The 115,343-nt window shown below is 36.7% G+C and carries 123 protein-coding genes, 3 tRNA genes and 2 pseudogenes (2 of these 128 only partly in view); 80 read left to right on the top strand and 48 right to left on the bottom strand.

Annotated features, from left to right (window positions below):
* Positions 1–940: the 3' portion of a pyridoxal-phosphate-dependent aminotransferase family protein gene (locus BM018_RS01480; RefSeq protein WP_092317623.1), read on the top strand. Its footprint begins 140 nt before the window's first position; only the last 940 of its 1,080 coding nucleotides appear in the window; its start codon lies off the left edge, out of view; its stop codon occupies positions 938–940.
* Here the strand turns inward: BM018_RS01480 and BM018_RS01475 are convergent.
* Positions 937–1,458, bottom strand: coding sequence for an adenine phosphoribosyltransferase (locus tag BM018_RS01475; RefSeq protein ID WP_092317620.1), 522 nt, complete (start codon positions 1,456–1,458; stop codon positions 937–939). The genes BM018_RS01480 and BM018_RS01475 overlap by 4 nt on opposite strands.
* A 109-nt stretch (positions 1,459–1,567) precedes the next feature.
* On the opposite strand from BM018_RS01475, the gene BM018_RS01470 reads away from it, so the two are divergent.
* On the top strand, positions 1,568–2,965 hold the full coding sequence (locus BM018_RS01470; protein ID WP_092317617.1) for a hypothetical protein: 1,398 nt from the start codon (positions 1,568–1,570) through the stop codon (positions 2,963–2,965).
* Between the two features lie 144 nt (positions 2,966–3,109).
* Here the strand turns inward: BM018_RS01470 and BM018_RS01465 are convergent, their stop codons facing one another.
* The 12 genes from BM018_RS01465 to BM018_RS01410 all read right to left on the bottom strand — a co-directional run bounded on the left by BM018_RS01465 (position 3,110) and on the right by BM018_RS01410 (position 14,232).
* The gene (locus BM018_RS01465) at positions 3,110–4,012 is read right to left on the bottom strand and encodes a GGDEF domain-containing protein (protein ID WP_092317614.1); all 903 of its coding nucleotides are present in this window, start codon (positions 4,010–4,012) and stop codon (positions 3,110–3,112) included.
* Positions 4,009–4,683, bottom strand: a complete 675-nt coding sequence (locus tag BM018_RS01460) for an endonuclease III domain-containing protein (protein ID WP_092317611.1) — start codon at positions 4,681–4,683, stop codon at positions 4,009–4,011. Before BM018_RS01460 ends, BM018_RS01465 begins: the two co-directional genes overlap by 4 nt.
* Positions 4,655–5,500: a ComEC/Rec2 family competence protein gene (locus BM018_RS01455; protein ID WP_092317608.1), complete on the bottom strand. Its 846-nt coding sequence runs from the start codon at positions 5,498–5,500 to the stop codon at positions 4,655–4,657. The genes BM018_RS01460 and BM018_RS01455 overlap by 29 nt, the downstream gene beginning before the upstream one ends.
* 8 nt (positions 5,501–5,508) lie before the next feature.
* Positions 5,509–5,898: a hypothetical protein gene (locus BM018_RS01450; RefSeq protein WP_092317605.1), complete on the bottom strand. Its 390-nt coding sequence runs from the start codon at positions 5,896–5,898 to the stop codon at positions 5,509–5,511.
* Entirely contained in the window at positions 5,861–7,039 is a 1,179-nt protein-coding gene (locus tag BM018_RS01445; protein ID WP_159428124.1) for an iron-containing alcohol dehydrogenase, read from the bottom strand. Before BM018_RS01445 ends, BM018_RS01450 begins: the two co-directional genes overlap by 38 nt.
* A gap of 52 nt (positions 7,040–7,091) precedes the next feature.
* Positions 7,092–8,390 (bottom strand): DUF4921 family protein, encoded by a 1,299-nt coding sequence (locus BM018_RS01440; RefSeq protein ID WP_092317599.1) that lies wholly within the window; start codon positions 8,388–8,390, stop codon positions 7,092–7,094.
* Between the two features lie 10 nt (positions 8,391–8,400).
* The gene (locus BM018_RS01435) at positions 8,401–8,586 is read right to left on the bottom strand and encodes a hypothetical protein (RefSeq protein WP_092317595.1); all 186 of its coding nucleotides are present in this window, start codon (positions 8,584–8,586) and stop codon (positions 8,401–8,403) included.
* Entirely contained in the window at positions 8,583–9,968 is a 1,386-nt protein-coding gene (locus BM018_RS01430; protein WP_092317592.1) for a tetratricopeptide repeat protein, read from the bottom strand. The genes BM018_RS01435 and BM018_RS01430 overlap by 4 nt, the downstream gene beginning before the upstream one ends.
* Entirely contained in the window at positions 9,969–10,577 is a 609-nt protein-coding gene (locus BM018_RS01425) for a tetratricopeptide repeat protein (protein ID WP_159428123.1), read from the bottom strand.
* A gap of 35 nt (positions 10,578–10,612) precedes the next feature.
* Entirely contained in the window at positions 10,613–11,086 is a 474-nt protein-coding gene (locus BM018_RS01420) for a PTS sugar transporter subunit IIA (RefSeq protein WP_092317586.1), read from the bottom strand.
* A gap of 9 nt (positions 11,087–11,095) precedes the next feature.
* Positions 11,096–13,678, bottom strand: a complete 2,583-nt coding sequence (gene alaS / locus BM018_RS01415; RefSeq protein ID WP_092317583.1) for an alanine--tRNA ligase — start codon at positions 13,676–13,678, stop codon at positions 11,096–11,098.
* 107 nt (positions 13,679–13,785) lie between these two features.
* The gene (locus BM018_RS01410; protein ID WP_092317580.1) at positions 13,786–14,232 is read right to left on the bottom strand and encodes an FKBP-type peptidyl-prolyl cis-trans isomerase; all 447 of its coding nucleotides are present in this window, start codon (positions 14,230–14,232) and stop codon (positions 13,786–13,788) included.
* 153 nt (positions 14,233–14,385) lie between these two features.
* On the opposite strand from BM018_RS01410, the gene BM018_RS01405 reads away from it, so the two are divergent.
* Complete coding sequence (locus BM018_RS01405) at positions 14,386–15,012, top strand: hypothetical protein (protein ID WP_092317577.1); 627 nt, start codon at positions 14,386–14,388, stop codon at positions 15,010–15,012.
* On the opposite strand, the gene BM018_RS01400 is transcribed toward BM018_RS01405, so the two are convergent.
* The 8 genes from BM018_RS01400 to BM018_RS01365 form a co-directional block, all read right to left on the bottom strand.
* On the bottom strand, positions 15,009–15,503 hold the full coding sequence (locus BM018_RS01400; RefSeq protein WP_092317574.1) for a chemotaxis protein CheW: 495 nt from the start codon (positions 15,501–15,503) through the stop codon (positions 15,009–15,011). The genes BM018_RS01405 and BM018_RS01400 overlap by 4 nt on opposite strands.
* Positions 15,500–17,509 (bottom strand): chemotaxis protein CheW, encoded by a 2,010-nt coding sequence (locus BM018_RS01395; RefSeq protein WP_092317571.1) that lies wholly within the window; start codon positions 17,507–17,509, stop codon positions 15,500–15,502. Before BM018_RS01395 ends, BM018_RS01400 begins: the two co-directional genes overlap by 4 nt.
* Positions 17,510–17,616: 107 nt before the next feature.
* Positions 17,617–18,864 carry a hypothetical protein gene (locus BM018_RS01390; RefSeq protein WP_092317568.1) on the bottom strand — a complete coding sequence of 416 codons (1,248 nt, stop codon included), beginning with the start codon at positions 18,862–18,864 and terminating at the stop codon, positions 17,617–17,619.
* Positions 18,848–20,200, bottom strand: coding sequence for a tetratricopeptide repeat protein (locus BM018_RS01385; protein WP_092317565.1), 1,353 nt, complete (start codon positions 20,198–20,200; stop codon positions 18,848–18,850). The genes BM018_RS01390 and BM018_RS01385 overlap by 17 nt, the downstream gene beginning before the upstream one ends.
* A gap of 231 nt (positions 20,201–20,431) precedes the next feature.
* Positions 20,432–21,547, bottom strand: a complete 1,116-nt coding sequence (gene hflX, locus BM018_RS01380) for a GTPase HflX (RefSeq protein WP_092317562.1) — start codon at positions 21,545–21,547, stop codon at positions 20,432–20,434.
* Between the two features lie 58 nt (positions 21,548–21,605).
* Positions 21,606–23,318: a DUF5312 family protein gene (locus BM018_RS01375; protein ID WP_092317559.1), complete on the bottom strand. Its 1,713-nt coding sequence runs from the start codon at positions 23,316–23,318 to the stop codon at positions 21,606–21,608.
* A gap of 526 nt (positions 23,319–23,844) precedes the next feature.
* Positions 23,845–24,222 (bottom strand): hypothetical protein, encoded by a 378-nt coding sequence (locus BM018_RS01370; protein WP_092317556.1) that lies wholly within the window; start codon positions 24,220–24,222, stop codon positions 23,845–23,847.
* Positions 24,223–24,327: 105 nt separating this feature from the next.
* Entirely contained in the window at positions 24,328–24,561 is a 234-nt protein-coding gene (locus BM018_RS01365) for an acyl carrier protein (RefSeq protein ID WP_092317553.1), read from the bottom strand.
* Positions 24,562–24,678: 117 nt separating this feature from the next.
* On the opposite strand from BM018_RS01365, the gene BM018_RS01360 reads away from it, so the two are divergent.
* Positions 24,679–26,382, top strand: a complete 1,704-nt coding sequence (locus tag BM018_RS01360) for a TrkH family potassium uptake protein (RefSeq protein WP_092317550.1) — start codon at positions 24,679–24,681, stop codon at positions 26,380–26,382.
* Here BM018_RS01360 and BM018_RS01355 read toward each other — a convergent pair.
* Positions 26,372–28,660, bottom strand: coding sequence for a helix-hairpin-helix domain-containing protein (locus tag BM018_RS01355; protein WP_092317547.1), 2,289 nt, complete (start codon positions 28,658–28,660; stop codon positions 26,372–26,374). The genes BM018_RS01360 and BM018_RS01355 overlap by 11 nt on opposite strands.
* Before the next feature lie 93 nt (positions 28,661–28,753).
* Entirely contained in the window at positions 28,754–29,461 is a 708-nt protein-coding gene (locus tag BM018_RS01350) for a hypothetical protein (protein ID WP_092317544.1), read from the bottom strand.
* Between the two features lie 134 nt (positions 29,462–29,595).
* Here BM018_RS01350 and BM018_RS01345 point away from each other — a divergent pair, with 134 nt between their 5' ends.
* From BM018_RS01345 to tsaB, 6 genes are all read left to right on the top strand, one after another.
* A complete protein-coding gene (locus BM018_RS01345) occupies positions 29,596–30,459 on the top strand; it encodes a metal ABC transporter substrate-binding protein (protein WP_092317541.1) in 864 nt (287 codons plus the stop codon).
* A 42-nt stretch (positions 30,460–30,501) separates the two neighbouring features.
* Positions 30,502–31,341 carry a hypothetical protein gene (locus tag BM018_RS01340; protein WP_092317538.1) on the top strand — a complete coding sequence of 280 codons (840 nt, stop codon included), beginning with the start codon at positions 30,502–30,504 and terminating at the stop codon, positions 31,339–31,341.
* 1 nt (position 31,342) lies between these two features.
* Entirely contained in the window at positions 31,343–31,846 is a 504-nt protein-coding gene (locus tag BM018_RS01335) for an anti-sigma factor (protein WP_092317535.1), read from the top strand.
* 80 nt (positions 31,847–31,926) lie between these two features.
* On the top strand, positions 31,927–32,628 hold the full coding sequence (locus BM018_RS01330) for a uridine monophosphate kinase (protein ID WP_092317532.1): 702 nt from the start codon (positions 31,927–31,929) through the stop codon (positions 32,626–32,628).
* Positions 32,628–33,173: an RsmD family RNA methyltransferase gene (locus BM018_RS01325; protein WP_092317529.1), complete on the top strand. Its 546-nt coding sequence runs from the start codon at positions 32,628–32,630 to the stop codon at positions 33,171–33,173. Before BM018_RS01330 ends, BM018_RS01325 begins: the two co-directional genes overlap by 1 nt.
* A complete protein-coding gene (gene tsaB / locus BM018_RS01320; RefSeq protein WP_092317526.1) occupies positions 33,173–33,886 on the top strand; it encodes a tRNA (adenosine(37)-N6)-threonylcarbamoyltransferase complex dimerization subunit type 1 TsaB in 714 nt (237 codons plus the stop codon). The genes BM018_RS01325 and tsaB overlap by 1 nt, the downstream gene beginning before the upstream one ends.
* Before the next feature lie 454 nt (positions 33,887–34,340).
* On the opposite strand, the gene BM018_RS01315 is transcribed toward tsaB, so the two are convergent.
* Positions 34,341–34,724 carry a hypothetical protein gene (locus BM018_RS01315; protein WP_092317523.1) on the bottom strand — a complete coding sequence of 128 codons (384 nt, stop codon included), beginning with the start codon at positions 34,722–34,724 and terminating at the stop codon, positions 34,341–34,343.
* Positions 34,725–34,886: 162 nt separating this feature from the next.
* Between BM018_RS01315 and BM018_RS01310 the strand changes: the two genes are divergently transcribed.
* A complete protein-coding gene (locus tag BM018_RS01310; protein WP_092317520.1) occupies positions 34,887–35,654 on the top strand; it encodes a WecB/TagA/CpsF family glycosyltransferase in 768 nt (255 codons plus the stop codon).
* Here the strand turns inward: BM018_RS01310 and BM018_RS01305 are convergent.
* Positions 35,634–37,325, bottom strand: a complete 1,692-nt coding sequence (locus tag BM018_RS01305) for an ABC-ATPase domain-containing protein (protein ID WP_092317517.1) — start codon at positions 37,323–37,325, stop codon at positions 35,634–35,636. The genes BM018_RS01310 and BM018_RS01305 overlap by 21 nt on opposite strands.
* 9 nt (positions 37,326–37,334) lie before the next feature.
* Positions 37,335–39,893, bottom strand: coding sequence for a DNA polymerase I (polA, locus tag BM018_RS01300; protein WP_092317514.1), 2,559 nt, complete (start codon positions 39,891–39,893; stop codon positions 37,335–37,337).
* A gap of 285 nt (positions 39,894–40,178) precedes the next feature.
* Between polA and BM018_RS01295 the strand changes: the two genes are divergently transcribed.
* Entirely contained in the window at positions 40,179–40,916 is a 738-nt protein-coding gene (locus BM018_RS01295) for a hypothetical protein (protein ID WP_092317511.1), read from the top strand.
* A gap of 169 nt (positions 40,917–41,085) precedes the next feature.
* Here the strand turns inward: BM018_RS01295 and BM018_RS01290 are convergent, their stop codons facing one another.
* Complete coding sequence (locus BM018_RS01290; RefSeq protein WP_092317508.1) at positions 41,086–42,624, bottom strand: hypothetical protein; 1,539 nt, start codon at positions 42,622–42,624, stop codon at positions 41,086–41,088.
* A 235-nt stretch (positions 42,625–42,859) separates the two neighbouring features.
* Entirely contained in the window at positions 42,860–43,177 is a 318-nt protein-coding gene (locus BM018_RS01285; protein ID WP_092317505.1) for a hypothetical protein, read from the bottom strand.
* A gap of 185 nt (positions 43,178–43,362) precedes the next feature.
* Here BM018_RS01285 and murC point away from each other — a divergent pair, with 185 nt between their 5' ends.
* From murC to radA, 5 genes are read left to right on the top strand one after another with little or no spacing between them, the layout of a single operon-like run.
* Complete coding sequence (murC, locus tag BM018_RS01280; RefSeq protein WP_092317502.1) at positions 43,363–44,754, top strand: UDP-N-acetylmuramate--L-alanine ligase; 1,392 nt, start codon at positions 43,363–43,365, stop codon at positions 44,752–44,754.
* Positions 44,747–45,280: a tetratricopeptide repeat protein gene (locus BM018_RS01275; protein WP_092317499.1), complete on the top strand. Its 534-nt coding sequence runs from the start codon at positions 44,747–44,749 to the stop codon at positions 45,278–45,280. Before murC ends, BM018_RS01275 begins: the two co-directional genes overlap by 8 nt.
* Positions 45,281–45,299: 19 nt before the next feature.
* Positions 45,300–46,331, top strand: a complete 1,032-nt coding sequence (locus tag BM018_RS01270) for a PilZ domain-containing protein (protein WP_092317496.1) — start codon at positions 45,300–45,302, stop codon at positions 46,329–46,331.
* Positions 46,332–46,391: 60 nt separating this feature from the next.
* Positions 46,392–46,619, top strand: coding sequence for a lipopolysaccharide assembly protein LapA domain-containing protein (locus tag BM018_RS01265; protein WP_092317493.1), 228 nt, complete (start codon positions 46,392–46,394; stop codon positions 46,617–46,619).
* 9 nt (positions 46,620–46,628) lie between these two features.
* Positions 46,629–47,975, top strand: coding sequence for a DNA repair protein RadA (gene radA / locus BM018_RS01260; protein ID WP_092317490.1), 1,347 nt, complete (start codon positions 46,629–46,631; stop codon positions 47,973–47,975).
* On the opposite strand, the gene BM018_RS01255 is transcribed toward radA, so the two are convergent.
* The 3 genes from BM018_RS01255 to BM018_RS01245 form a co-directional block, all read right to left on the bottom strand.
* On the bottom strand, positions 47,955–49,157 hold the full coding sequence (locus BM018_RS01255; RefSeq protein WP_092317487.1) for a glycosyltransferase: 1,203 nt from the start codon (positions 49,155–49,157) through the stop codon (positions 47,955–47,957). The genes radA and BM018_RS01255 overlap by 21 nt on opposite strands.
* 10 nt (positions 49,158–49,167) lie before the next feature.
* A complete protein-coding gene (locus BM018_RS01250; protein ID WP_092317485.1) occupies positions 49,168–50,112 on the bottom strand; it encodes a hypothetical protein in 945 nt (314 codons plus the stop codon).
* Between the two features lie 131 nt (positions 50,113–50,243).
* Positions 50,244–50,876 (bottom strand): hypothetical protein, encoded by a 633-nt coding sequence (locus BM018_RS01245; protein WP_092317482.1) that lies wholly within the window; start codon positions 50,874–50,876, stop codon positions 50,244–50,246.
* A 199-nt stretch (positions 50,877–51,075) separates the two neighbouring features.
* Between BM018_RS01245 and rpsB the strand changes: the two genes are divergently transcribed.
* Together rpsB and tsf are read left to right on the top strand one after the other, a co-directional pair.
* On the top strand, positions 51,076–51,873 hold the full coding sequence (gene rpsB, locus BM018_RS01240; RefSeq protein ID WP_092318194.1) for a 30S ribosomal protein S2: 798 nt from the start codon (positions 51,076–51,078) through the stop codon (positions 51,871–51,873).
* 9 nt (positions 51,874–51,882) lie between these two features.
* Positions 51,883–52,668, top strand: a complete 786-nt coding sequence (gene tsf, locus BM018_RS01235) for a translation elongation factor Ts (RefSeq protein WP_092317479.1) — start codon at positions 51,883–51,885, stop codon at positions 52,666–52,668.
* A gap of 24 nt (positions 52,669–52,692) precedes the next feature.
* Here tsf and recN read toward each other — a convergent pair whose 3' ends face one another.
* The 3 genes from recN to BM018_RS01220 form a co-directional block, all read right to left on the bottom strand.
* A complete protein-coding gene (recN, locus tag BM018_RS01230; protein ID WP_092317476.1) occupies positions 52,693–54,384 on the bottom strand; it encodes a DNA repair protein RecN in 1,692 nt (563 codons plus the stop codon).
* A 14-nt stretch (positions 54,385–54,398) separates the two neighbouring features.
* Positions 54,399–55,190, bottom strand: coding sequence for an NAD(+)/NADH kinase (locus BM018_RS01225; protein WP_159428122.1), 792 nt, complete (start codon positions 55,188–55,190; stop codon positions 54,399–54,401).
* A 77-nt stretch (positions 55,191–55,267) separates the two neighbouring features.
* Positions 55,268–55,921, bottom strand: coding sequence for a hypothetical protein (locus tag BM018_RS01220; protein WP_143280365.1), 654 nt, complete (start codon positions 55,919–55,921; stop codon positions 55,268–55,270).
* On the opposite strand from BM018_RS01220, the gene BM018_RS01215 reads away from it, so the two are divergent.
* The gene (locus BM018_RS01215; RefSeq protein WP_092317468.1) at positions 55,920–56,855 is read left to right on the top strand and encodes an RluA family pseudouridine synthase; all 936 of its coding nucleotides are present in this window, start codon (positions 55,920–55,922) and stop codon (positions 56,853–56,855) included. The genes BM018_RS01220 and BM018_RS01215 overlap by 2 nt on opposite strands.
* Here the strand turns inward: BM018_RS01215 and BM018_RS01210 are convergent, their stop codons facing one another.
* Positions 56,856–60,068 (bottom strand): chromosome segregation SMC family protein, encoded by a 3,213-nt coding sequence (locus BM018_RS01210; protein WP_159428121.1) that lies wholly within the window; start codon positions 60,066–60,068, stop codon positions 56,856–56,858.
* Between the two features lie 143 nt (positions 60,069–60,211).
* Between BM018_RS01210 and BM018_RS01205 the strand changes: the two genes are divergently transcribed.
* Positions 60,212–61,069, top strand: a complete 858-nt coding sequence (locus BM018_RS01205) for an SPOR domain-containing protein (protein ID WP_092317462.1) — start codon at positions 60,212–60,214, stop codon at positions 61,067–61,069.
* A gap of 39 nt (positions 61,070–61,108) precedes the next feature.
* Here BM018_RS01205 and BM018_RS01200 read toward each other — a convergent pair whose 3' ends face one another.
* Positions 61,109–61,702 (bottom strand): hypothetical protein, encoded by a 594-nt coding sequence (locus tag BM018_RS01200; protein WP_092317460.1) that lies wholly within the window; start codon positions 61,700–61,702, stop codon positions 61,109–61,111.
* Positions 61,703–61,808: 106 nt separating this feature from the next.
* Between BM018_RS01200 and BM018_RS01195 the strand changes: the two genes are divergently transcribed.
* From BM018_RS01195 to BM018_RS01150, 10 genes are all read left to right on the top strand, one after another.
* Entirely contained in the window at positions 61,809–63,065 is a 1,257-nt protein-coding gene (locus tag BM018_RS01195; protein ID WP_092317457.1) for a hypothetical protein, read from the top strand.
* Positions 63,066–63,161: 96 nt separating this feature from the next.
* Positions 63,162–64,712 (top strand): sodium-dependent transporter, encoded by a 1,551-nt coding sequence (locus BM018_RS01190; protein WP_092317454.1) that lies wholly within the window; start codon positions 63,162–63,164, stop codon positions 64,710–64,712.
* Complete coding sequence (locus BM018_RS01185) at positions 64,705–64,884, top strand: hypothetical protein (protein WP_092317451.1); 180 nt, start codon at positions 64,705–64,707, stop codon at positions 64,882–64,884. Before BM018_RS01190 ends, BM018_RS01185 begins: the two co-directional genes overlap by 8 nt.
* 95 nt (positions 64,885–64,979) lie before the next feature.
* Entirely contained in the window at positions 64,980–65,525 is a 546-nt protein-coding gene (locus BM018_RS01180; RefSeq protein WP_092317448.1) for a hypothetical protein, read from the top strand.
* A 9-nt stretch (positions 65,526–65,534) separates the two neighbouring features.
* A complete protein-coding gene (mnmA, locus tag BM018_RS01175; protein ID WP_092317445.1) occupies positions 65,535–66,599 on the top strand; it encodes a tRNA 2-thiouridine(34) synthase MnmA in 1,065 nt (354 codons plus the stop codon).
* Entirely contained in the window at positions 66,589–67,134 is a 546-nt protein-coding gene (def, locus tag BM018_RS01170; protein WP_159428120.1) for a peptide deformylase, read from the top strand. The genes mnmA and def overlap by 11 nt, the downstream gene beginning before the upstream one ends.
* Positions 67,135–67,136: 2 nt before the next feature.
* On the top strand, positions 67,137–68,066 hold the full coding sequence (fmt, locus tag BM018_RS01165; RefSeq protein ID WP_092317440.1) for a methionyl-tRNA formyltransferase: 930 nt from the start codon (positions 67,137–67,139) through the stop codon (positions 68,064–68,066).
* Between the two features lie 11 nt (positions 68,067–68,077).
* The gene (locus tag BM018_RS01160) at positions 68,078–69,205 is read left to right on the top strand and encodes a PASTA domain-containing protein (protein ID WP_159428119.1); all 1,128 of its coding nucleotides are present in this window, start codon (positions 68,078–68,080) and stop codon (positions 69,203–69,205) included.
* Entirely contained in the window at positions 69,192–69,851 is a 660-nt protein-coding gene (locus BM018_RS01155; RefSeq protein ID WP_092317433.1) for a ribulose-phosphate 3-epimerase, read from the top strand. Before BM018_RS01160 ends, BM018_RS01155 begins: the two co-directional genes overlap by 14 nt.
* 229 nt (positions 69,852–70,080) lie before the next feature.
* Positions 70,081–70,155: transfer RNA gene (locus tag BM018_RS01150), tRNA-Val, on the top strand.
* Positions 70,156–72,304: 2,149 nt separating this feature from the next.
* On the opposite strand, the gene BM018_RS01135 is transcribed toward BM018_RS01150, so the two are convergent.
* The 7 genes and pseudogenes from BM018_RS01135 to BM018_RS01095 form a co-directional block, all read right to left on the bottom strand.
* Positions 72,305–72,817, bottom strand: a complete 513-nt coding sequence (locus tag BM018_RS01135; RefSeq protein WP_159428118.1) for a hypothetical protein — start codon at positions 72,815–72,817, stop codon at positions 72,305–72,307.
* 1,051 nt (positions 72,818–73,868) lie between these two features.
* Positions 73,869–74,579, bottom strand: coding sequence for a glycosyltransferase family 2 protein (locus tag BM018_RS01120; RefSeq protein ID WP_092317415.1), 711 nt, complete (start codon positions 74,577–74,579; stop codon positions 73,869–73,871).
* 2 nt (positions 74,580–74,581) lie between these two features.
* A complete protein-coding gene (locus BM018_RS01115; protein WP_092317412.1) occupies positions 74,582–75,346 on the bottom strand; it encodes a sugar phosphate nucleotidyltransferase in 765 nt (254 codons plus the stop codon).
* The gene (locus BM018_RS01110; RefSeq protein ID WP_092317409.1) at positions 75,339–76,112 is read right to left on the bottom strand and encodes a glycosyltransferase family 2 protein; all 774 of its coding nucleotides are present in this window, start codon (positions 76,110–76,112) and stop codon (positions 75,339–75,341) included. Before BM018_RS01110 ends, BM018_RS01115 begins: the two co-directional genes overlap by 8 nt.
* Entirely contained in the window at positions 76,109–77,056 is a 948-nt protein-coding gene (locus BM018_RS01105; RefSeq protein ID WP_092317406.1) for a class II aldolase/adducin family protein, read from the bottom strand. Before BM018_RS01105 ends, BM018_RS01110 begins: the two co-directional genes overlap by 4 nt.
* Positions 77,044–77,805: pseudogene (locus BM018_RS01100) on the bottom strand (hypothetical protein); the annotation flags it as partial. The gene BM018_RS01105 and the pseudogene BM018_RS01100, both read right to left, overlap by 13 nt.
* A gap of 27 nt (positions 77,806–77,832) precedes the next feature.
* Positions 77,833–78,963, bottom strand: coding sequence for a hypothetical protein (locus tag BM018_RS01095; protein WP_092317402.1), 1,131 nt, complete (start codon positions 78,961–78,963; stop codon positions 77,833–77,835).
* Between the two features lie 776 nt (positions 78,964–79,739).
* Here BM018_RS01095 and BM018_RS01090 point away from each other — a divergent pair.
* The 23 genes and pseudogenes from BM018_RS01090 to BM018_RS01010 all read left to right on the top strand — a co-directional run bounded on the left by BM018_RS01090 (position 79,740) and on the right by BM018_RS01010 (position 89,720).
* Entirely contained in the window at positions 79,740–80,051 is a 312-nt protein-coding gene (locus BM018_RS01090; protein ID WP_159428117.1) for a glycosyltransferase family 2 protein, read from the top strand.
* On the top strand, positions 80,048–80,215 hold the full coding sequence (locus BM018_RS07760) for a hypothetical protein (RefSeq protein WP_159428116.1): 168 nt from the start codon (positions 80,048–80,050) through the stop codon (positions 80,213–80,215). Before BM018_RS01090 ends, BM018_RS07760 begins: the two co-directional genes overlap by 4 nt.
* Before the next feature lie 42 nt (positions 80,216–80,257).
* Positions 80,258–80,839: a hypothetical protein gene (locus tag BM018_RS01085; RefSeq protein ID WP_159428115.1), complete on the top strand. Its 582-nt coding sequence runs from the start codon at positions 80,258–80,260 to the stop codon at positions 80,837–80,839.
* A 145-nt stretch (positions 80,840–80,984) separates the two neighbouring features.
* Complete coding sequence (locus BM018_RS01080; RefSeq protein ID WP_092317396.1) at positions 80,985–81,482, top strand: hypothetical protein; 498 nt, start codon at positions 80,985–80,987, stop codon at positions 81,480–81,482.
* Positions 81,451–81,609, top strand: a complete 159-nt coding sequence (locus tag BM018_RS07755) for a hypothetical protein (RefSeq protein WP_159428114.1) — start codon at positions 81,451–81,453, stop codon at positions 81,607–81,609. The genes BM018_RS01080 and BM018_RS07755 overlap by 32 nt, the downstream gene beginning before the upstream one ends.
* 37 nt (positions 81,610–81,646) lie before the next feature.
* Positions 81,647–81,883 (top strand): alpha-2,3-sialyltransferase, encoded by a 237-nt coding sequence (locus tag BM018_RS08260; RefSeq protein WP_092317394.1) that lies wholly within the window; start codon positions 81,647–81,649, stop codon positions 81,881–81,883.
* A complete protein-coding gene (locus tag BM018_RS01070) occupies positions 81,871–82,173 on the top strand; it encodes a hypothetical protein (protein WP_143280362.1) in 303 nt (100 codons plus the stop codon). Before BM018_RS08260 ends, BM018_RS01070 begins: the two co-directional genes overlap by 13 nt.
* A 65-nt stretch (positions 82,174–82,238) precedes the next feature.
* Positions 82,239–82,535 carry a hypothetical protein gene (locus BM018_RS01065; protein ID WP_092317390.1) on the top strand — a complete coding sequence of 99 codons (297 nt, stop codon included), beginning with the start codon at positions 82,239–82,241 and terminating at the stop codon, positions 82,533–82,535.
* A 259-nt stretch (positions 82,536–82,794) separates the two neighbouring features.
* Complete coding sequence (locus BM018_RS08255) at positions 82,795–82,887, top strand: hypothetical protein (RefSeq protein ID WP_200778558.1); 93 nt, start codon at positions 82,795–82,797, stop codon at positions 82,885–82,887.
* Positions 82,856–83,224: a glycosyltransferase family protein gene (locus BM018_RS07950; protein WP_200778547.1), complete on the top strand. Its 369-nt coding sequence runs from the start codon at positions 82,856–82,858 to the stop codon at positions 83,222–83,224. The genes BM018_RS08255 and BM018_RS07950 overlap by 32 nt, the downstream gene beginning before the upstream one ends.
* A 347-nt stretch (positions 83,225–83,571) precedes the next feature.
* Entirely contained in the window at positions 83,572–83,904 is a 333-nt protein-coding gene (locus BM018_RS07945) for a hypothetical protein (RefSeq protein WP_200778546.1), read from the top strand.
* Positions 83,905–83,922: 18 nt separating this feature from the next.
* Positions 83,923–84,165 carry a hypothetical protein gene (locus BM018_RS07940; protein ID WP_200778545.1) on the top strand — a complete coding sequence of 81 codons (243 nt, stop codon included), beginning with the start codon at positions 83,923–83,925 and terminating at the stop codon, positions 84,163–84,165.
* 171 nt (positions 84,166–84,336) lie between these two features.
* Positions 84,337–84,585 (top strand): annotated as a pseudogene (locus BM018_RS08250) (N-acetylneuraminate synthase family protein).
* A 27-nt stretch (positions 84,586–84,612) separates the two neighbouring features.
* Positions 84,613–84,915, top strand: a complete 303-nt coding sequence (locus BM018_RS01050; RefSeq protein ID WP_092317388.1) for a glycosyltransferase family protein — start codon at positions 84,613–84,615, stop codon at positions 84,913–84,915.
* 16 nt (positions 84,916–84,931) lie between these two features.
* Complete coding sequence (locus tag BM018_RS01045; protein ID WP_092317386.1) at positions 84,932–85,366, top strand: HAD family hydrolase; 435 nt, start codon at positions 84,932–84,934, stop codon at positions 85,364–85,366.
* A complete protein-coding gene (locus tag BM018_RS01040) occupies positions 85,351–85,671 on the top strand; it encodes an HAD hydrolase-like protein (protein ID WP_092317384.1) in 321 nt (106 codons plus the stop codon). Before BM018_RS01045 ends, BM018_RS01040 begins: the two co-directional genes overlap by 16 nt.
* Positions 85,671–86,042 carry a hypothetical protein gene (locus tag BM018_RS01035; protein ID WP_092317382.1) on the top strand — a complete coding sequence of 124 codons (372 nt, stop codon included), beginning with the start codon at positions 85,671–85,673 and terminating at the stop codon, positions 86,040–86,042. Before BM018_RS01040 ends, BM018_RS01035 begins: the two co-directional genes overlap by 1 nt.
* 335 nt (positions 86,043–86,377) lie before the next feature.
* On the top strand, positions 86,378–86,548 hold the full coding sequence (locus BM018_RS07750) for a hypothetical protein (protein WP_159428113.1): 171 nt from the start codon (positions 86,378–86,380) through the stop codon (positions 86,546–86,548).
* 110 nt (positions 86,549–86,658) lie between these two features.
* Positions 86,659–87,078 carry a D-sedoheptulose-7-phosphate isomerase gene (locus tag BM018_RS01030; RefSeq protein ID WP_092317380.1) on the top strand — a complete coding sequence of 140 codons (420 nt, stop codon included), beginning with the start codon at positions 86,659–86,661 and terminating at the stop codon, positions 87,076–87,078.
* Between the two features lie 21 nt (positions 87,079–87,099).
* Positions 87,100–87,405 (top strand): glycosyltransferase family 2 protein, encoded by a 306-nt coding sequence (locus BM018_RS01025; protein WP_143280361.1) that lies wholly within the window; start codon positions 87,100–87,102, stop codon positions 87,403–87,405.
* A 145-nt stretch (positions 87,406–87,550) separates the two neighbouring features.
* Positions 87,551–87,844: a glycosyltransferase family protein gene (locus BM018_RS01020; RefSeq protein ID WP_092317376.1), complete on the top strand. Its 294-nt coding sequence runs from the start codon at positions 87,551–87,553 to the stop codon at positions 87,842–87,844.
* 40 nt (positions 87,845–87,884) lie between these two features.
* Complete coding sequence (locus BM018_RS01015) at positions 87,885–88,268, top strand: hypothetical protein (RefSeq protein ID WP_092317374.1); 384 nt, start codon at positions 87,885–87,887, stop codon at positions 88,266–88,268.
* A gap of 78 nt (positions 88,269–88,346) precedes the next feature.
* Positions 88,347–89,720 carry a methyl-accepting chemotaxis protein gene (locus BM018_RS01010; RefSeq protein ID WP_159428112.1) on the top strand — a complete coding sequence of 458 codons (1,374 nt, stop codon included), beginning with the start codon at positions 88,347–88,349 and terminating at the stop codon, positions 89,718–89,720.
* Between the two features lie 4 nt (positions 89,721–89,724).
* On the opposite strand, the gene BM018_RS01005 is transcribed toward BM018_RS01010, so the two are convergent.
* Entirely contained in the window at positions 89,725–90,900 is a 1,176-nt protein-coding gene (locus tag BM018_RS01005; RefSeq protein ID WP_092317372.1) for a pyridoxal phosphate-dependent aminotransferase, read from the bottom strand.
* A gap of 89 nt (positions 90,901–90,989) precedes the next feature.
* Here BM018_RS01005 and mraY point away from each other — a divergent pair, with 89 nt between their 5' ends.
* The 5 genes from mraY to BM018_RS00990 are packed head-to-tail and all read left to right on the top strand — an operon-like array spanning position 90,990 to position 93,694.
* Positions 90,990–92,411: a phospho-N-acetylmuramoyl-pentapeptide-transferase gene (gene mraY, locus BM018_RS01000; protein WP_143280360.1), complete on the top strand. Its 1,422-nt coding sequence runs from the start codon at positions 90,990–90,992 to the stop codon at positions 92,409–92,411.
* A gap of 1 nt (position 92,412) precedes the next feature.
* Entirely contained in the window at positions 92,413–92,562 is a 150-nt protein-coding gene (locus BM018_RS07745) for a D-aminoacyl-tRNA deacylase (protein WP_159428111.1), read from the top strand.
* A complete protein-coding gene (locus BM018_RS08245) occupies positions 92,556–92,657 on the top strand; it encodes a hypothetical protein (RefSeq protein WP_143280380.1) in 102 nt (33 codons plus the stop codon). The genes BM018_RS07745 and BM018_RS08245 overlap by 7 nt, the downstream gene beginning before the upstream one ends.
* Positions 92,645–92,845 carry a D-aminoacyl-tRNA deacylase gene (locus BM018_RS08035; protein ID WP_327020468.1) on the top strand — a complete coding sequence of 67 codons (201 nt, stop codon included), beginning with the start codon at positions 92,645–92,647 and terminating at the stop codon, positions 92,843–92,845. Before BM018_RS08245 ends, BM018_RS08035 begins: the two co-directional genes overlap by 13 nt.
* A gap of 24 nt (positions 92,846–92,869) precedes the next feature.
* Entirely contained in the window at positions 92,870–93,694 is an 825-nt protein-coding gene (locus tag BM018_RS00990; protein WP_159428110.1) for an MBL fold metallo-hydrolase, read from the top strand.
* Here the strand turns inward: BM018_RS00990 and BM018_RS00985 are convergent.
* Positions 93,681–94,454, bottom strand: a complete 774-nt coding sequence (locus BM018_RS00985) for a TatD family hydrolase (RefSeq protein ID WP_092317366.1) — start codon at positions 94,452–94,454, stop codon at positions 93,681–93,683. The two genes, BM018_RS00990 and BM018_RS00985, sit on opposite strands and share 14 nt — an antisense overlap.
* Positions 94,455–94,638: 184 nt before the next feature.
* Here BM018_RS00985 and BM018_RS00980 point away from each other — a divergent pair, with 184 nt between their 5' ends.
* The 6 genes from BM018_RS00980 to BM018_RS00955 all read left to right on the top strand — a co-directional run bounded on the left by BM018_RS00980 (position 94,639) and on the right by BM018_RS00955 (position 99,447).
* Positions 94,639–95,655, top strand: a complete 1,017-nt coding sequence (locus BM018_RS00980; RefSeq protein ID WP_092317364.1) for a M23 family metallopeptidase — start codon at positions 94,639–94,641, stop codon at positions 95,653–95,655.
* Between the two features lie 77 nt (positions 95,656–95,732).
* A complete protein-coding gene (locus tag BM018_RS00975; RefSeq protein WP_092317362.1) occupies positions 95,733–96,236 on the top strand; it encodes an STAS domain-containing protein in 504 nt (167 codons plus the stop codon).
* A gap of 14 nt (positions 96,237–96,250) precedes the next feature.
* On the top strand, positions 96,251–97,090 hold the full coding sequence (lpxA, locus tag BM018_RS00970) for an acyl-ACP--UDP-N-acetylglucosamine O-acyltransferase (RefSeq protein ID WP_092317358.1): 840 nt from the start codon (positions 96,251–96,253) through the stop codon (positions 97,088–97,090).
* Positions 97,091–97,098: 8 nt separating this feature from the next.
* A complete protein-coding gene (locus BM018_RS00965) occupies positions 97,099–98,271 on the top strand; it encodes a lipid-A-disaccharide synthase (RefSeq protein ID WP_092317355.1) in 1,173 nt (390 codons plus the stop codon).
* On the top strand, positions 98,264–98,707 hold the full coding sequence (ruvX, locus tag BM018_RS00960; RefSeq protein ID WP_092317352.1) for a Holliday junction resolvase RuvX: 444 nt from the start codon (positions 98,264–98,266) through the stop codon (positions 98,705–98,707). Before BM018_RS00965 ends, ruvX begins: the two co-directional genes overlap by 8 nt.
* Complete coding sequence (locus tag BM018_RS00955) at positions 98,704–99,447, top strand: RsmE family RNA methyltransferase (RefSeq protein WP_092317349.1); 744 nt, start codon at positions 98,704–98,706, stop codon at positions 99,445–99,447. Before ruvX ends, BM018_RS00955 begins: the two co-directional genes overlap by 4 nt.
* Here the strand turns inward: BM018_RS00955 and flcA are convergent.
* Complete coding sequence (gene flcA / locus BM018_RS00950) at positions 99,419–102,268, bottom strand: periplasmic flagellar collar protein FlcA (RefSeq protein ID WP_092317346.1); 2,850 nt, start codon at positions 102,266–102,268, stop codon at positions 99,419–99,421. The two genes, BM018_RS00955 and flcA, sit on opposite strands and share 29 nt — an antisense overlap.
* An 86-nt stretch (positions 102,269–102,354) precedes the next feature.
* Entirely contained in the window at positions 102,355–102,780 is a 426-nt protein-coding gene (locus BM018_RS07740; protein ID WP_159428109.1) for a ComF family protein, read from the bottom strand.
* Positions 102,781–103,140: 360 nt separating this feature from the next.
* On the opposite strand from BM018_RS07740, the gene BM018_RS00940 reads away from it, so the two are divergent.
* The 5 genes from BM018_RS00940 (at position 103,141) to BM018_RS00920 (ending at position 108,772) form a co-directional block, all read left to right on the top strand.
* Complete coding sequence (locus BM018_RS00940; RefSeq protein ID WP_092317340.1) at positions 103,141–104,490, top strand: ligand-binding sensor domain-containing protein; 1,350 nt, start codon at positions 103,141–103,143, stop codon at positions 104,488–104,490.
* Positions 104,483–105,814 carry a TldD/PmbA family protein gene (locus tag BM018_RS00935; protein WP_092317337.1) on the top strand — a complete coding sequence of 444 codons (1,332 nt, stop codon included), beginning with the start codon at positions 104,483–104,485 and terminating at the stop codon, positions 105,812–105,814. Before BM018_RS00940 ends, BM018_RS00935 begins: the two co-directional genes overlap by 8 nt.
* Before the next feature lie 15 nt (positions 105,815–105,829).
* Positions 105,830–107,557 (top strand): hypothetical protein, encoded by a 1,728-nt coding sequence (locus BM018_RS00930; protein WP_092317334.1) that lies wholly within the window; start codon positions 105,830–105,832, stop codon positions 107,555–107,557.
* An 83-nt stretch (positions 107,558–107,640) separates the two neighbouring features.
* The gene (locus tag BM018_RS00925; RefSeq protein WP_159428108.1) at positions 107,641–108,177 is read left to right on the top strand and encodes a UvrB/UvrC motif-containing protein; all 537 of its coding nucleotides are present in this window, start codon (positions 107,641–107,643) and stop codon (positions 108,175–108,177) included.
* The gene (locus tag BM018_RS00920; RefSeq protein WP_092317328.1) at positions 108,125–108,772 is read left to right on the top strand and encodes a 5-formyltetrahydrofolate cyclo-ligase; all 648 of its coding nucleotides are present in this window, start codon (positions 108,125–108,127) and stop codon (positions 108,770–108,772) included. Before BM018_RS00925 ends, BM018_RS00920 begins: the two co-directional genes overlap by 53 nt.
* Here BM018_RS00920 and BM018_RS00915 read toward each other — a convergent pair.
* Entirely contained in the window at positions 108,726–109,331 is a 606-nt protein-coding gene (locus tag BM018_RS00915) for an NUDIX hydrolase (RefSeq protein ID WP_092317325.1), read from the bottom strand. The two genes, BM018_RS00920 and BM018_RS00915, sit on opposite strands and share 47 nt — an antisense overlap.
* Positions 109,332–109,458: 127 nt before the next feature.
* On the opposite strand from BM018_RS00915, the gene BM018_RS00910 reads away from it, so the two are divergent.
* From BM018_RS00910 to rpoB, 10 genes are all read left to right on the top strand, one after another.
* Positions 109,459–109,531, top strand: a tRNA-Thr gene (locus tag BM018_RS00910).
* Positions 109,532–109,553: 22 nt separating this feature from the next.
* Positions 109,554–109,709, top strand: coding sequence for a 50S ribosomal protein L33 (gene rpmG / locus BM018_RS00905; protein ID WP_092317322.1), 156 nt, complete (start codon positions 109,554–109,556; stop codon positions 109,707–109,709).
* A gap of 5 nt (positions 109,710–109,714) precedes the next feature.
* A tRNA-Trp gene (locus BM018_RS00900) sits at positions 109,715–109,787 on the top strand.
* Between the two features lie 22 nt (positions 109,788–109,809).
* A complete protein-coding gene (secE, locus tag BM018_RS00895) occupies positions 109,810–109,992 on the top strand; it encodes a preprotein translocase subunit SecE (protein ID WP_092317319.1) in 183 nt (60 codons plus the stop codon).
* On the top strand, positions 109,992–110,555 hold the full coding sequence (gene nusG / locus BM018_RS00890; RefSeq protein ID WP_092317316.1) for a transcription termination/antitermination protein NusG: 564 nt from the start codon (positions 109,992–109,994) through the stop codon (positions 110,553–110,555). Before secE ends, nusG begins: the two co-directional genes overlap by 1 nt.
* A gap of 60 nt (positions 110,556–110,615) precedes the next feature.
* Entirely contained in the window at positions 110,616–111,050 is a 435-nt protein-coding gene (gene rplK, locus BM018_RS00885) for a 50S ribosomal protein L11 (RefSeq protein WP_092317313.1), read from the top strand.
* Between the two features lie 2 nt (positions 111,051–111,052).
* Positions 111,053–111,766, top strand: coding sequence for a 50S ribosomal protein L1 (gene rplA, locus BM018_RS00880; protein WP_092317310.1), 714 nt, complete (start codon positions 111,053–111,055; stop codon positions 111,764–111,766).
* A gap of 9 nt (positions 111,767–111,775) precedes the next feature.
* Complete coding sequence (rplJ, locus tag BM018_RS00875; protein WP_092317307.1) at positions 111,776–112,267, top strand: 50S ribosomal protein L10; 492 nt, start codon at positions 111,776–111,778, stop codon at positions 112,265–112,267.
* Between the two features lie 39 nt (positions 112,268–112,306).
* On the top strand, positions 112,307–112,684 hold the full coding sequence (gene rplL / locus BM018_RS00870) for a 50S ribosomal protein L7/L12 (protein WP_092317303.1): 378 nt from the start codon (positions 112,307–112,309) through the stop codon (positions 112,682–112,684).
* 122 nt (positions 112,685–112,806) lie between these two features.
* Positions 112,807–115,343, top strand: the 5' portion of a protein-coding gene (rpoB, locus tag BM018_RS00865; protein ID WP_159428107.1) for a DNA-directed RNA polymerase subunit beta. Its footprint extends 985 nt past the window's final position; only the first 2,537 of its 3,522 coding nucleotides appear in the window; its start codon is at positions 112,807–112,809; the stop codon falls past the right edge of the window.

Below are 115,343 nucleotides of genomic sequence, written 5' to 3'. Positions count from 1 at the left end.
ATTTTTTCAGACAGATGGTTCTGTTTTGATGATGGGATCTTCAGGTACGGGGGCAATGGAAGCTTCTTTGATTAATACATTATCTCCTGGGGATAAAGTTTTAGTTATTGAGTCAGGAAAATTTGGGATTCGTTTTGCTGAGATCGCAGAAACTTTTGGCTGCTTGCCTATTGTTGTGTCCAGTCCTTATGGAACATATCCTGATCCTGGTCAGGTACAAAGAGCTTTGAAGGAAAACCCTGATGTTAAAGTTGTTACCGCTTGTCACAGTGAAACTTCAACCGGTGTGCTTGCTCCTATTGCTGATTATGCTGCTACTGTTGCTCTGACGGATGCGTTGTTTATTGTTGATACAATTTCATCTGCAGGCTGTATTCCAATCAATCAGACTAAAAATAAAATTGATATTTGTATTTCTTCTGGGCAGAAAGGGTTTATGACTCCGCCTGGTGTGTCATTTATTTCATTGCAAGGCGAAAAATTTATGCCGGCATTAAAAAAATCGCAGCTGCCAAAGTTTTATTTTGATATTCTGCGCCAGCTCGACCAACAACAATCCTGTCATCCTGAATGGACACCTGCTACCCATATGATTATGGCTCTTGATCAAGCTCTCGCTATGATGATGGAGGAGGATGTAGAAAAAATTTACCTCCGCCACAAACAGGTGGCTGATTATGCCAGGAAACGTGGTTTAGAATTGGGTTTTGAATTATTCGCTCATAGAGGTTTTACCCCTTCTGATAGTGTTAGTGCTTTTGTTACAGAAAAACGTATTCCTGCTAATCAGCTAATTGAGTGTCTTTCTAGAAAAAATATCATTATTGCAGGTGGACAGGATAACCTGAAAGGAAAAATTATTCGCATCGGACATCTTGGTATGATGGATCTGATGCAAATCAAGTGGATTTTTGATGAAATAGAAGATTGTTTCTCTTAAGGCTCTTCAGTTTTGAAAACGGAAAAAATTTGATCAATGGATAGTTTTTCTCGGCCGTTGAGGTATGCAAGTTCTAATAATACTCCAACTCCAATTACTTGACCTTGCAATTCTTTGACTAATTTAATAGCAGCTTCTAAGGTGCCACCTGTTGCTAAAATGTCATCACAAATTAAAACCCTATCTTGTGCAGAAATAGCATCTTTATGAATTTCAACAACAGTTTCTCCATATTCCAAGCTGTAAGTACGGGACAATTTTTCATAAGGAAGTTTACCCTCTTTGCGGACAGGTATAAATCCTGTGCCAAGTATCATAGCAATTGGTGCTGCTACTACAAATCCTCGGGCTTCGAGTCCTACAACCTTAGTAATTTGGTAATCTCTAAAGAAATCAGCAATTTGTTCGAGTGTTTTAGAGAATGCCTCAGGATCTTTCCATAATGTTGTCATATCTTCGAACATAATTCCTTTAATTGGATAATCGGGTATCTTTCGTATCAGAGAATAATAAGACATTGTTTCCTCCCGTGTTATTTTAATAGAACTTAATTTTTTTGTCAAAGAATTTTTGTTTTTTAGAGAAACACGCTATAATATATACAGATATTTTCAATTGGAAAAAACTATGAAACGAATATTTTATTATTTTGCAAGCTTTCTGATCATAAGTCCATGTTTGTGGTCGAAAAATCCTGTTTCTCAAATTCTTGTCCGTGATGCTGTTGGCGATGTCCAGTACCGTGCGATTGTAGCACCTTCATGGACTCCTATTACAGCAGGTGTGCGGCTTCAAGAACGCACCTTGATCCGCCTAAATACTCCTGATAGTATTGCAACATTTTCTCTTCCTGACGGCAGTTTGCTGCGTTTGATTGGTATTGGTTCGGTTTTTTTGGATTATATTGTTCGTCCTGTTAATAATACTTATCAGACAAAAATGCTCCTAATGACAGGACGCTGGTTCTATAGTTCGAATCCTAATTCTAAAACACGAATGATTGTTAATACTGATGTTACAACTAGCATTATTGAAAATGGTTCAGGTGGTGGTTATTTTTTCAACGGCACTAATGAACTATTAATTCGTTCGGGGCACGGGGTGATCGGATACCGTCAACATGATTCTATTCCTGTGAGCCTCGATGAAAATCAGGTAATTAGTTTTAATATTTATGATGGTTTTTTCCGTGTACCAGAATTGGCTACCGATGCTCATTATCAGAATTATTTGATTTTCAGTGAAGATACGAAAAATTTTATGAAACCTGAAGATTTAACGTTTTCACCGGCACAGCCTTTAAGTTCAGCCCAAAAAGACAACCAAGATACTCAAGTCTTTCTTTTTTATCCGGATAAAAAGATGTTTGAATCCATCAGTAAAAATGTCCCGAAACCTCCTTTATTTTCTGGAGATATAAATTTTGAACAGCTTAAAGTATTGGAAGATTTATCTTTTGTGAAGCGGGAGGACCCTTTACGAGTGGTCATAGCTAAACTACGACCTCCACCTCTGCCTCCGCTTCCCGAGCCAAAACCTATTAGCAATACAAAAAGAGTGATTCCGTTATCGTTGTTAAAACCAATCAACCTTGAAGATTTTGAAGTACCCAAACCGCAAATACTGACACAAGCTCAAAAGCAGCCTGCCGAACCTCTTCAGCTTGTCAAACCTCGCCCGAGGCCCAAACGTAGTGTTCCTGTAAGACCACTTACTCCTATTGTTTCCCAAGAGCAAAAAACAAATATACCTGAAATAATAGATTTGGAAGCAATAAAAGTGGAACAGATTCCGATTGTAGAGGAAGTAAATGATGAACCCAAAATAGTAATACCTCAAGCACATCCAAGAAGGCCAGTTATAGTACCGAAACCAGTGGAAGAGAAGAAAGAAATTTTTACTGTACCGCAGTCATTTACAAATGAATTCGATCCGAATGCTAAGGAATTTCAATATCGTTCTTTTGAAGTACGAGAATTAGAAGATTTATTACAGGGAGATTTTTCTAGTACGATTTTTTATTAAAATAAAAAAGACGGGTAACAAGATACTTTGTCAGTACTGTTACCCGTCTTCATAGGTTGGAATTGGGGTTTAATAAATTATTTTTTCTTATAAATGCCTTAGTCTGTAAAAAATGTTAGAACTTGTTAAAGATGAAAAAATAATTTATTTTTGTTTAAAAATTTGATCTCTACCTTGTGCTTTTGCTTGATATAAAAGATTATCAGCAGCTTTGATGATATCTTCTGGAGTTTTATAAACATTTTTTGCTTCTAGTATACCGCTACTTAAAGTAATGGAAACACCATCTTTATCATGAAATTGTTTCACTTTTAAACTGATCCGTTCTAAAATTTTGTAAGCTGCCTCGATTTTTGTATTCGGAAAAATAATAGCGAATTCTTCTCCACCAATCCGTGCTAAAAAATCTGTTTTTCTAATATTTTCTTTCATAATCTGTGAAATATTAATTAAAATCTCATCACCTTTAAGATGTCCATGTTCATCATTTACTTTTTTGAAAAAATCCAAATCAATCAGTGCTAAACAAAATGGATGTTTACCTTCTTGATACATTTTTTGGTAGGCAGAAATATAAGTAAAAAATGTACGGCGATTATTTAAATTTGTTAAACTGTCTTTGAATGCCCAATTTTTTATTTTCTGCATGGCTCGGAATTGTTTAATAACTGCATTAAGCCGTATAATGAGTTCTTCTTCAGAAAACGGAAAATGTATAGTTGTTGAGACTGGGGCTTCTGCAGCTTCTTTTATACTTTGTTTGCTGTAGCTGTCCAGAATTAATAAAATAGGATAATTGAGCAAATCTTCCTGAAGAAATTCTTGATTTGAGGTGCAGAATAATATAAAAAATTCTTTATCAATGATGATTGTCTGATATTTTCGTATAGATGGGAAAGTTGTCATAGAACGTTTTTTTGAATTTTTCGTGAGATTTTTTAAAGTATCATTGTCGGAAATGACAGATAATCGATATTTTTGTTTTTTTGCTACTTTTCTGATTAAAGAAAGTTTCTCCTTATTTTTCACAATTGCTAGAATGTTCATTTTCGGCCTCTAGGAGGGATTTTTTGTTCGCAGAAATCTTGAATCGGACATTCCAAACATTTCGGTGTAATTGGTTTGCAGATTGTTTGACCTAATGCTACTATAGGTTTGTTGAATGAGCTCCACAATTCTTCAGCGACACGTCTTCTAATTTCAAATTCAGTTTCTTCTGGAGTTTTTGTGTTGCAAAATCCCCAGCGATTCGAAATTCTGTGCACATGAACGTCAACACATACAGCAGGGATATCAAAACCAACACTTAAAACTAAATTTGCAGTTTTACGTCCTACTCCCGGCAATTCAAGCAGAGTTTCAAGATCGGCTGGAACTTGGCTGTTAAAATCGCAAATAAGAATTTCGGAAATTTTTTTAATATTTCTTGCTTTTGTTTTGTAAAAGCCTACTGGATAAATAAGTTTTTCGATAGTTTCTTGAGGTAATACTGCTATTGCTTCGGGGGTATCAGCAACTGCAAAAAGACGCCCACTAGCAGGAGCTGTAGTTTCGTCTTTAGTGCGCAAGCTGAGAATTGTCGCAATTAAAATGCGAAATGGTGTCCGTCCGGCAGTTTTCATAAAGTGAATAGCAGGTGCGTGCTTCAATTGAGGAGTAGCCTCAAGAATTGAAAAAATTTTATTGAATCTAGCTTTGTTCCATATTGTTTCTTCCATAATAACCTTTACTTACAAAAAGAGAGTATTTTATTATAGCATAATACAGTAAAAAGCACAAGACCATCAAAATAGGCAGTAAGTATTTGTGCTGCAATAAAATAATGCTATTAGGGATCCTTGAGGCAGTGTAGCTGATGCGATCGATATAAAGATAAATAAGTGTTAATAAACGCTCGGCCGGAAGAAACGTTAAATTCCAAAAAGCACTGATACCTAAAATAAAACTTAGAACGATCAGTACTCCGGCAAGCGGAATTACAAAAATGTTAGAGATCAGAAAAAGCAGATTAAACTGTCCAAAAAAGAAAATTAAAATAGGAAATGTCGCCAAACCTGTTGCTAAGCTAATTGTAATAATATTTCCTAAAAAATTCCCACACTTATGAAAGAAAAAGTTTTTCCAGAGACCGCGTAAATAGATAATTCCTGCAACTGCCGAATAACTTAATAAGAATGATATGGAAAAAATGTTCTTATAATTAACAATTAGAGTTAATATTAAGCTGATCCAAAAAATTTTAGCAATAGAAAATGGTACCCGTAAAATTGTACCGACTATCCATAATAAGTGAAATAAAAACGTCCGTTGTAATGAAATTCCTAATCCCCCTAAAAGCAAATATAATAGAGAAACAGGTATTGTCAGTAGGCTGATATAACGTTTCGGGATATGAAAAATACCTAATAAAAATGCGAAAGTTGCCGTAATAATCATCATATGAAGTCCCGATAAAGCAAAAAGATGTGCTAAAGCAATAATACGCATATGTTCTCGGAATTCTGGATTAAGGAAATTTTTATTTCCGAGTACCATTGAAATAATCAATCCAGCAATATCAGGATGATGTTTTTCAAAATTTTGTCTGTAAGTTCCAGCCTTAGTAAAGTAATGTTATTAAAGAAATTCGGTGCAGGTTTGATAATTTCGATATCTTGCAGATGTTTGGTGTAAATTGATGAAGAATTTGGATAGAATTTTCCTCGGACTTTTACCACAGCGAGCGGTGCGATAATTATTTTATGGTCTGTTGAAATTTTTATACCTTCGGCATGAAATTGATAAGATATTTTTCCATCATGGATATCAAGGTTGGGAAAATTTTGAACGTAAAGAATTTTCTCTACAAAATACGGAGGACTGATCGTTCCTGCAAATGTCCAATAGGGGATAAAGCTAAGCCAAAGAAGGAGATTTATTTTCTTCAGATGCATTGGCTTGCTCTTTGGAGTCTAAGTTAAATCCTTCTTTTTCAGATTTTTGAAGAATTTCCGTCAGCTCGTAAAAACCTGCAGGACGCGAAAGATCAGTGATAAAATCATAACGAGCTGCTTGTTTTGCGGCTTTTTCCAACAGAAATGGAGTTGTCGGAAATGTTGATAAAGGAGGAATTTCCATTTGAATTGCCAGTTCTTGTAGCGTTTCCATCACAAGAAATCCATTTTCTAAGACATCTCCTTTATCCTGCAGGTCTAAAGTTTTGAAAATTTTTTGCATTTTTGATATGTTGGGGAGTAGAGAATACTCGAGAGCATGTAAAAATACTGCACCGGCTCCTTGAGTTTCGGAGCAGATGCGGCCAGCTTCCAAACCCATGCCTAGAGCAGCAGAAATTCCTAAACTCGAACTTTGTATGGCAAATGATCCTAATAATCCTCCCAGCATAAGTTCGTTTTTGATGCGTGTATTCGTGGGTTCGTTTGGCAGCCGATTGCCAGCTGAAACCAAAATTTCAATAGCTTTCAATGCATAAGATTCTCCCAGCAAGCTTAAACTTCGTGACAGATATGCGTCCATTGTGTAAGCCAAGGCTTGGAAAGCATGACTTAAAATAATATCTACGCGTATATGTTCTGTGTAAGACGAGTCTAAAAGCAGCCAATCGGCACGTGATTCTGGATCATAATACGGATGTTTTAATTGGTCAAGTTCATCGGCAATGTAATAGGTATCCATGATTCCTGGGCAAATTCCAGGCATTGTAGGTATTTCGATGTAATGTATTGGTGTTTTATTTTCCGGGAGAGCTGCCAGCTGAACCATACCTCTTGCAACAGCAAGAACATTAGGATTTCCAAAACCAATGACGATCTGTGCTCGTGAATCGCGTACTAAATTTACACCTTCGTAAAGGTAATGAGTACTAGGGTTGATCGAAGTTTCGTAAGCAATTAGTCCATAAGCAGTGTTTTCGATGAAACGCCTGAGAGTCTGAGTGATCCCCAGACCAATTAATGCTTCATCAGTAACTAAAACGACCCGTTTTTTTGATAAATCCGCCATCTCGCTTAAGTGTCCAAAGCTTTCATAGCCTTGAATGATACGCGTTGGAATATGAAAATAATTGAAATCCAATGCAGTTTCCTTAATTTTGATGTTCATTTATCGGATATAGGCTTTAAGATGTTTAATGGTAAGCTAAGATATTTTCGAGATTTTTGTACATCGGAGCGATATGAATGCCAGGAGCCAAATGTCCGTTTGTCATTGATTCAGCCATTTTGATTCTCAGAGCGTAAGCAAGCTCTATTTGAGAAATAGGATTAACAAGAATCTGAGAAATATTTTCAAACCCCGCTAAGACAGAGCTTCTAAGATTCAGAATAATTCTCCATGGTGTCTTGAAACCCTTACTATTGAACGGCGTATAAAACCATTCTTCATTGCAAGGTGTTGAAACTCCTAAAGTACTGTATACCGCATGAACCAGATCACTCATTGCGTCGATTTCTTCAGACGAATGATCCGAAGGTAATAAGTTTTTTGATTTTGAACATATCGTAATCAATCCTACTTTGCCACCGACTTCAATATAAGATATTGCATGTTCATTTTCAGCAATAAAAAGATTATGTGCTATTGCTGTTCCTAATGCAAAGTTGCGGTAAATATAGGGGTTACTTTTGAATAAATAAGCCTCGTTTTCAAGAGGGCGCCCCCAAAAATCAAGTCCTAAAATCTGTTTATGCCAATGCTCGAACGATGCCCCTGCCTGCAAATGCCAATTTTGAAAGGTCGCAATAAAGGAAATATATGGATTTATTTTGCGCATGCTAACGTGAATATTACATAGTTGATGATATGAGACCCGATGATCTTGCCAAGACATTGTACTTGATGCAAATAATCCGCTTTTGTTGGCGGCGTCCGGCAGAAAATGACGTCCTGAAGTTAAAAGTTCATGAAAGCCGCTGAAAAAGGGTTTAACAGCATTTTTTTTTCTTTCAAGGCTCATTAAATTGCTATCTATTTTCATCCGAAATAGCTTGATCCTCAAGAGATCTTCAATGTATTCCCGTAAATTGGGAGTATTAAAATAATCATCGATGCGTTCGATGTCGCTGTGCGGCGAATCAAGTCCGTATTTCTGATGCCAATAGGGAAAACTCAAAATTTCAAACAGATTTCCTTGCCTTCGAAAAAGAACTTCTTTATGAGGATCGTTGAGCGGCGGATATTCAATGGTTTTGACTTTATTATCAACACGTACGGTTCGATTTTTTTCCGGAGTTGCTTCGAACATACGACCCAGACAAAAAGCACAATAGCTTTCTTTATAATTAGGTGGTGTTTTTTCGATAGGAGTGCGATCGTCGACAGTAAATATACGCGATCTCCTGTCCGGACTATAAAAACTTTCGGTGTTCAACAGAGGATGCTTACAAGTTTCGATATTTTCTGGGCTTGAAAAGAAGTACTCATTCATAAAGAGCCTCCTATTTTTTTACTAATGCCTGTATCAGTCTTGTACACCAGAGTACTGCCAAAACAACCATCATACCCCAAATAAGGTACGGTGCTATGGGATCCATGAAGGGATTTAAAATTATAGTTCTTTCATATAAGAAAAATAATGCTGTTGTTGCTAAAAAAGCAATACTTAAAACAATAATACTTTTCATAAGTGCTCCGTTATGTTGAATGCCTGCATAAGATTTTGAATGTTGTCTTTATCATAGAAATCAATCGAACGCCGGCTCAATGTATTTCTGACTTCAGACAATACAGGCCCAGTAGATATCACAATAATGCGTGAAAAATTATCAGTTTTTTGCGTTTGCAGAGCACGTAAGATAGCATTTTCAGGCAGCGGATCCGACGAACACCAAAACATAAATAATGTTTTTGCACGTTTGGTGTCACGCCATTTGCCTGTTGTTTCTGAGGCTGTAACTGTAATAATATCTTGTCCAAAAGTTTTGTAATTGTCGATTGTATATTTGAATTTTTTTACGAATTCATGAGTTGTTTCAATTAATGCTTTGTCTGTTTTGGTGAGCAGGTCTTTGAAAAAATCACTCAATCGAATAGAAGAAAATTCTTGCAGTTTGCGTTTAACATCCAGATAATTAGGGTCTATATGCATAATATATTCCCATTGTATAATTGCTTTATCGAAATCTTGGATAGTTATATACAATTCAGCCAGCTCGTAGTGCAGCAATAAAATTTGCGAAGTTGATGCAACTTCTGGTTTTGCAACAATCAAACCCCGTTCTAATGCTTGGATGGCCGAATAAATTTCTTCTTGATCTTTGTAAAGTTTACCTAGTTTCATTGCCGCCAGAAATTCAATTTGCGGGTTTTTGAACTGTTCCGCTTTCAGATAAAAACAAATTGCTTTGGAAATTTCATGTTTTTTCTCACATGTTTCACCCAGTCGGTACCATGTTGTCGGTGCTTGAGGTTCCAATTTAATCAAATAAGAATAAGAGGTATAAGCTTCTTGAAGATTGCCTATATCAAAATTCGTATCCGCATAAAGTTGCCAAGCTTTAATATTATTCTTATCAATTCCTAATGCTTTTGATAAAGGTACTAGAGCTTGATGAGGATTTTGCATCTGCAAAAGAATTTCGCTCATTAACAGATAGTAATCCGAATTGCTGGAATCCATATGAACTAGTTGGTCAATATAGTTGAATGCTATTTCAGGAACATTTTCTTCCTTGTAGAAATTGGCAAGATAAAACAACATATTTTTGTAGTAATCTTTATAGCGTGAAAAATTTTTTTTGAGGAGAGCTTCGAATATTCCGGCTGCATCCTTTTTTTTGCCGGACAGGCGATAAATCTCACCTAACCAGTAATTAGCTATAGGGTCTTGATGGTTTTTTTTGAGGTAGGCTTTTACTAAAGTTTCAGCTTCATCTAAATTTTTAGATTCGACTAGAAACTCTACTTTATGAACAAATCCTGGTTCAATAATGACAAGCTGTACGATCACTGCTAAAATTGTCAGTATAACAGTACTAGCAGCTAATGTCAATAAAATCTCAGTCATTTACACAACTCTCTTTCTTTGGTAGTAAGATTCTGGATATGGAATTGTATCAGGATTGAGAAAAGGCCATGCTGGATTATCTTGATTTTCTAAGATATCATCTGCTTCTGGAAATTGGAATTTGGGGTTTTTTAGTTTTTCTACTGCATCTTCAATGAGTGAATGTTCCATACTTTCTGGTGCTAGTGCCAGATATTGTTCCCAATATTTGAGTGTTTCTATTTTATTTTTCTCAATAAAAAAAACAGTCCCTAACATTCTCAAAGCATCAATTAAAGTATCGTTGTTCTCAAAAGAGCGCTTAAACATAGATTTCGCAGAATCATAAAGCTCCAATGAAAAAAGAGCTAAGCCTCTGTTGTAATATGTAATAGAAATCATTGTTTTTGTTTCAGGGGAAAGTTTTTTCTCAAGTTGTTTTGCTGCGATTGCATAATAATCTGCAGCATTTCTATACAATTCCAGAACAAAATATAAACTGCCCAATCGAAACAAATCTTCGGAGGATAAATCTTTCTCCAGAAATTCTAAACGTAGTTCAATCAATTCATCCAAGGCAGAATTTTCTAGAGGCTCTTGTGCGTAAATAAAACTTGCCATCAAAAGCAATAGAATAACCCTTTTTATAAAAGCCCCCTTTATAGTTAGGAGTTTTGTGTTTCTGTAATGCGTCGTATAACTAGGTCATGAAGTTCATCACGTGTATGTACTTTTGACAAACTTTCCATGAGATCTGTTTTTTCGCAGGTTTCTACAATAATACGCAGCATATCCAACTGTTCTTGAGGATGAGCATCTTCATCAATTACCGCAGCGAAAAACAGCTTGGTTGGGATTTGATCATATGCATCGAAATCTTTGCCGTCCGGAGCGTAAAATACTGCGAGTTTCATGCTGTCCAGACCCGAAACCCGCGCATGTGGCACTGCTAACTCTTTGCCTAGTCCGGTGGAACCTTTTTCTTCGCGCTCCCACAACGCTTTGAAAATCTTGTTGTATTCCAAATGGTATACGTATGCAAAAAATTCAGCAATTTCTTTTATAATGTCTTTTTTGGAATTGGCCTTCAGCCCGACGTGAAACGCTTTTTCTCCAAGCAGTGCTCTTAATGTCATCATAAGCAACTCCTATAATAAATTTGAAATTTTTTTTTGTGCTGCAGCCAACGCAATGCATAATCCGGCGGGATTTTTTCCTCCTGCCAAAGCAAAATCTGCTTTCCCCCCTCCCCCTCCCCCTATCATTGGTGCTAATTCTTTTATCAGTTGTCCTGCATTGAGTTGGCTGTTGAGATCTTCAGAAACTGCAGCAGAAAGCAGAACTTTTTCTCCCTGCTTTGCTGCTAATACCATTACTCCGCTTTTTACTTTTTCTTTGAATTTCATGCTTAAAGCTGTTAATTTTTCGTTGTCAGCATTTGTTTCTGTGATTATTATGGTATGGCCTTTAACGGAAATACTTTGATTTAAAAGCTTGTCAAATTCGGTATTAATCAGCAGATTTTTGTAAAATTTAATTTCTTTTTCTTTGTCTTTCAATTCATTCAGCAAAATGTCAACACGTTCAGTTAATTTTTTTTCTGGAACTTTCAACAAGTTGCTTAATTCCTTTTCTCGTTCGAGTGTTTCCTGAAATCGGTCCAAAGCGGCTTTTCCTGCTATTGCTTCGATCCGCCGTGTTCCTGAGGACACTGAAGTATCTCCGATAAGGCTGACTACACCTATTTCGCCTGTGGATTCTACATGTGTGCCACCACAAAGTTCTAATGAATCTCCCAAGCAAACAACCCGTACAATATCACCATATTTTTCTTCAAACGCTGCAATAGCGCCGAGTTTTTTAGCATTTTCGATCGGCATCTCTTTGATATTGGTAAAGTAATTATTACGGATATCTTGATTAACGATTGTTTCAATTTGGCGCAGTTCATCGAAAGTAAGTGCTTTGGGATGAGTGAAATCAAATCGCATTTTTGTTTCACCAATCCAGGAGCCAGCTTGACTGACATGGTTTCCTAAAACTTGACGTAATGCTTTGTTGATAAGGTGGGCAGTGCTGTGATGACGGGCGATATTTTTCTTGCGTATCTCATCTACCGTAGCAGTTACTGGATTACCTTCTAAAACTCTGCCCTGTTTAATTTTTCCTAGATGAATATGCTTTCCATCAAGAAATTTAGTATCAAAAATATCAATAATTAGTCCGTCTGCGGTAATAGTGCCAGTATCGCCAATTTGTCCTCCTTTTTCTGCATAAAATGGGGTTTTGTCAAGAACAAGGGCGATTGTTTCATTGTTTTGTTCTGCTACTTTTAGAATAACAGCTTCAACGGTGGGTGTTTCGATATATTGAGTGTCTGGTAGGTGTCTGAATGTCGAAAAATCCAAACTGTCCGCTTTCCATGAGGCTCGCGCTCTTTCTTTCTGCAAGTCCATAAGTTTTTCGAAAGCCGGTTTGTCATAAGTCAGATTTTCATCTTTGAGGATTTGTTCCGTGAAATCTATAGGAAATCCCATAGAATCATACAGAAGGAAAACATCTTCTCCGCTGATCATTTTGCTTTGAGATGCATGTGTTTTGGAGATCAATTCTTTGATTTTGTAAAATCCTTTGTTAAGTGTCCGAAAAAAGCTTTCTTCTTCGGATTTAATTACTGAAGTAATTGAATCAAGTTTATCCTGTAGTTCTGGGAATGGTTCAACCATAATCTCTGTAACTACTGGCACTAAAAGATGCAAAAAAGGTTCTGTTAATCCCAATTCCCTGCCAAAACGCGCCGCTCTACGCAGAATTTTTCGAATAACGTAGCCGCGGCCTTCGTTGGAAGGCATAATTCCGTCACCAATAGCGAGCGTTAATGCTCGAATGTGGTCTGCAATCACCCGATGAGGAGTACCTTCAAATCCTTGAGTGTAGATAATGCCAGAATATTCAGACACGGCATCAATTATAGGTATAAAAAGATCAGTATCGTAATTAGAATTTTTTTGTTGAAGGACGGCTGTTATTCGCTCGAGCCCCATTCCCGTATCGACATGTTTAGCGGGGAGTTCGGTTAGAGAACCATCTTCATTTCTGTTGAATTGGATAAAAACAAGGTTCCAAAGCTCAATAAAAAGAGGATTATCAGCATTGATGCCGTGAACTCCAATACTTTGAGAGAGATCGGGTGATAAATCAATATGAATTTCCGAACAAGGTCCACAGGGTCCTGTTGCTCCCATTTCCCAAAAATTTTCTTTATCCCCGAATTCTAAAATATGTTTCGGATTAATATCCGTAAAATCACGCCAAATTTCAAGGCTTTCTTTGTCCGAGTAATGAACAGTTGCATAAAGACGTTTTTTGGGCAGCTTCCAAATATCAGTGAGTAGTTCCCATGCCCACATAATTGCTTCTTTTTTGTAGTAATCGCCGAAACTCCAGTTTCCAAGCATCTCAAAAAACGTATGGTGATAGGTGTCGCGCCCAACGTCGTTGAAATCATTATGTTTTCCGGAAACACGCATAACTTTTTGTGTGTCAGCAGCGCGTGTATAAGGCCGTGTACCCATCCCTAAAAAAATATCTTTGAACTGGTTCATTCCTGCGTTGGTAAACAAAAGTGTCGGATCGTTTTCGGGAACGAGAGATGCTGATGGCACAATAGCATGCCCTTTTGAACGGAAAAAATTAAAAAAATCCTGACGAACGGATTGGGCCGTTTTCATAAGGTATGGTTCTCCTTTTTAGGAAACATTATTTTTATTATAACTCATTGAAAAAAAAATGGAAAGTTTTTGCAGGAAAAAAGCGCCCTCAAGGGCGCTTTTTGGTTTTAATGATTGCCACAGCTGCAAGCTCCGCTATTTGATTCAGGCTCTCCGATTTCAACCATTGTGATTTCAAAATTTAAATCTTTTCCTGCCAGTGGATGGTTGCCGTCAAGCGTGAGAATACCATTTTCTGCTTTGACAATGGTAACCGGCATAGGTTCCCCTGTTTCCGGATGAAGCAATACCAAACGTTGTCCCACAGGAATCTCAACAACAGCCTGCTCTACAACATCACCATAAGCTTCCGAGCTAGGAATATGAATTTTTTTTGTCTCTCCGATAACCATACCTTCGGTGGCGTTTTCGAAGCCAGGAATAACATGTCCTTCTCCGATCACAAATGCTAATGGCTCACAACCTTCCGAACTGTCGAATACCGTATTGTCATCCAATGTTCCCTTATAATGGACTTTAACGGCATCACCTTTTTTTGCTGTTTTTGCTGACATGGCACCCTCCTTTTTTGCGCCTTTATAGAAATTTAATTTTTAATTAATTCTCCTCTGAAGGCCACCCTTGATCCCTGAAAATTTACAAATTTCTCTTTATCCTTTATAATCTTAATGTATTATTTACTTTTCGGCAAATTTAAGGAGGCTGAAATGCGTTGGTTTGTTTGGCTAATGCTGCCTACAGTGGCATTTGGGAACGATTATTTGTGGTCTGCCAAAGAACTCGAAATGCTTGAAGGTGCTTATAAGCGTTATATTGATGAGGTGCGCAAGAATCCTTCGGCAGCTGATGCATACCTCGCCGAGCAAAAACCTTTTGCTGAATCTTTTCCTATGCCGGGATCTAGAACAGTCCGTTCAATCCCGGAATTGAGGCTGTTCAGCCTACCAGTTCCACACTCTTTCTCTCCGGAAGACGTTAATGAACGAATTTCTTTAGCTCACAAAGATTTGGGAACTCTTAAGGCATTTAATGTGATTACACGTCTACTCGCAGAGTTCTACACATCATCCAATGAAAATCAAAAATATCGATATCTCTACCGAAAAGGTGAAGAATATATGCTTTCGCTGGCGAAAAAGGCTGCTAAAAAAAGTATTCCACGCGGGGTTCGGGAAGAACTGTCTGCCGGATATGCTATGATAGCTAGTGAGTTATCGGAAATTGATTTTCCTGCTCCTTATAGAGCCTATCATTTGAGAAGGGCTTATCTTCTCGATTCTCCTGAGCAGGCAGCCGATGAAATACGGCGTCTTGAGGAATCTCTAAAAAATTAAGAATCTAAACTATCCAGATCAGTAGGCAGGTCGCTTTGTGGGAAGATTTCTTCTAAAGAAAATAAATGGCTCGGTGTTTCGGTTGGGAAATATTTTGAATCGTAGATTTCTTCCACAGATGGCATATCGATTAACTCTACATCTTTAGCAGTGAGACAACGGTGTATTTTTAATTCATAAATTGGAGCAAACACCCAGTTGCGATTAATTTCTGTTACTGCTTTGACCTCATGAACTGGAAGAAAAATAGTTTTTTGATTATTGTCGATTTCAATACAGTAATCGCATGTTTTGATGAGATCGGATTTTCCTTGCACCAGCGGAAACAAATTCCATATCGGGAAAATTTTACTGTTTTTCTGCATCAAACCTGCCAGGGGAGTTTGAGCATTCGGCATAAGAGCAATTTTTCCTGATGATTCAATCCCTCGAATGTGATCTAATTCCAATCCAAACCACTTGTCCTTCAGGCGAAACGGCAATACTGTCATAAGGTCCCCTTATCTGTTTTATATTTGTTTAAGCTTTCAGCTCGTTTCATGAGCAATGTTTTGCTTTTTTGGTAGAGTTCTTTTTCATTTATCAGGAAGCCGATGGAACCGTCTTTGAGGATTACTGCTCCGCTGGCACAAGGAATAAGCGGCGTATCAATATCTTCAGTGAGCGCATCAATCTGCCCAAAAACTTGTTCAGCACCAAATACGATTTTTTCCTCTCCAAAACTGCAAACAATCAGCACATTGATTGGGCTTTTTTCAAGTCCTAACGCCGCTGCTAGCGAAACTTGTCCTAAACATAACGGATCATTTTGGGTAATAGGGTTTTCTTTAGATTGTGTATCTAAAACCTGTTTAATACTTTTCATTGGAATTAAAATTTTTGTTTCGCCAACCCTCACTAAAAGATTTCTAGTCAGGATTTTTTTCATCGGCAACGTAATACGAATTTTTAGATATTCGTTGTCTTCCGAATCAACAGAAAGAGATCCACTTTTGCTTTCTATATGCTTTTTGACAGCATCTATGTGCATGGCTGGGATCAAGCCTCGCCCATCATCACGTACTTGAATTTCAAATTCGTCTCCTGAATCACTAAACTCGATCAGCAACCAGCCGATTTCGTTTTTATCTAAAGCCCTGCGGCGTGCCGGTGTTTCCAAACTGTATTCTAGCGAGTTTTTCACGAGATGAAATGTCAGCGCTTTAACAAAATCAGCATCCCGGGCAAGAATTTCACTTTGTTCCCCACGAATGCCGAGTTTTATTTTTTTTCTAAGCGTATCGACTTCTCCCTTGATGAATGCCCGAAGATCCCTGCCTAAAAGCTCGCCGATGGAAATATAATATTTGTTGAACAATTTTTCTTTAAGATGCATGGTGATTGCTTCAAGTTCCCGTAAATCATTCCCGATAAGCACTCGATTATCTTCAGAAATTAATGATTTAAGTGTTTCTTGCTTGAGGAAAAGTTTTCCTGCCAACTGGATCAACGTGTCTTCATGATCCGTTGATTTTTTTTCACTCGGAAACTGAGGTGTGTTTATTTTTTTTTCTGCGACCGGTTCGGGTGTAAGAACTTCATGTCCTGTCTGTAAAAGCAGTTGAGGGGCTGCCGGAATAATATCCTCTGGCAGTAACCGTGCTTTTGGAGCAGACGGCACACCGTCAAACGAAATTTCTTCGAAACTTTGTGTATCATCTGCCATGAGTGCAGTGATTTCTTCGGCTGTCAAAACAACACCATTCGGCAATGTTTGATTGTTATCCGGTATATCTGAAAGACGTTTAATAATTTCCGATGCATCCAGGTTTGAAAAATATTCCGTAATTGCATTTCGATCCATGAGATTTTTGCGGATAAAAGCGGCATTTTTTTCTAAAAATTTTAGAGCTTCTTGAAAGCTTGAAGATAATAATGTTTCGTGCAAATTCTTTTTTTGGAGGCTGTGTTGCATTGCTTCCGCGACTTTTGCTGGCTGAGTCATCCCTAAAAACAAACTATTATCTTGAATACGCTTTAGGTAGTAAAGGATAGTTTTATGGAGATTTTCAGCTTGAGGATTCTCTTCAGCTCCGTGGATGAGTTCAATATCTTTTTCCAAATCAACGACAAATTGTTCCATTAGGAGTTCTTCGTAAATAATAGCATTTGCTGGCAAATCATGCCTTAGGAAACCATGAATTTCGCGCGAAATTCCACTGAGAATAGATGCTCCATCAGCATTGTTGAGGGTGCCGGAAACCATATGTTCGATCGTACCTAGCCCTTGCTTGATGAGCTCTTTCACTTGAAAAATAATATCAGCGTCAGCATATTCGTATTTTTTAGCTATTGCTTCCAGGAGATTCAAAAACTGTGTAATAATACGTAATTTCTGACTTTGACGACCGATCTGTACGATTTGGTGCAAGCTATCTTTAGTATGGTGTATGTCCAGTTGTTCTATAGTTAGTTTGTGGTGTAGAACAGTGATCGCGTCAAAAAGCTTTTCTGACATGGTATGTTTTCCTTGAATTTTTTTGCAGAACCTCATTTTTTTATCGGTTTTTTTCTCAAAAAAATGAGAGAAGATTTCTTCTCTCAAGGATTTAATTTTTGGAATTTTTACGGGTTCAGTGGGAAAAGATTAGTGCCGACGATGCCCTGAGGTGGAGGATCAGGGTAAGGTTGAGGAATAGAAATATCCATAGATTCGAGATATTTTTTTTGCTGATAGTCAAAATTGATATCCAACTTTAGTAGGGTTCCCCATACCGAATCACGGTACAGTGTTTCAAAAGAACTTTTGGTTGTTTCGTTTGTCAAATATACAGGTTTTGTCATTCGGTATGCTCCTCTTCGTGCAGGTATAGGGTCTGATGTTGAACGCTCCTGAGGAATAATAACACGACGATTGCTGTGAAAAAGCGTGTATTCTTGAGGGTTGCTTAAAATGTCATTAACTTCGAATCGATCTTCTGAAAATACACCGTTTTTTAGGGCTTTTTCGTCTAACAGAGGATTGATCGGAGATGCTTGCACTGATACTGCTGCGCCGAAATTCACATTCTGGCCTGGTGCCAGTATATACTCTCCAAAATATAATCCAACTCCTGCGTCTTTGATATCATTGTTTCCGGCAAATGATGCGTCTATTGTTTCGGGAATCCATCCTGCATAGTTGAGTTGTTTCCAGTTACCGATGACGACAGCACTAGGAGAATTTTCAGAAAGGTTCGGATAAATGTACAAGCCTTTTGGATCAGAAGAGAGTTTTAAGTTCTCGCCAACGAAAATATACGGAGCAATATTCGATGCTCCGAGCTTGAATGCAGTATCTACTTTTGTGCCATCCGGAAGATGGAATAAAGGATTGTTTTTGTATTCGCCGACATCGGTATCCAGCATGATCTTTGCTCCGGCTTTTCGGGTTTGATTGGCGGAAATATTCGACATCAGAACAGCAATACCTAATGTTTTGAATGTGCTTGAACCTTTAATATCCATGATAAAATAGGCAACTTCTATGTGCAAGTCCCGCTCGACGCCGCCTAAAAATACACCATCCACTTGAGAACCAACACTTATTCCCAGAGGGCAAAGTACGCGCAGGTCGCTGAGAAGATAATTTCTGCCATCGATCCGAAATCCTAAATGCGATGATGTTGCCGGACCTGTGAAAAGTAGCGTCGAAAGATCAAGATCCGGTTCAGCAGTGTTAATAATACTAAAATTTCCAGTATATGGATTGATTTCTGCTGTAAAATCATGTCCTTTAAGAATTAGGGCATTTTTGTTCTGTGCTGAACTTGTTCCCAACATCAGAATGCTTAATAAAACTGTTAAAAAAAAACGCTTACTCATTATATTCATAGGATTCATCCGTATAAATAGCGTTTTGGTAGTCATCGAGGTATTCCGATGGAGCAATTGCTGTTTCGTCAATATCGGCATCTAATCCGTTACCGACACCTTCGATATTGATGGTTTCGGTACTTTGAATAACCGATGCTGGTCCCGGGATTGTTGTATTTGTGTTTATTGCTAGAGTATTTGTTTTAACCGGCTTACCTTGATAAGGAAGTGTGGGCCTTAAATTTTCAATATTTTTTAAATCTTTGTACAATGAACTTCGGATTTGATTTTGTTTTTGAGCCAGATCGATTTCTTTTGCATTGAGAATGCCTGCTTTGTTATCGGTAATTTTTAACATTTCTTCGACAACACCTTCTGCGGCTTTAAGATTATTTTCATGTTCTTTGATTTTCAGTTCTTCTTCCCATTGACGACGGTATTCTGCAATTTTTGCTTGTTCGGTTTCTTCTTCGGGAGTAGGAGTCGGGACCAACATACTGTCAATAACTTCCTGAAGCTGCGAGTTGACAGGACTGATTGTATCTTCAATTACTGTTTGCTGCGGAACTTCAACAAATTGCGTAACAACTGTTGGAGGTATAATCTGTTGAACAATCATTTGAGTTACAACACTGGGGATAGGGTTTTGATACTGCAATGGCGGCAATAAACTTTCACCAGCCTGCTGACTCCGTAGAGTGGTCGGATTATATCCAGGAATGTTTTCAAGGGTCAATGCATCTTCCGCAAAAAGGGATATTTGCGGCTGGGAAATTTTTTTTGCATTCCCTATTGCAAAAAGTTCTTCAGGGGTTTGGCTATCCAGAACAGCAACTTTTTCAATTGCTTTTGCATAATAATCTGAATTTGGGTACATTTCCAAAATTAGACGGTATTTTTCGATGGCGTTTTTGATATTATTTTCGCGTTCGCGAGCAATTCCTGCAAAATAAAGAGCAGCCGGTGTATATTCCGATTCGGGGTATTCTGAGGCATAAAATGAATAAAATTCAGCAGCTTTTGCATGGACTCCCATTTGTAACCAGCTTTTGGCTATGCCCAAAAGCGCTGATTGTTTTTCTTTAACAGTGCGAGCTTTATTTAATAGGACTTTGTAGTACTGAAGTGCAGCTTGAAATTTATTCATATGGGCATAAGTTTGTCCAAGATAAAACAGAGAATCGCGATAGTGTTGGGAGTCTGGGAATTTGCGGACAATATCCAGAAATCTTTTTTCAGCTTCGGTGTACAAACCCTGATCAAAATAACGGCGCCCTACTTTGAATGTTGCGTCATCAAGTTTTACTGCTGCTCCGCATAAAAACATCAGCAAAAAAAGTATTTTGTTTTTCATAATCGTCTCCACAAACTGTTCGCTATCGTGGATATCGGAAATAAAAACATCAAAACTTGAATTTTTTTATTAAAAATTTTCGAATGTATAAGAATATTAGTTCACTTTTCACAAACATGAGTTAAAATATAAGTTGTTACAAAGTAGGTTATATTATTCATGCCAATAAAAATATATGCTATGCAGAATTTGTATGTCTTACAACTAAGATATACAATCCTATAAGCTCATTTATGACAAATATTCGGGCAATATGATGCCTTTTTGCTCCATAAATCTTAGTGCTTCTTGCCGGATATAGTGTTGTAGTTCTTCAATTCCAATTTTTTTCTTAGCTGAAATGAAAAATGCTTCAGGAAATTCGCTTTTTGCTAGGGCAAGCACTTCCAAATCTGCCATATCTATTTTGTTGAATGCCAAAACCCGTTTATTTTGTTCGGCTCCAATTTCTGCCAACAAAACATTGCCGGTATCCATTTTCTCCCGAAAAAAGGTGGATGAAATATCCACCAAATGAATAATAAGATCTGCTTCCGCTGTTTCAGCGAGCGTTGATTTGAAGCTTTCCACAAGTTCATGCGGAATATCGCGGATGAAGCCAACAGTGTCGGTCAGAACCGCTTCAACTTTGGGGCCAAGAGACAGTTTCCGGGTGGCAGTATCGAGCGTTGAGAAAAGTTTGTTTTCGGATGTTAGATCTCCTTTTGTTAAAAGCGTGGATAAGGCTGATTTGCCTGCGTTTGTATATCCAGCAATAGTTACTTTGAAAACGTTTTCACGGCTTCTCCGTCTTACTTCTGCTGCTTTTTCGAGGCGTTGTAGTTCTTTTTTTAGTAAGCTGATTCGTTTATGGATTTTTCGTCGGTCAGTTTCGAGTTTTGTTTCCCCAGGTCCGCGCGTCCGCAGACCAGCTCCTGTTCGTGACATTGATACTCCTTGTCCTGTCAGACGTGGAAGCATGTAGCTTAACTGAGCCGTTTCTACTTGAAATTTTGCGACTTGGCTGCGCGCATGGATTGCAAAAATAGCTAAAATTAGCTCTGTACGCGTAATCACTTGGCAACCTAATACTTCTTCCAAATTTCGGATCTGAGCAGGTGACAAATCAGCATTAAACACAACAGTGCCTTCACCTCTCGGCCGGTCAAATAGCATATCTATTTCTTCTATCTTGCCTTTTCCAATATATGTAGTAGGATCAATGGTATCGCGTTTTTGAATTAAGCGTCCGTAAACTTCTCCACCTGCTGTTGCAACTAAATTTTCCAACTCCTCCATTGAATCGTTCACCAAAGCATCACTATCTCCTGGAAGTTTTACTCCTGCTAAAAAATATAATTCTTTCATTACTTACTCCTGAAAATTATTCACAAACTCCTAATAAAATATAAGCGTAAATTTTTGTTTAGACTTGTTCCTGTGTAGAAATATTCAGCAGTTCCATTACATTGGTGCTGAAATTTTTGAGTTCTTGTAATTTTCTTACTGTCTCAGGCTCCTGCAGAACCTTAAGCGTATTGATATTGGTAATGAAGGATTTTGAATTTTGTTGCATATCCTTAAGAAGCAGAGAAATAAAATTCTGCAACGGCGAAAAAATTCCTGCAAATTCTCGCACTAAAGTATCTGCCTGTTTATTAAGCGATTCCGTGAAAACTTTTAAAAGATGTTTGTCGCTGCGACTGTGTTTATGGGCTTCAAGGAGTTTTGTGATCCTTAGCCCCATAGACGAAGTCGGATGCACATCAATCACAAATTGGTTAAACTGATCTGTAATTTTGTTGAGAACCTTATAAACCGAATTGAGTTCAGTACTAACAGAAGGTTGCGTAAACTGTGCATTTACTGTGCATGATCCTAGCAGGACTTTCAACCAAGGCTTGTAAAATTTGACAATAAAAATCTGCATCAAAGTAATTACATGAACATGAGCGAATCCTTCTGATATTACCTCATGAATTTTGTCTGAATTGCTTACTGTAAATACTCCTACACTCGTTAAATCTTGATTATTTGTTCCTGTTGAGATAATATTTTGCACTAAATTTTGCATTTCTTGTTTCAGCGAGTTTCGTGCTGTGCGTTTAACAATGCCGAAGACTCGTTCTTTTAAGATTTTAATATACCTTTCGTGAATATTAAAGTGGGCTTTTTGATAGCTGATGCGGTAACCGGGGTCTTTGTGTGCAAGCTGGATAAGTTTGAGTAGATTATTATTTATTTTAAATGTTCCAATGGTATCAATTATTGTATTCCATGCTTTTTCGAGAATAGCGTTATCAATGGGATGTTCTTTGGAGCCTTTTTCAATTAGGAATCGGGCATTTTGCAGCTGGTCGAGCCGAAAAAAATCAATTTTATTCAGATCAACAAGCATAATTGCTACATATAACTTTTCCAAGTAGTGGGAAATTGCGGATAAAGTTACGGGACTCCAGTTGTTATTTTCCTGCTGGAGCGATGCGTGGATATTAAAACGTCTCAGAAAATCCATCAATGGTACTGATAAATTCCGGCTTAGATAAATAAAATTTGTATAATAATAGTCGATCGACTCAAAGTCTGATTCCGAAAAATCTTCCAAAAAATTTTGTATTTTAATTTTAATTTTTCTATCGGAGGAACCGATAGATGTTTCTTTCAAAAAATGCTCTATTTCCTCAGCCGAAAAAGGATAATTTTTGACTGAATCTTCACCATATAAAGCATAAAAAACAATTTCTAACAAGCATGGTTCTATGGATATTGTGCAAGTTTTGATGTTAGAATTGATAACAGTGGCTTTTAAAATGGGAGCTATGATAGCTAGAGCACGCGTAAACTCATAGAGAGTATCTGCAAATTTAGGTCCTAGTGCTTTACTATGTGCAATATACCAATTGGGTAGCGTTTCATGGAGATCCTTTTCAATGCGCTTCAACCCGCATTTCAAATAAAATGCCCGTAGCTTATTTTTGTTAAATATTTTTATGATATTCCTTAAAAATTTCTGCCAAGGACTCATATCCTGGTAGATTTTTTGAAATACTTCATCATGTTCATCAAATTCATTAAAAAAGTTGATACCTATGTATTCGTTGGATTCGCCTGTAGCTGGTGATTGTTCTGTTCCGATCACACCTTGGTCCTTTATTCAAAGCAGGGTTTGTGAATATGATGAATATCTCTGCCTTGATATACTATTTTTATATCCTAGAGCCGGCATTCCATAGTACCGTCTTCATATGCCAAAATAATACTGTTTCTTAAAAAATTTGTTTCCTTTACAGTATAATCTTGCTGTCTGCTATCTACAACAAAACCAATTTCAGGAAAAAGTTCTTTTTCTGTATGGTATGTTTACAATTCGTAAGTCATACAACATTTGGTTTTGTCGCAAAGCCCCCCCAAAAATTTTAGCAGATTTTCCGGGAATTTTTTAACAGCTGTTCTTTTTTCTTGTGGCAATTCTGAAATAGAGCACACCCTAAACTGCAGCATAACATTCTTCTGCAGCATCCGTATGTTCCTAATAGGCTGACAGCTTCACGAATATCTATTTGAAACATTTCTATCCACTGTTTGATTATCGACCTAATATCTTTTACAAATTCACGAAAATCTACTCTTTTTTTTCGGCTGTATAGATACATACGAACCTTTCTTTACTCAGCAGATAATAGAGAGATTATTTTCATTTCGAGATTATATTCTTCAATTTTTTGCTTAAGAATTTTCATGTGCTCCTGAGCATAAGTCTGGTTGGTATGATAATTTTTTATTTCAAAATCTTTTGCAGGATGATCGAGCACAGGTTCAAAAAAAATAGATTTTTTTTTGTTTGTTCTATAAAATTGGAGTATTTCTTCCCGCTCTTGGTTGCTGATTGTTTTGCATTTGGGACAAGTTATTTCCGTTAGATCTTGTCCGAATTTTGTTGTGGCAACGAAAAGCATTCCTTTTTGTAACGTAGTCTTTGAATTAATAAGATAATATTTTACAATGTTATCGAAAAATGTCCTTACTTTTACAATTTTTGGCAAAACAATTGCCTTGTTTTTTAAATTATAATACTTATTAGCAAGAAAATCAAGGGGTATAAAGAAACGGGCTATGTTTAGCCCGCTTAAACCCTGAAGATGTATATATTAACAGTTTTTTTCAATAAAATCAACGGCATCTTTGACCGTTTTGATCTTTTGTGCTTCTTCATCGGGAATATCAACTCCAAATTCTTCTTCAAGAGCCATCACAAAATCTACAATATCCAAAGAATCCGCACCTAAATCTTCGATAAAAGTTGCGGTTTCAGTAACATCGCTAGGATTTACGTTGAGCTTTTCGATAATCAACGCTTTTACTTTATTAAAAGTATCGGACATTACAACCTCCAAATAATTTCCTTAATATTGTGACTTAAAAACTTGCTTTTTGCAAGGTTTTTTACGATAATTTTTAATAAATTTCTCTTTTTGTTTAATTCTCGCAAAGAGGCCTTTATGATATATCTTCAAAAATTTTTTACTGTTTTGGCGCTAGTCCGTATTATTATTCTTTCGATAACATCATTTTTCCTAATCCAAGGCATTCTTGAAATTCCCGTGGTTCACCTGCCGTTTTGGCTGAATCTCAGTTTGCTAATGTGTGTCCTTCATATTGGAGTCAGTTTTATTCGTTTTACTATTTATAAGAATTCAACTTTTGCTTATCCGTCTCTTTTTTTGTTATTTTGGGTTCTTTTCATCAAATCTGCAAATTTTGAAATATTCCTAATCGATAACACATTTCGTACGCAGACACTTTTCTCAGCGGTAACTCTTGCTATTATTGCTATTTATCTTTATCAAAATTTGCGCCGTTCTTTCCGAGCAATCGCAAAATTTAAGCTCGATTCTCGGCTTACCATTATTTTGTCATTTCTGCTGGTTATTATGCTGGGTACGGGGCTTTTAGTGCTGCCGATATCCAGTGCTGTCCCCGGTTCTAATATTTCGCTAATTGATGCCTTTTTTACTGCGTGTTCCGCTGTTTGTGTGACTGGTCTTATTGTCATCGATACAGCAATTCAGTTTTCGCGTTTCGGGCAGATTGTGATTTTGGTTCTCATTCAAATAGGCTCTCTCGGATTGGTTACTATTACTAGTGTTTTTGTCAACCTGATTGGCCAAAATTTGTCTGTACGCAGTCAGCTATCTGCTAAGGATGCATTCGGTGCTCAAGAAGGTGATTACTCATTGGTGCAGTTTTTGCAATTTGTGCTGGGATTTACTCTCGCTGTCGAACTAATCATTGCTATAATTTTGTTTGGACGCTTCATTACTCAAATGTCTTTTACTGATGCCGTATTTTTTTCGGTTTTTCATGCTATTTCAGCTTTTTGTAATGCAGGTTTTTCGTTGTTTTCTGATTCGTTCGTCCAGTATCGTAACGATGTTTGGGTAAATTTTGCTTTAATGTCGGCTATTGTTATTGGAGGGATGGGTTTTGCTGTGTGGCAGGATATAAAACGCTATTTCGAACAGAAAACCGTTAAACTCCGCCTTCAAAGCTTGATCGCTTTGCGTGTATCGCTAGTGCTCATTGTGATCGGAACAGTGCTTTTTTGGATCCTGGAAAATAATAATATTCTGTTCGGAATGAGTCTCAAAGAAAAATTTTTAAGTTCGCTTTTTGCTTCCGTCAACCTCAGAACAGCTGGCTTTAATTCTGTCGATATTTCCGAAAGCAACCAAGCTTCGCGTTTTATGTCTGTGCTATTGATGTATATAGGTGCGTCACCGGGCTCAACTGGCGGCGGCATCAAAACAACTACTTTTATGATCATTTTGGCAACTATTTCTCAGACAGTCACTCATAATAATGATATTATTATTTACGGACGACGTGTAGCTGGATCAATTGTTTTTCAAGCATGGACATTGATTTTTAATTCAATGATCTGGATTACGGGTACTACGTTATTGATTTGTGCTATTGAACCTTTTTCCTTATCTGATGCTCTTTACGAAACTGTATCCGCCTATGCAACCGTCGGTGTTTCTACCGGCATAACACCGTTTTTGGGCACTTTTTCGAAAATTTTGATTGCCATTACTATGATTCTTGGACGTGTTGGTCCAACAACAGTCATGCTTGCCTTAATTGGTAGAACTGCAAAGAAAAGTTTGATCCGCACACCGATTGAAGATCTGCCTATTGGTTGAGGTTTCTACTTTTTTTCGCAAAAGCTTCAGCAAACGGATTATGAGTTAACTTTCCAGAGTCGTTTTGTTGGATTTTGATTGAATTATTTACAGGTTTTTGTTTAGGGCCCTTTTTTTCGACTGGCTGATGCCTATTGATGTTACTTTTTTCTTCTGATCGCATCGACAAACTAATACGTTTTCTTTTTTCGTCTATATCAATGATTTTTGCTGAAATAATATCCCCAACTTTGACAACATCCATGGGACTTTCAATATAATGATTGCTTATCTCTGAAAGATGTAAGAGCGCTGTTTCTTTGATTCCCAAATCAACAAATGCTCCAAAATCGACAACATTTTTAATTTTACCTGTAACTGTCATCCCAATACGTAAATCTTCAAATGTTGTCACTCCTTTTTGCATGATCGGACCAGGATAATCTTCACGTGGATCGCGAGCAGGCTTTTGTAGCTCTAGTAAAATGTCAGTGATAGTTGTTTCGCCTATATTGTATTTCTCTTTCCAAGCATCTTTTTGTTCTTTTGATGGTTGCTTTCCTAACCGGATTGTTTCTAAAATTTCACGTGCTAATTCATAATTTTCCGGATGAACCCATGTATTGTCCAAAATCTCACTGCTTTCCGGGATTTTGAGAAATCCTGCAGCTTGCTCGAAGGTTTTTTCGCCCATGCCGCTGACTTTTAAAAGTTCAAGCCTGTTCTTAAAAGCACCGTTTTTATCACGATGCGAGATAATTTTCTTTGCTAGCGGCAGCTTTACCCCTGAAACGTACTTCAACAAAGAATATGAAGCCGTATTTATGTTGACACCAACTCGATTGACTACCGATTCCACTGTTTCGTCAAGAGATTCTGCTAGTTCTTTTTGATTAAGATCATGTTGATAGAGTCCAACACCTATTGATTGGGGATCAATTTTAACAAGTTCTGCTAAAGGATCCTGCAAGCGGCGGCCAATAGAAATAGCTCCACGAATACTGACATCTAAATCAGGAAACTCTTCTTTTGCGATTGGCGATGCGGAATATACGCTTGCTCCATCCTCTGCTACTACCGTAAATGGAATATCCAATCTTGATTCTTTTATTGTTCCTGAGACAATCTCTTGTACTTCATAAGTGCCTGTGCCATTGCCTATAGCAATAAGTTCGATTTTATGTTTTTTGACAGCTGCAGCAATCATGGCTTTGGCTTCCTCAGCTTTGTGCTGATAGAATGTAAAATATTCCAAATATTTACCATTTTCATCTAATGTGGTAACTTTACTACCTGTACGGATACCAGGATCAATAGCTAAAATACGGGTGCGCTTGATCGGTGCTTGGAGTAGCAGATTCTGAAGGTTTGCAGAGAAAAGTCCAATACCATGTTTGTCGGCTGAGTCTGTAAAATTAGATCGAATTTCCCGCAGCACGGCTGGTATCAGCAGGCGTTTTAAACCGTCAAGAATTGCTTCCTGATGTGCTTTATTACCTATGCTGTAACGTGATAAAATGTTTTGAAAAGCATTTTCTTCATCAAATTCAATTTTAACAGAAAGTTCTTCTTCTTTTTCACCGCGATTTATTGCTAGAATCCGGTGTGGTTTGACTGTTGATAATGGTTCTCGATAGTCGTAATACATTCCATAGACACTGGTTTCTTTATCTTTGTTGCCTGTAACACGCAACTGACCGTGTTTGATAATGAATTCACGAATAGCGGTTCTACTATCCATATCTTGAGAAACACGCTCAGCAATAATATCCATTGCACCTTGGAGAGCATCTTCTGCTGTCAAAATGTTATGTTCTTCATTGATAAAATCTGCGGCTTTTGTGGCTAATTCTGTATCGCTTGTTCCATTTAGAATTAGCTCTGATAATGGCTCGAGACCAGCTTCTACAGCTTTCATGCCGCGTGTTTTTTTCTTGCGTTTGTAAGGTGCATAAATATCTTCTAATTCTGTTTGAGTACTGCATTGATTAATGTTTGAAAATAATTCTTCTGTAAGCATGCCCTGATTAAAAATAGCTTTGGTGATCTCGATACGACGCGTTTCAAGATTGATGAGCGATTTATTAAGATGTTCTATGGACCGGATCTTTGTTTCATCAAGATTACCAGTGACTTCTTTACGATAGCGTGCAATAAAAGGTACCGTACAGTCCTCTGCAAAAAGTGTTAATGTAGCTTTTACTTTTGCTGGATCTATATCTAAATTATCAGATATTCTCCTCAAAATATCTGAACTGTCTATAGACAGACTCTCGATAAATTCTTCCGTTAAAGCCATTATTCCTCCCAGTCTGCAAAAATCACCTAATAGATTATTTATTATATACTACATTTTTGATATTGTAAAGGATTAGGGTGAAAAATTTGGATATTAAAAATTCAATCCTATCGATGCACCATAATTTAAGGTGTGGTAAGATGTTGTAAATGAGCTGTATTGGATAAGGAAGGAATCTCCCCCGTTCAAAGAAGCAATATAACCGATATCCGCACCAACCACCAATGAAAATCGTTCCGAGAAATGATAACGTCCCCTTATATTGATTTCAACACCTAATGAAAAAAATTGACGTAAAATTTCTTGTGTTGAAAAAGTGACTCCTGCAGGATAATGAGAATTATGGATACCAAAATCAATCACTAATCCACCATTTACGTTTACTTCCCAACCTCTGCCATGGATTTTTTCACTGTAAACTGTTCTACCAAGACCTAACAATGTTCCTAACTGGATATTATTCATCGAAATCATAGGCAGTGTATGCGACAGCTGGCCTGTAGAATAAGTAATAGGCACTAAAACTCTAAGTTGTGTATAAAGATGAATTTTGGGATGGACCCATGCCATTAATTCGAAAAGAAACCAATAATTAACAGATGTGTGCTGCATAACAGCACCGCCAATAGTAGAAATACCGCTAATTCGGTTCATTAATCCAAAGTATATAGGAAATCTGTTTTTGGTGGTATTTTCTTCTTGGTAGTATTCTTCTATTACTCTTTGTCTTTGTGCAAATATCATTTGAGGTAGGGTGATCAGCAAAGCAGTAAAATATAATTTTGTCATATTATTTTTCACAATTGTTCCCTTTTGCTATTAAATTTGCGATTAAAACATTATGATTATATAATATTATAGCATATATTTTTAATATAATAAAAGTCTTTTATTGTGGAAGTATCTAACTTTATAAATTAAGGAGGTAGTTACTTATGCATCGATTAAATTCAATAAGTTTTGTTTTTATTTGTTGTGTTGCTGCTTGCGAAAGGTATGAAACAAAAGGGCTGTCAGTAATTACGGGAGTAGCCCCTGTAGCTTCATTGATTCGGGCTGTAGGAAAAGATTTAGTTTCTGTTGAAGCTCTGATTCCAACAGATGCTGATCCCCATATGTTTGCGCTTAAGCCATCAGATGCAGTAAAAATAGAAAAGTCTGATTTGATAATAGCCCTGCACCCTGATTTCGATGCTCAAATTGTTCCGAAAGACCCCAGATCTGGAAAAGTTTTTTATTTAGCACACGAGGCTGACAAAAAACATGAACACTATGATCATGATGTTCATTGTGAAAATTTACATTTATGGCTTTCTTTCGAACATTCTAAGGGACTGGCATATGGGGTAAATTCAATTCTCAGCAGTAAGTTGCCACAACATAGTGAAATTTTTGCTGAAAACACACAGAAATTTGTCAATTCACTCAATATGCTACAAAATGAACTCAAAAATGCTTTTCAAAATCAGAAAATTTCAATTATACAGCAACACGCAGTATGGGATTATTTTTTTGATGAACTTGGTATTGACATTATCGGAAGCGTCCAACAATTTGAACAGCAGCAAATATCCCTACAAAAAATGGTTTCATTAGTCAAGGATGCGCGTACATCAGGGAATTTGCTTTTAATTGCAGATGCATTTGAAGGTATGTCGCCAGTTATGAACGTTCTTTCAAAAGAAATAAAAGCACCGGTCATTTTTTTGAATCCTTTGTCAACCGAAGATGGAAATTCAGATATTACTGGCATTCTCCGTGAAAATGGGTATAAAATTTTAAGTTCTGTTAAAAAATAAAATCACACGGTATTGGGGAAATCTTATCAATAACGGGTGCTCATGGATATAGATTCTGCAAAGATTAGAGCATTGATAAAGCTCTACCGAGAAACCAATGCTGAAGAAGAATTTCAAAATATCGTTAAGGAACTAGGTGTTTATATTTATTATTTTCCGAAATGGAATTATAAATGTGGAGCTGATTTATGTTCGGAATATTATCTTTTTGTTCAAAATCAGATCAAAAACATCATTCATTCCTATCCTTTAAATAGTCAGGTTCAATTTAAAACCTGGTTTAACCATGTTCTGCTAAATAAATACCATGATTTTTGCAAACAAAGTACTGTTAATACAGAAACGGGATTTTTGTTTGAAGATGTTGAAGTACAAGAGACCGATTATACTGATTTTTCGCAGAAACTTAAACTAGTTACCGATAAGCTAGAACCGTATGAAGCCTGCTTGCTAAAATTTTATTATAATCCTATGGAAGTAACGTCAGATGACTTGATTATTCTTGAAAAACATACATCCTGTATGATGGTACAATTGATCAATATCCATAAGGAACTTCTCACTTTTAATGAGCTGGGCCTCCAATATCGTGAACGACAAGGTTCATATCTTGATAAAATCAATATCAAGATTGCACATTTCGAAAATATTATCAAGAAAAACAAAAAAAATGACACAGACCTACATTGTCAACTCTTATCTAAAATAGTGCGGTTGAATAATAGGAAAAGCAAAGTCATTAAAAAAATACAAAGAGCTGAAAAAAATATGTTTAAGATTTTTGTGAAACTTTTTCCGAATTATAATGCTGCCTACCGTATGCTGAAGTATTTGAAATCAAAAACTAGGTATATTATGTTAAAGGAAAGAGGTGAGCAATGACATGAATCGAAAATACGATATATATACGTTGCAGCTCTATCTGGAGAGGAAACTTCCTCCAGAATTAGAACATGAAATAGACTGCTATCTCAGGGAAAATCCTGAGGTTCTGGATTATTTGCTAGAATTGTCAAAAATAGAAGCCCGAATGTCATCGGATAAGAATGAATTGTCGTGGGTGAGGGTAAAAGATATTTTTCGGCCCTTTGTGGCAGGCAAAGTTGAAGATTTAGGTGGCTTGGAAGTTTATTATCGTGATGCTGATATTGTTCAAAATAATACATTTCAATTTTTAGATCTTCAAATTTCTATGGTAATGGTTAAAGAGTCCCAATATTTATTTACAGTTCATGCAGACCAAGATAGAGAGTTTCTGCTTAAGGAAACGATCAGTGGTCGAGTTATTACCGAATCGCTTCAAAAAGGTGATAATGCATTTTATATTAAAAACGGTGCCTATCTTATTCGATACCAGTCTCAGTCAGTATCTGTTTCTCTATTTTAAGTTAATATAAAAGTTTTTTCAAAATATTGCGCCGTAAGTTTTTTTATCGTAAAATATATATTATTAATTAAGGAAATTCTATGATGTACGATAGGGTACTAATTAAAATTAGCGGTGAAATTTTAGGAGACGGGGCTGGTATGTGCCTTGCAGCGGAAAATATGCATTCGGTCTGCGCTCATTTGGAAACCGTTAATAGGTTGGGTGTTCAAGCTGGAATAGTTGTTGGTGCTGGCAATGTAATGCGGGGTGCAACTTCTCAATTTCTTGATCGTGTCCGTGCTGATTCTATAGGGATGCTTGGCACTGTAGTAAATGCACTTGCACTTCAAAATGTATTGTTTCGTGATTTTCAAGTACAAAGTGTTATTTGTGGTTCTTTCCCTATTGAAGGCATGGTTGCAAAACTTGATCCTGACCAAATACAGGATGCTTTTTCGAAAAATAAACTGATTTTATTTGCAGGCGGGACGGGAGCCCCGTTTTTTTCGACAGATACGGCTGGAGTGCTGAAGGCCCTTGAGATCAATGCTAACCTGATGATCAAAGCAACAAAAGTTGACGGTGTATATGATAAAGATCCTTTGAAGTTTGCGGATGCCAAACGTTATGAAACTATCAGTTATGAAGAAATCCTTGAAAAAAAACTTAATGTTATGGATTGGACGGCTACATCGCTGGCTATGGAGCATAAGCTTCCTATTCGGGTTACAGATATTTTCCAAGACGGCCAGTTAAGCTCTATTATTGCTGGTCAATCTGTTGGCACACTGGTATCTTAATGAAAGTGACTTCAGGAAAATGGAAAGGGCGCACTATTCTGGCGCCTGAATGGAAATTAAAACCAACCTCTGATAAAGTTCGTCAAGCTTTATTTAATATGTTGCGGCCTATTTCGGGGATACGTTTTTTGGATTTGTTTGCGGGTTCAGGGATAGTTGGTATTACTGCTTTGTCAGAAGGAGCTTCGTTTGCAGCTTTTGTTGAGCGCGATAATACAATGTTCAACACTTTAAGGCAGAATCTTAAGAATGTAGGTTGCTCCGTCCAAGAAGGAATAGCATTGCGAGGAAATGCATTGAAGGCAGGATCTTTATTTTCAGGAGAACGGTTTGATGTTATTTTTGCGGATCCGTTCTATGCTGATACACCTGATATACTAGAAATTCTCTATGATCAGGCAAAAAGCTTACTGGCCGAAAATGGTGTTTTTGTGCTAGAGCATGGTTCCAATATACCCGAAGACTGTTTATCAAAGCTTTCAGGGTTGGATTCTGTGAAACATTACGGGGATACCATGCTTTCTGTTTATAGAAGGATGAAATAATGAATATTTTGGGAATAGATACATCAAATGCAAAAAAAATGCTGCTGGCTTTGAAAAATCCTACATATACTGATGTTCGAGATATTGAGGTGCATAACTTGGAGACTGAAATAATTCCTCAGGTTGATAATCTTTTGCAGGAAAATCAATTGTCTCTGCATAATATTGATGCTTTTGTTCTTGGAGGAGGTCCAGGTTCGTTTATGGGATTGCGTATTGGTTTTTCTGTCGTTCGGACGTGGGCATGGTTAGGAGATAAGTTATTAGGGGTGGTATCCTCGCTTGAGGTTCTGGCTTTGTCTGCCAATTTTGATTCCCAAACATTAGTAGTACCTTGTATGGATGCTAAAATGAAAAAAATTTTTACTGCTGCATTTTTTGATGGGCAACGTGTTGCTGCGGATATTGATGTTTTTCCAGCCGTTTGGGCAGATGAAATAAAATGTTTGGCTAGCAAGCTTGCCGCTAAAAAAGTTATGGTAATAGGCAATGGTATGGAATTTTTATATGATTTTCTACCGGATGCATTTTTTCAACAGGATACTCAAGCCAGTGGATTTAAAGAATTGTTAAATAAGAGGTTAAAATTTTTCAAACCGTCAGAAGATGGATTAGAATGTATAGTACCTCAGTATTTGCGACTTAGCGCAGCTGAGGAAGCATTAAAAATGGCACACCGTAGTATGCCGCTTGGGTTTCCCAATCACCTATGAAGACGGGAAAATAAAGTTTTGTACGGCGAAAAAATCCTGCAGGGCCGTACGCTGAACTTTCCTTCTTTCCTGGATATCCGAATGCACATCCATGACCGAAATCGTACGACCACTGCAGGTGATCCTAACTAATTTGAGGTCAAAGACGCACAACACGTTTTTTTTAAAACGAGAAAAAATGTCCAATGGATTCAGAAGAAGGAAAGTTCAAATTATTATCGGTCAGGTATTAAAATAAGTCAAGAATTTTTTTAAAAATTTATATAGATCTCAACGGAAATAAAAAAGAAATTATAAAGCTATTGATTAAAATTTTTGATATTTTTTCATATATTTCATTGAAATTACTCTATTTCACTGTAGTTTTAAATATTTAATATACTTATAAGTTTGGATGGTAATGTATAAGAAAAAAAAATTCTAAAAAAGAACCTGTATAACTAAACTTAGAATATCAGGGTACTCGGGTCCATATTCGGTCGAGCCGGAAATTTGAGTTAGTAGATGTTACCAGCATATTGTTAGAAAAATAATAGTAAATAGGAAGTGATGCTGCTTGAAAAGTGGTGGGATCAAGCAGTGTTATTGACGGATGAGGCGAAAGATAACCAGTTTTGTAGATAAAATTGCTAATTTTGATGCCTTGTACAGGATGGTTTACTTCAATACGATAGGAACCATCGGCTGCATAGGTTGAGTTGTAAATGATATTATCCGTATCTCCGCCTGAAATATTAATAGTTTCTATACTACTCCATGAGCCGATAAGCATTTGTTGATAGTTTGGCGGTAGTACGCTGCACGATGCCAGCATTATTAAAGTGATAGATTTTCTCATTAATACCTCTTTTAAAAGTATATGTTAAATCTTTAGCTCTGTAAAATTTTTTTTCAGTTAAGAAAATCTCGGCATTTCATTAGGAATTTTGAGCAAATATGTTTCTGTTGACAAATTGAAAAAAACGATTCATAATGTATAGAATGGCATTTAAGAGGATATATGAAATTTTCCGAATATAAAATATTTAAAGTAAAGGTTACAGATGTGTCCCGAGATGAATGGCGGAATTATTTATATGATAGATTTCATCATAAAAAATATGCTCGGATTATTATCCTTACGGAAAAAAAATTTTTTCAAGCGCTTTTTAACCGCGAACTTTTTGAAACAATTAATCAAGCAGAAGTAGTGCTTTGTGCTTCCAGTTTGGTTTCGTGGTTTTCTTATCATATGTACGGCAAAGTCATTAAGCCTGCATTGGCAGTTACTTATGTTTTGGATGCATTATCTGTGGCATCAGAATGTCAATCGATGGTTAGTTTTTATGGTTCCACTAAAAATATTCTGTTTACAACCGTTCAAAAAGTCAGTAAATCATTTCAAGGTATTCGCATTGTCAGTGCTTATCCTGAAAAAATTGCACTGAAAGAAATGGGAAAAGTGTTTATTGCTATCCGCAAAACAGCAGCTAATTTAGGTTTGTTCAACTTAGGTAATGACAAATATCAAGAATTATGGATTAATAAAAATTTTGCACTTTTCAAGAACGGTGTCGTTATCGGCTGTGATGATAGTTTTGAAATTATCGCAGGCCGCAAATCAGTTCCGCCGCTTTCCATGCAGGATAAAGGCCTTTTAGGGCTTCATGAAATACTAACTCATCCTTTTAATATTGCCAAAATTTTCCGATTTTTTGTGCTAATTATTATGTATTTTTGGTATGTAGTGACAGGGCAGCAGAAAAAGCTAGGAAATAACCGTTCTTAAATTACGTAGCCTGCATAAAGCTGCATGCCAATCCACAGGTCGTGTTGCAACTATATATCTCCATGATTCTGAGCTTGTTGTTGAGAAAATATCCCAACCATACTGATGAATGTCTTTGCTAATGAGGTCCCATACTTTGATAATTGGTTCTTTAAAGTAGCCTTTATCGTTCGCATAAGCTAAAATAGCACCCAAGGTTTCATACTGAGAGATATCAAACAAATGAGGCCATAAGGTTAAGTCTATAGTTTTTTTTCCAAACAATATTTTTGAATTTTCACTTTTGAGAAAAGGTTTATTTTTTTTGCCGTCATAAGATAGATTGTACATGATTTTTCGGTTGCTGCTGAATTTAAATTCACTAAAGTCAACTGCTGTCAAAGGATATCGTTGTGCGATTTCTCGAGCTTGAATTGTTGCGTCCTGATATTGATAGTCATGCGCAACAATAACATGATCAGCTAAGTTTATGAAATCGCCAAGTGCTCCAGTGACCATAATAATAGAGACCTCTTGTTGTTTTAAAAACGGAATGGCTGCTGTCAATGGCGTAATGGTCTCGTCTGTGTCGTTTACTAATAGACTCATTCTGGGGTCGCGAATAAGAAAATTAGTAGCAGAAACATCTTCGTCAATTAAGAAAACTCGTGTTCCAGCTTCAAGAGCTTCGATTAAATTAGCTGCTTGTGATGTTGAACCGCTGGCATTATTAGTTTCAAATTGTTTTGATGATCGATTATTGGGTAAATTGTTGATGAACGGAGAAATATCAGCACCAGCAATAGGACGACCGTCTTCAGCACGTAAAAATACGGCATCTCGGTCGACAAAACAAAATTCCCGCCCGTCTCCTGCAATGTGATTGACAATAGCATGTCCTAAAGCATTAAGCAATGTTGATTTTCCATGATATCCGCTGCCAGCAATTAGAGTGATACCTTTAGGGATAGCCATGCCAGTGATAGAAAAGCCGTCGCTTAGTGTTAATGTTTGTTCAAGGCTTTTAGGCGACTGAAATTTTATGGCATTTTTCATGGGCTTATCACTGACAGACGATTCTCGCGCCAGTAAAGATCCATTTGCAATAAAAGCAATAAGATTCTTTTTTTTGCATTCGGCACGCAAATACTCTTGCCGTTGATAAAGGCTGATAAATTCAGATATGTAGTTAAAATAATTGCCCGAATAAAATGTTGATTGAATAACTTTGGGAATTTCATGGATAAGTAGAGCGCATGCTTCTTTGGCTGCAATGTTGCGTCCAAAGCCTGGTAATCCTGCTAGTATTTTTAATTCGATTTCATTTTTATTATTGATGATAACAGCATTTGAAGGGATGATTTTTTGTTTTCCGTAGCGAATTCCACAAAATCCACTGTTGCCAGATCCACGATTCTCTTTGACGTACATACGGATGTTTTCTGCAAAAATACGTCCTATAGCATCACAAAAGGCTTCAGTTTTTATGGTACCAGAGATAAAATCCTGAGAAAAATGAGTCATTTCAAACGGAATAAGCACACGTATTTTAGATGGAGGAGCAAATGGATCCGGTTGTACTGAATCGACACAAAATTGAAAATTTTGTCCTTGATATTTCCCCAAAATGGCCTTGTAAAGCGGGTATTTGCACTTATTGAGTCGGTATAGTTTTGTTTCTAAATTATTCATTGATTTTCTCTAATGAGCATCACGCCAATTCTTGGCAATGCCGACTTCAACCTCGAGCGGTACGGAAAGCTCAATTACATTTTGCATTACGTTTTTGAGGTCTGCCGCAAAGCTTTCCGCAACTGTTTCGTGAGTTTCGAAAAGAAGTTCATCATGAATCTGCAGAATCATAAATGCGGAATTTTGATACTTTTCTGCAATAAGATGTGCTGCTCGCAGCATTGCTATTTTTATAATATCAGCTGCTGTACCCTGCAATACTGCATTAATCGCGAACCGTGATGGATGGCTGAGATTTGTAATTTTATCAGGAGTTTTGCCGAAAAGTTCTGGTGTTGGACGCCGACGTCCGAGTAATGTTTTAACGTAACCGTTTTCTGATGCAAAATTTAATGTTTGCGTCATGAATTTTAAGACGCCTGGAAAAGTTTCGAAGTAAGAATTGATAAATTTTTTACCTTCACTGAATTCAATACCCAATTCGTTTGAGAGTCGAAATGCGCTCATACCATAGCTGATCCCATAATTAATTGTTTTTGCCGCTCGGCGCATGTGGTCATCAATTTCCGATTCCGATTTGTGAAACATCGCTGCAGCTGTATGTTTATGGATGTCACCCCCATTAAGAAAGAATTTTTTCATCATACTGTCGTCCGAGAGGCTAGCAAATAATCGAAGTTCAATTTGCGAATAATCTGCGCTGACTAATATATTTTCTGGACTAGCAATAAAGGCATGTCTGATTTCACGTCCTAGTTCGGTTCGGATAGGAATGTTTTGAAGGTTCGGATCGCCTGATGATAACCGTCCCGTAGCAGTTACTGTTTGATGCAGCGTTGTATGGACGCGACTTTGAGAGTCCGCAAGTTTCGGAAGTGCGTCTGTATAAGAATTCTTAAGCTTAGAGAGGCTGCGATATTGCAAGATTTCTTTAGGTAATGGATGGATAAATGCTAGTATTTCTAATGTTTCTTCGTCTGTTGAAAAATTTTTTGTTTTTGTTTTTTTCTGAGGTTTTAACCCTAAATCTTCAAATAAAATCTGTCCCAGTTGTTTCGGCGATAAAATATTAAATTCCCGTCCTGCTAAATGGTAGATTTTTTGGGTTAGAATATTCAAGTCTTCTTCGATTTGCTGAGATAGTTGATTAAGATTTTTTTGATCAATGCGTACACCTTTTGTTTCAATATCCGCTAGGAGAGGCACTAAAGGTTTTTCAATATCAATATAAATTGTTTGCCACATCCCTTGAATCACTAATTCACGTCCCATTTCTTTTTTTAGCGCCTCAAAACAAAGACCTGTTTTGTCATAGGCTCCTAAATAGGTGATACTCAAATCGGTGATTTGATAGTTACTGCGTTCAGGATTCAGAAGATAAGCGAGAATCTTAATATCATCAGCTTCTGGCAAACTGATCCCGTAATTGAAAAAAAAATGAATTAGCATTTTTAAGTCATAAGCAATAAACGATATTTTCTTTTGAGCGAAAAGTGCCTGTAATTGCTCAGTGTATGTTGGGATTTGATCTTCTGAGAGGTAAAATAAACGACTACCATTTGAAATTTCAATATAATTTTCGATTTTCTGTAACGTGATAATAGGACTTTTGTTAAGAATTGTGAAATTTTTTTTATTAATGAAAGGGGTCGCTGTTTCCTTGCTAAAAAGACTTTCTTCATGAATACCCGAATGATTTGTGATTTCCTTAATCAAGGAAAATAATTCAAGTTCTTGTAATTTTTTGATAAATTCAGGCTTGGCGAAATCTTGCATAATTAATAATTTATCACCAATTTTTGGTAATGAAACATCTAAATTTTCTTGAAGTTTAATCAATTCAAGACTCAGAAAAGCGTTTTCTCGATTAGTGCTTAGTTTTTGAGCTAATGTTGATTTGATATATTCAAGATTAGCATAAATATTTTCCAACGAACCATATTCTTGAATCAAACCAAGTGCTCCTTTTTCTCCAATCCCTTGAACACCTGGTATATTATCCGACGAATCTCCTACAATTGCTAAATAATCAGCAATTTGGTTAGGACGTACTCCTTTATATTGCTTAACACCTTCTGTATCTAGAATAATTACGCCATCGTTACTGTTTTTGTCAGGAAGCGCAATATGTACATCTTGGTTTACCAATTGAAGCAAATCTTTATCTCCTGAAAAAATTAATACTTCGTTATTGCCATATTTTTTGGCTAGCGAAGCAATAACATCATCCGCTTCGTGTCCTTCTACTATCAGTGCCGGGATTCCGGCCCGTTCCAAACATTCTTTTGCAATCGGGATTTGGTGTACAAGATCCGTAGGGGTTTCTTTTCGGGTTGCTTTGTAGTTGCTGAAAGTTTTTGTTCGTTCCAAGGATGCTCTCGGTACGTCGAATGCTGCTGCAATACTATGGCATGGATATTTTTTTATCAACGAAAACACCATCCGCAAAAAACCAAAAGTAGCACTTACCGATTGTCCGTTGCTGGTTCTGAGTGGGTTCCGGATCATCGCGAAATACGCCCGAAACAATAATCCTGATGCGTCTATTAAAATAATTTTTTTCTTCATGATTTCTCCGTAATTATTTCTCTGTTATTATTTTAATTCTTGACTCAGGGTAGTTTATTGATTAACTTAGGTTAAGGATAAATTATTTTATCCACTTATCTTTTTATCCTTTCAAGACCCGCTTATCAAGCCGGCCCTATCGTTATGTTCTTATCTTTGCAGAGAGGGGATATACCGTTTTTGGGTATCCTTCTCTTCTTTTTTATATTATAAATGATTTTATATTCTTGCGCAACAGTCTTGAAAAATAACAAGGGTTACTTTATAATATTTTGTGAGGTGTGCATGCAAGTGAAAACTGTTATTATTTCGCGGAGTGACAGCCCGTTGAATTCGTTAAAGATTTTTTTTCGCGCTCATAATCATTGGCTTGTTCTTGACGAAACTGAGCTTTCTCAATTGTCAGATATTTCTGCTGAAGAATTGTGGATTGATGGTTGTGTTGATTTATATCGTTTTGGATTAGAAAATACAGCTTATTTTTATCGTTTTTTTTCAGGATTGCACTATTTTTTGGAATCAGTGCGAAAAAAATTTAAAATAGTCCGTTTGATTCGCTACTTTGCTTACGATACCGATTTTGATATGCTAAGAAAAAATTTTTCTTTTTATCGTACTTTTGTTGATTACTTTCAAGAAGCTTATTATATTCTTCCTTTATATATTCCTGAGATTCTTGAATACACAACCCGTCCAGCTAATCTTTTTCAGCGTGTTATTTTTGAGCTTGCTTCCAAAAATACTGTCACTATTCCTTGGAAAAAAGATTCAACATTTTCTGTTATTAGTGTGGATGATATTTTTTCCAACTTGGCAGATAATGATCTTGCTCAAAATCCTATATCTATTAGTGGGTTGAGTGTCTGTTTGGGAGATGTGATTCAAAGTGCTGTTGTAATTTGGGGAGGTATGATACATTTTGAAGAAGCTTATACGATAAATGAATGTCATATGTCTCAAATGCAAGAATTTAATAATGTAAGCTACAGCCTTGAGGATATGTTAATCAGTATGCTCAAATAAAAACGAGGCTGGCTTGAGGAAAGCCGGCCTCGTACTCACATTAAGTGAGATTTGCAGATTGGGAGGGGATAAAAACGAATTTAATTATTTATCGGTCTTTGAAATAAATACCTTTACTAAAATAAAAAAAAATAATAAAAAAACCTCTCAAATTTGAGAGGTTTTTTTATTAAGGATTCTTTATATCATCTATAATATCTTGTGCTAATTCGTTTGCAACTCGACGAGCTTTGATTTTAGCAGCTTTTCTTTCTTTTGCAGCTTTTTTACGGGCTGGTGTATTATCTAACCCTAAAGAAAAGTTCAAATATAATTGATCACTATAAAATGCTAACGGAGTGCCACCAAAATATGTTTTTCTGTAATAAGAAAAATCAATGCGTCCCCATTTCCATCCCATTCCAACGCCTGCAGTAGGAAAAAGATCATACATACCAAATCGTAAATCTAGAAAATTGAGTAATTTGAATTCCACCCCAGTTCTAATTTTCATTGACCAATCAGTCATTTTATTGAGAGTATCCTCAAATTCAAAATACATACCAATTTCTTGAATAAATTTGTTTTTAAAGAAAAATTTGTATGATGTTCCGAAATCTAGAGACATAGGAATTTGTGAATCTGGTAGAAAACTTATTTTCCCGTCTAAAGGCTTCCATTTATAAGCTGTAGAAAATGCATCACGTACAGCAATAGCAGCAACCCAATTTTGAATTCGCAAAGTCATTCCAAAGTCTGAGGAGAAACTCTGACCTTGATAAATATTTGCAAGTGCATTTTGACTATAACGACCTACAAGTTCTGTAATATCAGCATCTTTTTCACTCATTTTGAAACGCTGAGAAAATCGGAAAGTTCCCCCTAATGCTAATCCAGAAACATCGTCTAATCCAGCAAATGGTATCTGATATCCGTATCCGATATTTGCTGTCATTTCTACCACTGCTGTTAGGGATGCAAGCGGTAATAACTCTTTAGGATCTAATTTTGGTACGGTTGCAGTTGATGGAATAGTATCTTTGCCTCCAACATAATCTTTGCCAGATGTTCCTACATATTGATTGATAAGATTATTAACATGCTGAACAGCTTCAGCTTCTGATTTTCCTGATCCAATGAGGCTTTCTAATAGCCCATTTGTCAGCGTGGTGACTAACGCAGTTGTATTCACTTTGTTGATATCGCCGTTACTTTGTTCTATCAAATTAAGGACTTCTTTAGATGTAGAAACGAGGGCATTTAAAGATATCCCTTGAACAAGGGGATGGTCCGAAAGTCTGAAACCGAATGAAACATCTGATGATGATGTGGTCCATACGCCCAGCCCTTTTCCAAAAAATCCCACTGATAATGGGCCGTTAATTCCTATATTAGCAACCCTGTTCATCATACTGTCATAATCCAGTTGAGCATAATCTTTAGACCCGTCTAAAACTCCTTTTGCGTCTTTAATGAGCGAAATCATACCGGGATCTATTACCATTCCAATATCTATGAATGGTATAATCGTATGTTCGTTCATTAATCCTAACATTGCTGGGTTCCGTATAGCAGAAAAGCGATATCCGTATGTCGATACACCAACTCCACCCATACCCATAGATGCTGCATCTTTCCAAATACGTTGTTCTGTAGCATAGGAAGCTGCAAAAACTCTTGCAGGCAGCACAACACTTGAAAAAATAATACTTAATAATAAGTTCTTCATTAGGAAATATCCCTCTTAACTTTCCTAAGGTAAGGAATAAAAAATTTATATCTGTAACAGAAAAAAATTCTGTTAGTATTAAATACATAAGAAACAAGATGATAAAAATCATTCTGCTTTAAGCCGCATAATAGTCCGTAACCTGGACAAAAAATATAACGTGTTTCAATCCCACATAGGATTTTTCTCCAAACCTCGATGGGCCTAGGATTAAAATCGTAAGATAATGCCTTAATTAAAAGCATGGTGTTATGTTGATATTACCATCTTTCTCAACAATATAAGGCTTTTTAAGCAAAGCATTTAATTTATTTTTATTACTATTGCATTCTGCGCAGGTATTTAAGTCTTCTATACTGCTGATAACCAAATTATTTTCTCTGCCTACGTTAAGATATGAGTCTATTCCGATAAAAATAGTTTGATCATCAGGATTTTTAGTAAAATTTATATCATGTGGAAAATGATCCCATAGATAATCCGTATAAAAATAACTGTTTTGAGGCAGCTGTTTGAACATTACATTGTCCCATGCTTGTTTTAGTAAAAGCATGCAATACCCCTAATAGAATTTAGTATACCATATTTTTCAAATAAAATCAAGTAATTTAATATTCGGAATTTCTTGGTATAAACTTTAAAATTTAAGAAATCTGCAAAAAATTGTTACGCAAAAAGTAGAAAAATCCGATAAAATAATATAAAATAAAGATATTTTTCACAAAAACGGGGTTTGGAATGATTCATTTAAAAAAAGATATGCATATCTTTTTTGTAGGTATTGGTGGTGTTGGTATGTCAGCGCTTGCATTGATACTCAAAGAAAAAGGTTATAAAATTTCCGGTTCCGACAGAGCTGGTAATTCTGCGATTCAAAAATTATCTGATTTGGGAATTAGAATTTTTATCGGACATAATGCTGATTATATCACTCCTACAATAGATTATGTTGTTTACACGAACGCGGTTGATGATTCCAATCCTGAAATTATTCAAGCAAAAAAACTCAATATTCCTCTCATTGTGCGTGCGGAAATGTTGAATTTTATTGGTTCTCACTATTACAGCATTGGTGTTTCCGGAACGCACGGCAAAACCACAACTACTTCAATGACTTCGCGCATTTTTTTGTCGGCAGGCCTTGAACCTACTTTAGCTGTCGGAGGATTTCTTCCAGAAATACAAGGATCTGGTTATTCAGGTTCTGGCAAAACTATGATTTACGAAGCTTGCGAAGCATTTGGTTCATTGAAGCATCTACGTCCTGATGTTTCATTGGTTACAAATATTGATGAAGATCATTTGGAATTTTTCCAAAATCGCAGAGAAGTTGAAGAATTATTTTTATCTTTTTTCAATGATAATCTATCTCCTCAAGGTCTGCTTATTTGGAATGCTGATGATGCTTGCTTGAAGGAAGTTGTGCGAAAAAGCAGAATTGTGTGCCAAGTTTCGACCAGTGTGTTTTCACACGAAGCTGATTTTTGGGTTGAAAATTTGTGTATGGAATCAGATTTTTCTTCTTTTAAATTTATGTATCAAAATGGTTCAGTGGGTAATTTTACTCTGAATATCCCTGGTATTCATAATGTTTCCAATGCAATTTTGGCTATTGCAGCTGCAAAAATCCATGGCATCGACAATGATGCTATTGTCAGTGCGTTAGAAAATTTCAAAAACGCTAACCGGCGTTTTGAAATCAAAAGTCAAACCGAAATACTTACTGTCATTGATGACTATGCACATCACCCCAAAGCTGTCGAATTGACCCTGGAAGCTGCCCGGAAATACGCTCAGGCTCGTGATGCCAAATTAGTGGTGGTTTTTCAGCCGCATCTTTACTCACGGACTCGTTATTTCTACAAAGAATTCTCCAAAGCACTTACTCAAGCCGATGCAGTTGTCCTTACCGACATCTATGCAGCGCGCGAAACTAACGATTTTAATATTTCCTCGCAGCTGATTTATGATGAAATCAATAAACTCAAGCCTATGGAGCACTTAATTTTCGAACAGGAGTTCGGTAATGTCTGCAATATTGTCAAAAAAATTACACGCGATGTTCCGTCAGTGGTGGTCACTCTGGGCGCTGGTGATATCTGGAAAGTTTCTGAGCAGATTATTGCGTAATGTATGGGTTTTAGTGTTGTGGCTGTCTGTTCCGCTTGCGGCTCAAGATTATACTGTCAACGGTTTTTCCTACAACAATGCTAGTCCGAATTTCAATAAAGGTCTTAGGCTGAAAGGGATAGGCGACTATTTTTTCAAGCAAAAAGCCTATGCTAAGGCGGTACCATACTACCAGCAGGCTCTGGAACTGATCCCCAATGAAGCTGATATTGCGTTTAATTTGGGGCGCATTTATCAGGAAGAAAAACTTTGGCGTTTGGCTGAGCTTTACTATAATGAAACCATAGCACTCTTTGCTAAATCCGAAAATTTCGATAAAAGTCAGCTTCATGCTTATTTGGCGCGCGTTCGGATGGCACAGGTAAAATATGCTCAGAAAGACAACAAAGCCGCGTTAATTATCATCAATGAGCTCCGTAAGGAAGAATCATTGATGCGCTCGATGTATCCCGAAGCATGGGAACTTTTAGGAAGTTCGTTTGACAAGGTATTTCCAGTGAGTGCGGTGGCTGTTAAAGAACAATAAATTATAACGAGGAAAAAATGTGTTGTATTTGATAATCATGGTAGCCATGGTGTTAGCGGTATCGATTGGGGTGGTGGTTTATCTTAGGGCGGAAGGGATTTCTTTTTGGCCGAGCGATTCTAAAGCGCGTTTTCTTACGAAGGATGAAACTATTGAATTTCTTGCTTCCAAGGCCAAGTTGACTCCTGAGGAAAAAGAAGCATTGGATTATTTGTTTCTTATCGGTGGCAGCAAGCGTTTACATGCGGCTCTCGATGGTGCCGAGGTTGGACGGAAGTGGCTGGTTTCGACTAGAAAAGCGTTGTTTCAGGACAAGTCTCTTTCTCTTGAAAAAAAAGAACAACTAGAGTACAATCTATACGAAATCCTTCGCAAAATCACGAATACACGGAATATTTTGCATCCGAAGCTTTTATTTCTTAAGGATATTAGTGTGGGGCAGGCGGTAGAAATAAAAATAGCAAACGGTCCGAAAATACAGGCTGATTTTGTCGAGGGTTCAAGTACACTTACGTTTGCATTGACAGAGGATTTTTATCGGATTCTTGAGAAAAACGCTTCTCCCAAACGAAAATTAACAATTTCATTTTGGCGTAAATTCGATGCAGGATATATTTTTCAGGCTGAAATTATCAATTATTCCCACAAAAAAGGCACATATATGCTTTGGGTGAAGCCAATTACTAAACTCAAACGAAATAAAATACGCCTTTATCCGCGACGTCCAGCTGAAATTCCAGCTCGATTCAGGCAGATCACGTTGCAGCCTGATCCTGATACTGGTGCCTTGAATGAACATTTCGGGGCAACCAACCTTGGTCTGATAAACGATATTGGGCCTAAAGGTGGTATTATTGCTGCACATGCGTTGGTACTGGTAGATACCCAGCTCGATATAGAATTTCCACTTTATGATTTGATGATTAAAGTCAAAGCTACAGTGCGCAGTGTATTTCATTACGAAAATGTTTACAGGCTGCATATAGAATTTCAAGAGCTACCTCAAAAAAGTATATTATATATTTACCGTTATATTTATTCGGATAAATAGAAAGTTGATTTTTCACTGATTTTGCCGTAAATTTATATAGATTAAAATATCGAGGTTATTATGAAAATTGTTAAGGCCGTTTTTGCGATTATTTGTTTACTTTTGTTTATTATTTTTGCTATTCAGAATATTTCGACGGTTGATTTCAATTTTTTGAAGTTCCAGATCCGGCAGATGCCTTTGTTTGCTATTATTGTTGTTGTGTTTGTTTTGGGATTTATTGTAGGTCGGATTTCTGGGTGGTTTTCGTATCTTTTTCAGGAAAAACGCGAGAAGAAAGCAAAGTAGGAGCCTGTTTTGGCAAAAAAAAGCGCTTTTGCATGTTCAGAATGCGGTTACGAAAGCCCTAAATGGCTGGGAAAATGCCCATCATGTTCGGCATGGAATGCCTTTAAGGAAGTGCACTTAAGCAAAAACATAAAATCTTCAGTTGCGGTGCGTTTGCAGAAGAGCCAGCCTCAGGCTATTCATACTATAGAAACACGCAAAAAGGAACTGTTTCAAACTGGTATTCCTGAATGGGACAGAGTTTTGGGGGGTATGATTCAGGGGCAGGCAGTTCTGCTTTCTGGCGAGCCGGGTATGGGGAAATCAACACTTTTGCTTCAGATTGCTGATATGCTTTCTCAAAAAGGGGCGGTTCTTTATGTCAATGGTGAAGAGTCGTGCGGTCAAGTAAAACTGCGTGCCGAACGCTTGGGTATCAAAACAGAGAATGTGTTTTTGTTTGGTGAAACGGATTTGGATCAAATTTTATCAGTTATCGAAGAACATCAACCTATTTTTTTAATTATCGATTCGCTTCAGACTCTCTCTTCCGAGTCTATTGAGTCGTCTCCTGGTTCCTTGCCTCAGCTACGTGAGTGCACCAATCAAGTCGTACGTTTATGCAAAAGTATGGATATTATGTCTATTTTGGTCAGCCATGTTAATAAAGATGGCCAGATCGCCGGCCCAAAAGCAATTGAGCATTTAGTTGATACGGTATTATTCATTGGAAGTGACGCACGACGTGTTTATAGAGTACTTCGTTCATTTAAAAACCGTTTTGGTTCGACAGATGAAGCAGGATTCTTCGAAATGTTAAGCAACGGTTTGATGCCGGCTGATGATTTAACTCGAGCATTTGTTTCTATCCATGAGGAACCAGTGTTTGGTTCGGCACTTTTTGCGCATTCAGAAGGTCAGCGTGTATTTCCGTTGGAGGTTCAAGCTCTTTGTCATCCCACTAATCAAAATTATCCGCGTCGTACAGCTGAAGGTATAGACAACAGCCGATTGTCGTTGCTTGCCGCTGTTGTTGAGAAGCAACTTAAAATACCTCTGAGCAAGTTTGATGTTTATGCCAATGTGACTGGTGGTTTGGATATTGAGGATAGAGCTGCAGATTTGTCGGTGGTGGCTGCGATTTGTTCATCTTTTAAAGAAAAACCGTTGAATGATAAAAAAATTTTTATCGGCGAAGTTGGGCTTACTGGAGAAATAAGACCGGTATCCGGAATTGAAAAACGGGTTAAAGAATCAATGCGTCTCGGCATTGCTGAAATTTATATTCCTTATGTTCAGACTCAAAAAATAAACTCAAAAGAATTTCCTGTCAAACCAGTCCGACATATCAGTGAACTAGTAACTATGATTTTGTGATGAGAAAGGTAGCTCGCGTTGGGACATATTTTTAATAAATCCTGGATCATGAACAGCTTGAATGATAATATTAGCAATCAAATCACTGCCGTTATCGAAAAAATCAGAATTTTTGATACGTTTTTTAACTTTTTCGAGGTGAGTAGGATCTCTTTGTAAAAATTCTATGAGTTTTACTAATTTTTTAGGTTTCCGGCAAGCCCATACTAATCCTCTCCGACGAAAAAATTTTTGTGTGTTAATTTCGGCTGTGTTAACAGCATAAGTAATGATGACAGGAAGTTCAGTTTTGAGGGCTTCTATAACGGAAGCAGGACCACCTTTTCCTATATAGATATCGCTGGCATGCATGAGCTCAGCAACGAAATCAATATAAGAAAATACAAGCAATTGTATATTCGGATTCGAATTTTGGAGTTGTAGAAGATTTTGATACAAATTATTATTGCGCCCGCATACAGCAATAATATTGAGTTTGAGGTTCGATTCCATAAGTTTTTGAATACAAGGTTCCATACTACCGATACCTTGTCCTCCATCACTCATGAATAGAGTTAAAATATTTGGGCGTAAACCATATTTCTTCTGTAAATCTTTCCTATTAAAATGTTGTTGATTAAAATCGTTTCTGAGAGCTTGAGGAACACGTAGGATTCTATTTAGTCGATGACCCAGCAGCCGTGCTTTTCGCTCGGCAATTGAGGAATTTACTAGTAAGAGATCACCGCGCCTATCCCATTGCGGAAAAGTTTCAAATGTATCCGGATTAAGTGTGATTATTTGGTATGGGAGTTTGTATTTTTTTTTTGCATCTATAGCAATAGTTTGACAAAAAAAGTGCGTCGTGAAAACAATATCAGGCTGTATAGAATTAATATATGCCATAGATGTACGCCATATCCGGTGGTGAAAAATGGGCAAGTACCGATGTGCAATAAGAAAGAGCATTTGTGATATTGAAATTTGCAAACGACAGATATAAGGATGTTTAAGCATCCAGTTCCATGCTCTGCAGATGAAAGAATCAAATTCTTCCAGTCCAGCATCGTTAAAAAAATCACTTACTGTCACTGTATATTTACCAGGGTATAGATTATCTATGCTTTCTGCAATTGCAAGTGCTGGTGTTTTGTGGCCAGATCCTGTATTAGTATAGGTAATAAAAATGTGAGGTTTTTTCATTTTCTAATCCTCAATAACTAAGTGCCAATCCTGTTGAAAAATTCAGTCCGTTTTGTGCGGAAGGATTGACTGTGAGTGCAGAAGGTGGGTTGGACAGCAAAATATTAAATTGATAGGCAATTCCTATCGTCCATACTAATGCAGAAACTAATTTGATATCTATTTTATATTCTGGAGTAATCATAACATAATGGTATTTGTACTGTTGTCCTTTGCTATCGGTGAGATTTTCCGGTGAAAATCCATACCCCGCGTGTAACATAACCCGCATTCCTGCTCCGTTGTCTGGTGCAATGCGGTATCCTAAAACGCCAGCGAAACCGTAACTGGATGGGATATGGCCTTTATAGATTGTATATCCTTCTCTGTTTTCGAACCAGCTACGTGGGAATCTATAATGGAATGAACTACCGATCATAAATCCTTTTATCACTTTTCCCATAGATAATGTGATTGCTTGTGAGAGATCAAAGTATTCTCGACTACGGAGAATAATTGATTCGTTTTGCAAACGAGATTCAAGAGGCTCGCGTGTGAAATTACCAGCTTCGTAAGAAAGATCAAGCCAATATCCTGATCTTTTATATACAGGTTCAGATGCACGCATTTTCCGATAGAGTGCTTTTTTAGCTTGATGATATTCTCTCAAAGATATTTCTTTAGGAGTTTCTAGTATTAAAAGTTCACGCTGTGATTGGTGTTGCAAGGCTTGCATTTGTTTGGAATTAAAATTTTTAATATCTTTTTCTAAATTAATATCTGTTATTTTGCTTGTGTTTTTTGCCGACTGTGTGGATGGGTGGATAAATTCTCCATATTGTCTAACCGACTCTAAACCACTGTTAGGATCATTTTTCAATGACGGATCTGATTTTCTTAGTGACGGGTGAATATAATTTTGGCTGTAAGCAGTCGCACTAACAAAGCACAAAACTATAACCGACAAATACTTCATGAGTTTCACCTCTGGAGATTTTCCTAATCTATTATATCAATAAATTAAAAAAAAGTCAATCTGTTTTTAATTTTACACATAAGACTCCCTGAAAAAATCAAGGAGCCTTTTTTGTCAAATTATGTGGGGGTTTAGAAAGAAAACCCTAAAGAAACGTTGCCTGTGAGCGCTCCTAGACCTTGCATTTTGGAAAATTCTTGAGGTAAATCAGCAATATATTTATAACTCGCTGATAATGAGAGATAAAAATATCCGAAAATCTTAATATCAAATGCAACTTCAGGAACGATGATAAAACTTGTTATTCTGTCGGTATTGCCGTCGTTTCGGAGTTCGTCGAACGCTGCAGCCCCAATTAAAGCTTGTGTTCGAAATACTACAGGGCTATTGGGATTCCAGCGTACGCCAATGATTCCACCGCCGTAAAATAATGAATTTTCATTGCCTCTAGAATCTAATAGATTGAAAGACGTCGAATAAATCCCACCACCGATCAGGAAGTGTTTCCCTAAATTAAATCCGAAACTTGGACCGCCGATCGTAATAAATTTGTCGTTCAACACACCAAATTGCTGCTGATAGTTGATCCAGACGCCAAAATGAAATTCGTCAGGATCAAGTACTTCTGCTGGTGTGTGCGAAACATTTTGAGACACTTCCCGGCCGTACGGTTCCTCAACCGCTTCGTATTCTTGGGAAAAAGCCGGTGCGGTGGATAAAGATAAGAACACAAGACCGTACATCCATTGTTTTATTAAATTCATAATACTCCTCCTATCTCAAAGAGATATTCTAAAGATACTCATGCTTTGAAGGAGAGGCAAATTTTAATGCTTTTTTTGATGGGTATTAATATATTGCTTGACATATATTAGAAAATATCCTATAATATTGGAATATAAATTGTCTAAATAGGAGGACAAAATTCTTATGGCAAGCATCATTTACAACGATACCGAACTGATGCGCAATCTGCTGGAAGCTGGCGTACACTTCGGTCATCAGACGAAACGATGGAATCCCAAAATGAAGCCATATATTTTTACGAAGCGGAACGGGATATACATTATAGACTTGCGTTACACGACGGAAAAGCTGAAGGAAGCTTATGCCGCAATGAAAGAAATCGCTGAAAAAGGCGGGCAGGTGTTGTTTGTAGGCACAAAAAAACAAGCACAACAAGCGATCAAAGATGAAGGTACGCGTTGTGGAATGTTCCACGTAAGTAAGCGTTGGTTGGGCGGTACGCTTACAAATTTTCCTACGATTAAAAAAAGTGTTGACAAGATGAAGCGTTTTGAAAATAAACTGGAAAAGCAAGGCGATAGCATGATTAAGCGTGAACGAGCTGCGTTACAAAAAGAAGTAGATCGTATGCATGCGTTTTATGATGGTATCCGTGATATGAAAAAACTGCCTCAAGCTATCTGGGTAGTTGATGTCAAACGCGAAATTAATGCTGTTCTTGAAGCACGTAAATTGGGTATTAAAGTGTTTGGAATTGCAGATACTAATATTGATCCGGATTTGCTTGATTATCTGGTTCCAGGCAACGATGATGCGATTCGTTCAGTAGCTTTATTAACGGGTATTATGGCGGATGCAGTCATTGAAGGGGCTGGTTTCCACGCTAAAACTGAAGGAATTTCTCCGGAAGAAGAAATTGTTGAAGAATCTGTAGAGCAAGCAATTTTCAACCCGACAACTCTTGATGATTCCGTTGACGAATTGGCAGAGTCTTACGAAAAAACAACCGAATAGGAGAAAATAATGGCTTCTGTAAGCATGGAAGATATTAAAAAGTTAAAAGAAATGACAGGCGCAGGCTTGATGGACGCAAAACGTACACTGGAAGAAACAAATGGCGATATTGATAAAGCAGTTAAGATTCTGCGTCAAAAGGGATTAGCAAAAGCAGGCAAACGTGCTGAGAACGAAACTCATGAAGGCACAATTGCTGTATGCCAAGAAGGTAATAAAGTATTAATACTTAGAGTTAACTGTGAAACCGATTTTGTTGCTAAAACAGAAGTATTTCAGGAGTTTGCTGGGCATGCTGCGAAAATGATTTTAGAAGCTGGGTTAACATGTGGTGCAGATTTGCCTACTGCTCTCGATGAGGAAAGAAAAAGTGCGATTGCAAAACTTGGGGAAAATATTATTCTTTCGGAGTGGAAATTTATTGAAGGTTCTGGAACAGTTTATTCTTATGTCCATATGAACAAAATTGGCGTAGCTGTTGATTTTGCAGGTAACCCGTCCGAAGAAACAATGAAAAATGTGGCTATGCAGATTGCTTCGATGAATCCCATTGGGCTTAAAAAAGAAGATATTCCTGCAGATATTGTGGCCCGCGAACAGGAAATATATCAAGAGAAAGCACGCCAATCCGGCAAGCCTGAAGCAGTACTTCCGAGAATCGTTGAAGGAATGATGAATAAATTTTATCAAGAAAATATTCTTTTAGAACAGCCTTTTGTATTTGATGAAAGCAAAAAAGTTTCGGATCTGCTTGGTTCTGTAACAATAAATGCTTTTATTCGAGTTTCTCTCTGAACAATAACAGCCCCATTTTGGGGCTTATTTTTCGTCTAACATTTCGCGTGCTAGTTTTTCAGAGTTTTCACCTGATGCACCAAGCATTCGTGAAATTTCATGTACGCGTTCTTCTTTGTTGAGTAATTGGACTTTTGTAAATGTTTTATTGTCCTGCACAGATTTGCTGATTAAGTAATGATAACGTGCTTTTGCAGCTATCTGTGCCAAATGGGTAATACAAAAAACTTGCCTAGTTTTTGCAATTTCTACCATCTTGACCGCAACATGATGAGCCGTCATACCACCGATTCCAGCGTCTATTTCATCGAAAATACTGATTTCAATTGGGTCATTTTGAGCGAGGGTACTTTTAAGTGCCAGCATAATGCGCGAAATTTCACCGCCTGATGCTATTTTTTGCAAAGGTTTCGGTTCTTCGCCAGGATTAGCTGAAATCAAAAACTCTACATTGTCGATGCCGTTTGAAGTTACGCGAATGGCATGCTCATTAAGCAGTAAAAAAGAATTCTCATCCTTTACATAGTTAATGTGTGCTAAAAATCTCGATTTTTCCATGCCAAGAAAATGTAATTCAGCTTCAATTTTTTCTTGAATTTCTTTTGCAATATTTTGCCGCATTTTCGAAAGACTCAGTGCTTTTTCTTTAAGTTTTTCAATAATCTCAGTTTTTTGTTGTGCTAGACGGGCAAATTCTGCTTCAAAATTATCAGCTTTATCCAGCAACAGCTGGCATTCTTCTGCAAAATCATTTATTTCTTGAATGGTTTGCTTCTGATATTTACGTTTTAGCTCTTTGATAAGCGATATTTTGTCAATTATGGCATCCATGTCGGTGGCATTGTAATCGGTTTCGTCGAGATAGCTCGAAAGCAAATGAGCACTTTCTCGGGATTTTTCCAGTGCATCTTCTAAAATTTCCACAAGCTCCTCATATTTTTTGGAAAAATTGATAATTCCAGATATAGAGCGTTTTGCATCTTCAAGCATTAAAGAGGCATTAATTTCTGCTTGATAAATGCTTTGATAAGCACGATTTAAAGCATCGAAAATTTTTTCACTGTTCTGCATCCGGGATAATTTTTCTTCGAATTCCTGTTCGTCTTCAGGTTGAAGATCAGCTTTTGTTATTTCTGCATAAGCACTTGCGTAATAATCGCGTTCTTTTTTGAGAGCTTCGGTGTTTGCTTGAAACAGTTGTTCTTCTTTAATTTTTGTTAAGGCTTCTTCATACAAAATTTTGAATGCATCGCGTTCCAGCTGCAGGTTGCCGAACGAATCCAAAAGATCAATATGGACCTTTTTGTTAAGCAGAAGCTGGTGGTCGTGCTGACCATGTATGTCGGCAAGAAGATCCCCAACTTCTTCAAGTCGTGCCACTGTTTCTTGTGTGCCGTTGATAAAAGCCCGATTTTTGCCAGTTGTAGAAATTTCACGGCGTATAATCAAAATTTCTGGATTGTAAATTCCCAGCTCTTTAAGTGTTTGTTGAATTTTCACGTCTTTAATGGAAAATTCGCCTTCGATGGTGAGTTTTTCTGCTCCTGTCCGAATCATGGAAGTATCACTGCGGTCACCTAAAAGTAATCCCAAAGCACCAATTAATACGGATTTACCAGCACCTGTTTCGCCCGTAAGCACTGAAAATCCATCTTCGAAATCTATGTCTAGCTCGTCAATTACGGCATAGTTTTTAATACTGATTCTTCCCAGCATGACAGCTCCTTACCTTAGAAATTCCAACCCAGCTTCACGGACAAGCTTTGGAAAAATTCTTTTGTTGTGACACTTTGGCATTTGACGTAATGGGGATTTTGATCGATTGTAAAGCATGCGTTTTTTTTCAATGTAATGTAATCCTGACCGTCACCCCAGACTTGAGCGTGGGTGTTTACGTTGACGATTTCTATTTTGTTGTTAAGCCCTACTACCAATGGCCGTTCTCCTAGAATATGAGAACATACCGGCGTAATCAACAATAATTCCATATCTGGAAGCACGATGGGGCCACCTGCTGAAAGATTATAAGCTGTACTGCCTGTTGGTGTCGAGATAATAAGGCTATCGGCGCGAACCCTCATGACGGCACTTCCGTTGATTATAATAATAAACTCAGACAGCGAACCTTTTTGATCTCCCGAAAACAAAAACTCATTCAAAGCTAAGAGCGTATGGCCATCGCTTTGACCTGAAAGCATCATGCGCTTAATCCAATGACTTTCTTCCAGAACGAGCTTTAAACCTTCCTGCAACGTGTTTGGTAGAATGCTAGGTAAAAATCCTAGGCTACCTGCATAAACAATAACAATTGGTTTTCTATATTGGGCAAGCCGACGAGCAGCCCCTAAAAAACTTCCGTCTCCGCCTACCGAAAATGCAATATCAAATTTTTGCTGCACTGGATCTTCCTGAGCGTTCAAAAAGGAATCAATTTTGTACTTTTCCAATTCTCGCCGAAGATTGTCGATAATGGGCTGTAGATCATGCTGTAAAATTTTTCCTGTAATTAAGGCAGTTTTCATCATCGGTCTCTTAACAGATTTCTAATATGGTACAATGATTTTGCAAAAAATTCAAGGTTTCTGCATAAAAAAGCTTCCTATTCTGAGGAAGCTTTTGCTTTAAGTTCTAGTATTTTTTTTCGGTTGGCTTCTAGTTCTGTGAGGAGTTTTTCAAAAATTTCTTCAAAATCGTAGGGATTTTTTGTTAATTTGTAGATTTTTTCGTCGAAATCTATTAAACTTTGATCTCGGTTCGGATTGAGTTCGCCGGGAATAGCGCGGGCTTTTTGAGCTTCTTCCTGTGCTCTGCGGCGATATGTTAGTGCTCCCTTGAAGTAAAATTCCGCAATGTCATAGCCATCAAGGTATTTTTCATAGTAATCGTTGTTGAAAAAATAAATGTTTTCTTTATAATAAAGATCTGCATAACGTCGGTATTCTTGTGCAAGCCTTTCGTGAAGATGCGCATTGACAGCATGCTGGTATTTTTGATACTGTGTTTTATTGGTAATGCGGATAAGTGCTTTGATTGGGTGGTCGAACGGCATCACCAGCGCCAGCTCAAGGAAGTAAATATTCCGTGCAATGGCGTCTTGTTTTTCATTGAGGTTCATCGTGACCGAATCGATTTTAATGAGGTCTTCCTTGGTATCAAGGCGTTTTGGAACGGGCAGCAACATAAAATCGGACACTTTTGCGTCAGCGGGGGCGCTTGAAAATGCAAAAATTAATAAATAAAGGACTTTTTTCATGCCTGAAATATCGGAATTTCTTTCGGAAAGTGAAGAATTTTGCTCAATAAAATTCACCGTGCTCTACAGCGGTTGGCGGGTAGATCATGCACTTTCCGAAATTTCTGACGACTTGACCCGCAGTTCGCTAAAGCAACGTCTACGTTTGCTTACTGTTAACGGAAAACCTGTAAAGCTTTCTGCAAAACTTCGGAAAGGAGATCTTGTAGAAGCTGTTTGGATGAAGCATTTAGAACCATCGTTCGAGCCAGAAGAGGTTGACTTCGGTATCATCTATCGCGATCATGATTTGATGATTATTGATAAACCTTGGAATTTGACTGTCCATCCAGCAAAAGGTCATGAAAGTGGCACATTAGCGAACGGGGTTTTGCATTTTTTTCGCAGTAGGAATCTTGACGAGGGTTTCGGAGCCGAAAACCGTCCTGGTATTGTGCACCGTTTGGATAAGGATACGCGTGGTTTGATGATTATCGCCTTAAATGCGGAATCCTCTTATAAACTATGTAGGGCCTTTAAAGAGCGCCGAATCAAAAAAATTTATAAGGCTATTGTTAAAGGAACTGCACCAGACTTTGGTATTGTGGACAAACCGATCGGTCGATCGTTGTATGATAGAAAAAAAATGGCTATTGTGCCCAGAGGACGTCCTTCTGTGACCGAATTCAAAACTTTGGAGCGTCTGAATGGTGCTAGCTTGGTTGCCTGCAATCTTTTGACAGGACGCACACATCAAATTCGTGTCCATATGGCTTCGCTTGGGTATCCAGTGCTGGGCGATCTGCTGTATGGAAAAACAACTATTCCTTTACCTGGGATAGCGTTACTAGCCTCGTATTTGAAATTTGAGCATCCTAAAACCGGCATGGAAATGGAATTCAAACTGCCGGATCCTCCTGAATTTTTGGATCTGTTGCAGTCACTGAGGGAATAGTTATTCTGCAAAAAGGAGCTGTTCTGTTTCGTCGAATGCAACACTTAATACTTTCGAACACCCGAGTTCCTCCATTGTTACAGCAAAAAGCACATCACAGGCTTCCAGCGTAGATTTCGAGTGCGATACGATCACAAATTGACTGGTACCTTTGAAGCGTACGAGCAATTTTTTGAAGCGTTCGATATTTTCATCATCCAGTGGGGCGTCCATCTCGTCAAGGATCACAAACGGAGTCGGTTTGAGCTTGAGGATAGAAAAAATCACCGCAATAGCTACCATTGCTCGTTGTCCACCCGAAAGTAAACTGACGCTTTGAAATTTCTGGCCCGGTGGTTCGGCCATGATATCGATTCCCGAGTTGAGTGGATCGTTTTTGTCTTTCAAAATTAAATCCGCACGGCCACCGTCGAACAGCTCCGAAAACAAATCCTTAAATGAACGGCGAATTTCTTCAAATGCTTTGTTAAATCGTTCTGCCGATTCTCGATTCGTTTCTTTTATCAATGATTCTGTATCGTCCGCAGCGGTTTCGATATCGGTTTTCTGCCGCAGCAGTTCGGTATATTGGTCTTTTGCCGCTTGAAATTGCTCAATTGCCAGCAAATTCACACCTCCCATCTGATTCAAGCGGTTTCTGTATTCGCGTATGGTTTTATTCAGATGATCAACCGTATCGCTTTCTTCCAAAGCAATATCGTTTTCTCCTATTTTGAACTGTTCCCTCAAACTTTGGCGCATTGCTTCAAGCGTTTCACGGCGTTCTGCCAGCGAACCTTCAATTTCGCTCTCCCGGAGTTGCAGTTTTGTAAACTTTTCTAGATTATCTTTATGTATCAATTCCAGAACTTTTTTGGACCTTTTCAAGTCGTTGATTTCATCAGCATTCCGGCCCATTGCGTCTCGAAGTCGAGACAATTCCGGAGCAAGATCTTCTTGTTCTGCAAGCAAATCTTCCATTTCTTCCTCGAGCTCTGTAATAGTTCGAGAAAGATTTTTTTTATCGCTTTCGTAAGTGTCAATACTGCGCCGAATATCATCCAGACGTTGCTCCAGCAACCGAATGTCCGACTGTAGGGCTTTTGCCTGCGCTTCCGCTGATCCAAATCCAATGCGTGCTTGAGCTAGTTCATCTTGATGATGCCCATGTTCCTGACGCAACCATTGATGTTGCTTGTCATAGTCAGCGATAATCGTTTCAATTTCTTCCGAAAGCTTTTCTTTTGCTTGTAAAATTTTTCGTGCCGATTCAAGTTCGCGACGTGTTTGGTCTCCCTGAAATTGTGCTTGTTCGAAATCAGCTTTTGTTTTTTTAAGATCGCGTTCAATGGTTTTGTATTCTGATTCAAGTTGGTTTCGTACTCGGATTTGTTCATTTTCCTCTCGCTCAATCTCCGAAAGACAGCTCCGTTGTTTATCATATTTTTCTTTTTCTCGATCAAGCTGATCTGATAACTTTTCAATCTCCTCCGTTAACGCAAGCTTTTCCGTAAAAGCACCCCCTTCTCCGAAAAATGCTGACAATAAATGATCATAAGCTTGTTTGTTAGCTTCTAATAGGCTTTTGAGATCAAGAAAATCCTGCATAGTAATGCCTTTACCCATAGAGATTGACTGTTCTGTCTTCGATAGGTATGCATTTAATTCCGCAGTAAGGTGTGGTTCTTCCAGATGAAAACGTTTTAAGGCATTCATCTGTGCGTCAATGGCGGAAAGAATTTTTGCATCACAATTTTTTTCCTCAACTTGTGCTAATTTGTATTGTTTTTGTAATTCTTGTATTGTTCTTTCCAGAAGCTCTGTTTCCTGTCGCGCATTTTTTTTTCGCTCTGAAAACAGCTTCCTTTCTGTGCTTGCGGTGTTTAATGCTCTTTCCAGCTTGAGAAATTCTTCTTCTTCGCGGTTTAAAGTATGGGCCTTATTTTTTTTGATGTCGTCAAATCGAATAACATCCGATTCAAAAACAAAAAGTTGGCCATGGATTTCTGCGATTTCTCTACGCAGAGTATCAATATCGTCCCGCGTAACCGCTTTTTTGAATCCAGCCGCTTGAGATGCTTCCAAAAGTGCTTGTTCGGCACAATCCGTTTTGTTTTTCAATTCCTGCTGAATATTTTCTGCCTGGAGTAACAATTCTTTTGCTTTTGCCTGTTTTTTTTCTGCATCCGAAACGGCATCACGCTTGTCTGCAAGAGTGTCTTCCCATTCTTCCATCCTGTCAAGATCCTGCTGTGCCCTCAAATCCAGCTCAATAAGACGGTTCCGAGAATCTTTAATATTCCGTTCAGCTGAATTATAACGTGTTTTTGCTTCGGTGAGCTCTTTTTCCAGCCGGATATATTTTTCATTCATCTTCCCAAATAACTGTTCTTTTTCGCCCAAAGCTTCGTCTGAAAGAACCATTTGAATTTCGAGGTCGTTGAGCGCATCAGAAAGAGGTTGTAAGGCATTCTTAAGGGTTATGGCATCGCGTTCACGGCGTTCGATTTCTTTTCTCATATTGAGAACCCGGGATACTTCAAATTTAACTTCGGTTTCGCGCAGGACCGAGTTCAAATGATTGTAAGCATCTGCGTCCTGTGCCTGCAGCTCCAGCGAGGCGATTTCTTTCTCGAGGCGGTTAAGCGTTTCCTGGAGCCTGTCCAGATTTTCACGTGCCTGGTTGAGTTTTTTTTCGGCTTCTTCTTTTCGGAATTTAAATTTTGAAATACCGGCAAAATCTTCAAATAAAATCCTTCGTTCTTCTGCTGATTCCGACAGCAAACGGTCTATTTTTCCTTGCTCAAAAATTGCGTACGAATCGCGCCCGACACCTGTATCAAGGAAAAGTTCAACTGTATCCTTTAGCCGCGAACGCACGCCGTTGACAAAATACTGGCCCTCGCCCGAACGGAAAACACGACGCCCGATTGATACTTCTGGGTAATCAATCGAAAGCCAGTTGAGTTCGTTGTTGAGGGTCAACGAAACTTCCGCCATTCCCGATGCTGACCGGTGTTTTGTCCCCGCGAAAATAATATCCTGCATTTTGTCGCCGCGTAGGGATTTGGCGCTTTGTTCGCCCAGAACCCACTTCATTGCCTCGATGACGTTTGATTTGCCGCAGCCATTCGGTCCGACAATACCGGTAATACCATCAGAAAATTCAATATGAGTTTTTGTTCCGAAAGACTTGAATCCTTGAAGATCTAGGGATTTCAAATATACAGCCATGAATGCTCCCGTTTTTTGGTTCATCTGATATTATAGCATAAGAAACTCCGTTTTGTCCATAGAAAAACTTCTCTAACCCTTAAGGAAAATCAATTTCTTCCGAAAAATAGTTATACAAATTCTTTGAACAAAAGAGGTATGTTATGGCTAGAGTAAAATTTTTGGATGTGCTCGAAGAAACACGCACCAGACCCACTCAAAGGCAAAGCTTTGACGGACGCGACTCCGAACCGTTTTCCGGGGAACGGCAGGATCGTTTTGAATCTCCGCGCGATTCCGGAGCTTATGGAGACCGATTCGAAAGCGAATATCGTATTCCACGCAGGGAAACCGTTGCTGAACGTTATGCGCGCGAACCACGACCCGCTTACGATACAGGGTATTCCGGACGGAAAGATTTTTCTGCAAGGCCGCAAGCTTCGGCTCCAAAAGCTCCCTTGCTCCTTAACGATGAAAATCGTATGCTTTGGACAGGAGCTTTGTTTATTTTCTTTGGAGGGATGCTTTTTTTGACAGGCTACTGGCTTGGTAAGGCAGTAACCAGTAAGGTAAAAAGCGAAGGGCTTGCCTCTCTTAGCGAAGCTCGTGATTTCCGCCGTGAAGAACTCGGAAATGCTTATACAGTAAAGGATCTGCCTTCAATATCTCCTCCAAAAGCAGTGACGGTCGATATTCCACAGCCTGCTCCGAAGCCGGCTTCTCAGGCAGCAAAAAAAATCACACCTAAACCTGTGCCAGCTGCTCCTAAAAAACCTGCGGTTGTCAGTGAATTTGTTGTGCAGGTTTCGGCGCATACGTCTATCGAGGCTGCACGTCTCGTTGAGGATAAACTGGTTTCAGCAGGTTACAGTGCTTACACATCGGAAAGCCTTGTTGGTAGCAACCGTTATTTTCGTGTACGAATCCGCGGATTCAACAATAAAAACGATGCCGAAAAGGTACTTGCTTCTGTTAAAACCCTCGGGCTTGGGACTGATGGTTATGTTTTGAGACTTGATTAAGTTCAGAAATAAAACGCATCCTTCAAATGGATGCGTTTTTTATGGTGCTTCGGGAAAATTTTGAGTTGCCATTAATGCTAAATTTATTTCGTTAATCGAAAATCCAAGCTCTAATAGTTCTTCTTTATTTTTGTGCTGTCGGATGTAACCGATCAATTGTTTTTGTTTGTCTGTATCCGAATTCCGGCCTGCTTGATAGTTTTTCAAACTTCTTACCGAAATCCCTTCAAAAACTTCTGAAATTTCTGTGTTATTGATTTCTGGAGCTTCGTCAGCAAAAAAATCATTGTAGCCGAATGCTTCCTTAGGATGATGAGGGGGTGTTTCTTCGTCGCTGGAGGCGTTCAAACGAAGCGGCTGTAATAGTTTATATTTGTCGGCTTCCTCGAAACGTTCTTTCAGTACCGCTTCAACCTTATGTGACAAGCGAATTTTCCGTTCGAGTTCTTCGATTCTATCGTCCAGCATACTTAAGTTCCGGCTGGCAACACGATTGAATTCGACAATTAAACGTTCCGTCTGGCTGCGAAATTCTTCGAGTTCGGTTTGATGCGTCTTTTCTGTTTTAGTCTTGTAAGCCCAAACCAGTGCTAAAAATGACATGCAGAATGACGCTCCCGCAAAAAAATTCATCCATTCCCCCTTGCTTTAGCATAACTTATCTGCTTTGAAATTGCAAATTATCGAAACTTTTCTTAATTTTAAAAAAATGTTACAATGTCGGGTATGTGGAGACTTTATGAAAAAATATCTGTGGTTTTTAATTTTTATGCCGGGGTTGAGTTTTGGCCAGAGATTCTGCATGCCCGATGAGAAACTAGGTACGGCACTTGTTGTCTCAAACCGCGTGCCTATCGAAGCTGATGTTCGGAAAATTGTCAGCGGTCTTAGGGCTGAAGGGATTAAAATTTTCGATGCGCGTCAGGATATCGACCTCAAGGGTGTCACCCAAACTAATTCTCCTTTTGCTAAAGATATCGGATATGCATTGAAAATCAGCGTGCTTAATGAGTCTTATGCGGAACGTGTTTATCGTTTTTCCGTAACAGTGCTACGGCTTTCGGATGGGGTAATAAGTTCGACGGAACTGACCGTCCCTAAAGAAAATTTCGCAATTCTGATTGCAGAACTTTACCGGCTTTTGTGCCTCCTTTTTCCATGGAAAATCACATCTGATCCTGTTGTGGCTGAAGTTTCTGTGGAAAGGTTTTCTTTTCCGATGGGCGATTTTTACGGGCTCAAGAAAGGAGATGAGATTACAGTTCGTTATGCTCAAGCTCGTGAAGGTCTCACCGAATCCTTCGCGATCATTCAAAAAGTCTCTGTATTGACGAATGGTTCCAATATTTCCACAACAATTGAAGCAAAAGATTTAGCTAAATCTGTAAAAACCGGTGATACAATCCTCAGAAAACCTCCGCAACGGAATCGTTTTTCGTTTACTCTGGCTGCAACGGCAGTTGCTGGCGGTACGATGCCGCTTCAGGCCCGCGATGGAGAGAGTTTGTGGAGAGGTTTCGGAGTCTGGCCAGCCGGCTTAATCTTCAATGGCGAATACGAACGACTTCTTCCCTATCAACTCGTATCAACAACAGTTTTCGGCATTAACGTCGACGGCATGCTTGGGACGTTTGTGTTTACGGGAATTGGCTACAGGGTTATCTACCGCAGTTGGGAATTTGTGCCCTATCTTAGGCTGGGAGTTATGTATAATCCTTTGGTTCTTGACGGTGTAACAGCTGATACACCTTCTATGCAAGGTGCAGGGTTTCGGTTTGGATTGAATTTCGGCATGAGCTTTATGAAGCGACTAGGAAGTAATTTGTTTCTTGGTTTTGATCTAGGAGCGCAATGGTATCCTTTGTCTTATGGTGCGATGTTGGTTTCCTCACAAAGTATCAAACCTCAATGGAAAAACAGCTCAGGCTGGTCTAACAAGCTTGGTTTGCCATCTATTTATCCGTATTTGGGCTTGAAATTCGGCTGGATGTTCTGATTTCTTGTGAAAATATTGCTTTTTCTTGCAAATTCTTGATCTTTCCTTTATAATATTTTACTTACGTGTGTAAGAATTTTCAAAAAGGGGCAGTATATGTCACAGCAACGTGAATCATGGGCATCGTCAATAGGTGTCATCTTAGCTGTTGCGGGTTCTGCCGTAGGGTTGGGTAACTTCTTGCGGTTTCCTGGACAGCTTGCACAAAATGGTGGGGGAGCATTTCTCATTCCTTATTTTATTGCTCTACTTGTTATTGGTATTCCTATTTCATGGCTCGAATGGACCATGGGTCGTTACGGTGGTGCTCACGGCCACGGTACGTCCCCGGGTGTTTTCAACATCCTTTTCCGCAAACCTTGGGCTAAATATCTAAGTTCTGTCAGTTTGCTAGCTATCATGTTTATTTCGTTTTATTATTTTTATTTAGAATCTATCCTTTTAGGGTATGCATGGTTTTCGATTACTGGAGATCTTGTAACACTGGCAAAAGGCGGCCAATCTGGTCAGTTTTTCAGTGATTACCTCAATTTTAACATCCGTATTTTGGGTTTTCCAGCAGCTCTGATTTTCTTTGTTATTACAATTGCGCTTAATGCAGGTGTTATTGCGATGGGAGTTTGTAAAGGCATCGAACGGCTTGCAAAAATCCTGATGCCTCTGCTTTTGATTCTTGGAATTATTCTGTTAATTCGTGCCTTGACTCTTCCCGGAATGGAACAAGGGATTGCTTTTATGTGGAATCCTGATTTTTCAAAGCTTGCTGATCCTCAAGTCTGGCTTGCTGCTTCTGGTCAAATTTTCTTTACGCTCAGTATAGGAATGGGATGCCTTATTAATTATGCATCTTATTTGAAACGCGATAAAGACATTGCTTTGTCATCGCTTGCAGCTAATGCAACTAACGAATTTGCTGAAGTTATTTTGGGAGGGATGATTATTATCCCAATGGCTGCATCTGTTCTTGGTGCTTCGGCTCTTAGCGATATCGCCAAAAGCGGTACATTTCATCTTAGTCTTATAACTATGCCTGCAATGCTTACGCAGCTTCCGTTTGCGCAACTTTTTTCTATTGTCTGGTTTTTTCTATTGTTTTTTGCTGGAATTACGTCTAGCTTGTCGATGTATCAACCTTTGATGAGCTTCTGCACGGAAGAACTTAAGTGGAAATCTTCTCATACTTTGATAGGATTAGGATTAATGTCGCTTGTGATGGGTACTTATGTGGCGTTGGATTCCAGTCTCAGTACGCTGGATGAACTTGATTTTTGGGGCGGAAATTTGTTTTTACTTCTGTTTGGGGCAATTGAGTCTGTGATGTATGCTACGCACATTGATTACAAAAAGGGCTGGCTCGAACTTCACAAAGGTGCGCATATTAAAATTCCCGTTGCATACTGTTTTGTGCTTAAGTATGTGACGCCGGTATTTTTATGTGTTATTTTAATTGCATGGGTTATTTCCAACGGACCCAAATATTTCCTCATGACTAATTATTCTCTTGAAGCACGTCCTTCCATTTTTATTACACGAGTTATTCTTTTAACTATTGCGGTAGCTGTGAATTTTCTTATTGCTTACGCTTGGAGAAAGCATAATCATGATGAAAAATTGTTGATAAAAGTGGAGGATTCCCTACATGATTAAAACAACAATATTAGGATTGATTTTTTTATTGCCCAATTTTATTTTTTCTCAGGATACTGATAAACAATATGTATTAACTCCTGGTGGCTTGTTTTTTATGATTTTCTCGTGGGCAGCGATTATCATTTGGAACATTATTTGTTTTAAAAAAATTCTTGAGAATAAAAAATAGTTTTTGTCCCTCTCTTGTTATGGAGAGGGATTTTTTATTTTGACATTTTGTTCTTTTTCGCATAAAATATAAAAATGAAAATACTTTTTGGGATAATGATTTTCTTTTCGGTTTCTATGTATGCTCAAGATATTTCTACAAATGCTTCTACTTTGGAGCCATCTAATGAATCAAATACAGGATTCTTAGATGCATTTTACGAAGGTGAAGATGCTGTTCTTGAAGAACAAAAAAATGAAAATACGGCTTTGATATTATTTAGGATTGTTTTTATTACGGTTGTTCTTGGATTTGTGACATGGCTTATTATTCGATTTTTCTTTAAAGACAGCCAACCTACGATATCGCGTATGAATAATTCCATAGAAGTTCTAGCTACGATTCCTGCGGGTCTTGGCAATTATTTTGTTATTGCAAAACTTTATCAGTCTTATTATTTTTTATCGTTGGGAACAGACGGGCTGCGTATGCTGGATAAAATTTCCGATCGCGAAACAATTGATTTTATTGAGCTGAATCGCGAAAATACACTAGCTCATGATACGAAATTTGTTGATCTTCTTGAAAAAATGCCGGACGGTGTTCCCAAAAAAGCATTAGAATTTCTGCGTGAAAAAATAGATAAGCTTCGAAAAATGTAATATAAAAGTATGAAAAAAACAGTATTTGTAGGGATGAGTGGCGGTATTGATAGCTCGGCAACTGTCAAATTACTTGTAGATCAAGGTTATCAAGTTATTGGGTTGACTTTTGTTGGTCTTGGCGAAACTGGATCACGTAAGTGCTGTTCTGTTGATGAGATACAGTCAGCTAAAAATGTCTGTGCTGCATTAGAAATTGAACATAAAATCTTGGACCTTAAGGAATTGTTCAAAGCCAAGGTTCGAAATCCTTTTGTACAAAGTTATATTAATGGTGAAACCCCCAATCCGTGTATGCTGTGCAATCGGCATATTAAATTCGGAGCACTTGTTGAATATGCATTGGGTGAAGGTGCTGATTTTGTTGCTATGGGGCATTACTGCGGCATTGACAATGTGGATGGCGAATATTTGTTTCGTACAGGCCGTGATGTAGAAAAAGATCAAAGTTATTTTTTAGCAATGATACAGCCTGATGTGTTGGAATTTTTGAAATTTCCACTAGCTGATATGAAAAAATCTGAAGTACGTCAGATTGTAGCACAAGCAGGCATCCCGATAAGAAGCGATAAACAAGAAAGTCAAGATATTTGTTTTGTGCCTGATAACTATCGAGATTATCTGCGCACTGAAGGTGTTGATACTAATGAAGGTACGATGTTGATTAATGAAAAACCTGTAGCACGACATGATGGAGTAGCATTTTATTCATTGGGTCAGAGGCGTGGATTAGGTGTTTCTGTGGGAAAAAAAATATTTATCCGTTCCATTGATGCCAAAAAAAATATTATTGTTTTGGGTGAAAAGCCTTCTAGTAGGGAATTTACTGTCTCTGGTATGAATATTTTTTCTCGTAAATTCAAAGATGGTCCGTGGCTGATTCAAACAAGATACCGCTCTACAAGGGTTCCAGGAGTTGTGAATCGTATCTCTGACGACGAATGGAAAGTTTTCTTAGATACGCCGCAAGAGATTGTTTCACCAGGCCAATATGCGGTGTTTTATCGTGATGATCATGTTTATGCAGGTGGAAAAATCAAAAAAGTTGTTTTGGCAGAAGAAAATGGCTGTTAGGGAAATTGTTACTTATGGGCATCCAGTTTTACGTGAACCTGCTCAAGAAGTGCTCAAAATTGATAATGAAATTCTTGATGTGGTGCAGGATTTAAAGGATACGTTGGCTAGCGTACAAGGTCTTGGTTTGGCAGCACCTCAAATTGGAGTTAACAAGCAGATCTTTATTGCTGATCTTTCAATTCTAAATGACCGAAAACATTTAACTCATAAAGTAGTTTTTATCAATCCAAAAATTATTTCTGTGTCCAAACAGACAGATACTGATAATGAAGGATGTTTATCGTTTCCTGGAGTTAGGGGTGATGTATGCAGGCCTTTCAAAGTAAAAATGCGTGGATTAATCCCTTCCGGAGCCGAACGGATAATAGATGCTAAGGGATTATTTGCGCGTTGTTTGCAGCATGAATATGACCATTTACATGGCAAGCTTTTTATTGATTATTTTCTGGAACGAGATAGGATCGAAAATGAAATGTTAATCCGATCATACCTTGAAACTAATAAAAAACAACTTCCTAACATTTTGGAGTAGTAATGAAAATAATTTTTTGGGGCAACAGTCACTTTTCATTGAAACCATTTCAGATACTGATCGAACAATTTTCTATTAAAGCGTTAGTTACTGCACCGAATACATTTGTAGGTCGGGGACTCAAACAATTGCGCTTGAATCCTGTGAAAGAGTTGGCTTTGAAATATGATATTCCTGTGCTACAACCCCAGAAATTGAAAAATAATTTGGAGTTTCAGAAACAGCTCCTTGATTTTAATCCAGATTTTCATGTTATTGTTTCTTACGGTCGTTTGATTCCGGTTGAGCTGCTTGAATTGGTAGATTATAAATTTATTAATCTGCATGCATCATTGCTTCCTGAACTGCGTGGCCCTTCGCCTATTCAATATGCTTTGTGGCAAGGGAGTGCTTTCACGGGCAACACTGTGCAGTTTCTTGCGGAAGGGATGGATGAAGGTGATATTATTGCTCAAAGCAGAGTGGCAATTCTACCTCAGGATAATTATGAGATCCTAGAAGAAAAACTAGCAAAAGATGGTGCTGAATTATTATCAAAAGTGTTAAGGGATATCAACAAAAAGAGTTACAATCGTACACCTCAAGATCATCAATCCTCGACTTATACAAAGCTCATTCATAAAGAAGACGGAGCTGTATATTTTTCTATGAGTGCTGATGATATTTATAATGCTTTTCGAGCGTTTCATCAGAAGCCAGGAATTTATCTGCCTCTTGAAATGGGCAATGTGAAAATACTTGATTGTGAGCCTGTTATATGGCCGCAAGAAGAACAAGGAAAAATTTTGTCTATAGGGAGACGGGGAGTACTCGTAGCGACATATGAAAATGCTATTTTACTCAAGATTCTCCAAGCTCCTGCAAAAAAATCTGTTTCTGGGTTTGATTTTGCAAATGGATTGCGATTAAAGGAAAGAATGTTTTTAAAATGAAAGGGTATACTATGAAATTTAATGAGGTTAAAAATTTTATTGGACAATTTTTTTCTCAGGTTAAAGACTTTATCAAAAAATGGACAAAATTTCAAACATGGCAAGATTCTATGCTGCCCGAAAATCCTGTAGAGCATCAGCGATTGGTACGATTTTTGTTTTTTATTGTTGGTGTTACAGCTGCATTAATGGTGCTTATTTTATTGTTATCCCTTTTAGTTTTAAATATCAGTGTGCCAAGAGTACGGGTGCCAACCATGATGCGTATGGATATGATTGATGCAGTAAGGCTCGCACAAGCCCAAAAACTTGTTCCTACTTTTGAAATGCGTTTTACTGAAGCAGATGATCGGTTTCAAGTAATTAAACAGTATCCTGCTCATGGAGTTTCTGTGCGTGAGGGCCGCAAAGTGACATTAGTGGTCAGCATGGGTAAAGACCTTTATGTTGTGCCAGATGTCAGCAGTATGCAGAAAAATCAAGCAATTGAAATTCTTGAAGCAGAACGGATTCCATATGAAATAGTGATAGTACCAGCATCTGAGCATAATACTAATATGGTGATTGCTCAAAGTGCGCAGCCACGAACAAAATTGCCACGTTCCGAAGCTTTAACTCTCACCGTGACTGATGAAGTTAAAGAAGGTCAGTATCTTTTGGATGATTTTATCCGGCAGCCTATCGAATATGTAGTGTCACGTTTATATTATAACGGTATTATTCCTATTGTGGTGAGTACGAATGTTCCATCGTTGAGTGATAATGGACTGGTTCTTGAACAAAATGCTGAAGCAGGAACTATTCTTGCTAAGAACAGTAGCGTAATTCTTAATGTTGGGCTTTTTGCAAACGACCAAGGTGAATATGAAAAATTACGTTGGTATGTATTCCGTTACCGATTTCCGAGAGTTGGGCGTCCTGAGTCAAGCACTGATGAACCTCAAGATATCCCTCAAACAGCAGCTAAATTCTATAAAATTGTTGTAGAAGATGAATTAGGGCGGCCTAATATCATTTACGAAAGAGCTGGGGTTGAAGGCACAGTGCTTATTAAAGTGTTCAAAGCATATGGTAATGCTAAAGTTTATATTTATGCCAATAACGAAATTATAGGAAGCCGTGATTATGGAGCAAATTAATATTTTACCGTCTATTTTTGCTGCAAATTTTGCTGATATTCCTTCTGCGCTCGAGCTTATTCGTAATTCTAGTATTACGATGATTCATTATGATGTCATGGATAATCATTTTGTTCCCAATATTTCTTTTGGTGAACAATTTGTAAAGCAGGTAATGTCAGCGGTTCCTGAAATTCAAGCTGATATCCACTTGATGATTGATTTGCCTGGCCATTATGAAAAATTTCTTGCACTTAAGCCTCGGGTGCTCACCATACATGCCGAAGCTTCAGAAAATATTATACCATATCTTCGTGGAGTTAGATCTGAGGGGATATTAGCGGGAGTTTCTTTAAAACCAGATACACCTATTGACATATTAAAAGATTTAGCAGGGGAATTTGATTTGTTTCTTGTGATGAGTGTAGAACCTGGGTTCTCATTCCAAAAGTTCATTCCCAGATCGCTTCAAAAAATCCAACAAGCACGTTCATTTTTTGGAGAGAATCTCATTATTGAGGCGGATGGAGGCATTAATCGTCAAAATATGCATATTCTTAAAGAGGCAGGACTTAATTGGTTTGTTATGGGAGGAGGTTTTTTTAATGATCCGTCTCCTGATACTTTACTCTTTAGCCTCAATAATGACTCTTGTTCTAAAGAATAGAGATTATATGATAATAATCTTTTTAAGATTTTAGTATAAATTCGAAATACGAGTAAAAAAATCTTTGAAATAGAATAAAAGCTAATATTGTAAAAGTAGTACATATCAAGCAAGAATTGGTGATTTTCCTTCCTTCTTTAGATAATTGCTTTCATTATTCTATAAATGAAAATTATTTTTAAAATATATTGACAATATTACATTTATTTATTACAATAAGTTTCTTTTTGGGTGTTTAGCTCAGTTGGTCCAGAGCATCTGCCTTACAAGCAGAGGGTCGTAGGTTCGATTCCTACAACGCCCAATCCAAGAATATTGGTAAGTTATTGTTTTTCAATGGCTTACCTTTTTCATTATTTGTTTGTGTATAAATTTTGACTTTGTGCTCATCGATAATGCATGGCATGGAGCCATTTAGAATTCTAGCTTGTGTATATTATGAATGGAGTGAATATTTTCGTCGTGTTCCAGGATGCCAAGATTAAGAAATGCGGTGCAAGAAAAAAATATCTGTTCAGTCTGGAAAACAAATAGAACAGCTATTTCCCTCTAATGTTTTCCCACTGAAAAAAATCAAGTGACCTGGAGACTATCCCATTTCAAAGATGCCTGTAGGAAATTCAATCCATTCCTGCGAGCTACTGAAAAAAGAATAGTATTTGGTTTGGTGCTTAATGATATAAAGTCTAATGTAATGCTCTAAATCCTCATAAAGAGAATAATTCCTACTGTATTTGGAAGATGTATATAATGTTTTCGTTATTGTTTCTGGTGATTAATGCCGAGAGCTTTTCTGAATTCTGCTTGTGTGTTCGCAAGAGATTTCTTTGATTTTATAATGAGATATCAGGGAATAGTACGCATTCTGTTACTTTCTCATAATCTAAAATAGCTACCATAGGCTCTTTTCTGGAGATGGAGTTTTCAATAGGATAAGGCGGTTAGCAATGTCTGTTAATTAAGTGGTGTAATGTTGATATATCAAAAAATCTAATATAGCATTCTTATAACTTTTTTATGACCATTATTTCTACAGGATATGATAATTTTTTATTTTTTTGATTCCTGAATTTGATAGAGGCAATTTCATAATTATCTTTTGAGGTAGGTGAAATTAAATAATAATCTCTGTCTTTGTAGGGGGAGCTTATTATTTCAATGGAAGCGATAAGTTTATCTTGAGAATTATAAACTTCCATGGTGAGAAAATCATTTCGATATTTTTTTGAAGGACCACGGAATATAAGTTTTTTATTGGAGGGTTAAAAGATGGTGTTTCAATATTGGTGTCATATGAAAGCATTGCTGTTTTATAGTAGAGCATACTATGGTAAGGATGTCTGCTAACAATAGCAATATTTTTGGTTCTGAAAAAGGGAAATATTATCCATCCAAGCATAGTGATAGGTTGTATCCTGATACTTAGAGGCTTTTAAAGCGGATTGTCCTAAGCAAATAAATACTACATTTAAAACAATAGACTGAATTGGTGCCGTTTTTTGGCGGAGTTTGTTGGGATAAAGAAAAATAATAATGGAGTTAAATAAAAAAAGCTCAGTGAAAAAATAGGCATTAAAGCCCACCACCAAATTGGATGATAAGCCAATCCTCTAAGTACTGGTAATATAATGGCTAATAGTGCTCCTGTGAAAAAAACAAAAAGAAAAAAGAACGTCCTTTTGTTGCGGAAAAAGATAAAAATAATTAGTAGGTGGGATAAAAGGAAAAATATAAATAATCCTACAAATGATGGGAGAAGAACGCGATGGATTGATAGAAAATATTTTATAGCTGTAGTAAATAAATATTAAAGCGTAATTTTGAAAATAGGAAAACAAAATATGAGAATTAATATGAGGAACGATTTTATAGGTCATAGCTGGATAAAAACTGTAATAAAGAATCTGAATTATGTAGGCTGATAAAAACTTCCTAACAGAAAAAGTAATTTTTTATTACAATAAGCATATCGAAAAATAAAGTGAATAAAGGCAAAAGTAGAGCAAATTGGAATTTTGATAATATAATGATAACCCCCAGCAGAGATATGGAAAAGAATGTTTTTATCATTTTAGGGGCAGGAATAAAAATAATATTAGTGGTAGGGTTGCAAAGTAAATAACTGTTACGAAGCGTATAACGCTGTATATAGGAATGAGACTGATATATAAGCCTAAAAATGTACGGATATAGTCATTTGAAATTAATCTACGGTCTACTTTCAGAGAAAAATAGGACAAATTCCTAACATAAGCTGTATGTATAGATCCACTGTAAATTATTGTTATATATGATCTTATGACGAAAATTCGGGCAGCTATTGTTGTTATGAGCCTCTGGAAGAACGCAAAAGATCCTGCATCGGTTTCTGTGAGGCTGCGTATCCATGAATAGTCGATAGTGCCTTAAAAAAAAGATTAATGGCTTCATAAGATGGCATAGGAGTACGACCTTCATGCAGAACCGATATATAAGCTGCTGTTATATAGTGTAGTAAAAGAAAGAAATTGGAATTTTAAAATTTCGATATAAAAATTTTTGTAAACTACGCTTTCAACAAATGAAACTTTTTTGTTGCGGATAACAAAGAAAATTCCTGAAAAAATTTTTTCTATTTCGAGTGTCTGAAACACATCTTTCATATTTTTATTTTTCAATCTTTGAGGATATAATACTAATAAATATACTGCTTCATTAGGGTCTCCAGTATATAAAAGGATGAGATGTAATTTTTTATCTTCAGAAACATTCGCAAATTCTGCAAATAGCGGTTTGTCATTAATAACAGTTTTTCTTTGTAAAATTGTATAGTAACTAAATTTGTTTTTTAACTTCATTACGGTTTTATGCATAATGTTATTAAGTTCTTCCAAATTACTGCGAATATAGGTTATAATATTGGCTGTCGTCTCAAACCATATTGTTTCTCTGGGCATATATACTAAAAAATTGTTGATTATTTGCATAAGCACGGCAAACAATATTGAATCTCTCTCTCTCTCTCTCTCTCTCTCTCTCTCTCTCTCCTTGCTAAAAAAATTCCGAATAAAATAATATATACTCCAAACATAAAAAATTCTATGGATATCCTGGAGATTTGAATTTAATAACAAAGAAAATAGAAAAAGAAAAAACAAGATGAAAATAAATATAATTTGTTTTTGAGGGATAACGGAATGATAAATAAAATAATATCAGATGTAACATAAAATACAGAAAGATTAATGGCTGTTCCATTCACGATATTCCATATATTGATTTTGAAATAAATGTTGGAAAGAAGATGATCGGGCTGGATATGCAGCCAGTCCTTTTAAACCAGATGAAAATTTATAAAGAAGAGTAAAGTTTCCTAATAGGAATCCTGTGATAATTAATATGAAATAATAAAAATATTTTGAAAATATTTCCGTTGAAAAAAATAAATGAATATTTCTTGTAGAAATCCCGTTTTGATTAAACATAATTTGGCATGTTTTTTTGATCTAAAAAAACAAGTGAAGTAATTCTCAAAATTCTAAATAAAAAATAAGGTTTCCATGATAATGTAAATCCTAAAAAACAAAAGGATGAAATGGCAGCAAAATTTTGATTTTGTATGCTTCTGCGAAGAAAAAATATAGCAACAGCTAATGAAAATATCCCAAAAGGAAAATCATAATATAATTTTCCAAAGAAAAAATAACAAAATCTACCTGATATCAATAAACAAAATGCAAGAAAACGATGCAATTTTTCCGAAACTAAATCAACAACTGTATAAAGAATAATTCTAAATGCTGGTACTATCAATATAAAACATAGTATATGAATTATTCCGGCATATTTTAAATCAGATCGTGAAATGAAAACAAAAAGTTAGGAAAAACCATCATAAATATTAAGTGTTCTTTGATTGAAAGAATGATGTAGAAAATAATTATGAACATAAAATGAAAAAAAATATTTTTTTATTAAAAATAAAGCATAAAAAATCACGGCAATAATACTGCAGCATTTGCAAGTGAAAATTATTATTCATTTTGATTTCCTGAGATTCTTTTTTAATTTGTTAACATATTGCAGTGTACGTTTTATCAGTTTGATTCGGCCTTTCCAATTTCCACCACCTTTGGCTTCTCCACCGGTGCGCTTATGAAAAAATACGTCAATTGTTTTTATTGTTCCGATCCAGGACATTTGATACAGTATATAAAGATCTAACGAAAAATCATAAGGTGCTTGCGGGCGGATTTGATAATAGAATTCTTTGGAAAAGAGTTTAGGTTGGGCATTGATGTCGGAAAGGTGACATTTTAATTTGCAATTAACATATAATTGCATTCCTAATGTAAGTAAAACTTCCAACAATTTACGATTTTTGCGTTTTCCTTTGATCAATAGGTTAGGATATTGTGGCTTTAGCTTTTGGTAGAGCTCGTATGCTTTGAATACATCCGCTGGATCTGTTTGAAGATCTGCATGTGTCCAAGCTAATACTTCGCCTGAAGCCACATCCAATCCTGACAAAATACCAAAACCATAACCTTGATTTTGATCTAAGTGAATAATTTTTATTGGTATACTCCGGCTTAATTTTTTTAATAATGTAGCAGAGTTGTCTGTGGAACCATTGTTTACTAAAATAATTTCAAAGTCTGTCATTATATCATAAAGCGGCCGAATTTTTTCGAACAGCTCCGGTAAATTTTCACTTTCGTTATAACAGGGAATAACTATCGAAAGCATGATCAAACTTCTAAAAAATTCGGCTGTTCTTTCGTAAAAAAACGCTGCCAATAAAGATAAGTTTCGTAATCATCCGGAGTACCCCAGCAAATATAAAACTTCACAGGCATAAGAAGTACTTTTAAGCCCATGTTGATGGCATCATTAATGCATTCGTCTATATAAAACTCGTTATTAATCCGTCGATTTTGGTAAATCATTTCTTTTGCTGCTGCAGTAAAATATTTGCTTTTCTTAAAATAGAAAGCTCCAGTAATAGCCCAGTCATTTAATGGGGTTTTACTGATAGGTTTCTTCACAGATATCTGTGAAATAATGCCGTTTTCGTCGCAGATAATCCAGCCGTAAGCTTCAGGATTTTTCAGAACCGTAGGATTATCCTTGAAACCAAAAACTAAAATATCTGCTTCTTTTTTCAATTTTTCAAACAAATCTGCATCATAAATCATTCCGTTATCTGATGCTCCGATTAAAAGTTCTTCTTCTGGAACGATATTTATGCATCCTTCCAAGCAAGTACTTGCTTGTCCTTCTGTCACGCCCTCTATAGAAACAATTTTCCCGTATGAATCTAATGCTTTGTTGAGTCCGAACTGATTTATATGGTCTTTTTGACAGATAAATATAGTTTGATCGCTCTTAGGCAGAGCATCTGCAGCAGAAAGAACCATATAGCGCCCGTTAATAGGCAGTAAAGGTTTTGGTACTGTGTAGCCTTGCTCGGAAAAGCGCTTACCGGCTCCGGCCATAGGTATCAGTTTAACCATTATCTTCTCCTGAAAATATTTCCGCCCACCGCAAGTAATCTGCTAAATCTTCGGGTGTGTCCCACTGGCAAAAGTACGGTACATCATGGTACACACGAATATCTAGTTTGTCTCGGATCATTAAATTGTAAACAAGACTAACATAATACTCACCATTAAGGTTGATATTTTCGTTTATGAGTTGCTGAAAATATTTTTTGATATAGGCACCCTTTTTGAAATAGTACATTCCTGAAGATTGCGGCGTAAGACTTTTATTTTCAGTGAAGGAGAATTTTTCACGGATTTCCAGTATTTTATTGCCCTCGCAGAGGCATGAAGCGTAAACATTTTGAAGGGGTATAAGATGTGGATGAAATCCTTGATAACAGACAACGGATCCATCACAGTTAGTATCTGCGGTCCATTGGTAGAAAGACTGGCAATTCCAGACTTGAAAATAATCGCAATACGACACAATAGCAGGACTATTATCATCGATTTTGTGGAAAATTTGGGAAACAGCCCAAACAGGCCCTTTTTTTTCGCCTTCAATAGCAATAATTTCTGCATTCGGAGCAATCTTTTCTAGTGTTTCGCGCATTTCTTTGATCGTATTCAGGTGTGCGTCACGGCAGATAAAAATAAATTTATCTTTGGGGTCAAACATTCTAACAACCCATTCTATAATTGGTTTTCCGTGAATTTTAATCAATGGTTTAATGTCTTTGTAGCCTGCTGCCGCAAAACGACTTCCTAAACCAGACATAGGAATAATAATATTCATAGTTTCTCCATATTCTGTCTATATTTTTCTCGCGACATTGAAGTAATATAAAGTCCTATAGCTTTGTCTAAAAAGCAAAGTGAATCCTGAGGTATTGTTTGATACAAATACAAAACTAATGCTAAAATTTCTGCTGTATTTTGAGCGTTTTTGAGGGAATGGTTTTTGAATACAACAGTTGAACCTTGAAATTCAATGGCACCGGACAAAATTTTGTTATCGATGTAAACCGCTTGATCCGGAAATAATAAAGCTTGTTTGTTTAAGAAATATTCTATTCCTTGAACATAAACTTCCGCATTCCACTTTAAATCTTCATTCACAACAGGCTCGACAAATAAAGGAAGCTGAAATTTTTTTTGTAGATTTTCGTGAAGTTCCTGGTGAAGAGTGAGTACTTTGTTGATGCTTAAGGAAGCTGTTGCTATTCCGTGGTTTTCCAGGAGTGTTATACTGTTTTCCGAATGTGTTTTTTGTTGTATGGTTTTATTTAAGTTTTGTGTCAGCTGCAATCCAGGAACACACGCTTCAACCGTGAAAATATCTGCTTCCGCTAAAGGACTGATGTATGCTGTTAGTTCTTGTGTTTTTCCGGAGCACAAAAATACACATGAATATGCTGAATGAGTATGCAGGATAAATGTTTGTGGCAGCAGTGCATGCAATCCTATTTCTATGGATGCAAGCTCGTTACCTGTTGTACAGCGATCTGTTAATATGTTAAATTCTTCTTCTCCGCCTTGGAAATCTGTAAATCCTTTCCTCCATTCTGGTAAATCTATTATAGTCCATCCTTGATTAAAATTCATATCTTTCAACCGTGTACCTGATGCTTTGATATACAACATATTGCCGTATTTTACGGATGCATTGCCTCCTGCTCCTTGAACTGCATCAGTATTAGTATTTGCAGAGAGTTTGCATAGTGAGCTTATAGGTTCCATATGGATCCTCTCTCTCTCTCTCTCTCTCTCTCTCTCTCTCTCTTTTTTTTTTGATGGATTTCCAAGCAGTGTTTTTGTATAATGTAAAAAATAATATATAAAAGAATGAAATTTTCGTAAGTGTTTCCAAAAAAAGTAAAAGGATAAGGAAATTCTTCTATTTCGGGAATAAGAGTTTTCAAAATAGAATCAAATTCCGAAACAGGGATTTCTTGATCAAAGCGGATATCAATATTTTGTTTGAATTCGCTAATATCAACACGGATATCAACACCGTTTATCTCATTAAACATTTTTATTAAAGGTCCAATTTCTATATCTACCGAGCCTGTTAATTTAAGCATAGGTTGATTTTTTTGTAAATAGTAAGAAATAATAATATCAGCAAAATCTTTTTGTACAGAAATAAATTTTTCCTTATCTTTTTCGCGTTTTTTAATGGAACTTATTACTTTTTCTTCGGAATAGCCACGTTTTTTGGTGTCGCGTGAAATTTTCCATTGATGATAAAGCTCAGGATCAGGATCAATAAAAATTTTCAGATTATAATAGCGCCGCTCTTGAGGCATATACAATGAATGCAGTCCTTCATGGATGATGATATTTTTAGGTTGGATCTGTTCAATCACTTCAAAATTTCCGGTATCATGATTATAATGGTTTCTATTGATCTGCTGACCTTGTTTCAGGAGGATAAAATCTTTAATGTTTTGATGTAAATTTTGAGCTTGTGGATGGAGGTGTGTAAAAGTGTTCCATTCGTTATTTCCGCGTTCCTATTTGTGAAGGTCGTCTCCACAAAATAGTAAAGAGTTTTCTTCGCCAAAAAAATTCAAAAGTCCAACAGCTAATGTGGTTTTGCCGGTACCAGAATCGCCTGCAATTCCGATGAAGTACGGCTGGTATAAAAAATTTGTTGCCACGTAACGGTGCAGTATATTAATAAACAAGTTCCATAAGATCACGATTTGCAGAAAGAAAAACACCGTATATAAAAGGTGAGAATAAATTGTATCGCGATTGACAAAATATATTACAAGCAACGTGGAATTTAGGAAATATAAAAGCAAGAGTGACCGTTGGTATTTCGCCGAAATGTAGGCCAAAAGAGGGATAATCCAGTAAAACCATCCTGGTTGCGGAGTGAGAAAAAGCGTGATCAGCGAAAATGCAAAAACAATATAAATCATAAATAAATCTTTGGGCAGGCGTGAAAAATATAAGCATCCCAAACATAAAATACCATACAAAATAGGAATAATATATATGGTTGTTGATCCAATAGATAATTGAAAATGAAGAATATAATTTTGAACTTTATTAAAAAGCACGATCTGTTGAAACCCTGGCGAACTAAGAAAAATACCGTTAAAAATGAGATAAGGGATACAAGTTTCTAAAAGATATATAATTATTTTTTTCATTGGGAGTTTTTGCTTAGATAAATAGATTGCATAAAACGGCAGAATCATAAGAATATGCAGTTTCATACTAAGTGCTATTCCAAAGCTTAATGAACTAAATGTAAGATTTTTGTCCAGCCAGTAAAGCCCGAGCATCAGAAAGAATATAGGAATTAAATCCAATTGTCCATGCCAGTAATTGATGTAGATAACGAGCGGTGATAGCCAATAAATCAGGCAGAGAAAAACTTTTTGTTTGGGGATCATTTTGGTCAGCAAAACAAGGATAGCTATATCAAAAACCAGTAGTGATAATCCCAATCCTGCATATCCGGTGCCTCCTATCCAATGAAAAGGAAGATAGAGCAAAATAGCACCTAAAGCCATAGAAATTCCATAAGGAAAAATATCGATTCTTTCTAAAATTAAGAAATAATTGTAAGGATTTTGGAAAGGATAATTGATAAAACGTTGTAAAAAAGGAGCAAAAAGATTTACAATCATTTCTGGGGGAACGCAAAAAATCAAATATAAACGGATAATTAGTCCTAACGAGAATAGAAGTAAAAAAATTTACTATTAAATAGAGATGCTACTAGAATGTTTGACTCAAGAGACATTTATTGCCTCTTGCTTGCTAAAGCATGAATCATAGATACAAAAAAGTCAAATCTTTTACACATGAAGTTCATTGTATGGACTCCTAACAATTTCTAAAATTACAGGAATAGGTCTATAAAGTTATTCTCTGAAACACAGAGAAATTCATTAAATAAATACTTAAGATAATTTTATAGCTAATTTGTGTCATTTTAGCATAAATTATTTTCCCTGTCAAACTAATATTTTTATTTCATAATTCTCATGATTTTCAACTTAATGTGTTCTATTAAAATAGAATATTTGAATAATAAGGCTGATAGTTTATAAGTTATAAGAAATAATATTCAAATTATTATTTTTTTTTAATATCTTAACAAAAATTAAAAAAAGATAATATACTGGCAAAAATATTTTTTATTTATATTTTAACAGCATTTGTGATATACTGATAACTCTTTAGTAGGAAATTTATGCTCTCTTAAATACCTAAATATATAAGAAATATATAAGATTTCTTTATGTTTTTTAGTAAAATTACGAAAACATTTTATTGCTTATTACCTTATAGTTACTTACAAAAAGATTTACCCCTCTCCTATTCTATTTTTCTAATGCATTGTAAATATAAAATATATTCTGTTTTAAAAAATATTTTTCTAATTTACAGGTGTGTCTGTATGTGTAAGCTGAGTATCATAATACCTGTAATGCAACAGAAAAAATTTTTATCCCGTTGTCTAGAATCAGTTTTTAATCAAAATTTTGAAAATTATGAAATTATTATTAATGGTCATTCTCCCGGAAATTGTAAAAAGATTGTCTTAAAGTATCGTGATAATCGTATCTGTTACATTGAGTTTACTGAGAATTTAGGTCTGCATCAGGCGCGTGTTCAAGGGGCAACTGTAGCACGCAGTGAATATTTAATGCATTTGGATAGTGATGATGTTCTTCTTCATGATAGTGTTTTGAGCAGTCTTATGCTTTGAATGGGATTGATATTTTAGCATACCAGTTCCGGCTGGCTCACGAAAACGGTTCAACAGCATCTGTATATCTCAAGAATGATATTTTTGAAGAAAAACTTTTGCTAACCGTGATGATGCTTATTTTGAGCTTTTTTATGGTAGTCTTCCTGATAGTGTGGCCTTGAAAATAATAAAAAAACTTTATGGAATAAATGTGCGGACTTTTTTTGGATACGTATCTTGTCAACCAAGAGAATTTTTTTACAATCGTCCATCTTTTGCATTATGCTGAAAATATTCGTACTTTGCCCTTAGAGGGGTATGGCTACTGTTGCTGTTCTGATAGTTCTTCTAAAAATTTTTGTTTTTCTGAAGCCGAACAGCTCATAAAAATCATTATCTATTTTGGAACTGCTCATAATGGGGCTGCAGAGTTTTTCAAAACAAAAGGTTTCTATGAACGTTACAAAGATACTCTTTATCGATATGTCCCTCCTTTCTATAAAAATATTCTTCTTCAAGTGTCATCTTTGCCTTCGGATAAGTTTGTTCATTGTCTGCCTTACCTTCAAGAATCGTTTTCTTTTCACCAGCATCAACTGGAAATACAGCATAATATGTATCAAAAAACCTCTCTGTTGCCAGACTATTCCTTAAGTCTAATCATTCGTCTGGACAGTGCATTATATGATGATACGGATTTAAGAGAGTTAATTGAAAATTTTCCTGAATGTGAAGTTATTGTTGTCTGTGGCGGCGGTAAAAGTAAGCAGCTTGCTGGAAAAATAATATCTGCTACCAGAGTTTAGAACCTACTGCTGGAGAAACGTGGGCTCTTTTAATCGGTATCGCTGAAGCACTCGGGAGTTTTATTTGGTTTTCTGATGGATTAAAGCCTTTTAATCAAAGTCTTTTTGAGAAAGTACTACAATCTTCGTAAGATACTGTAGATTTATGGTATACATTATCATTACCTCAATCCCAACAGGATTTTTTTGTTATGTGCCTCAGTTGCAGAAAAATATATCTCCTTATTTTCAGCAAGCGATTGCTCGAGAAATATTTATTCCTCCTATGGAAAACTATCTTTTCATATCAAATAGCATTAGTTGCAGATCAATATGTGGCTTCTCCGGTATTACAGAAGAGTGGAGTTTGGTTGTTTTTTTGTTGGCATTGTGGCAGGTTAAAGAAATTCGTTCAGTCAAAAGTTTTCCTTATATTTTTGACGGTTATATGCAGGAAATTTTGCAGAAAAAACGTTTGTCTTCTCAGGATACTGATGATTTTTTGGAAGAAATTTCCGAAGTTTTAAGAAAATTGTCAGACTTTTTAAACACTCAAAGTTGTTTTAATATTTTTGTTCCTTTACTGAGTGTACATAACGTATATATATTCTCCAGAGAATTTGAGAGTATTGATGAAAAATTTTTATCAATATCTTTTGGATGAAGAAATAAAAAATCCAGAAAAAGCTTGGAAAGACTGTAAAATTTTATGTTATTTGCAGCTTAATCCTGAAAATATTTCCCAAGTCCTTTCTGGTGATCAGACAACAAAAGATGCTGTTTTTTATTAATTAATAGGGTTGGGAAAGCGATCCTTTCCTTGCGAAAATTTTATTATATCTGTTACGTAATGTCTCATGGTTTGGATCTGTTTTAATAGAGTTCTTAAAGGGTAAAATAAAGTCTATTGTTATTGCAGATAATGGTCCTTCGCTTGCAGAAATAAATTACCGTTGCTTGCTTAAAAATGTCGATACATGCCGTGTTAATCAGTTCTTTTTTGAAGAAAAATATTATTTAGATCGGGATGCGTCGCATATTGTCTGGGTGCGGTGGATTACATAGACATTTTATTTTATAGTCTTTATACGGCTGTACTCAATGGGAAATATAACTTAGGGGCTTGCTATTCTGGTTTGTATTCCTATCATCCACGTATGGCTTGTCATCCTAATTTCAAACCAGGATATAGTATTGTTCAGGAAAATCCTTTATTCCGTAACTTTTTATGTTACTATGAGCTGTGTTATAAAAAATGGCTGAATTCTGGGACTTTAGCGGTCTTTTTGGCAATCCAGCAAGGATATAAAAGAAATTTATATTTCTGGTACCGGCTTTTATCAAAATGGGCATAATTATGCTTTCAATTATTCTCTCAAACTGGTTTATCAGGAAGTAATTAAAAAAAATCCTCTCGAAAGTGTGGCTGGACCATCAAGGAAGAGGTGCTACTCAAGTAGTCCACAGCATCGACATGGAAAAGAAAGCTCTCCAATTAGTTTCTTCTTTAGAAGGTGTAAACTTATATTCTGTTTGTGATACTAGTTCTATCAATGAGATTACACCACTTATCCCTTTTCTTGATGAACGTTTCCCTGGAGCTTTAGAAAAATCAGTTCATGCTATTAAAGATTTTATCCTGCCACCGGGGTTATCAAAAAAATACTTTTCTCCAAAAAAAATTCTGAAAAAAACGAAAGTAAAGTTCAAAAATTGAAGCAGCTTTTTATAATCAAGGGAATGGCGGATGAATGGGAATATTTTCTAAAAATCAATTGCCGCAAACTGTTTATGATATTTTTAAGCCTTTGTAGATTTATGCTGAAATTTTGTTTCAAAGAGAAAAAGATATGAAAATTACTGTTATTGTCTCCGCACGGGCTGGTTATGAGGGGATTCTCAATAAAAATATCCGCGTTGTGAACGGCAAACCGTTGATTTAGTATGCTTTAAATACGGCACTTTCAAGCAAATTAATTTCTGATGTTATTGTCTTCACCGACAGCGAAGAAATTATGCTGATTGCTAAGCAGGTAGGTGCTAAAGTTCGTAAATGCAGTGATCTGTGATATTGCCTATTATATTCAAAGCGATTATATTGTCACAATGCAGCATACTTCTCTGACGCTTACAGCTGAAACTTTGGATAAAGCAATTCGTTATACGCTTGACGGTGACTGGGATACTTTTATTCCTGCTTACTCTGAGTGGCTTAACCGTCAGTATCTGCCTCCGTATTATGTCAAAACTAGTACTTTTGTAATCAGCAGAAAGGAAATTATTACAAAGAAAGGCCGCATCGGTAGCAAGGTATCGATTTTTGAAGTGCCTAAAAATGAAGCAGTTGATATTGATTCTTTCCAAGATTGGGCTGCTGACAAACGTATTTTGGCTTGTGATCTGTAACATTTTATGTCAACGAAAATAATAAACTAGGATTGGATCATATCTGTCGTGTTTTGGAGCTTGCGGATGAGTTTTATGCGACGCCTGATCTTTACTACAACAAACGAATATTGATTTGTTCAGTAATACCACTCATACATTGATCGTCCTGAAACAAAGAAGACTATCTTTTCTAAGCGGTACACAGAAAGGGATATCGTTATTTTATTAATGATATTCTTGATACTTCCTCGGAATATATCAAAAATCTGAAAAAAGCATCTGGTTCTAAAATTATCAATTTTGAAGATGATGGTGATGGTATCTATCATGCGGATCTGGTATTTAATTCCTTATACTGTGAAGAAATGGCACCTCATATCAAAGAGGGTGAAAAATATTACATTCCTGGCCGACTTTTTATGTTCTATGAGCCTGTGGCTGTTTGTGCTGAGGTTAAGAAAATTTTTATTGGCTTTGGCGGAGCTGATCAGCAAAATTATACAGATCGCCTTCTGAATATTGTATGCAAAGAAAAATATAATCATTATCAATTTACAGTAATGCTTGGCAGAGCAAAAGAAAATATTCCTGTGCTGCTGGAATATAATGAATTTTCTAATGTTTCGGTTTTTTATAATGTCAAAAATATGCCTGAAATAATGTCTGACTGTGATATTGCGTTCACTTCACGTGGGTGAACATGTTACGAGTTAGCTATGCTAGAAAATCCAACCATAGCCATGGCCCAAAATGAACGCGGAGAAAAACACAGGTTTGTTTCCCATGAAAATGGATTTAATTATTTGGGGCTGAATCCTCCAGATTCCGTGATGGAAAGTAATTTGGATTTGTATCTTAACTTAAGCCAGACGGATCGGCAGAGGATTCAAAATAAACCTCTTGCTCATGATTTTCGCAACGGACGTAGCTGCGTGATGAATTTAATTTACGGTTTGTAAGGAGGTAGTATGAAAAAAAACTTATCTCATTGCCGAAGTCGGTGTAAATTTTTATGATACAGCAAAAAGTATTAGGTATTTTGTCGGTGGAAGCTGCGAAACTTTATATAGAAAAAGGCAGCTCAATGTGGTACTGATGCGGTTAAATTTCAGTCGTATAAAGCTGATAAATTGGTTTCCAAAATTCTCCCCGCATACTAAGATCTTACAAAAGAACCAACTCCTACGCAGTATGCTTTTTTTCGTAAGCATTATGGACTCGAAAGAAATGATTTTATAAAGCTTTCAGCTTGCTGTAAGGAGCATAATATCGATTTTATATCTACTCCTTTTGATTTTGAGTTTGCAGATTATCTGGATGAAATCCAAAATGTTTATAAAATTTTATCTTCCGATTTAAGCAATGTTCCTTATTTCTGAGCAAGCTTTTAAAAATACCACTGCTGGTTGAGACATGACTTACTAGGGGGTGGTAAAATTCATCATATTGCTGAACCGCAAGCTTTAGGTACTGCTGGAACGGTAGGTATGTTGAGGGACATTGTTTTCGAACGTTTTATGGTATTTTATGGTGATCTGGTTATGGACTTCAATCTTAATTCTTTTATCCGTTTGGGTGAGCAATTTAATTCACTGGGAACGATTGTTGTGCGTCCAAACTACCATCCTTTTGATAGTGATCTTCTTGAAACAGATGCTGATAATAGAATCACTGGCTTGTATCCAAAAAATAATCTCTCTAAAGCTTAGAGACATAATCTCGTAAATGCAGCTATATTTTTCACCCAGTATATTCCAATACATTCCTGACACTTTCTCTGATTTCGGCAGTGATGTTTTTCCTGAAACCCTTAAAGCTGGTGAAATCCTTAAGGCTTATAATACTCCGAATACATTAAAGATATGGACACTCACGGCTTTTACAAACTACGGCAGATTTTTCTTCCATAAGGTTGCGCGTTTAAACCGTAAAAATGTCCGGCCAGCTGTTTTTCTCAACCGGGACGGTACTCTCAACAAAAATATAGATACGTTGCCTTCGGTGGATCATTTTTTCCTGCTCCCAGAAATGGCCCATGTACTGAAAAAATTAAATAAAAGCAAATTTCTTAGTGTTATTACGAACCAGCCTATGATTGCAAAGGGTTTTGTTTCTTTTAGTGAAATCCTTTTGATCCATAAAAAATGGAAACTCTTTTAGGCAGAGAGGGTGCTTTTATTGATAGAATTTATTCTTGCCGGCATCATCCCGAGAAAGGTTATTACGGCGAAGTTTCAGAACTTAAAATATCCCTCTTTTGTCGGAAACCCAATCCTGGAATGCTATTTCAAGCTTGTGACGAACTCAATATTAATCTTTCTTTATCATGGATGGTCGAAGATAGTGATATAGATATTCAAGCCGGTAGAGCTGCAAGTTGTAAAACAGTGTTTTTAGGTGAATCACATCCTTTAGCTACACAAAATGTAGCACAAGCTGTAGATTATATTTTTGAGAGATCCTAATGATCATTACTCGTACTCCTTTTCGTATTAGTTTTGCCGGCGGAGGCAGTGATCTTGCCGACTACTCCCTCAAGAATGGTGGTGCTGTTCTAAGTACTTCGATCGATAAATATGTTTATCTCAGCTTGCATCCTCATTTTATGAAGTATGGGTATCTTCTCAAGTATTCTCAGATAGAAAATACCGGCAGCCTTGAAGAAATCCGACATCCTATTGTTTGTGAAGTATTTAGAGTGTACAGTATTAAAGGGATTGACTTTAATTCCAGTTCTGATATCCTTGCTGGTACGGATCTGGTATCGAGTTCGGTGTCCACGGTGGGTCTGATCTATTTACGCAATGCCTATACTCAAAAGTATATGAGCAAATAATATGTTACGGAGCTTTCCTTCAGCTTGGAAATTGATATTCTCTGTATCCTATCGGAAAGCAAGACTAATATGCTTGCGTATGTGGCGACTTGAATTGTATAGAATTTCACAGGGACGAAACTGTGTCTTTAGAGCGTATTTATTTGAACGCCGAAAATTTCATAAGGTTACAGGATAATTTGATGATGTTTTTTCACCGGAGAAACCCCGGGCTGCGGGATCGGGTTTGGCTGAACAAAAATTTAATATGGTTCAAAGCGATAAAACTCAAAATCTTCATAAAATGGTTGGACTTGTTTCGGATTTGAAATTATGCTTGCTTAAAGGGAAAATTAATGCTTTGTGGGAGATTCCTTATATTGGGATGGCTTTACAAAAAATATCTTTCAGCGGATATTTCAAATCCTGCAATAGATGAATCTTATGAAGCTTCCAGAAACGCTGGTGCTGCAGGCGGTAAACTTCTAGGTGCGGGAGGAGAAGATTTCTTCTTTTCTTCGACATAGAAAAGAAGAAACAAAAATTCCACGATACTCTTTCCCATTTGAAGCAGTATTTTTTTCGTTTTGACTGTTTCGGAACAAGTATCATACACCATTCTAATTGAGGTAATGTTATGCATAAGATTATTAATAATTATTTCGACCGTTTGAAATTAACGCTTGATATGATGAACGACGAAGAAATTATAGTTTTTGCGGAGCTTCTGGAGAATGCGCGCAAAACGAAAAATACAGTTTTTGTTATGTGCAATGGAGGGTCAGCAGTAACAGCGAACCATTTTGTCTGCGACTTCAATAAAGGTACTGGCTTCGGTAAGCCTGAATGTTTCAGAGTTATCTGCCTTAATGACAGTATGTCTACTCTCAGTGTCTACTCTAACGATGTTGCATACAATGAAGTATTTGTGGAGCAGTTGAAAAATTTCCTTAAGCCCAGAAATTTGGTCGTTGGAATCTACTGCAGCGGCAATTCTGAAAATATTCTTAAAGCCGTGCAGTTTGCTAATCAAAATGATGCTGTAACAATTGTTTAGACAGGATTCAAAGGCAGCAAATTGAAAAATTTAGCACAATATTCCGTACATGTACCAGTTGATGATATACAGATATCTGAGGATATTCATATGATTTTGAATCATTTTTTCTTTGCCCGGTCAATAGGGGTGCTCATGCCTAAGATCCCCGTTATTTTGCTGACATATAATGCAGAAAAATATTTGCACGGAGCAATTGACAGCTTGCTCGCACAAACGTTCCGAGACTTTGAAATTCTTATTGTTGACAACAGTTCAAAAGACTGTACCTTGCAAATCTTAAAAACTTACAATAATCTGCGGGTAAAAATTTTTCAAGGCACTTAAAAAGGAATCAGCGCTGCTCTTAATATGGTGTTGGATCATACCCAGGGAATGTATGTTGAGCTTATGGATGCAGATGATATTTCATTACCCTAGCGTTTTGAAAAGCAAGTTGTGTTTATGGAGAAGCATCCAAGCATCAGGATATATGGAACCGGTAGAAACGTTTGAAGATAGCAAATCCAATGTTTGGAATTATTTTCCTGATGTTGCGGACACAAAAACAATATTGTTGTTTGGATGTGCGTTGGCTCATCCTACAGTGATGATTAGGCTTTCGATTTTTAAAGAGTTTAGCTTCCGTTATGACGAATCTTATTTCGGTTCCGAAGATTTCGAATTATGGAATAGAGCTATGGAGTTTACTGATGTCTGTTCTATTCCTGAAGTTTTAGTCAGATACCGTCTTCATAAAAGCACAAGCTTCTGTACTCCAGCTTGAAAACAATAGAAAAAGAACGGGATTAATAGTAATCCTAGGTATGAAAAATTATTTAGGTATCGATATCCCAGAAAAATATAGTTATATTTTTTATGCTTGTGTGACTTTCTGTACGTTTAATGAGCTATTGGAAATGACCAGAATTTTTTATCAAGCGTATTTAGTTTCTTTTAAGAATTCTGCTTTTAAAAAAGAAAAACTTATTCTTACTAATTTTTCTCATCTCTTGAATGATACGTCTTTTCGTAGTCTTAATATTTTTCAGTTATTTTCATTTTTTATTTATTGTCCTTTGCTACTGCCGTCTTTTTCTTGGAAAAATTATTTGAAAATACGTTCCACAGCTGATAAACTGACAGCTATTTTGTATTTTTGTCTTAAAAAGCTTTACTATACTTTGGGGTGTGGCAGCATGAACTTTTGATTTTTATTGTCTGATAGCTTAATAAATATCGATAAAATGCCGATACAATTAAAAGTTTACAGACAGGAGAAATATTTTATGGCTCAAGAAAGTATCGGTTCCAACGTCAACAAGGCTGTTGCTCGAATTGCTGCTTTGTGGAGTTTTTTCTTTTTGCTAAATACATCTGTGTTTGTTTATTATTTGATGCTCGAGAAAAAAGATAATTTTATCCGAGAACAGGTTAGTATATTGTCGGAAATTGATGCAGAGGCTACGTCAATTTTATATTTCAGCACACAGAACACCCAGAATGCAAAACCAAATTTTCCTCAAACGCTTTTGAATTCATGGATGGAAACCGTATCTCAAAATTATATCAAGTCTATGCCTAATTCCAAAGCTGAAGTTGTGCTGTTGGGTGCTTTAGGCGAAGAATTTTATAAAGAAGCCTTCAATGAAAAAAATTCTCCTGTTTTAATCCAAAAATATCAAAATCTCAGTGATCAAATTATCTTGCTCAAACGAATGGCTACATCAGCTATTGATTCGTCTTTTTCTGCAACTTTGTCTCGCGTGTTTTTGCCTATCAGTTCAGGTTTGTTTTTAATTTTTTTAGTTTTCAGCTTGTTTATCGGTTTTTCTCTACGTAAAAATTTAATCAGCGAAATTGCTGGCGTTCTTGACGATATGTGGAAAGAGCTTAAGCTGATGGACCAGCCTGCAGATTCTAATTCCCATATTAGTTCTATTTTTTATGAAAAGGCTCATGAGTTGAATAATTATATAGCTTCTTTGTCTACTCAAATCGGAGGTATTAAAAACACTTTACTGCAAAGCGTAGATCATGAGAAACCAACTATTACTCAAGATCTTGCTGGAGATACTGATACACGTGAAAAAATTATTTATATTCAAAAGTTATTATCTCGTTTATTCACACGTGCAGAGCGTTCTGTCTCTTTAGCCAAGGCTTCTGCAGATAATGGTTTTCAAGCTGGTATACTGGCGTTGAATATTTCGATCGAAGCGGCTCGGTCTGGTGAATCAGGCAGAGCGTTTTTATCTGTTTCCGACAGAGTTAAAGATTTTGCTGAAAAAAGTACAAATATCGGTGATGCTATTATGGAAGAATTAAAAGATGCGGATTTATCCATTAGAAAAGCTTATGCTGTTGGCAAAAATATTCTAGAAACTCTAACTGAATCTAATCCTATAACTCTTTCGGAAATAAAACCATTTCCTATAGAACCAGTCCTCTCCGAGTTACAATATTTGTCTGATAATGTTTCTAAACTTCGAAATCTATCAGCCACTTTTGAACATGATCATCTACAACCCATAACTCAAGATTTTTCCGAAGTCCGTGAATTGATTGTTTATAGTTTTGAACATCTTTATTATTTGTGTTACGGTGAAAATGTTCCTGAGAATGTTTATGCGTTTCATTCCTACGATGGGAAAGATTTTTAAAATTTTATTTCTCAAGGATAGCGGCAATCTTTTTAACAGCTTCTGTTAAAATTGCCGGCTCTTTTGTAAAACAAAATCTTACAAATCCTTCAATACCAAACATTGATCCTCCGTCTGAAAGTAAAACTCCAGCTTTCCGAAACACAATATCGCAAAATTCTGATGAAGTTTGCGGTACTTCCCCTCCAACTTCATTGCCCAAATAATATTTTATATTAGTAAAACAGCTCATACCTGCCACAGGCATCATCGTCCGAAATCCATGCTGTTCAGATAAAGCTTTCATCAAAGTATCACGCCGTTCCCTGTCGATCTCTACCAAAGTTTTTGTAAGCCACTGCTGGATAGGTTCCCAAGCTTCAATTACCGAATATTGTGTCAGAGTATTGACGCCGCCAATCGTACATCGCTGAATAAGTGCAATTTTTTCAATTAATGACTGGTGAGCCAGCATCCAACCAATCCGCATCCCTGGAATAGCAAGGCTTTTCGAAAAAGACCGCACAATAGCACAATTTTCGAGTTTGGGAATAAGTTCGGCAAGAGATGTAAATTTGCCTTCGAATACTTCAGCCGTAAAAATTTCGTCACTGACAATAAAAATATTTTTTTCCTGCGCCAGTTCGATAATCTGCATTAATATTTCTCTGTTCCAAACAGCTCCAGTCGGATTGTGAGGGTTGTTGATGATAATCATTTTTGTCCGCGAATTTATATTCTGTTTCAGCACTTCAATGTCCGGTAAAAAAGAATCTTCTTCGTCTAGTTTAATAATTTTTGGTACTGCTCCCATTAACTGTGTTTCTCCAACATAGCCGACCCAATATGGAGCAAAAATGATAACTTCATCGTTTGGGTTTAGAATAGCCTGCATTGTTGACATAACAGCTCCCCGAGCCCCCGAAGTAATAGCAATGTTTTCACCAGTTACAGGGATTTTTTTCTGTTTATACTCATCCGCCAGCAACGCACATAATTCTGGTATTCCTTTCGTCGGATGATAGCGGAAAATTTCTATATTTCGCGGATTCCTCTCTATTGCTTCTAATAACTGATAGGGAGGAGATAAATCCGGCTCCATTATTGATAAATCAATTAGTTTAGAATCATCTTTGGCGAAATCTTTTCTTGCTTGAGGATGTGTCATGTTGATTTTGTTTGAAAACTGGGAAAAAATCATTGTTATTTCCTTTATTTTTATTTCATATTATTATATAATATTTAACATATATAGTCAATTTTAAAGCATTTTGAGGTTGTGGGGGATCCATGTTCTACGAATTTTTAGCTGAACATATTAATATTTTCCGTTATTTGACGTTTCGCGGTATCATGGCGGCAGTAACGGCTTTTTTATTAGCATTGACCATTGGGCGCCCTGCCATTAATTACCTTGCTGAAATGCGGTTTGGCCAGCAAGTCCGAGATGATGGTCCTTATGCTCATCTTGTTAAAACGGGAACTCCTACTATGGGTGGTATTTTTATGTGGGGATCTGTCCTGATTTCGGCACTGCTTTGGGCGGCATGGAATCCTTTTGTACTGATCGCATGTTTATCGCTTATTTTGTTTGGGGTAATTGGTTTCGTTGATGACTTTGCAAAAATTAAGTGCAGTAATACTAAAGGTTTGTCGTATTCTGGCAAGCTGTTTTGGCAAGGGATATCAGCTTTTGTGCTGCTGGTGTTGATTTATCACATGCGTTCTTATCATTCAACTGTTGATACCATCGATTTGACGTTGAGATCACAAGACGGATCGGTGCTTGCTGCTACAAATGTTTCTGTAAACCATGATTGGGAGTGGAACCTGCTTTTGCCTTCTTTCGAGAAAAAAAATCAGTTGTCCTTTTATGCTGGTATCTATAATGTCGAGCTCGGAGCTGTTTCTAACCTTGCTATTTTTTCGTTTCCCGCATGGTCCGGCAAAGGCGAAGATCAAGAAGTTTTTTCCGGCAGCGTGCTTTATGACAGCGGTAATGCTGTTAATATTTTCGTCGAGAGAAAAGAGTTCGTTTCAGGTACCACTCATAATCAGAAAACAAATATTTTTGTTCCCTACAAATCCCAGCTCTTTCAAGCCCAGTTTGTCCCTTATTATGCTAAAGTATTATGGTATATACCATTGCTATTGGCCTTTTTATTTTATGTCCTGATTATTGTCGGTACCTCTAATGCAGCTAATCTTACTGATGGTCTTGACGGTCTCGCTACTGGTATGGGGATTGCTCTTTTCCTGCCGTTCGGCGTATTTGCCTACCTTATGGGCAACTCTGTTTCTGCTCATTACCTTCTTTTACCTTATATTCAAGGTGCTGGCGAGCTCAGTGTGTTTGTGGCTGCTGTTTTGGGTGGGATGGCTGGATTTTTGTGGTACAATATTTATCCTGCCGATGTGTTTATGGGGGACACAGGTTCGTTGCCCATGGGAGCGTGTGCGGCAGTAGTTGCTATTATGCTTAAACAGGAGCTTCTCCTTCCAATTGCCGGGTTTATGTTTGTTTTGGAGACGCTCTCAGTGATGATACAAGTTATTTCTTACAAGTGCTGCAAAAAACGCGTCTTCAAAATGGCTCCCATTCACCATCATTTTGAGCTCTCTGGCTGGAAGGAAAATCAAGTAGTTGTACGGTTTTGGATTTTAGGGATATTTTTTGCTTTGCTGGCATTGGCTTCGCTAAAGATACGTTGATATGATCGTGGTGGTAAGGTATGTATTGTCAGTCAATGCACGTGTTGATGGTGCTTTGATCGGGGAAATAAATGCGGGGTTGTTGCTTTACACGGGGTTTAAAGGTCTGACACTCCATCAGAATGCCAGTATGCCACTGATAAAATTATAAAACTTCGGATTTTTGATTCTGATTTGGGAGAAATTTCTATCCGAGAGCATGGTAGAAGTCTCTTGTCTATAAGTCAGTTTATATTATCAGCATAGACAAAAAAGGAAATCGTCCGTCATTTGGGAAATCGATGCCTGCTGCCGAAGCTCGCAAGCTTTTTGACCGCTTTGGTGCTCTTCTTGAGGCTGAACTTCCTGGCAGAATTCAACTTGGGGCATTTGGTAAAGATATGAAAGTTTCCGCTATCGATAATGAACCATATGTTTTGATTTTAAATTATTAATAAGCAGTGAAAATGGGAGGCAGTATGAAAATTCGTCTCTGGGGAGTTAGGGGGTCATTACCCACTCCCGAAAAAGATAAAATGGAAGTCGGGGGACAAACAACTTGTATTGAAGCTCGCTTGGATGACGGTACTATTATGATTTTCGATGCCAGAACCGGTATTATTCCTCTGGGCAAGGCACTTCTGAAAGAATTTCACGGCAAAAAAATGCCTAAACTACATTTATTTTTGACACATACTCATTGGGATCATATTTATGGGTTTCCGTTTTTTCCTCCAGCATTTAGGGCTCAAACTGAAATTATTGTTTACGGACCCATTAAAACCAACCGAAGCCTTGAAGAATTGATTATTGCCGAAATGGATTTTGATTATTGCCCAGTGCGTTTTTCGCAGCTGCCAGCACGTATTACATTTATAGAACTAGAGGAACAACGCTTCGAGCTCAGTAAAGGTATTTTTCTTGAAGCAAAAGGGCATCTTCATCCCGGAGGTGCCTACAGCTACCGTGTAGAAGCTGATGGCAAGATTTTTGTGCTGAATACAGATACCGAACATTATCCATCGCAGCTGGATGAAAGGATTGTTCATATTTCTCGTAATGCTGACTTTATGATTCACGATGCCCAGTATACGGACCAAGAACTCGAACATCATATTGGCTGGGGACATTCATCGTGGTCGCAGAGCATTGAGGTGGCAAAACGAGCGAATGTCAAATATCTCGGTCTTACCCATCATGATCCTGAACGTACTGATGCTCAGATTTTTGCTATGGAAAAAGAAGCTCAAAAACATTTTAAAAATTTGTTTTTTTGCCGTGAAGGAATGCTTATTTCGCTTTGATGCCGAAAAAAGTTTCAGCATTCTGTCGAATCTGCCAGATTAAATCTGAAAGCTCTAACTTGTGCATTTCTGCAAATTTTTGGTATACTAAAGCAACATTAGCAGGAATATTGGGTTGTCCACGAAAAGGTTCGGGAGTCAGATAAGGACAGTCAGTTTCAAAGAAAATTCTATCTGGAGGACATAGCATAGCTGCTTCGCGGATTGTTGCTGCATTTTTGAATGTTAGATTTCCTGAGAAAGAAAGATAATGTCCATTTTCAAGCAGTTTTTCGGCTTCTCGAGGTCCATAGCTGAAACAATGAATTAATACTTTGATTTTTGGGAATTCTTTCAAAATTTCAAAACATTCTTCAAAAGTTTCACGGGAATGGATGATTAGTGGCAGATTGAGTTCCTCAGCAAGGATTAACTGTCCACGAAAAAGTGATTCTTGAGCTTCTCGAGAACCATATTTTTCATATTTGAAATCAATTCCTGCTTCTCCTAGCGCCACGTGTGGGAAAGAAAGCAGTATTTCTCGAAGCGTGTTCAGCCAGATTTTCTCATTGAAATCAGCTTGTGTTGTGTTATCCGGATAAATTCCTGTAGCATAATAGATGTTTTTCTGACCAGAAAAAAGAGACTGATTTTCTATGAAATCAAATGGACTAAGTGAAATTTGTATAACAAAATCTAAACTGTCAGGTAACAGTTCCGATAGATTGAAAGAAGTTTGTTTTAAAGTTAAATCCAAATGGGTGTGGCTGTCGATAAACATAATATTTCCTATATTTAATTATAGCATTATTTTTGCTAAAAAGCAAGTTTGCGGTAATTTGACTGTTTTCAGAAAATGATTCATACTTAAAAAGCTGGAAAATACCTTGACAAATAGACAAAAAGAGTATATGATTTGTATAATAGGTATATAAAATTATTTTATATCGTTAAGAGGAAGAAAGATGATTTTTAAAAAGAAAGAATCTTCTAATTATATTCTCTCTCAAGATCTTCGTTTTTTCGATGAGCAGCAAGTTCGTAAGAACCTTTGGCTGCGTATAAAACGTTTTTTTATTAGTATAAAGAAACAAATTCATGATATGGGTATAAGACGTCTCAGTATTATTGTAGTGCCGCATACTGGTAAATCTACATGGAACTTACAAATATCTAATTATATTATGTTTTTTTTGGGGATTGTTTTTACAGTTGTGATGCTTTCTACGATGTATGTTATTGCTAATCATCAGCAAAGTGCTCGTAATCAAGTCCGTTTAGTAGTTGAAAATAGTGCGCTTGAAAAAAAAATTGGTAACGTTTCTCAAACAGTTGATTCTCTTTCCGAATATTTTTCTCAATTTCGTTTAGAAGTTAATTCTATTATTAATTCTTCCAAAGATAATATCGATTCAATAAGCCTTAATGATCCTGAGTTGTCTGTTCAAAACACATCAGATACTCCACGTGAAATTGTTCAACTTCAAAGATTGCAAAAAGAATTAGATGTAACTAAAGAAAAAATATTTCGTGTCGGTAATTTTATGCAGGAATATGAACGACTTTTACGTGAAATTCCTTCAAAATATCCTGTAGCTACACGCGCTCGCATTACTTCACGTTTTGGTGTGCGTCGTAATCCTTTTGATGGACGCGGTTTTGAGGGTCATGAAGGTATGGATTTTGCAACACTTCCCGGTACTCCTATTTACGCGGCTGCTGATGGTGTTGTAACCAAGCGAGGTGTTTTTGGAGGATATGGGAATTTATTGGAAATAGAACATCGTTATGGATTTAAAACAAGATACGGCCATATGCAAGGTTTTGCGGCGCAGGTATATCAAGGAGTTCGTGTAAAACAAGGTCAAGTTATTGGCTATGTTGGGGCAACAGGTCGCGTTACAGGTTATCATCTTCATTATGAAGTATGGATTGGTAATAATCGTACTGATCCTGAACCATATGCAATGATGTTAAGGTAAAAATATGGAACGAAAACAACATAAATATACTCTAATAGGAGTATATTTATGTTGTTTTTTTGTTATTTGAGGTGTATATGGTAAATACTCATATAAACTTAGGAATTCAGGGATCGAATCTTATTGTTCAGGTAGTTGGCCGTGCGACAGCAGAATACTGTCCGGAATTAGATTCACATTTGACAGAATTTTTTCGTTGTAATAAAATAGAACGAGTATTTTTTGAATCTCATGAAGCATGTTATATGGATAGTTCGTTTATTGGGATTATTTTGTCAATTAAGAAAAAGTTCAGTCTAAAAGAAAATTCTGTATTTCTTTTGAATCCTGATAAAAAAATTACTGATATTTTTGAATTGATGGGATTGGAGACTTTTATTCCGTCGTTATTTTCTGAAGAATTGGATTGTTCCTCTTGCGGACATGAGATTAATAAAAAACTTGAAAATACAATATCAGATATTCGTCTTCTTTTGGAAGCTCATCGTACTATTATGGAGACCAGTGAAGAAAATCATAAACGGTTTGCTTTGGTAGAAAAAATGTGCTTACAAGAACTAGAAAAACGGCTGTCTCATTAAAAAAGAGGATTAATATGTCAAATGTTCATCCGACGGCGATTATTTCAAAAAATACGGTTTTAGGAGATAACGTCAAAATAGGTCCTTATGTTGTTATAGAAGGTGATGTAAGCATTGGAGATAATACTATTATTCATCCTCATGTTTATATCAAAGGTCCTTTATCTGTAGGGATTTCTAATGAGATTTTTTCTGGTTCATGTCTGGGAGCGGCTCCGCAAGATTTTTCTTATAATGGTTCGGACGGTAAAATAATAATCGGTGATCATAATATTATCCGTGAAGGTGTCACAATCCATGCTCCTGTTTGCTATGATAATGCTGATATTTCAAAAAATACAATAATTGGTGACCACTGTTTGCTTATGGTTAATGCGCATATAGCACATAATGTTGTTCTCAAAGGTCATGTTATTCTGGCAAACGGGGTGCTTCTTGCAGGATCCTGCGTTGTCTATGATTATGCCTTTATTTCTGGTAATGTTTTGGTGCACCAAGGCGTACGAATTGGTGCTAATGTTATGATTTCCGGAGGATCTCGTATCGGACGTGATATTCCTCCTTTTATGCTAGTATCGAGTTATTACGGATTGATTTCTGGTATTAATTCGGTTGGCTTGCGTAGAGCAGGCTTTTCGATCCAGGAACGTGAGACAGCGAAAAATATTTTTCGTATTTTTAAAGAATTTAATTCCTTAAATGGTGCACGTGATGCTATTGTTGCTCATTATCCTGATTGGCAAGATAATAGAATGGTTCGGATCACCTTGGAATTTTTAGCGCAGTCTAAGCGTGGTATTTCTGAGTTTGGTGAAGGACGTACAGCAAAAAATTCATTGGATTTTCATCAGTAAGGCTTATTATGGGTAAAATTTTTATTATTGCTGGCGAAGTTTCAGGGGATATGTTTGCCGCACAATTGATGTCTGATATTTCTCAAAAAAAACAAGTCCAGTTTGTAGGATATGGCGGACAGCACATGTTAAAACAAGGTTTGATGCCTCTTTATGAAGATAATACGTTGTTTTCTGCTGTCGGTATTTTGGAAGCTGGCCGTTTTCTTTTCAAACAGTGGAAAATGTTACGTAAGATTGTTCCCTATGTAAAAAAGCATCATATTAAGAATATTGTTCTTGTTGATCATGAAGTTTTTAATATTTTGGCTGCTAAGAAAATACGAAAGGCTTTAGGTTCTTCTGTGAAAATATTTTTCTTTATACCTCCTCGTGTGTCAATGTGGGGCAAAAAAACTGCTCCTGTGGTGGCTAGTTTATGTGATGCGCTTTTTTGTTATATGCATCCTGATGTAGCTATTTATAAGCAGTATACAGATAAGGCATTTTACTTTGGAAATCCTTTGTCTGCGAAATTAAAAAATTTTATTCCAAATAAGCAGTTCTATCAAAAACATAACTTAAATTCCCATATACAATATATAGCATTGATGCCAGGTTCACGTTTACAAGAGATTGATTCATTGTTGCCTGTTTTTTTAAGGACGGCGAAACGCTTTTATAATCAGCATACTGTTGAGTTTTTAATGGCTATTGCTCACCAGGGCCTAAGACAACGCATTGAAAAAGAGCTAAAAAAGCAAAATTTTAGACATGCCGTTCATATTTTAGATGATTCCAGCCTTGAAGTGATGGCGCATTGCAAATATGGTTTGGTTGGCGCTGGTACGATTACGCTTGAAACAGTGATGACAGGTATGTATCCTATTATTGCTTATAAAGTGAATCCTATTACGTTTTGGATGATTAGAAAATCCGAAGATCTTCCTGATTCAACATTAATTGGTTTGCCTAATGTTTTTTTACAGCAACGTATTTTCCCTGAATTGCTGCAGTTTGAAGTTAACGAAGAAAATCTTTGTCGAGAGCTTAATTTTATCCATAATATGCAGACTACGATGCGGGAATATGTTATGCTAGATGCTCAGGAAAGATTAAGTGATGCTTTAGGTAGTATCCATTCTATTGAGAAGGTTGCAGATTATATTATAGAGCATATGCAGGATACAATTAGTGGCTAGGATTCTTGCTATGGATGTTGGGACAAAGCGCATTGGTCTTGCAATGACCGACGATATGAGAATTATTGCATCTCCTTTTGAAGTTGTTCCCAATGATGAGAATTTTTGGAATTATCTCAAAAAAATCGTCCCCTTTTATCGTATTGATTGTTTTGTTTTAGGCAAGCCAGTTCATGATGGTGAAAATTCATTTTTGCCATTTGTAGTTTCATTTGGATGCCGGCTTGCGCAAGAATTTTCTTTTCCTATTTACTGGCAAGATGAAACATTATCTTCTAAAGAAACCCGGCTTCATTTGATTGCTTCTGGAAAAAGGGGTAAAAAATTGAAACAAAATATCGATCGGTATGCAGCTCAAGCCATATTAGCGAATTTTCTTGAAATGTACGGAAAAAATCGCGGAGAATTATTCCTGCCAGATAAGGAATTACTATGAGACGGTTTATGTTTTCGGACATTCCGGATGAACAATCCATTTTTCAGCCTTCTGTTGATCAGGTTCATCATATGATTAAAGTTCTAAGGTTGCGTCCAGGAGGTGTTTTTGAAGCTGCAGACGGTAGGGGCGGAATTGCAGAATTAGAGATGCTTGATACTTTTGGAAATCTGCGGGTCATTGCGAAATATCAAGGTAATGAGATTCCGTTATCTGTTTCAGCTTGTATTGCTGAACTTAAAAATGATGCTATGGAACAATCGATTAGCATGCTGGCTGAGATTGGTATTCAAAGGATTATCCCTTTTTATAGTGAGCGTTCGATACCAAAATTTAATTCAAAAGATAGGGTTAAAAAGCAACAAAGACGCCAAAAAATAGCTAATGAGGCTATTAAAAAAGTAGGAGGCTTATTTTCTTGTATTGTTGAAGAATCGCAAATGTTCGATTATTTTTTGCAGCAATTAATGCAATTTTCAACAAAAATAGTATTTTGGGAACATACTCATACTAGAATTTTAGGCTTTCCTGAGTCAAGTATATTTGAGCATACAGCATTTGTTATTGGCCCTGAAGGCGGTTTTTCGCCTAATGAAATTAAAAGTTTTTCTAATATAGAGTGTATATTCTCTTCTCTAGGAACACGGATTTTAAAAGCTCCTCAAGCAGCAGCGGCAGCAGCATATTTGGTGCGATATCTTTCGGAAAATATTATATCTCCTGAAGTAGGAAAGATTTAAATTCACTATTCTTATTGTTAAGTGTTGTATTTTTAGGGATTTCGTTGTCAAATTCTACTGTACGATTTCTAATATTTTGGTGAGATAAAACCAAAATATTATATTCCACATAATTGTAAATAATATTTATTCGATCAGCAGCATCTTTAGCTGCATAAAAATTCAATAAAGCTTCTTTCTCGAAGAAAAGTGCTCGTGCTTGATTGGCTTTTGCATAGTTCACATTGATAACACCTAAATTGTTTCGTGCTTTAGCATACTGTGTATAAATTTCTACATGTCTTTTATTGTTCAATTCAGGTACAAGAATGTTCTGCATCAAATTTTGGTAAGTATTGGCTGCTTTTTGAAATTCCACTTGCGACAAACGTGGATTATTGACCTGGTACAACACACTTCCTAATGCGTAACTCAAAGTAGGATTGCCAGGTTCTTCTTTATAAATATCGCTCCAAAGCGTTAGGGTATCTTGGAAATTTTTATTGTAATATTCCAGCCAGCCAAGGTTATAGTTAAGCAGAAAATCTTTTACTTTTACAGGCATAAGGGCTTTTGCTGTCCTGTAATGGAATAAAGCTGTATTTAACGACTGGGATGAATTTCCTGATTCTTTATCCCAATAAAAGTATAAATGACCTAAATTTATATGGGGCCGGTAGCTTAAGGGTTCTATAGACAATGCTTGATCAAATAAATTTTTAGCTTGTGTCAAACGGTCGGGAATTGACGGAGTTATAAGAACTGCTTCGCCTAACAAATTATAACTTTTTGCGTTCTTGACATTTAATTTGATTGAGTTAGTTAATAATTTTGTTGCTTTTGGAATATCTGAAGAGAGAATATTGTAACGCGCAAACTCATAATACGTATCGCTGAGAATGTTGGAAACTTTGTTTGGTGGGATATTGTAATGCTGCTGCAACGATTTTTGGAATGCAGGCATTTTTTGAATATTCCTATCGACAAATGGTATAACAAGTCGGAAAATCTTTTCAGCATCAGCTAGCTCTCGCCGGTCTATATAATATGCCAACAGTTTTGTGAGAACATCAAGGTTGAGAAATTTAGGATGTAGCTGTTCAACAATATTATAAATTTCTTTTACTTTTTGAATGTTATCAGTTTTTATGTAGATATCGATCATACGATAGTAAGGTGCAATATTTTTTAAGTTGTTGAGAATGAAATTTTTGTAAATATCTGCGGCTTGATAATATATTTCTGTTTGAATGGCTTGATCATTTCTGATAGCTTCGGCTTTTGCCATGTATAACCCACCATAATAATCCCAGACTTCGAAATTGTTAGGGTATATAGAACTCAACTTATTGAAAATATTGATAGCTGCTGAAAAATCAGGAGGTGTCAAATTTGTATAGAAATCAGCGGCTTGTTTGGCGGCGGCAATATTTTTGGGCTCGATGATGAGTGCATTTTTATATTTTATTTCGGCAAGCTGAATCATATTTTTGGCTGCATAGACTGATGCAAATTTTAAATTCCATTTAAGACTGGGTTTTCCTGCTGTCTGCTGGGCCTGATTAAACAAACTCTCGCCTTCCGTAAAACGAGTTTCTTGGACAGCTAACAAACCTTTTTTATATAAATTTTCAACGCGGACTGGTTGTGCTATAAATGTCCATGAAGCGATACCAAATGTAATAAAAATAACGGCAATAAGCACGATTTTTTTAACGGCTTTAGAAAAATCTTCTTTAAAGTGCTCGAATGATTCGACATCATCAGCAAAAAAAGTAGAACGGCTTGTTTCACTGATGCTGGAAAGAGGAATAGATTCGTTATCAAGCCTTTCAAGGTGTTTGTCAAGAAATTGCTTGATTTTTGTTTCTTCGGCATCTGTCAGTAGCAAGGAGACTAATTCATCGAAATATTCTTTATGAAATTGAGGTTCTAAAATGATATTTCTAAGTTCAAAGCGTAAATCTTTATCTTGAATGGTATTGATTTTTTCTCGGATTGAAAAGATGCGTTCTTCATCAAGTCTGATACTGGAAATATCTAATAATGAATTATCATCTTTCCATAAATCAAACCGTGCTTGATTTTCTTGGTTTTCAAAATCAAAGTTTTCATTTGTTTCTGGAATTTCTTCAGTAATTTCCGATTCTGTTTCATTGAAATCCGGTAATTCTGTATCAATATCTTGAAAATTATTGAGCTCACCAGAATCTTCTAAATCTGTGACAGTTTCTTCTTGCTGGTAGTCATTATAAAGTTCATCTGGTGATTCGATATCAAATTCATTGAAAGTGCTGGGAATTTCATCAAATTGAACCTCTTCATTAATATTTAAAGAAATATCATCAAAGTTATTTGCTAATGCATCTGATTCATCAAATAAAGAGATTGTTGTGTTATCTTCCTCTTTTTTAAGAAGTTCGGGAGTATTTTCTTGGCTTCCTTCAATAATGTCATTTTCATCCCAACCTTCTAAATCAAATTCATTTTCTATTTCTTCCGGAGATACAATCATATCATCTAAAGACATATTGGGACTATCATTTTCTATAGAAAAATCTTGAACAGGTTCATTATCTGTTTGTTCTTCTGTGTAAACAGGTTCATCTAATCCTGATAGAGAATCTAGAATACTTTGATCTAGGTCTAATTCTTCCGAGTTTTTGGTTTGTGGTTCAATAGCAGGTTCATCAGATTGTTCTATATCATTCTCGACAGCAAAAGATTCACGTAATGCGTAGCTGATATTCCCTGGCAATTCTGGAGCATTATTGATCTCTTGGGTTCTCTCGCTGGCGCTTTCTGAGTTGGAGTAAGCATCAAAAATTTTAGAAAAATCCATTACAAAATTATTTCTTCCTTCTATAAATTTTTCCGTATTTTATTTTCGGATTTTTTCTGTGTTTCTATATATTTCTAATGGCTTATTTAATTACGGAAAAAAGCCAATATATTGACTTTTTGGGCTCCAGCATTTTTGAGAAGGCGTGCTGCCTCATTAACAGTACTGCCGGTCGTGATGATATCGTCTATGAGTAAAACTTCATTGGGGATATTTTTTGTGTTCAGCTTTAGAAAGTCACGCCGGGATTTTCTTTCTTTTCCGGAAAGGTTTTTCTGTGCTATAGATGGATCGGTTTTTACGCTCCATTCTACAGCTTTAATGTTGAAGTGTTTTAAAATTTGCTTCACAGGATTGAATCCTAAATTCCAATACGTGGTGCGGCTGCAGGGAATAATAACAGCTTCACGTCCTTGATAAGGTGTTAAGAATTTTGCCAAAATCCTTACTAAATCATATTCAGCAGTACGGTATCCTTGAAACTTAAATGCATGAACCAGTTCTTTAATCACAAAATCTTTGTACCAAAAACATGATTCTAAAGAATCCCAATAAATTTGAAGATTTTTGCAGTTATAACATTTGGTACCTGATATCCCCTTAAAACTATGGCAAATAGAGCAGATATAAGGTGTATTCCTTACAGGTTTTAGATCGTTAGCACATGAGCCACATATATGAAAATAAGGAAAAGTCTGTTTCGAACCACAATTAAGGCAGGGATTTTTCAAAAAATAGTGAATTAGCTTTTTTATCATAATTATTTTTTTTAATATTTGTTTTTTTTATAGCATCAAATCGTAAAATATATTATAATTTATTTATTGTTTTCCATCTAAATTTGGAATTGAAATTTTAATAAAAGGGGATCTATGGCACCGGTATTAAAAATAACTGCACTATTGTTTCTACCGCTATGGGTTTATGCGGTGGATTTTGAAGATATAAAAAAACTTCCCGTTCAGCAGTATGAGCTGACCGATATTATTACCAAACTTTATCAAAAAAATGAACTTCCACTTCTCGATCGCTGGAAAGACTTAGCTCCAGCCTCATTTAAGCAAGTTGATTTTGTTAAGGCTTATGTGCTTGCGGGTGATAGAGCAATCCAGCGCAAACAGTTTGATGAGGCAATAGTCTATTATATTCGTGCTTATCAGCATATAGGCCGCCACCCTCAGAAAATTTATGCAGCTTATCAAGCAGCATTTTATCTCTATGCACAACAGAAACGCGCAGAGGCTCTGTTTTATATCAACAGGGCTGTGGAAGAATTAATTTATCTAAAAAATAAATCAGTGCTTAAAGATGATATTTTCATTCTCAAACGGCGTATTGTCTGGCGTTATTTTTCGAGAATGGATGCTCTTCCAGATAATGCTGTCAGTGCTATTGCCTTTGATGGGGATGATGTTTGGATTGGTTTGTGGTCAGGAGGGGTGGCGCGGTTTACGCGCAGCAGTTCAGAGTTGGAAATTTTTAACCCCAGAAACAGTGCTCTGCCATCATTTTATATTCGTGATATTCTTGTTCAAAAAGACAGAGTTTGGGCTGCTACGCAGTCTGGGCTTGCTTACTACGATAAAAAATCTTCTCAATGGATCAAAATACCACAATTTGCTGATACTAGGTTCAAGCGTTTTATTTTTGAAAACGGCAGCTTCTATGCAGCAACACTGTATCGAGGGGTATTCCGTAGCGCTGATGGCATAGCTTGGACTAATATTATTTCGTCGAAAAGCATCTCTGATCTTCTTAAAATCGATGACAAATTATTTGTTGCCAGTCCAGATCAAGGCATTTTCGTCTATCAAAATAATAAACTGACCCCTTTTTTGTCTAATGTGACTGCTCATACGTTTTTGCCCGGTGAGTCAAATAATGAATTTTGGATCGGTACTTATGGCCAGGGCTTGCTCCGGCTGGATAAAGATTCTGGAAAAATAATCAGGCAGTACGGTTATAAAGAATTAAATTCCGATTATATAGAAAGTCTTGCTTTTGTTGATGGTAATTTATGGATTGGCACTCTGGGAGCTGGTGCGACTGTTTTTGATGGGAAAAATTGGCATAGGTTGTCTCTTAAAGACGGTTTGCCTGATCTTAATGTTACTACAATTACTCGCGAGCGTTCGCATTTGTGGTTTGGAACGTTAGCAGGAGGCATTGGGATTTATCTTTTTCAAGAAGAAGCACCAATTCAAGGAGCATTCTATGATTAAACCTGATGCCATTCACGAGCAGCAGCTTCAAGAAGCTGTCGGACGCGCTGTACATTTAATTTCCAACGGTGATGTTTTTGCTCAAACAAGCTGTTCGCAGACTGTTGCGTTTGAGTATGATAAGCTTCAAACAGTAGATGATGTTTCTTCTTCGTCATTAGGATGTCGCGTTTTCGAAAATAGCCGTGTGGGCAATTCATTTATAAATGATCCAGTTTTAATAGAAAAAATGATCGGCAATGCTCGTGAATCGGCTTTATTTGGAGAAAAATTATCTGTTAAATTACCTTCTGCTTCGGCTTACCAATCTATTCCATGGCTTTTTTCGGAAAAAAACTGCTCCTATTCTAAGCAGGACCTCAAAGAAATTGCTTACCAACTAATGCTAGAAGTGAAAAAAATTGCCCCTCAAGCAAAAATTTCTACATCAGTTCACATTAGTTACAGCCGGTTTTTTTTGCAAAATACAGAGGGCTTTGAAGGTAGTTATGCAGAATCAGTACTTTACCTTACAGCTGGGCTTTTTGAAATAGCTCCTGATGGTTCTTTCTTAGAAATTTATGAAGGTGCTCCTTTTTATGATGAACCTTTTGATTTTATTCGGATTCTTGAGCTGCTCCAAAAACGTGTCGAACTTTCTCGCAGTACTTATCCCATAAAAAGCGGAGTATTTCCTATTATTATTGCACCATCAGCATTGGATTTGGTTTTTGATCCCTTGCTAATTGCCGCAAACGGCAAGACCTTTTATAAAGGTATGTCTTTTTTTGCCGATAAAATAGACGCATTTGTTGCATATGAAAAATTGACTTTAGTGGATGATCCTCTCTATAAATATGGATCTGCTACTCCTTTCGATGATGAAGGAACAGTCAGTAAGTCTCTTGATATTATCAAGGACGGCGTTTTTAAAAATTTCATTTACGACTGTGCAACTGCTCAAAAAATGAATACTCAAACAACAGGGCATGCAACCCGATCATTTGGATCTTTGCCTGCTCCGGGATTTACTAATCGCGTAATTGGAGCGGGTGATATGCCTCTTGAATCCTTGATTAATTCGATTGATTATGGTATCTTGTTGGCAGGAGCTTTGGGAGAAGGACAATCCAACGTCCTAGCAGGAGATTTTTCTGTGCTTGGCGAAAGTGCCTTTCTTATTCAAAATGGTGTTCTCAAGGGTCGCATCAAAGACACTATGATTTCGGGAAATTCTTTTGAATTATTAAATAACATAGGAGGATTGGGGGATACGCTATATCAGGAGGGATCACTGTTTGCACCTTATATGCTTTTTCATCAAGCGAATGTTTCTTCCAAATAAATTAAGGAGAATTATATGACAGGTCGTTCAAAATTAGAATCGATAAAACAAAGGCTTGACATTGAAAATCTAGACCTCGAGACTCGAAGAAAAATGTTTGAAGACTTCAAAAAAGCTGGAGGTCGGGTTGTTGATTTGGATTCTGAAGAAAAAACAAGCAAGTCAGCATCTTCTACTTCTTCGAAGCCTGTTATTTCTGAAGCACCTCGTAGAGCTAAATCATCTGCTAAAAAACCTGAACATTCAAAAAAATCGTCTGCTATGCTCCAGGGTGTTAAAACTCCTCTGCAAGTTGCAGAGACTGGACAAAAAAAACCTTCTTTGTTTACATTATGGGGATTTAAGCTCAATTGTGTTATATCTTGGATTTTTAATTTTTCCGCTACAGATTTTCGTCATCGATTTATCCGTTTGGTGTTAATTCGTTATAGAAATATACTTCTCAGTTTGAAATTTTTTTTAGATCCTGTTTTTTCTACCAATAATCTTCAGTCACTGGAATTTCGCGAGCAATTTTATCGAATGAACAGCCTTCAGGATTATGAATTTGCATACCGAATTTTTTCTCTTTACAATGATCAATTATTTGAGAGTCTTGAAAGAACTATCCGTAAAAGTGTTTTTACAGCAAAAGATGATCTTAAGCCGCTGTTTGCTGATTTATATCTCCTCAAGCCTCATGCAGCGCGTATTAAAGTAGCTTGTATGCTTGTATTACAAAGATTTACACGTTGCAGTCCAGAAGCTGCTGCTAAAAATTATTCTCAAGATAAAATAGATTGTTTTTTTGATTTCATATGGGATCAGTTTTATTGGGAAATGGATAATTTGATGAATTATTACTGTGCTGATGAAAGTATCGCCCGAAAAAAAGTTCTCACTCTTGATGAGTTTCTCAATATTAAAAATACAAAACAAATCGGCTCTTATGCTGAAGAATGGAAACAAATTCACATGCTTAAAGATATTGAGGATCAGGAAAAATCTCAAATGGATCTTTCCGAAGCAGATTCTTCTGAAGATTCCGATTTGTTTGCTAGAGTGGAATTTCCCAATGATACTGTCCGCGAAGGTGTCGATTTCCTTATTAAATCTGTTGATTTTAATTCTTATTATAAAAAGTTTAAAGAAAATAATGATTTGCGTTCGCTTTTTGAGCCCTCTGACAAGCTCTTGTATGCTTATGCGATTATTGATTTTTTTGATAGTGAATTTTCGTTTTTATGGAATTCTGTTCTAAATTTTTATATTTTGTCCGACGGTTCGATTGGTCGTTACGATCCTAAAAAAGAACTCGCCAATCTCAGTAACCGCCTTAACCAGTTTTATGAAATGGTGAATGATTATCTTCGCTTACTACGTGATCATAATGAACTTAGCCGTTCTCACACAGCTGCCCAACGTCTGCAATCGGAACAAAAAGAAAAAGAATTGGCGCGTGCTTCATACAATGTGCGTAATACACTTAGCAGGCTCATGCAGGAATATGATATTATTTTTTCACGTCTCATCAAGCTTCAAGAAAGTGGGGAAACCATTGTTGGTAGTTGGGATGAACCTATTGTTTTGAAAGTTAAAAATTCCAATAAAATAGTTAATGAGATGCTTGTTAAAGATGCTGTAGCTTTGGCTCAAGTGATCGTCCATACAATGAGCTGGATGCTTAATCGTTCGGATTTATCAGGGTTGGGTATCCGTTTGATCCAGCCGCAAATTATCCCTCAATATCTTTTAACAGAATAATGGTTCTGAAAGAATCGAATGTTCGATTAGATGGCTCTTATTATAATGCTAAGCATTATTTTTTAATAAGGAAGAGGGTTAACATGGTTAACAAACATATGATAAATATACAAAAAATTACAACAATCAATGTTGATCGAAAACATGTTTTATATTTGTACACGGATTTGGGGCATTTTTCGACTATTATCACAACTCAAGAACTGTGTGCATTGGAAAGAGCTTTGGAAGATAACGTAAAATCCTATGCTAGTAATATCATGCGCTATCATAATATTAGTTTGAAGCGTGTTTATATTTTTCTACGAGACAGTACAATCAAGTGTTTGGTTGAAACAGACGATGCTCAGATAAGCTGTGGTTTTATGGAAGCTTTGCTTTTGGGAATTGAATCAAATGCCGAGGTTCTTATTGATAAAACCATGCTGCAGAACGAATATGATCCTGATAATCTTGAGCATCAACAGTTAGTCAATGAAATTTTAGAAGAAGAGAAGGAGTTTTGGGTGGCACGTAAAATAGAAACATTGCTCAAAGAAATTGACACCGCTATCAAAGAAGAACGTTATGAAGAAGCGGCAGTTTTACGGGATCAAATCAACATGCTCAGCCAAAAATAAATTTATGGATATTAGTAGTCGAAAAAAAATGTTACGTTCTGAAATAGAGAAAAGTTTTAAACTTTTCTCTATTTCTATTTCTGAAAAATACGAGAAAAGCAAGCAATTATGCCTCCGTGGAGAACATCTTTTGCCTCAGAGTGGTGTATGTGCTTTTTATGCAGCGATAGATTTCGAGCCTGATTTGAGTCTGTTGGCTGAAAAAGCACTCCAGCTTCGTTTAAAGATACTATTTCCACGTATCTGTTGCAAAAGTATGCATTTTTGTACTGTATCAAATCTTCAGCAGTTGAAGCCTGGAACATTTGGTATTCTTGCACCAGAAACTCCTATTCATCATCAAAAAATTGATGTATTTTTTGTGCCGGGATTAGCGTTTGATGCTTCAGGAGGTAGATTGGGACGCGGCGGCGGTTATTATGACCGCTTTTTGAGCATATTTCCCCAAGCCTTTAAGGTAGGTGTGTGCTTTGAGCAGGCGATTTTACCAAAAATTCCTGTTGATAGGCATGATATTACAATGGATGCGATCCTTACAGAGAGCAGAATTATTTTTTGCAGCGATACAAAAAATCCGTCAAGTAGTGACGTGTAATTCCGCAGATTTCATCAAAAAGCGCTTCGTTCAACGGCCGACTAACAACTTTTAGCTGAGGTTCTTGGGAAAATAATTCGTATTTTTCTGTCAATTGATGAAAATTTCGATTGCTTGTCATTAATTGCAAGATATAACGATAATTTTTATAATCTGAAAATCCAGGGCTGGGATATTCAAATCCTAAATATTTTAATTTCCATTCCAAAAAATATAGGTGTGATATAGTTCCGTTTTTGCGATTTTTCACTATTATATGTGGGTGAGGTTGAAGTATCAAATTGATTTCTTCTGCTAGTTCTCGATGTACAGTGTGGTCTCTGCTGGGGTCGGATACTTCTATTTTGCCCATTGGCACTTCAAATGTTTTTTGTTTAATGATTGGTCGGTACTGTTCTACAAAAATGCCAATATGATGGTCAATTGTGACGAAGCAGGAAATAAAATCTTTGCGTTTAATAATCAAATAATCTTTGTAAGTTCCGTTGCTACGTTTATGTTGTAAAATCTGCACTTCGGGGAAGTGAATAATATCTTCTGCGGTGAATTTTCTTACCATAAGTCCTCCATTATGCGAAATTATAGCAAAAATTGCGATATTTAACAAATTATGATATATTTTTGTAAAAAAAGAGACGAATGATTGACATTCTTAAAAAAATAATTTATAATTTCTTGAGTATTTTGCCCACATAGCTCAGTAGGTAGAGCACTTCCATGGTAAGGAAGCGGTCATTGGTTCGATTCCGATTGTGGGCTTGTGTTGACAAAGGAGAAAATAATGGCTCAAATAATCACCCTCGAATGTGAAAGCTGTGCGGAACGCAATTATACCACCACAAAAACAAAAAAAATGACACAGCAACGTACGAAGTTGGAACTGAAAAAATACTGCCCGCGTGAGCGAAAGCATACTTTGCATAAAGAAGTGAAGTAAAAACTAGGGTAGTAGCTCCAATGGTAGAGCGTCGGTCTCCAAAACCGAGTGTTGGGGGTTCGAGTCCCTCCTGCCCTGAGAAACTATATGGATAAAGAATATGACAAAATTATTAGAATTTTTGAAGGGTTCGGTCGAAGAGCTTAAAAAAGCTTCTTGGCCCTCAAAAGATGAGGTAGTTCGTGCTTCCGTTGCTGTGCTTATTTTTGTTGCTGTTTTTTCAGCTTTACTTTTTGGCATAGATTGGATTGTGCGAATTCTGCTTCAAGGATTGATGCGATAATGGCAAGAGGATGGTTTGTGATCCAGGTGCAGACTGGATTTGAAAATAAAGTTTATTCAAGACTTTTAGAAAAGAAGAATGGTGGCAGTTTGCGTGATGTTCTTATTGATGTTAGAGTTCCTGAAGAAGAAATAGTTGTCGAAAAACGCAATAAAAAAGTTGTTCAAAAGCATAAATTGTATCCTGGTTATGTTCTTGTTGAACTTGATCTGCCTGAAGATGAAATGGCATGGAAGGCTGTATATGCTGATATTCGGAATATTGTGGGAGTGGGGATGTTTCTCACTGCAGGCGGCGGTAATCGTAAACCAGCTCCCTTAACTTTTGAAGAAGTGCGTGGTATTTTTGAAAAGACTGGTGATATTGCTTCTGGAAATTATGCTGAAACTGCTAAGATATGGGATATAAATGAAAAAATCCGTATTGTTGATGGTCCATTTAAAGATTTTGAAGGTGTTATCGATGAAATTAACGGCGAAAAAGAGATGCTTGTGGTTGCTGTAGAGATATTTGGACGTTTGACACCTGTAGAATTGGAATTTAATCAGGTACAAAAAATATAAAATTGACAGCAGGTGCTTCTACTGCTGCTTGGTTTTAATAGAAAATAATGGGAGAAATATATGGCATCCCCTAATGTGAAGGTCTCTTCTGTTGTGAAGTTGCAGATTCCTGCTGGTCAAGCCAATCCTGCACCTCCTGTAGGTACTGCGTTAGGTCCAAAAGGGATACAATTGCAGGCATTTTGTCAGCAATTCAATGAAGTAACAAAAGATAAAGTAGGTTTTGTAATTCCGGTTGAAGTTACGATTTATACGGATCGGTCTTTTACGTTTGTACTAAAAACTCCTCCTGCATCCAATCTTATTCTGAAAGAGTTAGGTATAGCGAAAGGATCATCAGAACCTAATAAAAATAAGGTTGGGACGCTCAGTAAAGAGCAAGTTAGGAAAATTGCTGAACTCAAAATGCCTGATTTAAATGCATTTGATATTGAGGCGGCAATCCGTATCATCGAAGGTACAGCCCGAAATATGGGCGTTGAGACGGAGGCTTAACGATGAAAGTGATTGAGCGTAATGGTATTCGCTATAAGGGTACAAAAAGACAAATTGAAGCTATTCAAAAATTTGATCTTTTGGTTCCTTATGGATTAGATGAAGCGGTTAAAATGGTTAAGGAATTGGCTACAGCTAAGTTTGATGAAACAATAGAATTGCATTATAATTTGAATATTAAACAAAAGCATAATATACGTGATACGGTAGTGATGCCTCATAATGTCGGTAAAGAATTCAAAGTACTCGTATTTGCCGAGGGAGATAAGGCTACTGAAGCTAAAAATGCTGGTGCTGATTTTGTTGGTTCTGATGATCTTATCCAAAAAATTAAAGATGGTTGGTTTGAATTTGATGCAGTTGTGGCCACTCCTGATATGATGCCTAAGTTAGCTGTTATTGCTTCAGGATTGGGTCGTAGGAAATTAATGCCTTCTCCTAAAACAGGGAATGTAACTTTAGAAGTAGAGCGAGTTATTAAAGAATTTAAAGCTGGTAAAGTAGAAGTGCGTGCTGATAAAACAGGTAATGTTCATATTGTTGTTGGTAAGAAGACGAAATCCGATCAAGATTTGGCAGAGAATGTGATGGCTATTCACCAATTAATTATGCGTAATAAACCTATAGATTTAAAAGGTGAATATATTAAAACGCTTGTAATTACATCTACTATGGGTCCTTCTATCCGTATTGATTTTAAAAAATTAACAGCGTAGGATAAAAAAATGTTAAAAAAGGCAGAAAAAATTGAATTAACGAAAATGGTTACTCAAGAAATTAGTGAGGCTGATGGATTTGTTATTTGTTCCTTTCAGGGGTTAACTGTATCTGCGGGAAATGTACTGCGCAGAAATCTTTATAATGTCGGAGCAAGGGCACGTGTCATGAAAAATCGCTTGCTCAAGAGAGCATTAGAAGAAAATAACATAACTAGTATGAATCAATATCTTTCAGAATCGACAATGATTGTTCTTGGGAAACAGGATGCAATGGCAGCTATTAAAATTTTAGGTGATTTTGCTAAAGAAAATGAAGAAATTGGATTTAAAGCTGGATTTATTACAGGGACAGAATATACCCAAGCTGAAATTATTGAGATTTCAAAACTTCCCGGACGTATTGAACTTATTGCGATGGTTGCTGGTGGATTAAATTCTGTTCTTTCTATGTTTAATGGTACTTTAGAAGCACTTGCTTCTAAAAAAGAAGGTGCTTGATTATTATTTAATTAAAAAAATTAGCCAAGGAGCTTTATTATGGCAGATAATGTAACAAAAGTTTTTGATTTAATCAAGGAAATGACAGTTTTAGAATTGAATGATCTTCGTAAAAAAATAGAAGAAGAATTTGATGTAAAAGCTGTTGCTCCGGTTGCAGTTGCTGGTGCAGCAGGTGCAGACTCAGGTGCAGACTCAGGTAATACTACGGTTTCTGTGTTTGTTAAAGATCCAGGAGCAAGTAAGATCGAAGTTATTAAAGTAATTCGTGAAATTACTGGTTTGGCACTTAAAGAAGCAAAAGAAATGGCAGAAAGTGCAGGTGCTAAACCTCTAAAAGAGGGTATTGAGCAAACAGAAGCTGATCAAATTGCAGAAAAACTTAAAGCAGCTGGTGCTGTTGTTGAAATTAAATAACCCCCTTTCATTCATTGTGCAAACCCCTATCCAAGATAGGGGTTGTATGCATGTTGCTCTATATTTCTATAATCCTGCATGATCAAAGTGCGGGATCAATCAAATTATAAATGGAGAATTTCATGGCAAAGCAGTTAGAACGTGTGTCTTTTGCCCAATTCCAAACACAAACAGATGCTCCGGATCTTCTTGCGATTCAGTTGGATTCTTTTCAGGAGTTTCTACAAGCTGACGTTGACCCTAAAAATCGTGAAAAAAAAGGCTTAGAAGGTGTATTCAGTTCGACTTTCCCCATAGAAAGTACGGATGGTAATATTGTTATCGAATATGTGCATTACGAGGTTGGCGAGCTTAAATATACACAAGAAGAAGCTTTTGATAAAAATCTCACTTATAGTGCACCGTTGAAAGTGATTTTTCGTCTTATCGACAGAAAAACAGGCGAAATTAAAGAAAAAGATATTTATATTGGTGATTTTCCTATTATGACCAATAGAGGCACGTTTATCATAAATGGAGCAGAACGTGTTGTTGTTAATCAAATTTATAAGTCACCGGGTGTACTTTTTAGTGCAAAAAATAAGGAATATTCTTCCAAGATAGTTCCTGAAAAAGGATCATGGCTTGAATTTTTGATTGATACTAAAAAAGATCTGATGTATGTTCGTATCGATTCGAGACGTAAAGTTCTTGTTACTATGTTGTTACGTGCTTTAGGAATGACTGTTGAAGATATTATACTTAGATTTTTTGATATGCAGGAAGTTGTACTTGATGATTCTTCTGAAGCTGTTAGCCGCCTAGTAGGTCAATACCTTGGTGAAACTGTTTATGATGCTGAAAATAATGTTATAGCTTCAGCTATGGATAAATTGTTTCCTAACACTGTCAATCAGTTTTTTCAAAAAGGTGTTCATTCTGTCAAAATTATTACTTCAGAATCCTTGCAGAAGAATAAAACATTAGTCAATACGCTTGAAAAAGATGATGCAAAAGATAACATGCAGAAAGCAGTCAAAAAAATATATAGTATTTTGCATCCCGGTGAGGCTGCACCATTTGATGTTATTGTTCGTGATTTAAATAATATGTTCTTCAATAATCGTTATTATGATCTTGGAGAAGTTGGACGCTATAAATTAGTGATGAAATTGTATAATGATCTTGAAAAACAGGATAGGGATGCACTTTTAACTTCTTATACTCTTTCTTTTGAAGATATTTCGAGAGCACTCCGGCATTTAATTGCAGTTGCGAATGAAGAAGAACCTGTTGATGATGTTGATCATTTAGGGAACCGTCGTGTCCGTAGTGTTAGTGAATTGATTGTTGCGCCTATTACATCGGCATTTTCCACAGTTGAAAAATCTATTTACGAAAAACTATCGACTCGTGAAATTGAAGATTTGTCTCCTCAAAATATTATTAGTATTAAGCCTATTATGTCTGCTATTAATGATTTTTTTGGAATGAGCCAGCTGTCCCAATTTATGGATCAAACAAATCCTATTAGCGAATTAACTCATAAAAGACGTTTGTCTGCGTTGGGGCCAGGAGGCTTGTCACGTGATAGAGCAGGATTTGAAGTTCGTGACGTTCACTATACACATTATGGCCGAGTATGTCCTATTGAAACACCTGAAGGTCCTAATATTGGTTTAATTGTGTCATTAGCTATTTTTGCACGTGTTAATCATTACGGTTTTCTTGAAACCCCATATCTTGTTGTTAAAGATGGAAAAGTTACTCAGGAAATTGTTTATTTGTCCGCAAATGAAGAAGAAAATATGTATATTGTGCCCGTTAATGTTGAGATGGATCGTGATTTCAACATATTGGAAGAATTTCCACGCGTGCGTTATAAGGGTGAATTTGAATTAGTTCCTAAATCGAAAGTACAATTAATGGATGTTTCTGCATTGCAACTTTTATCAGTGTCGGCGGCTTTGATTCCGTTTATCGAGCATGACGATGCTAACCGTGCTTTGATGGGTTCAAATATGCAACGCCAAGCTATGCCTCTTCTTAAAGCGACTTCACCTATTGTTGGGACAGGGATGGAATATTATGTAGCTCGTGATTCACGTGCTGTTATTTTAGCTCAGGAAGAAGGTCAAATTACTGCTGTTGATTCCACTTCTATCACTCTGAAAACAAAAAAAGGTTCTACATCGTATAAACTTTCTAAATTCCGGCGCACTAATCAAGATACAAGCTTTAATCAGAAACCTGTTATCAATGTTGGAGATAAGGTGTCTCCTGGTGATATTTTAGCGGATGGTTTTGGTACAGAACAAGGAGAACTAGCTTTAGGGAAAAATGCTGTAGTTGCGTTTATGCCCTGGAATGGATACAATTATGAAGATGCTGTTCTTTTGTCAGAAAAGCTCATTAAAGATGATGATTTTACTTCTATATATACTACGGTTTTTGAGTGTCCTGCACTTGAAACGAAATTAGGTGCTGAAGAAATTACGCGCGAGCTTCCGAATGTAGGTGAAGATGCCTTGCGCAATTTGGATGAGGATGGTATTGTACGTATTGGCGCCTATGTGAAACCTGGAGATATTTTAGTTGGAAAAGTGACTCCTAAAGGTGAACCTACCGAAACTCCTGAATTCCGTTTGTTGCATGCAATTTTTGGTGAAAAAGCAAAAGA

The sequence above is a fragment of the Brevinema andersonii genome (genome assembly GCF_900112165.1).
GTDB classification, from domain to species: Bacteria; Spirochaetota; Brevinematia; order Brevinematales; family Brevinemataceae; genus Brevinema; species Brevinema andersonii.
This window is presented reverse-complemented; position numbering and strand designations above follow the sequence as displayed.

What these genes read in the sequence shown, in the direction of transcription:
- BM018_RS01475 (WP_092317620.1), bottom strand. Translation starts at nt 1,458, where the DNA reads ATGTCTTATTATTCTCTGATACGAAAGATACCCGATTATCCAATTAAA.
- BM018_RS01470 (WP_092317617.1), top strand. Translation starts at nt 1,568, where the DNA reads ATGAAACGAATATTTTATTATTTTGCAAGCTTTCTGATCATAAGTCCA.
- BM018_RS01465 (WP_092317614.1), bottom strand. Translation starts at nt 4,012, where the DNA reads ATGAACATTCTAGCAATTGTGAAAAATAAGGAGAAACTTTCTTTAATC.
- BM018_RS01460 (WP_092317611.1), bottom strand. Translation starts at nt 4,683, where the DNA reads ATGGAAGAAACAATATGGAACAAAGCTAGATTCAATAAAATTTTTTCA.
- BM018_RS01455 (WP_092317608.1), bottom strand. Translation starts at nt 5,500, where the DNA reads ATGGTACTCGGAAATAAAAATTTCCTTAATCCAGAATTCCGAGAACAT.
- BM018_RS01450 (WP_092317605.1), bottom strand. Translation starts at nt 5,898, where the DNA reads ATGCATCTGAAGAAAATAAATCTCCTTCTTTGGCTTAGCTTTATCCCC.
- BM018_RS01440 (WP_092317599.1), bottom strand. Translation starts at nt 8,390, where the DNA reads ATGAATGAGTACTTCTTTTCAAGCCCAGAAAATATCGAAACTTGTAAG.
- BM018_RS01435 (WP_092317595.1), bottom strand. Translation starts at nt 8,586, where the DNA reads ATGAAAAGTATTATTGTTTTAAGTATTGCTTTTTTAGCAACAACAGCA.
- BM018_RS01430 (WP_092317592.1), bottom strand. Translation starts at nt 9,968, where the DNA reads ATGACTGAGATTTTATTGACATTAGCTGCTAGTACTGTTATACTGACA.
- BM018_RS01420 (WP_092317586.1), bottom strand. Translation starts at nt 11,086, where the DNA reads ATGATGACATTAAGAGCACTGCTTGGAGAAAAAGCGTTTCACGTCGGG.
- alaS (WP_092317583.1), bottom strand. Translation starts at nt 13,678, where the DNA reads ATGAAAACGGCCCAATCCGTTCGTCAGGATTTTTTTAATTTTTTCCGT.
- BM018_RS01410 (WP_092317580.1), bottom strand. Translation starts at nt 14,232, where the DNA reads ATGTCAGCAAAAACAGCAAAAAAAGGTGATGCCGTTAAAGTCCATTAT.
- BM018_RS01405 (WP_092317577.1), top strand. Translation starts at nt 14,386, where the DNA reads ATGCGTTGGTTTGTTTGGCTAATGCTGCCTACAGTGGCATTTGGGAAC.
- BM018_RS01400 (WP_092317574.1), bottom strand. Translation starts at nt 15,503, where the DNA reads ATGACAGTATTGCCGTTTCGCCTGAAGGACAAGTGGTTTGGATTGGAA.
- BM018_RS01395 (WP_092317571.1), bottom strand. Translation starts at nt 17,509, where the DNA reads ATGTCAGAAAAGCTTTTTGACGCGATCACTGTTCTACACCACAAACTA.
- BM018_RS01390 (WP_092317568.1), bottom strand. Translation starts at nt 18,864, where the DNA reads ATGAATATAATGAGTAAGCGTTTTTTTTTAACAGTTTTATTAAGCATT.
- BM018_RS01385 (WP_092317565.1), bottom strand. Translation starts at nt 20,200, where the DNA reads ATGAAAAACAAAATACTTTTTTTGCTGATGTTTTTATGCGGAGCAGCA.
- hflX (WP_092317562.1), bottom strand. Translation starts at nt 21,547, where the DNA reads ATGAAAGAATTATATTTTTTAGCAGGAGTAAAACTTCCAGGAGATAGT.
- BM018_RS01365 (WP_092317553.1), bottom strand. Translation starts at nt 24,561, where the DNA reads ATGTCCGATACTTTTAATAAAGTAAAAGCGTTGATTATCGAAAAGCTC.
- BM018_RS01360 (WP_092317550.1), top strand. Translation starts at nt 24,679, where the DNA reads ATGATATATCTTCAAAAATTTTTTACTGTTTTGGCGCTAGTCCGTATT.
- BM018_RS01355 (WP_092317547.1), bottom strand. Translation starts at nt 28,660, where the DNA reads ATGGCTTTAACGGAAGAATTTATCGAGAGTCTGTCTATAGACAGTTCA.
- BM018_RS01345 (WP_092317541.1), top strand. Translation starts at nt 29,596, where the DNA reads ATGCATCGATTAAATTCAATAAGTTTTGTTTTTATTTGTTGTGTTGCT.
- BM018_RS01340 (WP_092317538.1), top strand. Translation starts at nt 30,502, where the DNA reads ATGGATATAGATTCTGCAAAGATTAGAGCATTGATAAAGCTCTACCGA.
- BM018_RS01335 (WP_092317535.1), top strand. Translation starts at nt 31,343, where the DNA reads ATGAATCGAAAATACGATATATATACGTTGCAGCTCTATCTGGAGAGG.
- BM018_RS01330 (WP_092317532.1), top strand. Translation starts at nt 31,927, where the DNA reads ATGATGTACGATAGGGTACTAATTAAAATTAGCGGTGAAATTTTAGGA.
- BM018_RS01325 (WP_092317529.1), top strand. Translation starts at nt 32,628, where the DNA reads ATGAAAGTGACTTCAGGAAAATGGAAAGGGCGCACTATTCTGGCGCCT.
- tsaB (WP_092317526.1), top strand. Translation starts at nt 33,173, where the DNA reads ATGAATATTTTGGGAATAGATACATCAAATGCAAAAAAAATGCTGCTG.
- BM018_RS01315 (WP_092317523.1), bottom strand. Translation starts at nt 34,724, where the DNA reads ATGAGAAAATCTATCACTTTAATAATGCTGGCATCGTGCAGCGTACTA.
- BM018_RS01310 (WP_092317520.1), top strand. Translation starts at nt 34,887, where the DNA reads ATGAAATTTTCCGAATATAAAATATTTAAAGTAAAGGTTACAGATGTG.
- BM018_RS01305 (WP_092317517.1), bottom strand. Translation starts at nt 37,325, where the DNA reads ATGAATAATTTAGAAACAAAACTATACCGACTCAATAAGTGCAAATAC.
- polA (WP_092317514.1), bottom strand. Translation starts at nt 39,893, where the DNA reads ATGAAGAAAAAAATTATTTTAATAGACGCATCAGGATTATTGTTTCGG.
- BM018_RS01295 (WP_092317511.1), top strand. Translation starts at nt 40,179, where the DNA reads ATGCAAGTGAAAACTGTTATTATTTCGCGGAGTGACAGCCCGTTGAAT.
- BM018_RS01290 (WP_092317508.1), bottom strand. Translation starts at nt 42,624, where the DNA reads ATGAAGAACTTATTATTAAGTATTATTTTTTCAAGTGTTGTGCTGCCT.
- BM018_RS01285 (WP_092317505.1), bottom strand. Translation starts at nt 43,177, where the DNA reads ATGCTTTTACTAAAACAAGCATGGGACAATGTAATGTTCAAACAGCTG.
- murC (WP_092317502.1), top strand. Translation starts at nt 43,363, where the DNA reads ATGATTCATTTAAAAAAAGATATGCATATCTTTTTTGTAGGTATTGGT.
- BM018_RS01265 (WP_092317493.1), top strand. Translation starts at nt 46,392, where the DNA reads ATGAAAATTGTTAAGGCCGTTTTTGCGATTATTTGTTTACTTTTGTTT.
- BM018_RS01255 (WP_092317487.1), bottom strand. Translation starts at nt 49,157, where the DNA reads ATGAAAAAACCTCACATTTTTATTACCTATACTAATACAGGATCTGGC.
- BM018_RS01250 (WP_092317485.1), bottom strand. Translation starts at nt 50,112, where the DNA reads ATGAAGTATTTGTCGGTTATAGTTTTGTGCTTTGTTAGTGCGACTGCT.
- BM018_RS01245 (WP_092317482.1), bottom strand. Translation starts at nt 50,876, where the DNA reads ATGAATTTAATAAAACAATGGATGTACGGTCTTGTGTTCTTATCTTTA.
- rpsB (WP_092318194.1), top strand. Translation starts at nt 51,076, where the DNA reads ATGCGCAATCTGCTGGAAGCTGGCGTACACTTCGGTCATCAGACGAAA.
- tsf (WP_092317479.1), top strand. Translation starts at nt 51,883, where the DNA reads ATGGCTTCTGTAAGCATGGAAGATATTAAAAAGTTAAAAGAAATGACA.
- recN (WP_092317476.1), bottom strand. Translation starts at nt 54,384, where the DNA reads ATGCTGGGAAGAATCAGTATTAAAAACTATGCCGTAATTGACGAGCTA.
- BM018_RS01225 (WP_159428122.1), bottom strand. Translation starts at nt 55,190, where the DNA reads ATGAAAACTGCCTTAATTACAGGAAAAATTTTACAGCATGATCTACAG.
- BM018_RS01215 (WP_092317468.1), top strand. Translation starts at nt 55,920, where the DNA reads ATGCCTGAAATATCGGAATTTCTTTCGGAAAGTGAAGAATTTTGCTCA.
- BM018_RS01220 (WP_143280365.1), bottom strand. Translation starts at nt 55,921, where the DNA reads ATGAAAAAAGTCCTTTATTTATTAATTTTTGCATTTTCAAGCGCCCCC.
- BM018_RS01210 (WP_159428121.1), bottom strand. Translation starts at nt 60,068, where the DNA reads ATGGCTGTATATTTGAAATCCCTAGATCTTCAAGGATTCAAGTCTTTC.
- BM018_RS01205 (WP_092317462.1), top strand. Translation starts at nt 60,212, where the DNA reads ATGGCTAGAGTAAAATTTTTGGATGTGCTCGAAGAAACACGCACCAGA.
- BM018_RS01200 (WP_092317460.1), bottom strand. Translation starts at nt 61,702, where the DNA reads ATGAATTTTTTTGCGGGAGCGTCATTCTGCATGTCATTTTTAGCACTG.
- BM018_RS01195 (WP_092317457.1), top strand. Translation starts at nt 61,809, where the DNA reads ATGAAAAAATATCTGTGGTTTTTAATTTTTATGCCGGGGTTGAGTTTT.
- BM018_RS01190 (WP_092317454.1), top strand. Translation starts at nt 63,162, where the DNA reads ATGTCACAGCAACGTGAATCATGGGCATCGTCAATAGGTGTCATCTTA.
- BM018_RS01185 (WP_092317451.1), top strand. Translation starts at nt 64,705, where the DNA reads ATGATTAAAACAACAATATTAGGATTGATTTTTTTATTGCCCAATTTT.
- BM018_RS01180 (WP_092317448.1), top strand. Translation starts at nt 64,980, where the DNA reads ATGATTTTCTTTTCGGTTTCTATGTATGCTCAAGATATTTCTACAAAT.
- mnmA (WP_092317445.1), top strand. Translation starts at nt 65,535, where the DNA reads ATGAAAAAAACAGTATTTGTAGGGATGAGTGGCGGTATTGATAGCTCG.
- def (WP_159428120.1), top strand. Translation starts at nt 66,589, where the DNA reads ATGGCTGTTAGGGAAATTGTTACTTATGGGCATCCAGTTTTACGTGAA.
- fmt (WP_092317440.1), top strand. Translation starts at nt 67,137, where the DNA reads ATGAAAATAATTTTTTGGGGCAACAGTCACTTTTCATTGAAACCATTT.
- BM018_RS01160 (WP_159428119.1), top strand. Translation starts at nt 68,078, where the DNA reads ATGAAATTTAATGAGGTTAAAAATTTTATTGGACAATTTTTTTCTCAG.
- BM018_RS01155 (WP_092317433.1), top strand. Translation starts at nt 69,192, where the DNA reads ATGGAGCAAATTAATATTTTACCGTCTATTTTTGCTGCAAATTTTGCT.
- BM018_RS01135 (WP_159428118.1), bottom strand. Translation starts at nt 72,817, where the DNA reads ATGCAAATAATCAACAATTTTTTAGTATATATGCCCAGAGAAACAATA.
- BM018_RS01120 (WP_092317415.1), bottom strand. Translation starts at nt 74,579, where the DNA reads ATGCTTTCGATAGTTATTCCCTGTTATAACGAAAGTGAAAATTTACCG.
- BM018_RS01115 (WP_092317412.1), bottom strand. Translation starts at nt 75,346, where the DNA reads ATGGTTAAACTGATACCTATGGCCGGAGCCGGTAAGCGCTTTTCCGAG.
- BM018_RS01110 (WP_092317409.1), bottom strand. Translation starts at nt 76,112, where the DNA reads ATGAATATTATTATTCCTATGTCTGGTTTAGGAAGTCGTTTTGCGGCA.
- BM018_RS01105 (WP_092317406.1), bottom strand. Translation starts at nt 77,056, where the DNA reads ATGGAACCTATAAGCTCACTATGCAAACTCTCTGCAAATACTAATACT.
- BM018_RS01095 (WP_092317402.1), bottom strand. Translation starts at nt 78,963, where the DNA reads ATGATTGTAAATCTTTTTGCTCCTTTTTTACAACGTTTTATCAATTAT.
- BM018_RS01090 (WP_159428117.1), top strand. Translation starts at nt 79,740, where the DNA reads ATGTGTAAGCTGAGTATCATAATACCTGTAATGCAACAGAAAAAATTT.
- BM018_RS01080 (WP_092317396.1), top strand. Translation starts at nt 80,985, where the DNA reads ATGGTATACATTATCATTACCTCAATCCCAACAGGATTTTTTTGTTAT.
- BM018_RS07755 (WP_159428114.1), top strand. Translation starts at nt 81,451, where the DNA reads ATGAAAAATTTTTATCAATATCTTTTGGATGAAGAAATAAAAAATCCA.
- BM018_RS07945 (WP_200778546.1), top strand. Translation starts at nt 83,572, where the DNA reads ATGGCACCTCATATCAAAGAGGGTGAAAAATATTACATTCCTGGCCGA.
- BM018_RS07940 (WP_200778545.1), top strand. Translation starts at nt 83,923, where the DNA reads ATGCTAGAAAATCCAACCATAGCCATGGCCCAAAATGAACGCGGAGAA.
- BM018_RS01045 (WP_092317386.1), top strand. Translation starts at nt 84,932, where the DNA reads ATGCAGCTATATTTTTCACCCAGTATATTCCAATACATTCCTGACACT.
- BM018_RS01040 (WP_092317384.1), top strand. Translation starts at nt 85,351, where the DNA reads ATGGAAACTCTTTTAGGCAGAGAGGGTGCTTTTATTGATAGAATTTAT.
- BM018_RS01035 (WP_092317382.1), top strand. Translation starts at nt 85,671, where the DNA reads ATGATCATTACTCGTACTCCTTTTCGTATTAGTTTTGCCGGCGGAGGC.
- BM018_RS07750 (WP_159428113.1), top strand. Translation starts at nt 86,378, where the DNA reads ATGCTTTGTGGGAGATTCCTTATATTGGGATGGCTTTACAAAAAATAT.
- BM018_RS01030 (WP_092317380.1), top strand. Translation starts at nt 86,659, where the DNA reads ATGCATAAGATTATTAATAATTATTTCGACCGTTTGAAATTAACGCTT.
- BM018_RS01020 (WP_092317376.1), top strand. Translation starts at nt 87,551, where the DNA reads ATGGAACCGGTAGAAACGTTTGAAGATAGCAAATCCAATGTTTGGAAT.
- BM018_RS01015 (WP_092317374.1), top strand. Translation starts at nt 87,885, where the DNA reads ATGAAAAATTATTTAGGTATCGATATCCCAGAAAAATATAGTTATATT.
- BM018_RS01010 (WP_159428112.1), top strand. Translation starts at nt 88,347, where the DNA reads ATGGCTCAAGAAAGTATCGGTTCCAACGTCAACAAGGCTGTTGCTCGA.
- BM018_RS01005 (WP_092317372.1), bottom strand. Translation starts at nt 90,900, where the DNA reads ATGATTTTTTCCCAGTTTTCAAACAAAATCAACATGACACATCCTCAA.
- mraY (WP_143280360.1), top strand. Translation starts at nt 90,990, where the DNA reads ATGTTCTACGAATTTTTAGCTGAACATATTAATATTTTCCGTTATTTG.
- BM018_RS07745 (WP_159428111.1), top strand. Translation starts at nt 92,413, where the DNA reads ATGATCGTGGTGGTAAGGTATGTATTGTCAGTCAATGCACGTGTTGAT.
- BM018_RS00990 (WP_159428110.1), top strand. Translation starts at nt 92,870, where the DNA reads ATGAAAATTCGTCTCTGGGGAGTTAGGGGGTCATTACCCACTCCCGAA.
- BM018_RS00985 (WP_092317366.1), bottom strand. Translation starts at nt 94,454, where the DNA reads ATGTTTATCGACAGCCACACCCATTTGGATTTAACTTTAAAACAAACT.
- BM018_RS00980 (WP_092317364.1), top strand. Translation starts at nt 94,639, where the DNA reads ATGATTTTTAAAAAGAAAGAATCTTCTAATTATATTCTCTCTCAAGAT.
- BM018_RS00975 (WP_092317362.1), top strand. Translation starts at nt 95,733, where the DNA reads ATGGTAAATACTCATATAAACTTAGGAATTCAGGGATCGAATCTTATT.
- lpxA (WP_092317358.1), top strand. Translation starts at nt 96,251, where the DNA reads ATGTCAAATGTTCATCCGACGGCGATTATTTCAAAAAATACGGTTTTA.
- BM018_RS00965 (WP_092317355.1), top strand. Translation starts at nt 97,099, where the DNA reads ATGGGTAAAATTTTTATTATTGCTGGCGAAGTTTCAGGGGATATGTTT.
- BM018_RS00955 (WP_092317349.1), top strand. Translation starts at nt 98,704, where the DNA reads ATGAGACGGTTTATGTTTTCGGACATTCCGGATGAACAATCCATTTTT.
- flcA (WP_092317346.1), bottom strand. Translation starts at nt 102,268, where the DNA reads ATGGATTTTTCTAAAATTTTTGATGCTTACTCCAACTCAGAAAGCGCC.
- BM018_RS00940 (WP_092317340.1), top strand. Translation starts at nt 103,141, where the DNA reads ATGGCACCGGTATTAAAAATAACTGCACTATTGTTTCTACCGCTATGG.
- BM018_RS00935 (WP_092317337.1), top strand. Translation starts at nt 104,483, where the DNA reads ATGATTAAACCTGATGCCATTCACGAGCAGCAGCTTCAAGAAGCTGTC.
- BM018_RS00930 (WP_092317334.1), top strand. Translation starts at nt 105,830, where the DNA reads ATGACAGGTCGTTCAAAATTAGAATCGATAAAACAAAGGCTTGACATT.
- BM018_RS00925 (WP_159428108.1), top strand. Translation starts at nt 107,641, where the DNA reads ATGGTTAACAAACATATGATAAATATACAAAAAATTACAACAATCAAT.
- BM018_RS00920 (WP_092317328.1), top strand. Translation starts at nt 108,125, where the DNA reads ATGAAGAAGCGGCAGTTTTACGGGATCAAATCAACATGCTCAGCCAAA.
- BM018_RS00915 (WP_092317325.1), bottom strand. Translation starts at nt 109,331, where the DNA reads ATGGTAAGAAAATTCACCGCAGAAGATATTATTCACTTCCCCGAAGTG.
- rpmG (WP_092317322.1), top strand. Translation starts at nt 109,554, where the DNA reads ATGGCTCAAATAATCACCCTCGAATGTGAAAGCTGTGCGGAACGCAAT.
- secE (WP_092317319.1), top strand. Translation starts at nt 109,810, where the DNA reads ATGACAAAATTATTAGAATTTTTGAAGGGTTCGGTCGAAGAGCTTAAA.
- nusG (WP_092317316.1), top strand. Translation starts at nt 109,992, where the DNA reads ATGGCAAGAGGATGGTTTGTGATCCAGGTGCAGACTGGATTTGAAAAT.
- rplK (WP_092317313.1), top strand. Translation starts at nt 110,616, where the DNA reads ATGGCATCCCCTAATGTGAAGGTCTCTTCTGTTGTGAAGTTGCAGATT.
- rplA (WP_092317310.1), top strand. Translation starts at nt 111,053, where the DNA reads ATGAAAGTGATTGAGCGTAATGGTATTCGCTATAAGGGTACAAAAAGA.
- rplJ (WP_092317307.1), top strand. Translation starts at nt 111,776, where the DNA reads ATGTTAAAAAAGGCAGAAAAAATTGAATTAACGAAAATGGTTACTCAA.
- rplL (WP_092317303.1), top strand. Translation starts at nt 112,307, where the DNA reads ATGGCAGATAATGTAACAAAAGTTTTTGATTTAATCAAGGAAATGACA.